Genomic DNA, 114,980 nt, shown 5'->3' with positions numbered 1-114,980 from the left:
GCCCCACCGCCCCGGTCGATCATGGAGCGAGATACCTCGTGAGCATCACGCGCAGCTCCTCGTCGAGCTTCGTGTACTCGTCCTTCTCCGCCATCACCGGCCCGGAGACCGCGGACGCCAGTGAGACGAGGATGATCTGCCGGGCCAGCCACACCGGGTCGCCGTCGCGGATCGACCCGTCGGCCTGACCCTGGCGGATGCCCTCCTCGACCAGCGCGAGGTGCGCGACCGTGCTGCTGCCGCGCCGCTCCAGCAGGTACGGCGTGAGGAACTCGGGGTCGAGCTCGATGATCTTGCGCATCAACGGGTGGACGCGGGTCTTGGCCACCACCTCGACGACCCCCTCGACCAGCCGCGCACGACCGTCGGCTGCGTCAGGCTGGAACGCCGAGACGAGCGCGATGGTCCACTCGCGGGTCATCAGCGCCGCAACCACGGCCTGCACGTTGGGCCAGCGCCGGTAGAGGGTCGCGCGGGAGACCTCCGCGTGCCGGGCGATGTCGGCCATCGTCATCCGCCGCATCCCGATCGCCAGCAGCAACTCGTACGCCGCATCCAGGATCCGCTCCTCGCCGATCGCATTCGCGGGCGTGGGACGGCTGCTGGTCTCTTGATCCGATTCGCTGCTACGCTGAGACATCACATGCCAAAGTGTATCAGCGACTTCGGCATCCCGGAACTGTCCAGGGGAGGTGGGAGCCAGGGGGTTCCACCTCCCCTGGACGCTACCTCGCAGGACCGCCGAAAGGGAGCCACCCATGACCGAATCAGACCTCCCGGTGGCAGAACTCACGCCCGGCCGGTGGGGTGACCCCTCCCAGGTTGTCGAACTACCCGCCGCGGCACTCGACGCCCTCAAACACCTCGGCATCAAGCGCCCGGGCGCCGCGGGTGCGCCGGCGGGGGTAGGCGGTGGTGCGCCGGGTGCGGAGACGCCGCGTGCAGCGGAGGGGCCGGGTGCGAGCGCTCCCGCCGGGGCGGCGGATCGGCCTGAGCTCACCGGGCCGCAGCTGGCCTTCCTTGCCTCGGTCGTGGGGTCTGAGCATGTGACGTCCGACCTCGGCTCTCGCTGGGCGCACACCAGGGGCTATTCCACGACCGACCTGCTGCGGTTCCGCGCGGGCGACGCCTCGGACATGCCGGACGCGGTCGTCTACCCGGCCTCGCACGACGAGGTGGCCGCGCTGCTCGCAGGTTGCGCTGAGCACGACCTGGCAGTGGTGCCGTACTCCGGCGGCACCTCCGTCGTCGGCGGTCTCGCCCCGACGGGCCGGTTCATCACCGTCGACCTGCGTCGTCTGGATCAGCTGGTCGACCTGGATGAGATCTCCCGGACCGCCACCCTGCAGGCCGGCTTACGCGGCCCCGCGGCCGAGCACCTACTGGCTGAGCGCGGCTATACGCTCGGCCACTTCCCCCAGTCCTACGAAGGCGCCTCGATCGGCGGCTACGCAGCAGCACGCTCCAGCGGCCAGTCCTCAGCCGGCTACGGACGGTTCGACCAGATGGTCGTCGGCCTCACCCTCGCAACACCCCGTGGCACCATCGAGCTCGGCCGAGCACCGATGTCGGCGGCCGGCCCGGATCTGCGCCAGCTGATCCTCGGCTCCGAGGGTGCGTTCGGCATCATCACCTCGGTCGTCGTCCGCATCCGCCCCCGGCCGACCGAGCGCCACTTCGAAGGCTGGCGGTTCGAGAGCTTCGACGCCGGCCTCACCGCCGTGCGGCGTCTGGCGCAGGACGGCCCACTGCCGACAGTCCTCCGCTTGTCAGACGAGATAGAAACTGCGGTGAATCTCGCCGACCCCGACGTCCTCGGCGGCGGGTCCGGCGGCGTCCTCGCGATCATCGGGTTCGACGGTCCGTACAACCAAGCGACCGCGGACGTCCTCACAGCGGCCGGCGGCGAGAACCTCGGCGAAGGCCCCGGTGAAACCTGGCGCACCGGCCGCTACCGCGCGCCGTACCTCCGCGACCCGCTCCTCGACGAGGGCGCCCTCGTCGAAACTCTCGAGACGGCTGCTTTCTGGTCCCGCATTCCCGCCCTCAAGACCGCAGTCACCGAAGCCCTCGTCGACGCGTTGAGCGCGACCCCGCCGCTCGTGCTCTGCCACATCTCCCACGTCTACGAGACCGGCGCCTCGCTCTACTTCACCGTCATCTGCGCCCAGTCCGACGACCCCGTCGAGCAATGGCTCACCGCGAAGTACGCCGCCAACCACGCGATCGCCGACGCCGGCGGCACGATCACCCACCACCACGGCGTCGGCACCGACCACCGGACGGCGTACCACGCGGAGATCGGGTCACTCGCGGTCGAAGCCCTGCAGGCCGTCAAGCACACGCTCGACCCGGACGGCGTCCTCAACCCGGGCATCCTGATCTGACACCCTTGACTTCAAGTTTGCTTGAGGTATGACGGTGTCGGCATGACACCTGATTCCTCGAATCGTCCTGTCGCGCTGATCACCGGGGCGTCCGCCGGGCTGGGGCTCGCGCTGGCCCACGGGCTGGCCGACCGCGGCTGGACGCTCGTGATCGACGCCCGCGGCGCCGGCCCGCTGAAGGACGCGGCCGATGCGCTCGCCAACCGCACCGACGTGGTCCCGCTCGCAGGCGACGTCGCCGACCCCGAGCACCGCCTTGACTTGCTCGACGTGGTGAACCAGCTCGGCCGCCTCGACCTCCTTGTGAACAACGCCAGCTATCTCGGCCCCAGTCCACTACAAGCAATCGCCGCTGCCGACCTCGACGAACTGCGTCGCGTCTACGAGGTCGACGTACTCGCACCGATTGCGCTGACGCAGGCGCTGCTGCCCGCTCTCACCGCAGCGTCCGGAGTACTGATCAACATCAGCTCCGATGCCGCAGTGGAGGCCTACGAGACCTGGGGCGGCTACGGCTCGGCCAAGGCTGCACTCGACCACGCCACGCGAGTACTGGCGGCCGAGCACCCCGCGCTGGCTGTGTACGCCGTCGATCCGGGCGATCTGCGCACCGCGATGCACCAGGCAGCGTTCCCGGGCGAGGACATCTCGGACCGGCCGGAGCCGGCAACCGTGGTACCGGCGTTCCTGAAGTTGCTGGACAGCCGTCCGGCGAGTGGACGGTACCGAGCGGCCGAGTTCGCGCCGGCGGTGACGTCGTGAAAGTGCACCCACACACCAGATTCGTCCTCCCGGACGCGCTGAACGCCGGCGAACCACCGGAGGCGCGCGGCCTGCGGCGGGATCAGGTGAAGCTGCTGGTCGCGGAGGGGTCGACCGTCACGCACACCCGCTTCGACCGGATCGGCGAGCATCTCCGGCCAGGAGACCTCTTACTGGTCAACACGTCCGGCACACTGCCCGCGGCGGTCGACGGTACGTCGGTCACCGTGCATTTCTCTACCGCACTCGACGACGGCACCTGGGTGGTCGAACTGCGGGACGACGGCTCGCCGAAGTTCGACGGTAGGGCGGGTCAGCAGGTGGAGTTGCCGGAGGGCGTGCTGACGTTGCTGGCGCCGTACCACTCGGAGAGCAATCGCCTGTGGATCGCGAGACCGCCTGTCCCCGACGTACTCGGTTATCTGCAGCGGCACGGGCGTCCGATCACCTACAACTACATCGGCAAGCGCTGGCCGTTGGCGGCGTACCAGACTGTCTTCGCGCGAGAGCCGGGCAGTGCGGAGATGCCCAGCGCAGCAAGGCCGTTCAGCTTCGAGCTGGTGAGCCAGCTGGCGTCGCAGGGCGTGCTGATCGCCCCGATCCTCTTGCACTGCGGCGTCTCCTCGCTGGAGAGCCACGAACCGCCACAGCCCGAGCGGTACGACGTACCTGCGCACACGGCCCGTTTGGTCAACTGGGTCAAGGCGAACGGCGGGCGAGTCATCGCTGTGGGCACTACTGCGGTCAGAGCGATCGAGTCGGCCGCGGGTACCTCGGTCAACCCGTCGCAGGGGTGGACCGACCTGGTCCTCAGCCCGGACCGTCCGCCGCAGGTTGTAGATGGGCTCATCACCGGTTGGCATGCGCCTGAGGCATCGCATCTGCTTCTACTGGAGTCGGTTGTCGGCACTGAGCTGGTACAGCGCGCGTACGACGCCGCCGTACAGGAGCACTACCTCTGGCACGAGTTCGGCGACAGTTGTCTGTTGCTGAGGGGTTAGGCCTTCGTCCCGAGGATCAGGCGCTCGCGATCGAACAGCGCCGACGCCACGCGCCATCCGATGCGGTTCAGCGCAAGGAGAACAGCTGCGGCGACTACTCCGGTCAGCAGGGACACGTCGATGACGTTCAGGGCGATCAGGATCGCCAAGGCCACGGACGGCAGGCTTGCCAGGGTGGAGAGTTGCTGGGCCACGCGGATGTCGTTGGCTCGGGTGGAGATCACGATGGCGACCCAGATCGACCACCCGGCCAGCAGCGGGGTGAACACCAGTTGGGCGATCACGTCGGACGGCCGGATGAGCGCGGAAGCCACACTGGGCTGAGCGAAGAGTCCGACGCAGGCCAGGAACAACGCAAAGACGGCGTACGCGACGATCGCCGCCGGAATGAACGTGGCGAGTGCCTTGCCGAGCAGCAGCTCCTCGCGGCGGATCGGGGTGGTGAGCAGCGGTTCGAGCGTGCCCTGCTCCCGCTCGCCGACCACCGAGTACGAGGCGACCAGCGACGGTACGAGGGCCGGGATGCCGAGCATGTACAGCAGCACATGCTCGTGTCGCAGCGGCCCCGAGGCCGATGACGACAGCGCGAAGACAGTGACCAGTGGCTGCACGGAGAAGATCAGCGGAATGATGGCCATCCCAACGACCATGGACCGGTTCCGCCGGAACTCGCGCAGCTCTTTGTCGACAACGGCGCGGACCAGCCTGGGATTGACCGTCATGGCTGACCGGCCGGTACGTCGATGAGCTCAAGATAGACGTCCTCGAGCGAGTGGTGCGACGGGCTGATCGACAAGACGTCCGCGTCGGCCTGTACCAACGCCCGGGTGACTTCCGGTGCTGTCTGGGCCGGATCGTCAACAGTCAGGACGTAGGTGGACAGGTCGTCCTCGTGCCAGGCTCTGACGCCCGTGACGCTTCCGAAGAGGCGGTCCGGTGCGCCGAGCGGGACCGCCGTACGCACGGTGAGTGTGCGGGCGAAGAGTTCGTCGCGTAGCTGGTCGGGGCGGCCGATGGTGCGCAAAGTCGTGTTGAGGATGGCGACGCGGTCGCAGAGGCGTTCGGCCTCGTCCAGCCGGTGCGTGGTGAGGAAGATCGTGACGCCACGCTGACGGAGTTCGTCGATCAGGTCATGTACTCCGCGAGCCGCGACCGGATCGAGTCCCGAGGTCGGCTCGTCCAGGAACAGAACTTGCGGGTCGTTGAGCAGCGCGCGGGCCAATGCGACCCGTTGCCGAAGGCCCTTCGACAGCGCGCCACACGCGTCCTGAGCGCGGTCGGTGAGGTGTACTGCGCTCAGCACGTGCTCGATGCGTTTGGTTGCCGTGGGCACCTGGTAGAGGTCGGCGAAGCAGCGGAGGTTCTCGAGCACGGTCAGGCGGAGGTACAGGCCGGGCGACTCGGGCATGATCGAGATTCGCCGGCGGATCTCGACGGCGTTGTCCGGGGTGAGTGCAAGCCCCGCGACGGTGGCTGTGCCGGACGTCGGCGTGAGGAGCGTGCCCAGGGTCCGTACGGTCGTGGTTTTGCCGGCGCCGTTCGGTCCGAGGAATCCGAACACCTCGCCGTACCCGATCTCGAACGAGACGTCCTGGAACGCCACCCGGTCGCCGAAGTGTTTGCTCAGCCGATCGGCCGACAATGCTGCGGACGGCTGCATACCGTCCATGATTCCACCGGCAGCGGGAAAATCGACCCAGTTCAGCGCGACCGGGTTGCGGTGACCGTCTCGTTCGCCCGTCGTTCCGGGGTTTTGCCCGGCTCATGCTCGAGCGAACTGATCCAGCTCGGCGACTCCGCCGGCCGCACGAACGGATGCCGCTCATTGCCGGGCCGCGCCCGCTTGTCCACTGCACGTGGGCTCATCAGCTGTCCTAACCAGTTCGGTCCCCCGTCGGGACGTCACCTGATTAGACGAGCACTTCCCCCCGGCTGTCATCCCCTTTAACCCAACCGAACGAAAGTTGTGGCCTAGTCCGTTTAACATGCAACCATCTGTGCGCCCGCCGACGCGGGCTGCTTGTCAGGCTGCTTGTTTGTTGCGGCGTTTGTGGTTGGAGAGTTGCAGGAAGATCCACGCCAGCGCCGCGCCGACGACGAAGCCGCCCAGGTGGCCTTCCCACGAGACGTTGGGGATGGCGAAGGACAGCACGGCGGTGACAGCGACGTACATGATGATCCAGGTGATATCGCCACCGCGGGCGCGGCTGATCACGAGCAGAGCGCCGACCAGGCCGAGGACCGCGCCGGATGCGCCGAGCGTTGCCGAGCCCGGGGCCGCGAGGAGCCACACTGCGACGCTGCCGCCCAGCGCGGACAGCACGTAGAGCACGATGAAGCGGAACCGGCCCAGCATGTGCTCGAGCGGCGGACCGAGCTGCCAGAGCATGAACAGGTTCGAGAAGATGTGGAAGATCTGCACGTGGGTGAAGGCCGACGTGAGCAGCCGCCACGGCTCGCTCTCGGCCAGCACCGGCACCATCACCAGGTCCTGCAGGATCTGCGGGCTACCGACGTGTACGGCGATGAAGACGAGCACGTTCAGCGCCATGATCGTGTAGGTGACGACGCTCTGGTTGGCGCGCTGGATGCCGCCGAGCGAGGTCCTGGTCCGCGGGACCGAGCGGACTCCCTCGTTGAAACAGCTCGGGCACTGGAAGCCGACGGCGGCGCTGTTCATGCAGGACGGGCAGATCGGCCGGTCGCAGCGCTGGCAGCGCACCCCGGCGGGCCGATCCGGGTGCCGGTAGCAGACGGTGTCGGTCACGCGGGTGCGTCCTTCGTTGGAGCTTCGGAGACGGGGCCGGTGGCGTGCCGGCCCCGCGGGAGAATCAGTCAGGCGTTCTTGCGCTCGATGACGACCTTGTTGATGACGATCGGCTCGAGCGGCCGGTCGCCGGGCGCGGTGTCGGCGGTGGCGATCGCGTCGACGACCTTCTTCGACTCGTCGTCGGCGACCTCACCGAAGATCGTGTGCTTGCGGTTCAGGTGCGGGGTCGGCACGACGGTCACGAAGAACTGCGAGCCGTTGGTGCCGTGGCCGTACTGGATGCCGGCGTTGGCCATCGCGAGCAGGTACGGGCGGTCGAACTGGAGCTCCGGGTGGATCTCGTCGTCGAACTGGTACCCGGGCGTGCCGGTGCCGGTGCCGAGCGGGCAGCCGCCCTGGATCATGAACCCGTCGATCACGCGGTGGAACGTCAGGCCGTCGTAGAACGGCTTGTTGGTGGGCTGACCGGTCTGCGGGTCGGTCCACTCCTTGCTGCCGTCGGCCAGGCCGACGAAGTTGCTCACCGTCGCCGGCGCGTGGTTCGGGAACAACCTGATGACGACATCGCCCTTGTTCGTCTGCAGGGTTGCGTACAGCTCTTCGGCCACGGGAGTCACTCCTAGTCGGATTACGGCTTACGCCCTCGATCCTGTCATGCCACCCCAAGAAACCCGGAAACAACCCGCCCCTCGCTCCGCTCGGGGCGGGGAGGAGGAAGAGCCGCCCCGATGCGAGACGCAGGCGGGAGACGCGTCCAGGCCGGTGGTGGGGTGGGAGATGTGTGGGAAAGGTGGGGTGGGGGCACCGGAGGAATGGCTTGGAACGTCGTACGATGCAGATGCAGCCGGATTTGTCCAGATTTGTGACCGGAAAGTGCCCATGTCGCCGATGGGCGGGAGAGCTGTCCGCTGGGGCGGGCGGCACCGAGGAGGGAACCGTGGGTTTGAGTAAGTCCAAGGGCCGGGTCGAGGTCGCGAAGGACCGGGTCCGGCCACTCGCCGAGTCGGCGTCGGAGAAGCTCGGGCCGGCCATCGGCCAGGTCCGGGACCACCTCGGACCGGCTGTGGGCACCGCACGGGAGAAGGTGTCGCCGTACGCCGAGAAGGCTGTCGAGCGGGGCGCAACCCTTGCCCAGCAGGCGGTCGACAAGGCCGGTCCGGTGCTCGACGACGCCCTCGCCAAGGTCGGCCCAGCCACCGAGCACGCCGCCGAGAAGGCCCGCGAGCGGCTGAACGACGACCTGCTCCCGAAGGTGACCGCCGCGCTGGTCACCCTCGCAGCCGCCGCCGAGCCCGTGGTCGAGGAGACCGCCCGTCGCAGCAAGGCCACCAAGGCCGCGCTGAAGGGCGAGCTCGACCTACCGAAGAAGAGCCACAAGCTCCGCAACCTCGTGCTGTTCCTGGGTTTCGGCGCACTCGCTGCGGCAGCGGTGAAGAAGCTGCTGACCCCGCCGGAGCCGGCATGGCAGTCCACCCCGACCAGCGGTCGCGACTACAGCTCCGCCCCGGCCGGTACGACGGCACGCCCGGCAGACACGTCGGCGTCGTCCAACGGCCAGACCGACGCCAAGCCGGAAGCCAAGCCGGACGCCGCGAAGCCGGATGCCCCGAAGGCCGAGACGAAGCCGGAGACCGAGCCGGACGCCAAGCCCGACGCCAAGGCGGACGCCAAGGCAGATGAGGCCAAGGACGAGGTGAAGGCGGCGTCGAACGGCGCCGTGAAGAAGACCACCACCAGGAAGTCGACGGGCTCGAGCGAGTCCAAGCCCACCGATTCCTGACTCCACCGCAACGGCGAAGGTCCCGCACCCAGCAGGGTGCGGGACCTTCGTCTTTGTAACCGTCAGCCCGGCTGTGGTTCGGGATCGGTCTTCGTGATCGTGTAGCGGCCGGCTGACAGCAACTGGGTGGCGTACCGATGGGTGATGCACGGGTAGGTGCCGCCGCAGCTCAGGCAGACCGCGTCGTTGCGGTGCAGCCAGGGAACGACCTTGAAGCGCCTGATCCAGGTCATCGGCTCGCGGTCCGGAGCATGTGTCTTCAGGGCTGCGCGAGCAGCGCCCTGGATCTCCGGGGCCGACCATTCCTCGGCGCTCTTGTCCATCAGGGCACTGAGGTCGGGGTGGAGGTGGTCAGAGGTGCGGTCATTGTTCATTTGTATGTCTTCCAAGGCAGGTGGGAGGGCGCCTGAATCACTCGCTTCAAACGTTAGTGCCCCAGCGTTCCCACCGCGCCCCGATCGGGCCCGAACGAGTGTCAGATCTTCGTCAGGTCTGACGTCGATCAGGTCCAGAGAGTCTCGAGCGTGACCCGTGCCTCGAGCTCGAGCAGATGGCGCTTGGTCGGGATGCCGCCGCCGAAGCCGACCATCTTGCCGCCGGCGCCGACGACCCGGTGGCAGGGCACGACGATCGCGATCGGGTTCCGGTTGCAGGCGGTGCCGACAGCGCGGGCCGCGCCGGCATCGCCGACGATCTTGGCGACCTCGCCGTACGTCTGCATCTCGCCGTACGGGATGCGGGTCAGCTGAGCCCAGACCGCGCGCTCGAAGTCGGAGCCGCCACGGACCGACAGCGGCAGCGTGAACTCCTGGAGCTCGCCGGCGAAGTACGCCTTGAGTTGCTCGGCAGCCTCGGTCAGCAGCGGGTCGGCCGTGACCGGACGGTCGGCTGCTCCAGCTGTGCTTGATCTGCCGAAATGCAGCCGGCACAGCCCGGTGTCGTCGACCGCAAGGGTCAGGTCGCCGATGGGCGAATCGATCACGGACCAGCGCATGCCACCATCCTCGCGCCGGCCACCGACAGTTTCTGGCGGAAATACGCCACCGACCGATGACAACGTGATGTTCTCGCCCGGTCACGCGGTGTTGTGCTATGTGTGATCCATGCCGGCGTCACAGGTACCGCTGGACCGGTGGTTCAGTTCCGAGCGGCCGATGGGCGTCAGCGCGTCGATCCTGATCGGACTGGTCACGGTCACCGCGTGGGCGACCGCATGGTCGGACTGGTACTCCTACCACACGCTCAAGACGTACGGCGCCGACCCGGACAAACTGGACGAGGCGGACCTGATCTCGGGCTCGCTCGGCATCGTCTCCGCGCTCGCGCTGTTCGCGGCCGCTGCGGTCTTCATCGTCTGGCTCTGGCGGGTCCGGTGGAACGCGGAGATGTTCTGCCGTGGCCAGCACCGCTTCACCCGTGGTTGGGTGCTCGGCTGCTGGCTCGTCCCGGTGGTCAACCTCTGGTACCCCAAGCAGGTCGTCGACGACATCGTCGCGGCCAGCGATCCGCGGACCGATCCGCACACCCTGACCCTGAAGGAGATTCCGGGCACCCAGTTGGTCTGGGCCTGGTGGATCAGTTGGGTGATCGGACTGGTCACCGGAAACATCGTGCAAAGAGGGGTGCTCGCCGGCGCGTCGCAGCTCGGAGACCTGCGGACCAACGTCATACTGTCCTCCGTCTCAGCGCTGTTCACCACCGGCGCGGCCGTGCTCGCGGTGCTCCTGATCCAGCGGATCGACGAACTGCAGAGCATGCGTCCATGGGTGCCGTGGTGGTCGGCCGGGACACCGCACAACGGCTTCCAACCACCTGCGCGGTAAACCAAACCGTCACGCCCTGTCCGATCAGTCGTTACCACTGGTGATGGGCGTACGAAAAGAACACGTTAAGTCGACACCCTCCGTGCTGGGGCCGGCTCCCTTGGCGTACCTACTTCGTGGTATCAATGTGGCTCGGTCATGCGGGGGCAGGACCTGGCCGAAGCGCCGAACAGACGACGGAGTTCCAGCGACGCGAGGGACGCGAGACGTGAGCCACCCGCAGGCATTATTGACTGCTGTCGACGATCAGGAAGAGTGGCAGCCGCACGCGGCTGAAGAGTTCCAGCAGGTCGGGACGGTCGGGAAGATCGCCATCGGACTGCTCGGTGCGTCGACGGTCACGCACCTGCTGTCCACCTGGTCGGACTGGAACACCTACTCGGTCGTCCACCGCTATCTCGGCGGGATGCCGAACGTCGACGACGCGGATCTGAACCGCGCCGACGCCATCGCCAAGGTCACCGCGGTCCCGAACGTGATCATCTCGGTCGCCGCCGCGGTCGTCTTCGTCATCTGGCTCTGGCGGGCCCGGGTCAACTCTGAGGTGTTCTGCCAGGCAGACCATCGCCGCAGCCATGGCTGGGTGCTGGCGAGCTGGTTCTGCCCCGGCCCGAACCTCTGGTACCCCAAGCAGATCGTCGACGACGTCTGGCTCGCCAGCGATCCGAAGACCCCTGTGTACGCCGACGACCTGCGCCGGTTCAGGACTCCCGGCCTCACCTCGGTGTGGTGGGTGGCCTGGATCGGCGCTCTTGCGTTCGACGTGGTCGTGCGCCGGTTCCTGATGTGGATGGAAGCGACCGTCGGCTCGCTGCGTGGGATCGCCCTCGCCGGTACCGCGTCCCTCGTGCTGACCGCTGTTTCCGCGGTCGCGGCGACGATGGTGATCCGCAAGATCAACCACATGCAGACCACCCGCGCGTGGGTGCCGTGGTGGGACCAGGCGCCGAAGCTGAGCGCAGTCCCGTCGTACGAGGTGACCCAGGTTCCGTCGTACGCGAACGACGACACCGACGAGCAGCCCGCGATCTCCGAGCCGATCGCCGCGTCGCCGGCGGTGGGTCTCGTCCGCGAGCCGCAGCTGCAGCTGGCCGGCGGCCACCAGACGCCGGCCCCGGCAGGCAGCCCGTTCGCTCCGCAGGCTCCCGCACCGAGCCCCTTCGCCCCGACCCCGCCGGCACAGCCCGCACCGCAGGGCTTCCCGGGCGACGGCGCCGCCGCACCGGCCGCTTTTGCCGGTGACCCGGTGGTCGAGGAGTCGCCGAAGTGGAGCCCGTTCGCTCCGGTCGTCGAGAGGTGGCAGGACAACGACGCCGGTCCGGCGACCGAGCAGTTCAGCCCGATCGAGTCCTGGCGCGACGAGAAGCCGGCCGCGGAGACGACGTACGAGTCCCAGCCGTCCTGGAGCGACTACCGCAACTCCGACGACCTGCTCGGCACGACGAGTACGGCGGGTACGGCGAGCAGCTGGCTCGACGAGGCCGCGCCGATGACCGTCGTCCAGCCCGACCCGTACGCCTACCAGGCTGCGCCGGATACCTTCCCCACCCCACCGGCCCGGTCAGGGCCGCAGCAGCCGGCCGAGCAGCCGTGGGCCGCGCGCTACTCCGAGCCGTACTCGTACGAGACCGATTACACGTCCTCCCCGGTGGAGGCGCAGACCGCACCCGAGCCTGAGCCCGCGCCAGTTGCGCGCGCCGGACGCCGGGCCGCTCGGGTCGCGGTCGACAGCCCGTCGGCGATCCAGCCGGCCGTCGAGAGCCATTCCACGTACGGTGCGGAGTCCGAGCACACCAGCTACTCGTCGTACTCCGACCACAGCGTCTACGGCCAGTCCGAGCACACGCAGCCGTCCTCGCACGTGTCGGCGTCCTCCGGGTACTACGAGCCGGCCCCTGCGCCAAGCCACCAGGACGACCAGGGCTACCAGGAGCCCGACGACTTCCTGACGCCGTCGAAGCCGCTCCCGCCGGTCCCGTCGTACGGTCCGGAGCCGACGTACTCGTCGAACAACGACGAGGGGTACACGAGCTACGAGTCGACGTCGTACACCTCGGACTACTCGCCGTACAGCTCGGAGTACAGCAGCAACAGCTACAGCTCGAGCAACTACGAGTACGACACCTACAGCAACAACACCGGGTCGGAGTACACGAGCACCGAGTCGTACGAGACGTACAGCCCGAACTACGCCTCGGAGTCGTACGGGTCGCAGTACTCGCCCGAGCCGGAGCAGACCGAGTACCAGCAGCAGACGCCGTACTCGTACGAGCAGGAGCCCACTGACCCCGAACAGCCGACCCCGCCGCGGACCCATCCGCGCCGCGGCCGCTGGGCCTGAGCCGATAGCCGTATGCGTCTAGGTTTCGCCACTCTCGGTTGTCCCGGAGCTCCACTCGACGAGGTTCTTTCGCTTGCCCAGGGCAACAAATTCACCGGTCTGGAACTGCGGGCCGCGCCGGACGAGTTCACCCACACCTGCCTGACCGCGGCCGAGCGGCGTGAGCTGCGGACCCGGATCGAGGATGCCGGCCTGGAGATCTTCGCGGTCAGCAGCTACGTGAAGCTCTGCGCCGTCGAGGACCAGCCCCTCGAAGCCCATCTGGAGCTGGCCGGCGACCTCGGCGCCCGCGGGGTCCGCGTCTTCCCCGGCGACGACCCGGCCGATGACACCGGTACGGCGGAATCCCCCAGCGCAGGCGAGATCCGCGCGCTCGATCGCGTGACGACCGCACCGCGGGACGTCCCGATCCTGCTGGAGACGCACGACTCGCACTCGACCGCCCGCCAGGTTGCTGCGTTCTGCGCGCTGCTCGACGCCGACGTCCCCGGCCACAACGTCAAGGCGATCTGGGACAGCTCGCATACCTGGTCGCACGGCGAGACCCTGGCTGAATCGTTCGCGTTGCTGAAGCCGTGGGTCGACGTCGTGCAGTTCAAGCAGGCCGACTCGCAGCACGACTACCGTCCGGTGGCGATCGACGCCGGCGACTTCCCGATCCAGGAGCTGCTGCAGACCCTCGACGGGACCGACTACCCACTCTCACTGGAGTGGGAGCTCAAATGGCACCCGGAGCTGCCGTCGCTAGCGGAGACGCTGCCCGCCGTTCACACCTGGTTAAGTGTCCCGTAGTCGGTGTGGCTTGGCGCTATCGGCGCCCAGGCACGCACCTCGACACCGCTATCACTCAAGCCACACCGCCTACGGGACACTTGGCACCGGCGAGGTCAAGTAGCGCGTGATCGTCGGGCCGAGCCACGCGACCGCGTCGTCGGTGGACAGGCCGACGATCGGCTCGAACGCGAGGATGTAGCGGCACAGCGCGAAGCCAAGCGCCTGCGTCGCGATCAACCCCGCCCGCACGGCCGGCTCGTCCATCGCGGCGCGCTCGAACGCGGGCGTGAGCTGCCCGATGAACACCTGCCGCATCCGCTCGGCCGCGGCCTCGTTGGTGACCGCAGTACGCAGCAGCACCCGTAGCGTGTCGTCCTCCTCCCACCGCTCGACCAGGTGGCGCACGAGCACTTCTCCGGCCTGCTCGCGCGGTACGTCGCGCAGATCCGGTAGTCGTACGTCGAACTCCGCTGCGGCCGCGAACAGCTTCTCCTTGCTGCCGTAGTACCGCATCACCATCGCCGGGTCGATCGACGCGTCGGCCGCGATCGCCCGGATCGTGGCGCGCTCGTACCCGTCCGCACCGAACCGCTCCCGGGCCGCCGCGAGGATCGACGCCCGGGTCCGGTCCGACTTCTTCTCTGCCATGCCACACAGCATATGCCAACACTTGTTGACTTTCCTCGGGAGCGGTCCTAACGTAGAAGTCAACAAGCGTTGATAAAACGAAAGACGAAAGAGACCCCTCGCTTCGCTCGGGGGAAGGGGTCAGGAAAGGAGCGACGATGACTCCGCGGAATGCAGAGGTCGTAGTGGTAGGTGCGGGTCCGGTCGGGCTCGCGGTGGCGGTCGGTCTCAAGCTGCACGGGCACGACGTGGTGGTGATCGACAAGCAGGCCGAGGGCACGAACACCTCGCGGGCGTGTGTGATCCACCCGCGGACTCTGGAGGTGCTGGAGCCGCTCGGGGTGACCAAGCAGCTCGTCGACCGGGGGCTGGAGCTGGAGGACTTCGCGATCCGGGCCGGTGACCGCAAGCTGATCCCGGTCGGCTTCGAGGACCTCCCGACCGCGTACCCGTTCGTCACGATGATCCCGCAACCCGTCACCGAGCAGGTCCTGCTCGACCGGCTCGAGGAACTCGGCGGCTCGGTCCTCCGCCCGTACGCCGCGACCGGGCTGGCCCAGACCCCCGACGGTGCGGAGGTCACGCTGGACAACGGCGACGTGATCCACGCGCAGTACGTCGTGGCCGCCGACGGCATGCACAGCACGATCCGCGAGCTGGCCGGCCTGCGGATGCCCGGCAACACGCTGGAGCTGTCGCTGAGCCTGGTCGACGTACGCGTCGCAAGTGGGCTGCCGACCGACGAGGTCGCGCTGTACTTCGCGGCGGCCGGACTGCTCGTCGTCGCACCCTTGCCGGACGGAAGCTTCCGTCTGGTCGCTGAGGTGCACGATGCGCCCGAGCACCCCGACCTGGCATTCGCGCAGCACCTGGTCGACGACCGCGGTCCGCGGAAGTCGCACCCGAAGGTCACCGAGGTCGTCTGGGGTTCCCGCTTCCGGATCCACGAGCGGGTCGCGGACAAGTACCGGTCCGGCCGGGTGCTGCTCGCCGGCGACGCGGCGCACACGCACAGCCCGGCCGGCGGTCAGGGCATGAACCTGGGCCTGCGCGACGCGGTCGTTCTGGCGGACGCACTGTCGGCGGCGCTGGCCGGTGACGAGTCAGGCCTGGATGCCTACGCGACGAACAGCCGTGCGGAGGCGGTCCGGGTCATCGGACTCGCACACCGCCTGACCCGGCTGGCCAATGTCCCGCGGGCGATTCGTCCGGTGCGGAACGCCGTACTCGGTCTGGCTGGTCGCCTCGGTAAGACGCAGAACGGACTGGCCAAGCAACTCGCCGGTTTCCCGGAGCGATAGGACAGGCGCTAGCCGGCCGTCGATTCGCGGATCTGTAGGGTGTACGGAACGGTGAGGTCGCGATGGGCGGCTTCACCGTTTCCGGCGATCCGGTCCAGGAGTAGGGCGACCGCGTTGTCGGCCAGCCACTCCTTGTCGGGCGAGATCGTGGACAGCGTCGGTGAGTGGTACCGGCCGTCCTCGATGTCGTCGAAGCCGACCACGGCGATGTCATGCGGAGCGCGCAGTCCGGCGTCGGCCAGCGTTCGGAGTGCGCCGAGGGCGAGTAGGTCGTTGAAGCAGAAGACCGCGTCCGGTGGCTCGGGCAATGCCAGCAGTTCGCGCATCGACGCGGCGCCGTCCTCGCGGTGGTATCCGGTCCCGGCGAGCTCGAGCGCCGGATCGTGTGGCAGGCCGGCCGCCTTGAGTGCCTTCCGGTATCCCTTCCGCCGTACCACCCCGGTGCTCGTCCCACCGACGCCGATCGCCGCGATCCGCCGTCGGCCGATCGAGATCAGATGCGTGGTGGCGTCGCACGACGCCTGGACCGAGTTGACCGCGACCCGGTCGAACTGGCCGCCGGCCGGTCGCTCGCCGAGCAGGACCAGCGGCTTCCCGATGTCGGCGACGGTCAGCTTGGCCGGCACGGTCGTGATCGGGGAGAAGATGATGCCGTCGATCAGTTGCCCGCGCATCCCGTCCAGGACCAGCTTCTCGGCCGCGGACTCGCCCTCGGTCTGGTCGATCAGCACGGTGATCCCGCGACGCTTCGCGGCCCGGCTGATCTCGGCGCCGAGCTCGGCGAAGTACGGCGAGGCCATCTCCGGGATGGCCAGCGCGATGAAGTCCGAGCGGCCTTTGCGCAGTGAGCGGGCGCTGACGTTCGGCCGGTAGCCCAGGGCGGCGATCGCGGCCTCGACCTTGGCCCGGGTCCGCGCGGTGATGTGCGGGTAGTCGTTGATCACGTTCGACACGGTCTTGACCGAAACGCCGGCCTGCGCGGCCACATCACTCAGCCTGGTCGCCATCCCGAGAACCTCCAGTCGCCGGCCTGTCGCCCGAGTCTGCCACCGTGAACTCTTTACAGCGATTGTCAATCGTTGTAGACAACCACGTTAAACGTTGTAAACGACTCGCGGGAGGCCTTGTGGCTCGGCTCATGGTTGACCCGGCGTTCGTGGTGGGCGCACTGGACCGGAGGCTGTTCGGTTCGTTCGTCGAGCACATGGGGCGGTGCGTTTACACCGGGATCTACGAGCCGGGGCATCCGCGGGCCGACGCGGACGGGTTCCGGGAGGACGTGCTCGAGCTGGTCCGGGAGCTCGGCGTCACCGCGGTCCGCTACCCCGGCGGGAACTTCGTGTCGAACTACGACTGGGAGGACGGCGTCGGCCCGAAGGACCAGCGGCCGCGCCGGCTCGACCTGGCCTGGCGGGCGATCGAGCCGAACCAGTTCGGCACCGACGAGTTCGTCGCGTGGTCGCGCAAGGCCGACGTACAGCCGATCTGGGCGGTCAACCTCGGTACCCGCGGGATCCGCGAGGCCGTCGACCTGCTGCAGTACTGCAACCTCCCGGCCGGGACCGCGCTCAGCGACCGCCGCGTCGCGAACGGCAGCCCGGAGCCGCACGGCATCCGGATCTGGTGCCTGGGCAACGAAATGGACGGGCCGTGGCAGATCGGCCACAAGACCGCCGACGAGTACGCACGGCTCGCCGAGGAGACCGCGAACGCGATGCGGCGCGTCGAGCCCGATCTCGAGCTGGTCGCCTGTGGTTCGAGCAACGCCGGGATGCCGACGTTCGGCGAGTGGGAACGCGTCGTCCTCGAGCGGACGTACGACCTGGTCGACCACATCAGCCTGCATGCGTACTACGAACCGCGCGACGGCGACCAGGCGAGCTTCCTGGCCGCCGCCGAGGAGATGGACCGGATGATCTCGTCGGTCATCGCGACCGCCGACCACGTCAAGGCACTGAAGCGCAGCGACAAGGAACTGACGCTGTCGTTCGACGAGTGGAACGTCTGGTACCAGCAGCACTTCCCCGGCGAACTCGGTCTCGGCATCCGTGAGGTCGGCCCGCTGATCGAGGACAGCTACACCGTCGACGCCGCAGTCGTGGTCGGCAGCCTGCTGATCACCCTGCTCCGGCACGCCGACCGGGTGAAGATTGCTTGCCTCGCGCAACTGGTCAATGTGATCGCCCCGATCCGGACCGAGCCCGGCGGCCGCGCCTGGCGGCAGACGATCTTCCACCCGTTCGCCCTGACCGCGCGGTACGCCGGCCCGACCGTGCTGCAGACCGCGATCACCGGCGGACCGGACATCCACACCGCCGCCTTCGGCAAGCTCCCGGCGTTGTGGAGCACAGCGACGTACGACGAGAACACCGGGGAGACCGCGATCTTCGTGGTGAACCGGAGCGAGACCGACACGATCGACCTGGAGATCCCGGTGGCCGGAGGTTTGATCCAGCACCTGGCTCTGTACGACGAGGACCGGTCTGCGGTGAACACCGCGGACCAGCCGGACCGGGTGACGCCCCGGACCGTGGATGGCACCGAGATCGTCGACGGTGTCTGCACCGCCACGTTGCCGCCCGCTTCGTGGCATCTGATCCGTTTGAGCTGAAGGGACCGCCCTGTGCCTTCGAAACGACTACTCGCCACAGCACTTGCTGTCGTCGCAGTAGCGGCCGGTACGTCGGCCGCCACCGCGGCGCCGGTAGTGACCACCACCAATCCCGTCACATCCAGCTTCGCCGACTCCTTCGCCGACCCGTCGATCATCCAGGGCCGGGACGGCTACTGGTATGCGTACGCCACCTCCGACCCGCTCGTCGCGAACGGCCCGTTCGGGCTGATGCACATGGCCCGAACCAAGGACTTCAGTTCCTGGGAGTACCTCGGCACGGTCTTCAACGACCAGACCAAGCCGGCATGGGCCGCGCCCGGTTCGTTCTTCTGGGCGCCCGACATCCGGTACTTCGGCGGCCGCTACGTCATGTACTTCACCGTCACCGACACAACCGCCAACGCCGGTGGTGACCCCGCGATCGGCGTGGCCACAGCGCCGACGCCGGCCGGACCGTGGACCGCGAGCGACGGCCCTGTCGTAGCGCCGCGACCCGACGGCAACGGCGGCTACCTCGGCACGATCGACCCGGCCGAGCTGACTGCCGCCGACGGCAAGCGGTACCTGTACTACGGCGGCTTCAACGGCGGCATCTCCGTGACGGAGCTGAGCGCCGACGGCATGCACGCGGTTGGCACCCCGACCCAGGTCACGATCGGCGACCGGTACGAAGGCTCGTACGTCGTCTACCGCGACGGCTGGTACTACTTCATGGGCTCGTCGATGAACTGCTGCGCCGGCCCGACCACCGGGTACTCCGTCTTCGCCGGCCGGTCCCGCTCCCCGCGCGGGCCGTTCGTGGACGCCGACGGCGCCAAGCTCACCGACTCCCGCGTCGGCGGTACGACGGTGATCACGCAGAACGGCAACAAGTGGATCGGCCCCGGCCACCACGCGTTCATCACCGACGCGGCCGGCCAGGACCACATCGTCTACCACGCGATCGACCGCGGTACGCCGTGGCTGACCGACCCGTTCGGCATCAACCGCCGCCCGATGCTGATCGACCGGATCGACTGGATCAACGGCTGGCCCCGCACGCGCGCCGGCCAAGGCCCGTCTGAGGGCCCGGTCCCCGCGCCGACAACCGGCTCGTCGCTGGGCATCGACTCGACCAACCCTGCCGCCGGCCTACTCGGTGCAACAGCCAACCCGGGCGACGCGGTCGGCGGCCCCACGGCCTCCATCCAGGGCGCAGCCCGAACCCGCGTCTCGGCGCCCGGCGGTTCGCTCCGTGTCGAAGCGGACGTCAAGCTGGGCACCAGTTTCACCACAGTCCTGGGCAATCAGGTGGTCGCGTCTGTTGCGAACAACCGCCTGACGTTGGCGGTCGGGCGGCGTACGACGTCTGTGAACCTGCCCGCCGACTTCGACCGTACGCAGTGGAACAAGCTGTCGGTGCAGGCCAGTGAATCCAGCGTGACAGCACGACTGAATGACGCAGGCCTAGGAGACGTTTACGCGGAGGCGCAGCTCAGCGTGCCCGGGTTGAGGCTGGCGGCGGCTCCGGTGCGGTGGGTCGGAAACGCCGAGGTGGACAACCTGACCGTCAGGCCCGCCGCCAAGCCGGTGACGCAGCTGGCAGCAGTACCGCGGACCGGGAAGTTGCTCGCCGGTGACGACTTCGACGGCGCGCTCGGTGCGGACTGGACCTGGGTGCGTCAGGATGACCAGGCGACTGTTGCTGACGGCAACCTGAGCTGGCCGTTGGAGAACGCCGACCTGGTCGGTAGCGGGAACAACGCCGGCCTCCTGCTGCACTCGACGCCGGCCGGGAAGAGCTGGATCGCCGAGACCAAGCTGCACCTGGACACCGGCATCGATGACGTTCGCAACTACCAGCAGGCCGGGATGATCGTCTACCTGAACGACGACGACTTCGCGCGCCTCGGCGATGTCGCGATCTGGAAGACCCGCCAGACGGAGTACGGGCGTGAGTTGGTTGCGCGGCCGTCCGACGGCGCCACGTCGTACGGCGCTGCCGCGATCGGCCGGACCGCGCCGACGATGTGGATGCGGATCGCGTACCACGAGAACGCCGGCGGCGAGCACGTCTACCGGGCCGGGACCTCCGTCGACGGGAAGAACTGGACCTGGGGAGCGTCCTGGGTCCTCCCGGCCGCCGCCCGCATCGGCCTCTACGCCCACGGCGAGTTCACCGGCGCGAACCCGCCCCCGGTCGCAACCTTCGACTACCTGAAGTTCTACGAGAGCAAGTAGAAGGCCGGCGAGCCTGCAAGGAAGCGATCAGAGAGAACACAAGAACAAAGAAGAGGTTTTAGATTGTTGGCTGCCTTCGGCGGTCAGCCGGAGGTTCGGCTGTGCGACGGGCACACTCGTTGGCCCGCCTCATCCACAACCCCGCCGAGTCGAGGCGAACGGTTCCGGCCCCGAACGCCGAGTCGTGAATAACGGCAGGTTTTCGGAACCACTCTCCACGACTCGGCGAGCGGGCGGGGTTGGCCGGTCTGAACCGAGGCATCAAAGCTTATGGGTCTGCCGCTACGTGAGGAGTCTTCATAGATGTTCTGCAATCCGGTGTACGACGGGAGTTTCGCTGATCCGCAGATCATTGCGGTGGGCAACGAGTACTTCGCCTTCGCGACGAACGGGCCGCTCGGCAACGTGCAGACGTTGACGTCGACGGACCTCGTGTCCTGGCGGCAGGTCGGTGACGCGCTGCCGTCGTTACCGGATTGGACCGCGCCCGGAAGGGTGTGGGCGCCCGAGGTCGCGGTGCATGCGGCGGACCGGTACGTCATGTACTACACGACGCGCGATCTCGCGTCCGGTCACCAGTGCGTCGGCGTCGCGGTCGCGTCCACACCCCAAGGTCCATATGTCGACAAATCTCCATGACCGCTCATCAGTCAGGCCGACGAGGGCGGCTCGATCGACGCGTCGCCGTTCCAGGACTCCACCGGCCGCCGCTGGCTGTACTGGAAGAACGACGGGAACGCGATCGGCGTCGACACCTGGATCTACGTCTCCGAACTGTCCGCCGACGGCCTCACGCTGACCGGTCCGGTGCACCGCATGATCAAGCAGGACCTGCCCTGGGAGGGCAACCTCGTCGAGGCCCCGTACATGGTCGAGCGCAACGGCAAGTTCCACCTCTTCTACTCCGGCAACGCGTTCGACAAACCGACGTACGCCGTCGGCCACGCCCTCTGCGACTCCCCGACCGGCCCCTGCACCAAGTCCGGCGACCCGATCCTGTCGTCCAGCGCGGACGCCGCCGGCCCCGGCCACAACATGGTCCTCGGCAACTGGTTCGTCTACCACGCCTGGAACCCAACCCAGGCAGGCACCGACCCCAAGGGCCGCACCATGTGGCTCTCCCAACTGACCTGGGACGCAGACACCCCCGTCGTACAACCGCCGTTGCGCAACAACCCGGCTGAGCCCTGACGCTCAGTGGGCTCTCAGTTCTATCGTGCTTGGTGGGGAGAGAGGGGGAGGGCAAATGTCCCGACCAAGCATCACATGCGCCTGCCTCGCGGCCGGCGCGGCGCTTCTTCTCACGACGGCATTTCTGCCGCCCGCACAAGCCGCGACGACTACCGCGGCGGTCACCTGCGAGATCAACGCCGGCTCGGTGACGGCAACCGGAGACCACACCTTCCGGCGGATCACCGCCACGACTCCACCGACCGTGCAAGCGTTTCCGACGCGAGTCGGGAAAGGGGTCTACGCGCCGGGTGAGGTCCGGCTCAGTTCAACGTTCCGCGAGGATTCCGAGGTGGGGTTCTTCACGGCGGTCGGATGGGTTGTCCGAGGTGATGTCCTGTCGCGTACCGACTACACCGTGGAGCCGACGCTCGGTAGCTACATCAGTCCACCGCAGCACATCCGGATCGGCGGCGGTTGGACGAGCTTCAGGCTGGTCGAGGAGAACGACTACACCCCGGTCCAGCACGGACAGACTCTGCGGGACTCGGCGTACGGGCTTCGGAGTGACGGCATGCTCTTCCGCTGGCGGGTGGACGGTCTCGTTTGGCGGCGGTCGGGAGAAGCACCCGGGTTCTCCGCCGTCAAGACCATGGCGCTGATCAGCAAGACCGCGAAGTACGACACGTTCCTGGCGAACACCCGCGGTGGTGCGCTCTACACGGTGCGCATCCCGACCAGCTCGCCGATGAAGCCTGTCGTCACGCGGGTGCGGACCACGACGTGGCAGGTGTTCGAGACGCTGGCCGCCGCGAAGTGCGGCAATACCGGCAGCCTTCTGCTCGGGATCGACAAGAACACCGCCTCGGCCTACCTGTACGCCGTGGGGCACGCCAACGGTCTGGCCACTGTCATCAAGGGGCTCGGCAAGGTCCCGGTGACGTTCGGCGATCCGGTCGACTTCCGGTGGCGGTTCGCCTTCGATCCGCTGAACGGCGATTGACGTAACCTTTTCGGTCCTGCTCGCATCTGGGTCTGTGGAAGGACCAGATCTGGGGAGGGATCGTTATGCGGCGGACTATTGTCTCCAGCCTGGCGGGGGCGGTTGCGTTGACTGCGGCGGTGTTTGTGTCATCGGCACACGCCGCCGGGTCGGCGGCGACCGGGGCATCATGCTCGCTGGCGCCGGGGTCGGTGCTAGACAGCGGGACGCAAGACAACGGTGGGATCACGGTGGGCTATCCGGCGCGGAGCGTCGGGCTGCCCGGGCCTGTCTTCGGCGTGTTTGCGCCGGGCGCGGTCCGATTCAGTACGACGTTCACGAGCGACGCGTCCAACTTGGGCGCCACGAACGACGGCTGGGTAGTGCAAGGCGACTCGTTGTACTACCGCCTCTACTCCATCGACACGATGAACGAGTTCGTCCCGGGCCTGCCGAACGTGACGCAGCGGATCGGTGGCGGGTGGTCGAACTTCACCGCGGTGGAGGTTTCCCAGACCACAGCGCGGACGACGGCGTACGGACTGCGCAGCGACGGCACACTGTTCCGCTGGTCGGTGATCGGCAGCGGTTGGCGGAGTGCCGGGTCGGCGACCGGGTTCGCGGCGGTGAAGTCGATGGCGTTGATCAGCAAGACCGCGACGTACGACACGTTCCTCGCGAACACCCGCGGCGGCGCGCTCTACACCATCCACATCCCGACCGCCGGACCGATGAAACCGATCGTGAAAACGGTCCGCACCAAGACCTGGCAGGGCTTCGAGAAGCTGCTCGCGAGCAAGTGCGGCAACTACGGCACGCTGCTCGTCGGCATCGACAAGGACACCAAGACGGCCCACTGGTACGCCGTTGGCCGCGCCAACGGTACCGCCACGGTGATCAACCACGTCAGCTCGGCCGCGGGCCGGTACGGCGCGCCGGTGTACTTCCGCTGGGGCAGCACCCCGGACATCGACCCACTCAACGGTGAATAAGGACTTGGAGGAGTTTTGAACCGAAGAAGGTTTGCCGCGGCACTGGCCGGCACCGTGGCTTTGGGTGGTGCCGTACTGGCGCCGTCCGCACACGCAACCGGCGCCGGCACGCAGAACGCGACCGCTGCCTGTACGGAGGACGTGGGATCTGTCACCGCGGCCGGTGCTCACACCGGCGCCACGGTCACGGCCGGGACGCCGCCGACGACGAGTGCGCCGGGTAGCACCGCCGGTGTCTTCAAGCCGGGACAGGTTCGCCTCAGCACCACCTTCGTCAGTGAGCCGAGCACCGGGGGCGTGGACCGCTCCGGCTATGTCGTGGAAGGCGACGGCCTCTACTACCGGTTCTACAACTTCAACGAGGGCGGGGACGCCCACGTCCGCATCGGTGGCGGCTGGTCGAGCTACACGTCGTTGGAGGCCGCCGAGTACGCCGAAGCTCCGGGCAGCACCACCTACTACCACCACTTCGCGTACGGGCTGCGCAGCGACGGCACATTACTGCGTTGGAACCTGACCGGGAGCGCCTGGCGCAGTGCCGGTTCGGCGAACGGGTTCGCGTCGGTCAAGTCGATGGCTCTCATCAGCAAGACCCGGACGTACGACACCTTCCTCGCGAATACCCGTGGCGGCGCGCTGTACACCATCCGGATCCCGATCACGTCGCCGATGAAGCCGATCGTGAAACAGGTCCGCACCAAGACCTGGCAAGGCTTCGAAACCTTGATCGCCGAGAGGTGTGGCAAGTACGGCACGCTCCTGCTCGGCATCGACAAAGACACCAGGACGGCCAACCTCTACGCCGTTGGCCATGCCAACGGAACGGCGACCGTGATCAACGGCCTGGGCAAGGTTGCGAACGGCACCTATGCCGACCCGGTCTACTTCCGCTGGAGCGTCGTGGCCCCGGGCGACCAACTCAACGGCGACTGAGGACCTCGGTCAGGATTGTCAGGGCTCGGTGTAGGTCGGACGTCGACGGCGTCGCGTAGCCGATTACCAGCCCTGGCGGTCCTGGGACGCTGCGTCGGTACTCCGACAGCGGGGCGACGACAACGCCGGCCTGACGAGCTGCGGCAGCGATGCGGAGATCGTCGGCGTCGTCGGGCAGCAGCAGCGTGACGTGCAGGCCGGCGTCCTGGCCGATGACCTGGCCGTACGGCGAGAGCGCGGCGACCGTGTGCGTACGCCGGTCCGCGTACAGGCGGCGACCGCGGCGTACGGCCTGGTCGAGGTAGCCGTCGCGGAGCATCGCGAGCAAGGCGGCCTGCATCGGCCAGCCGGGCCAGTCGCCGGAGTTGGCGCGGAACGTGGCGAGGCGGTCGACCGTCTCCTCGGACGCGACCAGCCAACCGAGGCGGAGCGCGGGGCTGAGCGTCTTCGACAGCGTGCCGAGGTGGACGACGCGCTCGAGGTCCAGTTGGGCGAGCGCGGGCAGCGGCGCGACGTCGTACCGGAACTCGCTGTCGTAGTCGTCCTCGATCAGCTGGGCGCCGGTACGCCGCGCCCAGCGGATCAGTTCGTTGCGTCGGGCAACGGGTAGCCGGCCGCCGAGCGGGTACTGGTGTGACGGCGTGACGTAGACCGCGGTCGCGTCGTCCGTCAGCGCATCGACCTGCAGACCGTCCTCGTCGACCGGGACGTCGACGATCTCGAGCCGGTGGTCGCGCGCGGCGACCACCGCGTTGAGATAGCCGGGATCCTCGATCGCGATCCGGTCGCCGGCCTGCCGGGTCACGGTGAGGAGCAGGCGCAGTCCGTGCACCGTGCCGTTGGTGACGAGCACGTTCTCGGGTCCGCAGGCGATTCCGCGGACTCGCCCGACGTGGTCGGCGAGCGCGGCGCGCAAGGCGGGGAGGCCGGCGGCGTCGTCGTACCCGCGCGGCGGAGATTGCGTCGACACCTCACGCCAGGCGCGACGCCAGCCGGGGTCAGGCGCCGGAGCGATGTACGGGATGCCGGGCCGCAGCGTCAGCAGTTCGGCGTCGGGATTCGCCAGATGCGGGGTATGACGTCGTACGGCGGGCTGCAGCGGGACGACGTCCGTGACGAACGTGCCGGCGCCGATACGGCCTTCGATCCAGCCCTCGGCGTGCAGCTGGTCGTACGCCGCCTGTGTCACGGACCGCGAGACGGACAGGTCCCGGGCGAGGTCGCGGGTGGACGGGAGCCGGTGGCCTGCCTGGAGCCGGCCGTCGAGGACAGCGGCCCGGAACTGCTCCGCCAGCTGCAGATGCAGCGGGAGGCCGGCAGCGCGGTCGATGGTCAGCGGGAGCGAGCTCTCCACGAATGGACTACCTGATTCGAACGGGAATGGACCGTGCCAGCATGCCACTCCGGCCAGCACTCTGATGCCATGACCAGTCCACTGCAGCCGACCGCTCGGACACAACTCCGCCGCTCGAAGGAACGTGCCGCGACCGATCGCGAGGCGCTGTACGACGTACTGCTCGACGGCATGTTCTGTCATCTGGGCGTCGTGGTCGACGGCGCTCCGCTGGTCCTGCCGACGGCGTACGGCGTGGATCTGGATCGCGGGCCGGACGGGACGCTGTACCTGCACGGCTCGGTCGCCGCGCGCAGCGTGGTCGCGGCGCCGGAGCAGACGATCTGCGTGACCATCACCCACACCGACGGGCTGGTACTGGCGCGGTCCGCGTTCCACCACTCGGTGAACTACCGGTCTGCGGTCATCTTCGGCGTACCGCGGCTGATCACCGACCCGGACGAGAAGCTGCACGGTCTCAACCGGATCGTCGACCATCTCGTCCCCGGCCGGTCGACCGCCGTACGGCCGCCGAACCGCAAGGAGCTGGCCAAGACCTCGGTGCTCGCGCTCTCGCTCACCGAAGCGTCGGTGAAGACTCGTAACGGGCCCGCCAACGACGACGAGCAGGACCTCGACCTGCCCTACTGGACAGGCGTGATCCCGCTCCACGTCGTCGCCGGCGAACCGGAGAACAATCCCGACTGTGACCTGTTGGTGCCCGCCCACGTCCGCACCCGCGCGAACCTGATGGGCGCACCGAGCTAGGCCACCGTCCCCTTGTTGTAGTTCTTCTGAGCCCAGAAGTAGCCGACGATCGCGATCGCCAGGCACCAGGCCAGGGCCAGCCAGCCATCGCCGTTGTCCATCGGCGTTCCCAGCAGGAGGTGCCGCAGGGTGTCGATGATCGGGGTGAACGGCTGGTACTCCGCGAACCACCGGATGCCGCTCGGCATCGCGTCCAGCGGGATGAACGTGTTGCTGAGGAAGGGCAGCAGCAGGCTGATCGGCAGGACGATGTTGCTCGCGCTCTCCGGCGTCTTGCTGGTCAGCCCGAGCGCGATCGCGAACCAGGTCAGCGCGACGGTCACCGCGATCAGCAACCCGGCCGCCAGCAGCCATTCACCGACCGACGCGTTCGGGCGGAACCCGATCAGGACGGCGAAGCCGACGACCAGGCACAGGCTCACGATGGTCAGGATCACGTTGCCGAGCACGTGCCCGGTCAGCACGGCCGGCCGGAAGATCGCCATCGTCCGGAACCTGGCGACGATGCCCTCGGTCATGTCCATGCAGACCGCGACCGCGGGCGACATCGTCCCGGAGGCGATCGACATCAGCAGGATGCCCGGGGTGAGGAAGTTGATGTAGTCGCCGCGTCCGCCCCCGCCGCCGAGACCGTTCGAGAACGTGTCGCCGAAGATCAGGCCGAACAGCAGGATCATGATGACCGGCATCCCGAGGGCGCCGAGGGACAGGCCCGGGTACCGCTGGGCGTGCCGTAGGTTGCGGCGGAGCATGGTGCCGGTGTCCTGCAGTGCGTAACTCATTTCGCGGCAACTTTCTCGGTGGGCTGACCGGTGACGGCGAAGAAGACGTCATCCAGGTCGGGCGTGTGGACAGTGAGTTCGTCGACCTCGAGCGAGGCGTCGTCGATCCGGGCCAGCAGATAGCGCAGCGCGTGCACACTGCCGTCGTTCGGCACCTGCAGAACCAGCGATTCCCGATTCGGTACTGCGGTCGGCAGCACCTGTCCGGCCAGCGAGAACGCGTCCGGCGAGGTGAAACGCAGCCGGATGTGTCCGCCCGGTGCGAGCCGCTTGAGCTCTTCCGGCGTACCTTGGGCGACCAGTCGTCCGTGGTCGAGGACGGCGATCCGGTCGGCCAACTGGTCGGCCTCGTCGAGGTACTGCGTGGTGAGCAGGACCGTGACGCCGCCGGCGACCAGTTCGCGGATCATCGTCCACATGCTGTGCCGGCTGCGCGGGTCGAGACCCGTGGTCGGCTCGTCGAGGAAGATGATCTGCGGGCGACCGACCAGGGTCATGGCGAGATCCAGACGACGCTTCATGCCGCCGGAGTACGTCATCGCCAGTTTCTTGCCGGCCTCGATCAGGTCGAACTGCTCCAGCAGCTCGTCCGCCCGTCGCCGGGCCTGCTGCTTGCCCAAGTGGTACAGGTCGGCCATCAGGATCAGGTTCTCCCGACCGGTCATCAGGCCGTCGACCGCGGAGAACTGCCCGGTGACGCCGATCGCGGCGCGGACCGCCTCGGGGTTGCGGTGCAGGTCGTGGCCGGCCACCCGGATCTCGCCGGCATCGGCGGTGACGAGGGTGGACAGGATCTGCACCGCGGTGGTCTTGCCGGCGCCGTTCGGGCCGAGCAGGGAGAAGATGGTGCCTTCGGCAACGTTCAGGTCGATGCCGTCGAGCACGAGTTTCTCGTCGTAGGACTTGCGCAGTCCGATGACGTCGATCGCAGCTGACATGAGTGTTCCTCGCAGGTGTTCGGGCAGGGGGAACCTGCCCCCAGGTGGCCAAGGGGTTGTTTCAGGGCGTGTTCGACCGCCCCGCGACCTGGCTCAGGTCGCCGGTGGTGGCGTCAGCGCCCCACTCCCGGCGCGGAAGGCGCCGTAGTTTTCGTTTGTGTCGTGGGGTCTAGATGTCGAGGTCCTCCACCGCCGGTTGATTGGCGGCTTCCTCGACCAGCTCGTAGAGGTCTTCGGGGATCAGCTCGCGAAGCTCCTCGACGGTTTCGACGATGTTCAGCGTGGCCTCGCCCTGCGCCATGCTCCAGGACTGGTCGCTGCTCCAGTTGCCGACCCAGGAGCGCCAGCCGGACAGATAGCGCTCGTCGTCGCCGCTGACCGTGTACTGGCTGCGGCGATCGGCATGCAGGACGAACTTGCCGGTCCGGCTCCGGTAGACCTTGAAGGCCTCGTAGCCGGTGCTGCTCGACCGCCCGCCTTCGGCCAGCAGTACGCCGGAGAACCGCTGCTTGCGGCCGGCGCCCCGGCCGACCCGCACGGTGATCTCGTCGTACCCCTCGAGCCGTCCTTCTTCGAGCTCGACGTACTTCCGCAGCGCGATCGAGATCGCCGAAGACAGGTTCCCGGCGAGCTCCTGCGCCTTCTTGTACAGCGGCAGGTCGTCGTCGGACACGTAGATCGTCTTGTTAGGCATCGGTCTCTCCTCCTACGTAGAACTATACGCAGAAGGCTACGCACATGTCTACATATATCTCTACGTAGATGCAGGCGAGTACAGCCAGGGCTGTTTGAGGTCGAAGAACTCCGGCGGCTCGGCGTCGAGCGAGTCGAGCTCGTCGACCAGCGCCTTCAGCTCCGCCGGCGGCTCCTTCCGCTCACCTTCGCGGGCTTCCGCCTCGGAGGTGAAGTAGAAGGTCGTCGCGAAGCGGTCGTCGTCGAACAGCGCGAAGGTGCGGCCGATCACCTCAGGCCGGAGCGCGAGCCACGGGGTCGGATCGGTCGCCAGCAGCTCCCGCACGCGCTCCGGGTTCGAGACCCGCCCCCGAATCACCTGTACGAAGCCGGCCATGTCCGGGTCGCCGTACATGGCGGGCGTGATGTCCTCGGAGTCGTAGAAGGCGGCGTCGCCACTGAATAGTGACGAGAACTCGTGCCACCACTTGTCCTGCGCCGGCGACTCGCTGTTGCGCCGCGCTGCATCAGCGGACTCGAAGCGGGCCAGTGCAATGAACCTTCCGTCCGCGGTGACGCCGGCGGTGGTCCCCAGCCAGCCGGGCGCCTCGGGCGCGAGTTCTTCCATCCACCGATCCATCGCGGCGTGCGCCTGCTCGGCGTCGGTGACCTGCCCCTGGATGACCTGTACGAACATGGTGCGACCCTCCCCGGTCTCCCCCAGGTCGCTACCGCTGCTTCGACAGTACGCCCGCCTGTTGTGCCCGGGCGAGCATGAGAATGCCGGCCAATACGCCGGTCGCCCCGAGGGTGATCAGTCGGGGATCGGTTTTCCACAGGCCGAAGGCGAGCCAGCAGGACAGTTCCCCACAGACGAGCGCCCACGTGCCCTTCGAGATGCCGGTCGGGTGAGCGGTGCGGTACGCCGTCCATAGGGAAGGTGCGACCTGGACGATCGAGGCGGCGGCGAGGAGAGTACCCAGGCCGACCCGTCCGCCGAGAGCTGCCGCGAGAGCGAGGAGCCCCGCCCATGCGCAGATCCAGCGGATGGCTTCGCGGTTGAGAGCGCCGCGGCGTACGAGCATCACCGAGACAGTGCCGGCCAACGTGCTTGCGGCGGTCGAGGGCAGGCTCGCGGTCCAGTAGCCGGAGGCCATGAAGTAGCAGAACCAGGCGGCGTTGTTGATGCTCGTCAGCGTCGCCCACGCCCAGGAGACTCCGGCGGTGTCCCCGGTCCGGCGGAGTTTGAGGATCTGTGGAAGGTACTGCGGAATGCCGAAGCAGGCTGCTGCGACGGGCAGAAGGTCGAGCATGGCGCAAGATTACTGCTGAATCCTCGAACTTATCTTGCGACTTCATGCTCAATCAGGCGCTCTAAGGATAGGATTCTTGGCATGGATGCGATTGATCGCAAGATCCTTGCGGTGCTCCAGGCCGAGGGCCGGCTGACGGTGACCGAACTGGCTCAGCGGATCGGGCTGAGTGCCGCCCCGTGTCATCGCCGGCTGCGGGAGCTCGAGCGCGGCGGGGTGATCTCCGGCTACCGGGCCGTGGTCGATCCGGGCGCGGTCGGGCACGGGTTCGAGGTGCTGCTCGCGGTCACGATGGACCGGGAGGAGTCGGTGGCCGGGTTCGAGGCGGGGCTCGAGCAGATCCCGGAGGTGGTGCACGCGGAGCGGCTGTTCGGCGAGCCGGACTACTTCGTCCGGGTGGTCACAGCGGATATCGCGACGTTCCAGCGGCTGCGCGACGAGCGGCTGGCGCGGCTGCCGGGTGTCCAGCGGATGACCTCGACGATCGTGATGAAGAAGGTCGTGGACAACCGGCCGCTGCCAACGTGAACAGTGTGGAAACTCATCCACTCAAACCTGATTTATCCACAGATTTGAGCGATTTCGGAGCGGTTTTCGTGGAGAAGTAACGGTCAGCTTGGGGATAACTCGCCCGAATCGGTGTGCACAACTGGGGATACGGGTGTGGATAACTCTCGGACGAGCGGGGTCAGACCCACTGCGTGGAGACCACGAACCCGACCGCGATCAGGCCCATGCCGATCAGCAGGTTCCAGTTGCCGAGGTCCTTCATCACCGGGATGTCCTGGCCGGCCACGTAGAAGACGACCAGCCAGGCGAGACCGAGCAGCCAGCAGAACAGCATCAGCGGCGCGACCCACACGCGGCTGGTGGTACGCGGCCTCTTCGGGGTCTTCTCGACCTTGACCTTCTCGGTCTTCTTCTTGTTGCGACTGCTCGACTCGGGCACGACTGAACTCCTTGTAAGGACGGACGCATAAGCTGACCGCAACGACCTGTGCGGGTCGGTCCGGGTTAGCGTAGTGCAGACAGCAACGTGGAGATCACTGGTGCGTAGGTTGAGGCGGATTTCGCTGTGGCGCGTGGGTGCGCCGCTGGCGCTGCTGTGCGCCGGTCTGCTGTTCGCGACCAGTGCCACCAACGCCCGGGGCACGGACCTACGGCCCAGTCGCAACACTACGCTCGCGGGCCTGGTGGAGGAACAGAGCCGCCGTAGCGCCAGCCTGGTCCGGCAGCACGCGGCACTGACCCACGACATCGAGGCGCTGCAGGCGCAGCAGGGATCGATCGACCCGAAGCTGGCCATGCAGTTCGAGGACCTGTCCGAGCAGGTCGGCACCCGTCCGGTCGTCGGCCCGGGGCTGACCGTCACCCTCCGGGACGCGCCGCCCGAGGTGGTCAAGGAGAACCCGGACGTCGACGAGAACTGGCTGGTCATCCACCAGCAGGACATCCAGGCCGTGGTGAACGCACTGTGGGCGGGTGGCGCCGAGGCGATGACGATCCAGAACCAGCGCGTCATCTCCACCACCGGGGTCAAGTGCGTCGGCAACTCCGTCGTACTGCACGGTGTCCCGTACCTCCCGCCGTACACGATCAGCGCGATCGGCGACCGGCGGAAACTGCAGAAGGCGCTCGACGACTCGCAGTACATCGAGAACCTGCAGGACTACGTGGTGAAGTTCCAGCTCGGGTACGACGTGAAGAACGAGTCCTCGATCTCGATGCCTGCCTACGAAGGCACCCTGGACCTCCAGAGCGCCACCGTGCCCGGTTATCCACAGACCCCGTCGGCCAGTCCGTCGGTCACCGGCCGGTAAGGGTCGGAGCTGTCACAATGGTCTGCATGCCGCGGATCCTTGTCGTCGACAACTACGACTCCTTCGTCTACAACCTGGTGCAGTACCTGCAGCAACTGCACGCCGACACCACCGTGCTGCGTAACGACGAAGTCACCCCCGACCAGGCCGGTGAGTTCGACGGTGTCCTGCTCTCCCCCGGTCCCGGTACGCCGGAAGAAGCCGGCGCCTGCGTGGACATCGTGAAGGAGAAGGGTGGCGTGGTCCCGATCTTCGGGGTCTGCCTCGGTCTCCAGGCGATCGGCGTCGCGTACGGCGGTGTCGTCGGCCGGGCGGACGAGCTGCTGCACGGGAAGACCAGCCAGGTGTTCCACGAGGGCGCCGGCGTGCTCTCCGGACTCCCCTCGCCGTTCACCGCGACCCGGTACCACTCGCTCGCGATCGCGCAGGACACCGTGCCGGACGAGCTGCAGGTGACCGCACGCACCGAGGCCGGCGTGATCATGGCGGCCCGGCACCGCGACCTCCCGGTCGAAGGCGTGCAGTTCCACCCGGAGTCGGTGCTGACCGAGGGCGGTCACCGGATGCTCGCCAACTGGCTCGCAATCTGCGGCGACGAGGATGCGGTCGCGCGCTCGGTCGGCCTCGCGCCGGTCGTCAGCTAGGGAACAAACGAAAACCCCCGGGGCCGAAGCCGCCCCGGGGGTTCTGTTGTCTCATCCGCCGATCGTGATGCCCGGCGAGCTCGGTGTCTCCGTCGGTGTGTCCGTCGGCTGGCTCGGCGGCGGGGTCGGTTCCTGCGGGTTGTTGACCGTCAGCGTGACCGTGGTGCCCTTCGGCTTCTTGGTACCGCCCGGGATACTCTGCGCGAGCACGATGCCGTCCGGCGAGTTCGGGTCATTTCCGTACTTGTACCCGACCTGGAAGCCGAGATCCTTCAACTGCTTGGCCGCGTCGTCGGCCGGAACCGTCACGACGTTCGGAACCTCGACGTTCGTGACGCCGCTGGACACCGTCAGCGTGAACTCCTGACCCGACGGGTACTGCCCGTTCGGGTCCGGGCTGACCGCGAGCACCGTGCCCTTCTTCTCGTCGCTGTCCTGCTCGACGACCTTGTCCTTGACCTTGAAGTTCGCGGCGGTGCCTTCGAGCGCCTTGCGCGCGGCGGACTCCGACTTGCCGATCACGTCCGGCACCGGGAACGCACTCCGCCCCGACGAGAACACGACGGTGACCGTCGAATTCTGCTCGGCCTCGGTCCCGGGCGCGGGGGTCTGCCGGATCGCGGAGCCGCGGCCGACCGTGTCGCTGGTCTCGGACGGTCCTTGAGCGAACTTCAGACCCTTGTCGGTCAGCAACGCGGTCGCTTCGGCGACCGATTTGCCGGTGACGTCCGGCACGGCGACCTTCGCCACCGGTGTGTTCGTCGCACCACCGCCGGCGTTGTTGTCCTTGCCCAAGTGGGTGAACAGGGCATACGCACCGACCGCGATCGCCACGATCGCCAGGCCCAGCAGGAAGTAGGCCAGGCCGCGGTTGCGCCGCGACCGCCCGTCGTCGTCCTCTTCCAGGTCGTCGCCGCCCGGCGGGAGGATGTCATTCCCCGCGGTCTGGCGGTAGGCCTGGGTGGCAGCCGCGGCGACCGTGGTCGGCGCCATCGCCCGGGTCTCGGCGACGGCGGCCATCGGCGCGGTCACCTGCTGGCCGGCCAGCACCCGGTGGATGTCGGCCCGCATCTCGGCGGCGCTCTGGTACCGCTCCTCGCGGTTCTTCGCCAGCGCCTTCAGTACGACGGCGTCGACCTCCGGCGGGATGTCCGGGTCGAACGACGACGGCGGCAACGGCTGTTCCCTGACGTGCTGGTAGGCCACCGACACCGGCGACTCACCGACGAACGGGGGACGCCCGGTGAGCAGTTCGTACAGCAGGCAGCCGGTCGAGTAGAGGTCGGAGCGGGCGTCGACGGTTTCGCCGCGGGCCTGCTCCGGGGACAGGTACTGCGCGGTGCCGATCACGGCCGCGGTCTGGGTCATCGTCGAGGACGTGTCGGCGACCGCGCGGGCGATGCCGAAGTCCATCACCTTGACCTGACCCTGCGGGGTCAGCATCACGTTTCCGGGCTTGATGTCGCGGTGCACGATGCCGGCCCGGTGGCTGTAGTCGAGCGCCTCGAGCACACCGGAGGTGATCTCCAGGGCGCGCTCGGGCATGATCTTGCGGCCTTCGCGGATCAGGTCCCGCAGCGTCTTGCCGGTGACGAGCTCCATCACGATGTACGGGATCGTGACGCCGGAGCCGTTCGGATCGGGCTCCTCGCCGGTGTCGTACACCGACACGATGGTCGGGTGGTTGAGTGAGGCGGCCGACTGGGCCTCGCGGCGGAACCTGGCCTGGAAGGTGGCGTCACTGGCCAGATCGACCCGCAGCCGCTTGATGGCGACCGACCGGCCGAGCCGGTTGTCCACACCCCTGCGGACCTCGGCCATGCCGCCGCGGCCGAGCGGTTCGCCTTCTTCGTATCGGCCGCCGACGAGACGTGCCTGCGATGTCATGACCTCAGCCTTCCAACCTGTCTGTGAGACACAAAAACACACTCAACCTGCCCACGGTAGCGGCCGCCACACGTGGTTCCCCGTTGGAAAGACGCGCCGTGACGGCATCATTCCGTATCGTGCTCATTGGCTCAGCACCGCCTCCATCACCGACTTGGCGATCGGTGCGGCCAGCCTGCCGCCGGCGATGTCGTCCCGGGCGATGTCGGCCTTCTCGATCAGCACCGCGACCGCGATCTTCGGGTCGTCGGCCGGTGCGAACGCGGTGAACCAGGCGTACGGCGGCCGGTCCTTCGAGGTCTGCGCCGTACCGGTCTTACCGGCCACCTGGACGCCGCTGATCTGACCCGGCTTGCCGGTGCCGTTGTTGACGACGTCGACCATCATCGCGGTCAGCTGGGACGCGACCTGCGGAGTGACCGCCTGGTGCAGCGATTCCGGCTTGGTCTCCGAGACCGTCTTCAGGTCCGGGGTCTTCACGTTCTGGACGAGGTACGGCTTCATCACCTCGCCCTTGTTCGCGATCCCGGCCGCCACCATCGCCATCTGCAGCGGCGTGGCGCGGACGTCGAACTGGCCGATCGCGGACTGCGCGGTCTGCGGCTCGTTCGGGTCGCCGGGGAACTGGCTGGTGGCCACGCTCGGCAGCTCGGCCAGCGGCCGCGCCCCGAAACCGAACTTGGCGGCCTGCTCGCGCAGCGCGTCCGGCCCGAGCGCCAGGCCGACGCTGCCGTACGCCGTGTTGCACGAGTAGCGCAGCGCGACCGTCAGCGTGGCATTGTTGCTGCCGCCGCAGTTCTTGCCGTCCTCGTTCACCAGCGGGACCGTCGTCTGCGGGAGCGGCAGCTCAGCCGGCGAGCTCACCTTGGTGTCCGGCGTGTACTTGCCGCTGGACAGCGCCGCGGCCGCGGTCACCAACTTGAACGTCGAGCCGGGCGGGTACAGCTCCTGCGCCGCGCGGTTCGACAGCGGCCGGTCCTTGTCCTCGTTCAGGCTCTTCCAGGCGGCGTCGACCTTCGTGCTGTCGTGGGAGGCCAGCCGGTTCGGGTCGTACGACGGCGTGGTCGCCATCGCCAGGATCTTGCCGGTCTTCGGCTCGATCGCCACCACCGCGCCGGTCTTCGAGCCCAGGCCCTTGTACGCCGCCTGCTGGGCCGCGGCGTTCAGGGTCAGCGTGACGCTGCCGCCCTGCTGGGGCCGGTTGCTGATCACGTCGATGATCCGCCGGAACGCCATCGACGGATCCGAGCCGTTCAGCTCGGAGTTCATCGTCAACTCGATCCCGGCGCGGCCGAACCGGTAGGAGTAGAAGCCGGTCACGGGTGCGTACACCGGGCCGGACGGATACGTGCGCTGGTACTTGAACCGGTCGTTGGACGGCTTGCTCTGCGCGACCGGCGTACTGCCGATCAGGATCGGGCCGCGGTTCACCGAGAACTGCGAGTCGCGGACCCGGTTGTTGTCGTTGCGGCCGTTGATCTCGTTCGCCCGGAAGGCCTGCAGGTACGTCGAGTTCGCCATCAGCGCGAGCATCAGGATCATCGCCGCCACGGCCAGTCGTCGGATCGCCGAGTTCACTGTTTCTGCACCGCCATCGCGATCGTTTCGTCGGACACGGGAGCGGCCGGGGTCTGCGGCCGCCGGGCCTGGTCGCTGATCCGCAGCAGCAGCGCGATGATCGCCCAGTTCGCGACCAGCGACGTACCGCCGAGGGCCATGAACGGTGTGGCCAGACCGGTGAGCGGGATCAGCCCGGTCACGCCGCCGACGATCACGAACACCTGCAGCGCGAACGACATCGCCAGACCGGTCGCGATCAGCTTGCCGAAGATGTCGCGGCAGCCGAGCGCCGTCCGCAGACCGCGCTCGATGATCAGCGTGTAGACCAGGATGATCGCGATCAGGCCGGTCAGGCCCAGCTCCTCGGCGAACGAGGAGATGATCATGTCGCTCTGCGCGTAGAGCGTCGCCTCCGGGTGGCCCTGGCCGAGACCGCGGCCGAGGATGCCGCCCCAGGCCTGGCCCATCAGCCCGAGCTTCACCTGGCCGCCGTCGATCGCCCACGGGTCGAGCCAGTCGGTGACGCGGCGGTGCACGTGGCCGAATGTCGCGTACGCGAAGTACGCGCCGCCGACGAACAGCAGACCACCGATGATCAGCCAGCCGGCCCGCTCGGTGGACACGTACAGCAGGAACAGGAACAGGCCGAAGAACAACAGCGACGAACCCAGGTCGCTCTCGAACACGAGCACGCCCAGGCTGACTCCCCAGGCGATGCCGATCGGGCCGAGGTCGCGGGCCCGCGGCAGGTCGAGCCCGAGGAACCGGTGCCCGGCCAGCGTCAGCACGTCGCGTTTGACCACCAGGTAGCCGGCGAAGAACACGACCAGGCAGATCTTGGCGAACTCACCGGGCTGGAACGACATGCCGGCCAGCCGGATCCAGATCCGGGCGCCGTTCAGGTTGACGCCGAGGCCGGGGATCAGCGGCAGGACCAACAGCACCAGACCGGCCAGGCCGGCGGTGTAGGTGAGCGCCTGCAGCCGGCGGTGATCTCTGATCACAAGGATGACGACCAGGAACAGCACGACGCCGACCGCGGTCCAGGTGATCTGCTGCGGCGCCGCCGGGGACTTCGGCGTGGCGCCCCTCGCCTCGGCGACCAGCGCCAGGCCGAGGTCGATCCGGTGGATCATCGCAACGCCGAGACCGTTCAGCAGTACTGCGCAGGGCAGCAGCACGGGGTCGGCGTACGGCGCCCGGTAGCGCAGCGCGAAGTGGGCGATCAGGGCGAGCAGCGTGATGCCGGCGGCGTAGTACCCGGTGCTGGCGGGGACTTCGTTCTGGACGGTGATGCCGATGTTCACGTACGCGCCGACCGAGACCGCGATCGCGATCACGAGCAGCAGCAGCTCCACCCCGCGCCGGGTGCGCGGAATGATCTGGATGACCGATGTAGGGGCGTAGCTCATCGGACTCCGTCGCAGTCGTCCGGGCTGCCCGGCGTGGTCGTACCGCCCGGGCTGGTCGGCGTCGTCGACGGGTGCACGACCGGAGTCGTCACCGGCGGCTTGGAGACGGGCGGCTTCGACACCGGGGGTTTCGACACAGGCGTACTCGGCTTCGGTGTCGGAGTGGGGGTCGGCTTGGTCTTCGCGGCGCACTCGGCAGCGGTCTGCTGCAGCTCGGCGACGATCGACCGGGCGCCGGCCAGGTTGTCCGCCTGGATGTTGCCCTCCACCTGCTCCCGGCTGTACGTCGGGAGCTTGTCGACCTGCAGGGATTGGCGCTCGTACACCTTCGACAGGTCGAGCCCCGGAAGGTCCGCCTCGACACCCTTGAAGATCGCCACGTAGTCGCCGTCGGAGCCGACGTAGTACTGCTTCTGGGTCCAGCTGTACGCGAACCAGCCGCCGCCGCCGATCAGCCCGAGGATGATCACGAGTACGGCGATCCGCCGCAGCCAGGGGAACCGCTTCGGCGGACGCGGTGCGTACCGAAGCTCCTCCGGGTCGAGGGCGGCGCCGTGGCCACCGCCGCCGTGCCCGCTGCCGCCGGTGCGGAGCGCGACCGTCGGCTCGCCGCGGCCCGTGCTGCCCTGGGCCAGCTCGGCGGCCGCACCCACCAGCTGCGGCTGGACGCCGCTCGAGGGCTCCGTCTCGACGACGTCGGCGACCACGCAGGTGACGTTGTCGTTCGAGCCTGCCTCGAGCGCGTGTGTGATCAGCTCGACGACGACGGAGTCCGGCGTACCGGAGGCCATCGAGGCGGCGATCACCTCGTCGCTCACGTAGTCGGGCAGTCCGTCGCTGCACAGCATCAGCCGGTCGCCGGCCTGGACGTCGAGGATCTCCAGGTCCGGATCGGAGTCTGGGCGGCCGTCGAGCACGCGCAGGATCAGGTTGCGGTGCGGGTGGGAGAAGGCCTCCTCCTGGGAGATCCGGCCCTCGTCGACCAGCGACTGCACGAAGGTGTGGTCGTGGCTCAGCTGGTACAGCACTCCGTCGCGCATCCGGTAGGCGCGGGAGTCGCCGAGGTGCGCTAGTCCGAGCTGTTTGCCGTCGAACATCAGCGCGGTGACGGTCGAGCCCATGCCCTCGCGCTCGGGGTCCTCCTCGACCAGCTCGGACAGCCGCTCGTTGGCCCGGTGGACCGCGCCGGCCAGCGCCTCGATCATGTCCTCGCCGCCGATCTCGGCGGTGTCCAGCCGCCGGATCACCTGGACCGCCGCCGCGCTGGCGACCTCACCGGCCGCGGCGCCGCCCATTCCGTCGGCGAGCAGCAGCAGGTGCGGACCGGCGTACGCCGAGTCCTCGTTGTTGCGGCGCACGCGTCCGACGTCGGACAGTGTGGCGTAGTCGAGCGAGAGGGTCATCGAGGCAGGCCTACTTCGCGATGTTCAGCGTCGTCCGGCCGATCCGGATCGAACCGCCGATCTCGGCCGGGACCGGGCGGGTGACCCGCTGGCCGTCAAGGTACGTGCCGTTGGTGGAGCCGAGATCCTCGACCCACCACTGGCCCTCGGACAGGAACAACCGGGCGTGCCGGGTGGAGGAGTAGTCGTCGTCGAGCCGGATCTGGCAGTCCGAACCGCGGCCGATGATCACCGGCTCCTCGGTCAGCGAGGCGCCGACACCGGCCTGCGGCCCGTCCGCGATCGTCACCGACGCGGGCAGGCCCTTGCGCTTCTTGGCCGGCTTGACGGCCTTCGGCGTCCGGGTGTTCTGCGGCGCGACGGCCGCCGCGGCCCGGCTGTCCACCTTCGCTCCGAACAGGTCGGACCTGATCACGGACAGCACCGCGAGGACGAACATCCACAACAGGGCCAGGAACCCCAGTTTGATCAGGGTCAGGGTCAGTTCCGACATGGACTTCCGGTCACCACCCGCTGCTCGGCGGCTGGGCCATCGGCTCGTCCGCCAGACGCAGGGTCATCGTCGTGTTGCCGATCCGCACCGTCGAACCGTCGACCAGTTCCGCCTCGGTGCTGCGGCGGCCGTTCACCAGCGTGCCGTTGGTGGAGCCGAGATCGACCAGCACGACCCGGATACCGTCCGGGCCCTCCGGCATCAGCCGGATCTCGGCGTGCCGCCGGGACACGCCAGGGTCGTTGATCTGGATGTCCGCGTCGGTACCGCGGCCGAGCACGACGCCGGGCGGGTTGACCGGGCGGCGACGCCCGTTCACCTCGAGCATCACCTGCGGGTGACCGCGGCGCGGGGACGGCTGCGGCTCGTACTGCGGCTGGTACTGGGGCTGCGGCGGGCTGACCGGCTCGGGCGGCACGTAGGGCTCCTGCTGGTAGGGCTGGGGCTCGGGCTGCTGGTAGGCGGCCGGGCGACGCTGTGGCGTCCCGACCGTCTCGCTGACCACCCGGAACTTACCGGTCGGGAGGTCGTCCTGCTGAACCAGCTCGATGTCGATCGGCCCGGAGAACGTGTACCGCTGGATGTCGGCGTGGTCCCGGAGCTCGTTGGCGAGCTCGTGGTTCAGGGTCCGGCCGTAGGCGTTCAGCCGCTCGAAGTCGTCCGGACCGAGCTCGATGACGAAGTGGTTCGGCACCAGCCGCCGGTCCCGGGACAGGATCCGCGCGGTGTTGTCGATCTCACGCTTGAGAGCCGCCGCGAGTTCGATCGGCTCGACATCACCCTTGAAAGCGCGCGCGAAGACACCGCTGACAATGCCTTCCAAGCGTCGCTCGAAGCGCTGTAGCGGTCGCACGCCTCCTCCTCCACGGTCGGTACGCCAAAGATCGTCCACCGGTCGAGGCGGACACACCGGGTACGACGATCGATCGTATCGGGAGGTTCGACCGAACCCGCAATGTGAAGCACCCGGACAACCCGTGCTAATGTTCCTTCTCGTCGCCGGGAGCAGCATCCGGCGACTGCGCGCGGGTGGCGGAATAGGCAGACGCGCACGGTTCAGGTCCGTGTGCCCGAAAGGGCGTGGGGGTTCAACTCCCCCCTCGCGCACAAAGAATGTCCCGGTCGATCGACCGGGACTTTTTCTTTCCCGGGCTGTGTCGCCCGTCACTCCCGCTACGGAAGGTAGCCGGGGGCCATCTGGCGGATGGGGACCATCAGCCGTCCGGGGGACGTCCGGTGACGGTGCCCGGTGGGAAAGTGTTCGGCATGGAGCAAGCACTCGAGCTCGTGGGGCTGACCAAGGTGTTCGGGGACGAGCGGGCGGTTGACGAGCTGAGCCTGAGCGTGCCGAGTGGGTCGTTCTTCGGGGTGCTGGGGCCGAACGGGGCCGGGAAGACGACGTCGTTGTCGATGGCGGTCGGTCTGTTGCGGCCCGACGGCGGTACGGCGCGGATCTTCGGAGTGGATGTCTGGCGGGAGCCGACGAAGGCGAAAGCTCTGGTCGGGGTGCTGCCGGACGGGCTGGGGATGCCGGAGCGGCTGACCGGGCGGGAGGTGCTGACGTACCTCGGTCTGTTGCGGGGGTTGCCCGAGGACGAGGTCGGGCGGCGGACCGCCGAGTTGCTGGAGGTGCTCGAGCTCGATCACGAGGACGACAAGCAGGTCATCGGGTACTCCACCGGAATGCGGAAGAAGCTCGGCCTCGCGGTCGCGCTGCTGCACGCGCCGCGCTTGCTGGTGCTGGACGAGCCCTTCGAGGCGGTCGATCCGGTGTCGGCGGCGACGATCCGGACCATCCTGCACCGGTTCATCGCCGGCGGCGGCTCGGTGGTGATGTCGAGTCATGTGATGGCGTTGGTCGAGCAGCTGTGCGATCGCGTCGCGGTGGTCGCGGACGGCAAGGTAGTTGCCGCAGGCACCGTTTCGGAGGTGCGGGCCGGCGGCACGCTGGAGGATGCGTTCGTGTCGCTGGTCGGCGCGTCGACGCGTGGAGCGGACGGCCTGACGTGGCTCTCGCACTGACGTACAACACGTCCCACACGCTGGTCCGGATGCGGCTGGCCGCGTTCCGGCATGCGCTGCAGGACCAGCTCCGGCTGACCTGGATCGTCACCGGCGGGTTCGTCGGCCTGGTGCTCGCGGGCGGAACGATCTGGGTCGCGGTGAAGGGCGACACCGACGTACTGGCCGTGGTGCTCGCGGTCTGGATGCTCGGCTGGGTGGTCGGTCCGCTGTTCGCGGGCGGTGGCGACGAGACGCTCAAGCCGGAGTACTTCACGATGATGCCGCTGTCGCCGCGGACGCTCTCCACCGGACTGCTGGTGGCTGCGTTGGCCGGCGTCGCACCGATCATCAGCCTGATCGCCCTGCACAGCCTCGTCATCGCAGGAGCGAACGTCGTCGCCGCTCTGGTTGCAGTGCCGGCACTACTACTCCAGCTCTTCTGCTTCATCCTCGCATCCCGGCTCGCCGTCGCGGTGTACGGCGTACTGCTGCAGGTGCGAGCCGGTGCGGTGATCGCGGCGCTGGTGAACGCGTTCATCCTCGCGTTCACGGCGCAGGGCTGGGCGCTGATCGTGGCGTTCGTGTCCACCGACGTACAGGGCACGATGGCCAGGGCAGCGCGGATCGCGCCGTCTGGCTGGGGTCTGGTGGCTGTAGAAGCGGCCGGACGCGGTGACTGGCCCAGAGTCCTCGCGGCACTGGCCGGACTGGTCGTGCTGGGTGTGGTGATGCTCGTGGCTTGGTCGGCGCTGCTGGTGCGCCGGACAACTGCGTCGAGAGCCGGCGGCAAGGTACGACGCCCGCTGGGCGGGACCAATCCGCGGAGTGGTGCAGGTGCGAAGGAACTGCGCTCGTGGACCCGCGACCTGCTCTACGGACACAAGGCGGTCTTCGCGATCAGCTACGGCCTGTTCTTCTGCATGATGCCGCTGGCGCTCGGTTGGAAGGCGATGCTGCCGTGGGCCGGTCCGGCCGCCGTCGTGATGGCCGCTGCGATGTCCGCCAACCTGTACGGCGCAGACGGTACGGCGCTGTGGACCACACTGATGACGCCCGGCGCCAATGGGCCGGATGTGCGCGCCCGCCAGCGCGCGTTCTTACTCGTCTTCGGTCCGATCACGCTGGTCATCACGCTGTTGCTGACCTGGTGGTCCGGCTACGCCGGCGCCTGGCCGCTCGTGCTGAGCGTGCTGCCCGCACTGCTCGGGGGTGCGGCCGGTCTGGTCGTGGCAAGTTCGGTCTACGCCGCCGTACCGACGACAGATGCGCACAAGCGGTCCGGCAATCCGCTGAACTCCGGTGAGAACGAGGGCGAGACGATGGGCATCGTCTACGTGATGCTCGTGCTGGTCGCGTCGACCTGTGCACCGGCTCTGATCGCGGCGCTCAACGTCGGCTGGTGGGGCGTGCCGATCGGAGTGCTGTCCGGCGTACTCGCGTGGTGGTACTTCGGCCGGCTGGCGATCCGGCGTCTCGATCGGCGTGGTCCCGAGCTCCTGACGCTGCTCAGGCATGGCCGATCGCCCGCGGAGCAGGCGAGGAAGACCGCGGGGCTCGACGCACTGCCCAAGTGGAAGCGGACCATGGCGGGACTGTGCCTCGGGTTCGCGGCGATCCCGCTGTTCCCGCAGGCCGTCGTACCGGCGATCTTCAAGCTGACCGGGAACGACGACACGCGGTCCTGGTTCCTGGCGCTCTACCAGACCGGACCGTGGCAGTGGGTAGTGATCGTGCTGATGGCCGCGTTGGGCCTGTCGATGTACGCGTTCGGCGGGCTTACCTACTACCACGCGAAGAAGCGCGCTCCGGGTGCGTCGGTCGCGGCAGCCGCAGGGTAGGCGCCCCTCGGTGCCGGGCGGTCGGGGCGATGGTCCGGTGGTTGCGCAGCATCCAGATGGCGACTGCGGCCGCGGCGATCAGGCCGGCGATCCCGGCGTAGTCGGTCATGCTCATCATCGGTTCTTTCTCCAGGGCGGTGGGCTCGGCGGCGGCGAGTTCCGCTGGCGTCTGACCCGAAAGTGACGGCCCCTCAGCCTTTCCGTGATGGCACGGGAGTGTCGTGGCTGGACAGTGCCAATAGGAAAGGCCCGGATTCCTGAAAGGGTGGGGCCCGGAGGTGGGGCGGATGCAGGACGGCTCGTTACTCGATGCGCGGGAGGAGCAGACGTACCGGCTGCTGGTCGGCCTGTCCGCCGCGCGGGCCGCGGAGCTCGCCGAGGTCGCCGAGCTCCCGCAGCACGAGGCCGACGAGGTGCTGCAGCGCTTGCAGGCGAAGGGGCTGGTCACAGTCCAGGCGGCGGACGAGCCGGTGTTCAGCCCGCTGCCGCCGGATGTGGCCTTCGGTACGACGCTGCTGCGCCGCCAGGAGTCGCTCGAGGCCGCCCGGAAGACCGTGGCCGCGCTGAGCGAAGAGTTCCGGGCGAGCGCGAGCCGCCGGGATGCACACCACCTGGTCGAGGTGATCGTCGGCGCCACCACGCTCCGGGAACGGCTGCGCGACCTGCAGAACGCGGCCCGCGAGGAAATCCTCTGGTTCTGTCGCGCGAACCCGCTGGCGATGCAGGGCGCCGACAACACCGAGGAGTACGGCGCTCTGTCGCGCGGCGTGCGGTACCGCGCCATCTACGAACGGGCTCTGATCGAGACGCCCGGTGAGCTCGACTCGATCGCCGAGGGGGTCAGCTGGGGCGAGGAAGCCCGGGTACTGCCGACGCTGCCGGTGCGGATCGCGATCGTGGACCGGTCGACCGCGATCTGCCCGCTGGTCCGCGACGACGAGAGCATCGGAGAACCGTCTGCCGCGATCATCAACCGCGGCCAGCTCCTGGACGCGCTGCTGGCGCTCTTCGAGAGCTACTGGGAGCTGGCGACGCCGGTGCGGCTCCAGCCCGATGACGACCAGCCGGTGGAAGGACTGGACGACTCCGAGCGGCTGCTGCTCTCACTACTGGTCGCCGGGGTGCCGGACAAGTCGATCGCGACGCAGCTGGGCATCAGCCGGCGGACAGTGCAACGCCGCCTGGATCGCCTGATGGCTCTGGCAGGTGTAGATACCAGGACCGGTCTGGCGTTCCAGGCGGCGAAGCGCAACTGGCTCTGAGCGCTACTTCACGCCGTACGCGCGGATCACGGTCTGGGTGATCCTGGCGCCGTTCGGACCGGTGGCGGCGACCTTCAACGACACCGTGTCACGGGCGTTCGGTACGACGGCCAGGTAGTGGCCGAGGGCACCGATCACGACGAGCCGGGTCCAGGTCTTGCCTTCGTCGTACGACGCCGAGGCCTGCAACGAGGTCGCCCGGGGCGATTCGAAACTGATGGCGTGCGTACGGGCTGCCACGCGACCGGTCAGGTCGACCGGGACCGTGTAGCTGACCTGTTGCAGCGGGAGCGCGACAGCCTTGTCGTCAGGCTGCTTGGCCGAGCGGAACTCCCAGGAGGTCTCGGTGTGAGTACCCCAGTTCCACTCCCCCTCGGTGTCCTTGCGTTCCGTGGTCAGGTCGAGCTTGTACGCCGCGTCGTCGCTGGAGGTGATGACGTCCTCCCACGCGTCCGGCAGCTCGGCGACGACCTGACCGTTGCGGGACAGGGTCGCCGATGACGCAGTGGTCTCGCCGACCGTGTAGTGCCCGCCCGCATCCACAAACGAAGGGATGCGCAGTGACAGCCGGTCCCCGGTCCGGGTGGACTGCACACCAGGCGCTGCAGCCGGGCGTACGACGGGACCGAACCACGTCTCGTCCGACGTACCGGTCCGGTACGTGCGCGGTACCGATGTCATCCCGCCGGCCAGCGGGTTCATGTCGTCCCAGGTGTAGAGGTGGTGCACCCGGTGCTGCCAGAGCGAGTCACCGGACGTGACCCACTCCTCCCGCACCTTCGGCGTCTCGACGAACCGCTGCGCGTCGTTCCACGAGTACTCCTGCCACGGACGCCAGCCGAACCGCTGCTCCTTGGCCCAGTTGAACCCGCCGTTGTCGGCGTACCGCGTGGTGATGCGGGCACTGTTGGCCGGCGTCACCTTGTAGTCGATCTTCGCCGGGATGGACCCGGTCGAGACCTGCTGTACGTCGTACAGGTACGGGCTGGACGTGGTCAGCGTCAGGTCGATCGTCGCGTTGCCGCGACGGGCGCGGTCGATCAGCTTGTGACCGTCCTTGGAGGTGGTGACCATCGCCGGGATCGGCTCTCGGTCGCCGACCGGACGCCAGACCGTCCAGGCGGACCAGTCCGGCGGCCGAACCAGGATCACCGCCGCGGCACCCGCCTTCGCGGCCGCGACGATCTGGTCGTGCTCGCTGCCGTTGCCCCAGCCGTCCTCGCTCGAGTCCAGCACCGCAACCGCACCTTTCACTCCCTTCAGCGACGGGTCCGAGTACACGAGCGGGAACCGCTTCTTGCCTTCGTACGACGGCGACTGGTGGAGCAGGTTGATGTCCAGCGGGCCGGGGACGCCCGGGACTGCGGCTTGGACGAGCGGGGCAACGAGTTGCCAGCGGGACGAGAACTCGAAGGTGCCGTCCTTGACCGGCTTGGTCGGTGTGACGTTGACCTGCTTGACCGTGCTGAAGTGCATCACGCCGTGGCTGATCGAGCGGCCGTTGGCATACACGCGGTGCACGTAGTAGCTGAGCACCGCCTGCTGTTCCGACGGTTTCGGCGTCTCGATCGTGATCGGGACCGCCTTCCGCGCGTCGATCACGATCTCGGTGTCCTTGCTGACCACGATGTTCGGGTCGGTGAACAGGCTGACCTGCTCGTCCTGCGGGTCCGAGTTCTCGACCAGCGAGTGCAGCAGGTACGTGCCCTCCTCGACCTCGGCCGTGTAGGACTCACCGTCCGGGATCCAGGCCAGGACGTCGGACCGCGAGTTGTCACCGAACAACGAAATGACCGGTACGCCGGTGGGCTGTCCGTCCAGCCCGACCGCGCGCAGCGTCACCTTGTGCTTCGGACCGGAGCGGAGCGCGCCGACCGCCGTGTGCGTGACGACACCATCGGGGCCAGTGGCAACGATCCACCCGCTGTACTGACCGCGGCCGAGCTTGACCGGGTCCAACGCCAGCGGTACGTCGGTGCTGCCGTGCGCCGGGACCGTGACCGTCGCGGGCAAGCTGAACCCGTCGGTCTCCGGCTGCTTGTCGTCGAGGTTCGTCACCTGGATTGAGAGACTGAGCGTGATCGGGGCGTCCGCGGAGTTCCGGTAGGTGATCGTCCGCGTGCCCGCCTCGGCGGTCTGTACGCCGAAGTCGGCGACGCCGCTCGCGGTCACCTTCTGCGCGACCGCCCGGGTCAGGTCGACCCGGCCCGCGCCCTGCTGGTACACGGTCTGCTCAGGCTGCGTCTTGGCCGTGCTGACCAGCGCGTTCTTCAGTTGGTCGGCCTTCCAGTCCGGGTGCTGCTGCGCGAGCAGTGCGGCGGCACCGGCCACGTGCGGCGTCGCCATCGACGTACCGGAGGCGGACGTGTAGAGCTCGTCGATCGGGTCGCCCATGATCGTGCCGGCCGCGCGGGCGGCGATGATGCCGACGCCGGGCGCGGTGATCTCCGGCTTGAGGCCGGCGTCGCCGAGACGCGGACCGCGGCTGGAGAACTCCGCGAGCTGGTCGTTGCGGTCCACGGCGCCGACGGTGAGCGCGGACGCGGCGGCGCCCGGCGTACCGACCGTCTCGTCCTGGCCTTCGTTGCCTGCAGCAACGACGAACAGGGTGCCGGTCTGTGCGGTGATGTCGTTGACGGCCTGGCTGAGCGGGTCGGTGCCGTCGGTGGCTTCGCCGCCGAGGCTCATGTTGACGACCTTCGCGCCTTCGGCCGCGGCCCACTCCATCCCGGCGATGATCCAGGAGTCGTAGCCGTAGCCGTCGTCACCGAGCACCTTGCCGACCAGCAGGTCGGCCTTGGGCGCGACGCCCTTGCGGGTACCGCCCGCGCCCGCACCGGTGCCGGCAATCGTGGCGGCGACGTGCGTGCCGTGGCCGAAGTGGTCCACGGTGCCGCTCGGGCTGCCGGAGAAGTCGACGCTCTCCTTGACCTTGCCGGCCAGATCCGGATGCGCCGCGTCCACGCCGGTGTCCAGTACGGCGACCTCGACGCCGGTGCCTTCGTACCCGGCCTTCCAGGCGTCCGGTGCGCCGATCTGCGGGACGCTCTTGTCGAGCACCGGACGGACCTTGCCGTCGAGCCAGATCTTGGTGATCCCGCTGTTCAGCGACCGGGCGCCCGTGGCGGGCTTCAGCGATTTCCACAGGGCGGGGAGCTGGTCCTTGGCCGCGTCCACCGCCCGGCCGCCGATCGACGGGAGCTGGCGGGTGGTCGTCGTACCGGCGAGATTCTGCTCGGCCCGGAGGCCGGGCGTGTCCTTCACGATCAGCGGGAGGCTGGCGGCGGAGCCGTACCCGTCGGCGATCAGCTCGTCGACGTCGAACAGGTCGACGTCGAGGACGCCGGTGGAGATGTACGGGACGGCGTCGCTCGGCAGCACGCGGAGTCCGCCGTCGACCTCGATGGTGTGGAACGAGACGCCTTCGCGGCCGGGTGCCGGGGTGACGGTGGCAGCCTTCTTGCCGCCGCCGGCGTCGGTGAGTTGGACGACGTCGCCGGTGATCAACGTGACGGCGGAGGTCTTGAGCGCCGTGGATCCCGTGGGAGGGGCAGCGCCGGCCGGGATCGCCGACAGCGCGCCGAGGGTCAGCATCGCCGCGAGGGTGGCGGCGGTGAGGCGGGTGGGGGACATAGGCGGATTCTCCTTCGAGAGGTTCGGGGCAGGACCACCTCTTCTTCCGACAGAGTTTGCAATCAGGTCACAGCAATCGGCTCTGTCCATCACTGCCGTAGCTGCGACATGGCGCAACCACGCCATACTGTTGGCCTCGCCTCCGGCTCGGCGGGTCATGGGGCCCTTGGCTCCCGGCCTTCCCTCGTCGCTCCGGTTGCTTCGCTCCCTACACTCCTCAGTCCAGGCCGGGAGGGCCCCATGACCGCTCAGGTGGTACGTAGGTGGGGGTGGATCGGCACGTTCCTGGTCGGTACCGCGCTGTACCTCGCGGTGCTGGCCGTCCTCACCGATACCGGGAACCCGAACCTGTTCCCGACGCTGATCCTGCTCGGTGCGCTCGTCGTACCGCTGACGTTCGTGACGTTCGCGGCCGGGCGGTCCAGCCGCTGGCTGATCGACGGGCCGACGCTCGGCGGGTGCCTGCTCTTCGGCGGCGTGGTCGGCGTGGTGGTCGCAGGCCTGCTCGAGTACGACGCCATGCGGCGGCTCGGGACCCTGCCGATGGTCGGGGTCGGGCTGATCGAGGAGGCGGCGAAGCTCGTCGTACCGGCCGTCCTGGTGATCTTCTTCGGGCACCGGTACCGGACCTCGATCGGGCGCGGGATCGTCATCGGCGTCGCGGTCGGCACCGGGTTCGCCGTACTCGAGACGATGGGGTACGCGTTCGTCGCGCTGCTGCAGTCGGACGGGAACGTCGGCGCCGCCGAGCAGACGCTGTTCATCCGCGGGCTGCTGTCGCCGGCCGGACACGCGGCCTGGACCGGGCTCGCGTGCTGGGGGCTGTGGCGGTTCGTGATCGCGCCGAGCGGCAGGCACTTCGCGGGCTTCGTCGGGATGTACGCGCTGGCCGTCGCGCTGCACACCACCTGGGACGGGATCGGCGGCGCGATCACGTACGCCGTCGTCGGCGCGATCTCCATCGGCCTGCTGCTGTACGGGTTGAAGCGCGCCCAGAAGACCGATGCCGCCCTGGTGTCCGCCTGACGCGTCAGTGACCTGTCAGTACGGTGAGATCGGGGCTGCGAGCCATGGACAACGCGTGCCGAAGTGAGTACGGTCCGTAAACGGCGTCCGCCATCACGCCACCCTCGTCGGTGAGGTACTGCCGCCAGTAGTACCTCGCTGGTGGGTGGGCAGAGCGGGCTGCGGCGGACAGTCACGGCCTGATGGGGGCCCATCCACCCAGGTGGGGCCGGTGAAGGAGCGAAGCGAGTTCACAATATGTGCAGCACGCTCGAGCCTCATCCGCGCCCGGAGCGAAGCGAGGACGTGGATGAGTAGCACTCACTCGTTCACCGCCCCACCGGTTCAAACCTTCATCGGGTGTTCGTACTCCGGATGTTCCGCGGCCCGGCAAGCTGGGCAGACTGACCTGCGTCCGGTCCCCAACCGCCCCTGGGAGTAGCCGTGTCCCGCCCCTTCCGTCCGGCGCTGCTCGTCGCCGCCGTTCTCGCACTGCTTGGTGGCTTGACGAGCGTTACGCCGTCGAATGCCGCCACCACCATCACCGTCGCGACAGCGATCGGCCGCCAGGACAACTCCACGGCGTCCGTCACTGGGTACGTGGTCGGCCAGCCGACCGCCACCAGCACCGTTGTCCGCAGCAACTTCCCGAACGACTACGCGCTGGCTCTCGCCGACTCGGCGACCCAGACGAGTACGTCGTCCATGCTCTACGTGCAGATCCCGACCGCGTTCCGCGCGTCGTACGGATTGCAGAGCAACCCCGGCCTGCTCGGTCAGCAGATCACCGTCACCGGCACGCTGGCCGCGTACTTCTCCCACCCCGGGCTGAAGAACGCGACCGCGTTCAGCGGCGGTGGCGGCTCGTCCGATCCCGGCGACCCGGGTGACTATTACGCGGGCGCCGAGGGCAAGACCGGCGCCGCGCTGAAGGCCGCGCTGCACACGATCATCTCGAACCAGACCAAGCTCACCTACGACCAGGTCTGGGACGCACTCGAGGTCACCGACCAGGATCCCAACAACAGCAGCAACGTCATCGAGATCTACTCCGGTCGCTCGATCGCCAAGAGCAGCGAAGGCGGCGGCGTCGACGACTGGAATCGTGAGCACGTCTGGGCGAAGTCCCACGGCGACTTCGGTACGGCGACCGGCCCGGGCACCGACATCCACCACCTCCGGCCCGAGGACGTCTCGGTGAACTCGGCCCGCGGCAACCTCGACTTCGACAACGGCGGTACGGCGGTCGCCCAGTGCTCCGGCTGTACGGCGGACTCGGACTCGTTCGCCCCGCGCGCGGCGGCCCGCGGCGACGTCGCCCGGATGATCTTCTACATGGCGGTCCGGTACGAGGGCGACGACGGGTTCCCGAACCTCGAGGTGAACAACTCGGTCGGCAACGGCACAGCGCCGTACATCGGCAAGCTCTCGGTGCTGAAGGCCTGGGCGGCGGCCGACCCGCCGGACGCCTTCGAGAAGAACCGCAACGAGGTCATCTACACCCAGTTCCAGCACAACCGGAACCCGTTCATCGACCACCCGGAGTGGATCAGCTCCATCTGGCCGAACTAGACCTCAGTACTGCCTGTTGGCCTGCAGGTCCTCGCGCCTGGGCCCGCCCTGACCGAGGGCGGGCCGGGTCGCGGTCGAACCCGACTCGACCTGTCCGGCGACGACCTGCGGACGGGCGATGCCCGACTGTGCCGCGGCGAAGCCCAGGCGGGTCTGTACCCAGTCCTGGAATCCAGGGTCGGCGACCCGGATGTGATAGCCGGTCCGGGTCAGGAGCCCACGGGAGATCAGCTTGTGGGATGCCTCGTCGAGATCCCATCGTCCGGGTCCCGGCGGCTCGGACCGGGATGGGATGACCATCCCGTTCGAACCCTGCACGGACGTCTTCGCGAGCAGTTCCTTCTCGTTGGGCGAGCAGTTGTACCAGGCCGCGTCGTACAGCGCGCGCGACTGTGCGTTCAGGCGCGCGGTCGCGGTCGCGGCGACGTCGGCGGTGATGCCCTGACCGTGGTCGGTGAGCTCGAGCGCCGCGGCGGCCAGGGTGCGCAGCCGGGTCGGGTTGCCGTTCGCAGCCGCGACCAGGTTGTCGATGGCCTCCGGCTCGTACCTGACCCGGGCCTTGTCGAGCGGCACGGTCAGCGCCTGTCGCAACTCGTCCGAGTGGATCGGCTGCAGCCGGCGTACGTCGAACTTGCCGGCCTCCTTGGTCTCGGTGCCGGCATGCCCGCCCGATGCCTCGAGCAGCCGGCTGGTCGCCTCCTCGCCGCCGGCCGCGATCAGGAACATCGGGTGCCGTACTTCCTTCAGGTGCGCCGACAGCGAGGTCAGGACATACAGGTCCTCCTTCGACGCCGCATCCAGGTTGTCGACCATCACCAGGATCGGAGTCCTGCGCGGGTGCGCCATCTTGCCGAGGTGTTCCGCGACCTCGTTCAGCGTGGTGCCGACCGAGTCCTTCTTGACGCCCTCGACCGTGCTTCGGTGGATGCCGACCTTCGGACCGGGCGCGAGGCCGAACCGGAGCTGATTGGTCTTCATCAAGTTGGCGGTCCGGACCGCCATCCGGTTCAGGAGCTGCTTCAGCTCCCGCACCTGGCCGGCCGGGTACTGCTGCTTGATTGCGTCCATCTCACCCTGCACGGCACGAATGAACCGGGCCTCGAGCCCTTCTCGCCGGGACGCGTCCAGCTGGATCGCGATCCAGCCCTCCGCGTCGGCCATCGCCTTGGTCCGGGTGAGCTCGTGGCTGGTGCCGGTCCCGGGCGCCCCGGTGAACAGCAGTGACGTGCCGGTCGGGCCGCGGTCCTCGAGCGAGATCGGCCGGCCCTGCGCGTCCGTCCGCTTGACCTCGTGAACGAGCTGACCCGAGATGCCGAACACCTGGTTGACCAGCTCGCGGTCACTGGTCGGGTGGACCGGCGCGAGCGCCACGTCGCCGCGGGAGACGGCCGGAGGGCTCGTCAGCTCGGGCACCGGATCCGGCGTCTGCCCGACGTAGTCGTTGATCCAGTCCCGGAATCCCTCGTCGGGGATCGTGACGACGCCTCCGCCGTGCTCCCGCAGCATGCCGCGGGCAACGAGTTGCTGGCGGGCCTGGTCGATCTCCTGCCACTTCCCGGGGCCGGCGGCCTGGGTCACGGCCGGCATGTACACGCTGTTCGGCCCCTGGGACGCGACCAGGACGAGCAGATCCTTCTGCGCGTGAGTGGTGCTCTTCTGGTTCCAGTGGTCCTGGTAGGTCTCGGCCGCGTCGGCGTTGACGTGGGCGATCGCCGCCTGGACGGAGCTGAGCGTGATCCCGGCCTGCTGGTCCTGATAGGCGACCGCGGCCTGGCTGAGCGACCGCAGCCGGGAGGGGTCGCCGTTCGCGGACGCGACCAGGCGCTCGATGGCGTCGTACTCGTACGCGATCCCGGCGTCCTGGAGCGGCAGGGTCAGAGCTTTCCAGACCTCGTCGTCGGGCAGCGGTCCGAGCTCGCGGACGTCGAACTGGTTGCTGATCGTGGTGGCGATACCGGACATCCGCCGGGAGGCGTTCATCAGCGACCAGGTCGACCGCGCTCCACCGGCCGCGACCAGCCAGACCGGGAGGTCCATCTGCTCGATGTGGATCGCCAGTTCGTTCAGCCCGGCCTGGTCGTTCTCCAGCGCCTGGTCGATCCCGTCCACCAGCAGCAGGATCGGCCGGCCGTTGTCCCCGGTCAGCTTGCCGAGTTCGTCGGCGAAATCGGTCAGCGTGGTGCCGAGCTCGCTGTACGCCGTGGTGTCCCGCTCCATCTTCCCGACGTACTCCATCGGGAACGGGCCGCCGCCGAAGCGCAGCTCGACGCCCAGCCGTTTGTTCCCGCCGCTGCGGGTCAACTGGCCGACGGTATTGTCCAGCTTGCGCACCGCGCGGCGGCTGAACCGTTTGCGCAGCTCGTCGATGCTCGACCGGATCGCGATCGTGAGCTGGTGTTCCAGCGGCGCGTTCGCGGACGCGTTGATCCGGATCGTGGACCAGCCGTTGGCCTCCGCCAGGTCCTCCGCGCGGTACAGCTCCGAGGTCTTGCCCATGCCGGGAGGTCCGGTGAAGAGGATCGCCTGACTCTCCGGCAGGACGTCGCCGAGCGAGATCGGATTGCCCACCTTGTCGGTTCGGATGACCGAGTACGCCGGGTACCGATCGCTGCCGAAGACCGAGCTCATTGGACCAGCGTGCGGACCGTAGCCGTACCCGACACGGTCTGTACATGACTGCGCGGTTAACAATCGCCTCCCGGCAGTTGAATCGCGCCAGTATCTGACGGCCGCTCAACCGGTCTACACCCGGCGGCCCGATCGAGCAGTCCTGAGCCGCAGGGGTTGGAAGCCACCTGTACCGCTGCCACCCTCAGTGCATGCGACTCAAACCGGTAATGGCGACGCTGGCGGCAGCGTCCCTGGCGGGGCTGTTACTCGGTGCGGTTCCGCCGGCGGCGCAGGCCGCCCCGGATCCGAACCTGACGATCACGCAGGTCACCCTCGACCGTACGTCGGTCGCGGTCTCCGGCCTGAACACGTACCCGATCAACGTGACCGTCAAGGGCGGTTACAACTCGAGCGAGCCCGGGGACCAGGGCCTCGTGCTGAATGTGATCCTGAAGCGCACCGGCGGCACCGGGGGCCGCGGCGACATCGTCTCGGCCGCCCTGAAGCGGACGGCCGGCACGCTTGCCAACGGCACCTGGACCGGGCGGCTCAACGTCGCGTCGACCGCGAACGGCACGTTCAAGGTCACCGGCGTCATGGTCGGTCCGTACGGCGGTCCTGTCTTCGGCACGCCGTACGACCCCACGCCGTACGCGGGCCAGACGATCACCGTCAAGGGCACGAACCAGCCCCGGATCACCGCGGCGGTAAACCCGCGGATCGTGCCGTTCGGCAAGCCGTACACGATCACCTGGGCGGTCACGAACACCGCGACCGGGAAGCCGTACGGCTCCCGGATCCCGATCGGCCTCGGCGTCGACACTCCCTGTGCCGAGGGCGGCAGCCCGGTGTACAAGACCGGCACGAACGGCGTGATCACCAAGGCTTACACCGCGAACGACGCCGGCGCGCTGAACTGCGCGCACATCTACACGGACCCGTACTACATCGTCGGCCAGTGGCTGTTCCCGGCGCGGCCGACGGTCATCGCCGCGGTGCCCTCGAAGACGAGCGCCAAGGTCGGCACGATCGTCCCGGTCAACGGCTCGGTCGCGAACATGATCGGGTCCTGCCCGGTGCAGCTGCAGCGGCTCTACGGCCGGACGCAGTGGAAGACGGTCAGCTCTGGTTCGGTGCGGCAGTCCGGCCGGTTCACGCTCAACGCACAACCGTCGTACCAAGGGCTGATCCCGTACCGGGTGTACTTCCCGGCCTGCCAGCCGTACGTCGCGGCTGTCACCAAGACCTTCACGATCAGGGGGCTGTGAACCATGAAGGCTCGAATCCTTACCGCACTGGTCGTGCTGGGGCTCGGGGCGGTGCCGATCACCGCCCAGGCCAGCCCGGACCCGAACCTGAAGATCGACGCGGTGGCGATGAACCAGGCCATCGCCGCAGTCAGCGGCCTGAACACCGCCAAGGTCACGGTCACGGTGACCGGGAAGTTCACCGACGCGGAGAACTCGAAGACCCCGGTGCTCGCCATCCTCGAACGCACCGGCGGCTCCGGCTCGGCGACGTCGCTGATCTCGACCAGCCTGCCCCGGCTCGCCAACGGGACCTGGAGCGGTCCGTTGTACGTGCCCTCGACCGCCAACGGCACCTTCAAGGTGACCGGCGTGATCCACGGCCCGTTCTTCCCCGGCAGCGGCGACATGACCGACCCGACGCCGTTCAGCGGCCCGTCGATCGCGGTCACCGGGACGCACATCCCGCGGATCAGCGCGTCGGTGATCCCGAAGGTCGTGCCGTTCGGCAAGCCGTACTCGATCAAATGGGCGGTCATCGATTCGCAGACCGGCAGGCCGTACGGCAGCCGGCTCCGCGTGGTGCTCGGGAACGACAACACCTGCGCCGAGTACGTCGGACCGGGCTACACGAACCTCACCGACCTCGCCGGCACGGTGACAAAGTCGTACCCAGCCTCCCTCGCGGACTTCGTCAACTGCCTGCTGCTGCCCGGCAACCCGTCCTCGAACGGCGGACTCGGGCTCGTCCCGGCACGCCCCGCCATCATCTCCGCGACCCCGTCGAAGACGAGCGCGACGGTCGGCACGATCGTTCCGGTGAACGGCGTTGTCGCCGGTGCCCCGTCGTCCTGCAAGGTGTACCTGCAGCGGCTGTACGGCGCGACGCAATGGAAGACCGTCAGCCCGGCCGCCGCGATCCGCTCGTACAGCGGGAAGTTCGTGCTCAGCGCGCAACCGGCGTACAAGGGCCTGATCCCGTACCGGGTGTACTTCCCGCTCTGCTACAACTTCCAGGCCGGCGTCAGCAAGGTCTTCTACATCCGCGGGACCTGAGCGCTTCGGGCGGGTGGGTTAGGCTACTTAGGTAGGCCTAACTTATCCGCCCGAGAGGACCGTGGTCGTGTGACCAGCCCTGCACCCCGCCGTAACCGCGTCTGCAAGCGCGCCGTCGTACTCCGGACCGAGCGGATCACCCCGCACATGATCCGGGTCGTGCTCACGTCGGACGACTTCGCCGACAACGGCTTCACCGACCACTACGTGAAACTGCTGTTCTGCAAGGACGGCGTCGAGTACCCCGAGCCGCTGGACCTGGGTGTCGTGCGCGAGACGTACCCGGCCGAGCAGTGGCCGACGATGCGGACCTACACCGTCCGCAGCTGGGACGAGGCGTCGCGCGAGCTCGCCATCGACTTCGTCTACCACGGCGACGAGGGTGTGGCGGGCCCGTGGGCGGCTTCCGCGCAGCCGGGTGACGTGCTCTGGTTCAACGGTCCGGGCGGTGCGTACTCGCCGGACGAGGCGGCCGACTGGCACCTGTTCGTCGGTGACGAGAGCGCGCTGCCGGCGATCGGGTCCGCGGTCGAGCAGCTGCCGGCCGGGGCGCGGGCAACGGTCCTGATCGAGGTGGGAGACGAGTCCGAGCAGCAGAAGTTCAGTGGCTCGGGTGACGTCGACGTGCGGTGGTTCCACCGGTCGACCGCTTCCGGTGCACGCGGTGACGGTCTGGTCGAGGCCGTGGAGGCGCTCGACTTCCCGGACGGTACGCCGCACATCTTCGTGCACGGCGAGGCCGGGTTCGTCTTCCGCATCCGCAAGAACCTGTACCAGGACCGCGGCCTGGCCCGCGACCGCGTCTCCCTGTCCGGCTACTGGCGCCTCGGCAAGAACGAGGACGGCTGGCAGGCCGAGAAGGCCGAGACCGCCAAGCAGGAGCGCACCTAGTTCTCGCGGCGTTCGGTCAGTACGTCGATCAGCGTCGAGGACTGGTTCGTCGGAAGGACCCAGTCCTCGCCGTCGGCCTGCAGGATGACGGCCGGCCCTTCGCTGGCGACTGCGTGCGTGACGGCGATCGGGAACTTGAGCCGCTCGGCACCTGAGAGCGAGAACTCGTAGGTGCCGGTGATGCCGCTCAGCGGATAGGTGCGGAACTGGTGTTCCGAGCGCGGGATCGGGTGCGACTGGATGGTGACCGAGTCCGCGCCGACGAGGACCGCAGCGAGCGGGATGCCACGGAGCCGGAAGACGAGTTCGTACGGCGTACCGGCGAGCTCCGGCACGAACGGCACCAGCAGGGCGCGGTCGGCGGCGCGGGCGAGCGCCAGACCGGCGACGATCCCGACGATGAGACCGGGCAGCGCGAGAATCGCCGGCCACCACACCCCGACCGCGAGCGGGAACAGCGTCACCATCAGACCCGCGAGACCGCCGAACAGGCCGGCGACTGCTAGCCACCAGCGCGGCTGGTACCGGTGCCGCCGCCGCAGTACGAAGCCCGTCACCAGCATCGCCAGCGGTACGACGCAACCGATCCAGGCGAGCGCTGACCCTGTGGATGCGATCAACCCCACGGCCACCAGCAGCAGGACCGGAATCCCTAGATAAATCACTGCCACCAACCGCTGAACCCGCCGATGCCTGCTCTCCACGGGAAAACCCAAGCACATCCGGCCCGAACGACCTACTGTGCCGAGGGTGATCGAGATTCCCTGGAAGCTGATCCGGAATCACAGCGAGAAGTCGCCCGAGTGGCTGGCGAGTCTCCCGGCCGCCCTCGATCGGTACGTCGACGAGTGGCACCTGACCGTGTCCGGCGAGCTGATGAGCGGCGAGGCGTCGCTGATCGCGCCCGTCGTACGTCGCGACGGCACCCCGGCGATACTCAAGCTGCAGTCGGTGAACGACGAGAGCGAGAGCGAGGCGCTGGCGCTCCGGACCTGGAGCCACGACGACGTCGTCGAGGTGTACGAGGACGACCCGGAGACGTCGACCCTGCTGCTCGAACGCCTCGAGCCGCACACCCTCGAAGAGCTGCCGGACCACGTCGAGGCGACCCGGATTCTCGCCGAGCTGCTGACCCACCTGATGGTTGTCCCTGCCCCGCCGGGCATCCGGCAACTGAGCGACATCGCCGGGCAGATGCTCGAGGACGCGCCCGCGATCATCCCGCTGCTGGTCGATCCGGCCGAGCGCGCGCTGACACGGCGCCTCGCCGACCGGGTGCGCGAGGTCCTGCCGGAGTCCGGCGATCGGCTCCTGCACTGGGATCTGCACTACCTGAACGTGATGGCCGCGCAGCGGCAGCCGTGGCTGGTGATCGATCCGAAGCCACTGGCCGGTGACCCGGCGTTCGAGCTGATGCCGGCGACGTGGAACCGATGGGACGATCTGGTCGCGACCGGGAACCTGGCGCAGGCGATCCGCGACCGGCTCGAGCTGATGCTCGACATCACCGGGATCGATCGCGACCGTGCGCTGGCCTGGACCGGGGGCCGGATCCTGCAGAACATCATCTGGTTCACCGAGGACGGCGACACCCGGATCGAGGCCGAGCTCAAAGCGGTCGCCGATGCCCTCCTCGCGTGATTACATGATTACGTGACTACTCCGACGCTGTACGAGTGGGCCGGCGGGTACGACGCGCTGCGCCGGCTGACCGAGGTCTTCTACGACAAGGTGCTCGAGGACCCGATCCTCGCGCCGGTCTTCGCGCACATGAGCGACAAGCATCGCGAGCACGTGGCGATCTGGCTGGGCGAGGTGTTCCGCGGCCCGACCCGCTACACCGACGAGCTCGGCGGCTACCCCGCGATGCTGGCCCACCACCTCAACCTCGGGCTCACCGAGGAGCAGCGTTCCCGCTGGGCGGCGCTGATCGCCCAGAGCGCCGATCCGGCCGGTCTCCCCGACGACCCGGAGTTCCGCTCGGCCTTCGTCGCCTACATCGAGTGGGGCACCCGGATCGCGCTGGCCAACTCCCAGCCGGGCGCGACCCCGCCGCCGAAGGCGCCGGTCCCGCACTGGGGCTGGGGCGAGGCGCCGCCGTACCAGCCCTGACATGAGTCGGGGCCCTCCCCGCCGGGTAGAGTCCCGGTTCACGTTGTGTCCGCCTGCGGGGATGCGAGGGTTTACCTGTGACCGCTCAGCTTGAGTACCCCGACATCCTCGATTCCGACGCCCTGCTGTCCGTGCAGGATCTGTGGAAAGTGTTCGGACCTAAGGCGCAGCGCGTCCCCCACCGTCCCGACCTCGCCGCCCTCGACCGCACCGCGCTGTACGCGAAGACCGGCTGTACGGCGGCCGTGCGCGACCTGAGCTTCGACGTCGCGCCCGGTGAGGTGTTCGTCGTGATGGGTCTGTCGGGATCGGGCAAGTCCACGCTGGTCCGCTGCCTCACGCGTTTGATCGAGCCGACCGCCGGCCGCCTGGTCTTCGAGGGTGAGGACCTGCGTGCGGCCGACGAGAAGCGGCTGCGTGCGTTGCGGCGGAGCAAGTTCTCGATGGTCTTCCAGCACTTCGGGCTGCTGCCGCACCGCAAGGTGATCGACAACGTCTCCTACGGCCTGGAGATCCGGGGTGAGAGCAAGCCGGACCGGCGCCGGCGCGCGCAGGAGGTCATCGACCTGGTCGGACTGGCCGGCAACGAGCACCTCTACCCCGAGCAGCTGTCCGGCGGCATGCAGCAGCGGGTCGGCCTGGCGCGGGCGCTCGCCAACGACCCCGACGTGCTGCTGTTCGACGAGCCGTTCTCCGCGCTCGACCCGTTGATCCGGCGCGAGATGCAGACCGAGGTGGTGCGGCTGCATCGCGAGGTCGGCAAGACAATGGTGTTCATCACCCATGACCTGTCCGAGGCGCTCAAGCTGGGCGACCGGATCCTGCTGATGCGCGACGGCGCCGCGGTCCAGCTCGGCACCGGCGACGAGCTGGTCGGGGCGCCGGCCGACGACTACGTGCGCCAGTTCGTCCGCGACGTACCGCGGGCCGACGTCCTCACGCTGCGCTGGATCGTCCGTAAGCCGCGGCCCGACGAGCCGCTCGACGGGCCGGAGCTCGGTCCGGACGTGCTGGTCCGGGAGGCGACCCGGCTGGTGCTCGAGTCCGATCGCCCGGTGAGGGTCGTCGACGGCGGCACGCTGCTCGGAGTCATCGGCGACGAGGAGATCCTCGCCGTCGTCGCGGACACGAACTGATGGCCTCCATCACCGGCTCGGTCGAGATCGAGGTACGGCGACCCCGCCGCAGCGTGGTCGTCGGCGTACTGCTCGTCGTCTGGGTCGCGCTGTACTTCGTGCTGCGCGGCATCGACACGCTCGTCCTCGGCGGGCAGGAGACGACCGCGCTGCACCGCTGGCTGACCGAGCACCGCGACGATGTCGGCCAGGGAAACGTCTTCTTCGACGCGATCCGGATCGCCGTCGACCACTTCGTCGTACTGCTGCAGAACCTCATCTCGCAGCCGTCGTTCGACCGCCCGGTCCCGGTGGTCGGGTGGCTCGGCGTGATCGCGATCTCGGCGTACTGCGCCTGGGCGTTCGGCAACTGGAAGGTCGCCGTACTGACCGCGGCCGGCCTCGGCTTCGTCGGACTGCAGGGGTTGTGGCAGGAGAGCATGGACACGCTCTCGCTGACGATCGCCGCGGTGCTGCTCTCGCTGCTGGTCGCGATCCCGCTCGGGATCTGGGCCGGGTTGTCCGACCGCGCGTTCAAGGTCGCGACGCTGGTGCTCGACCTGATGCAGACGCTGCCGACGTTCGTGTACCTCGCGCCGTTGACGCTGTTCTTCGCGATCGGGCCGGCCGCTGCGACGATCGCCACGCTGATCTACGCGGCGCCGCCCGCCGTCCGGCTGACCGCACACGCGATCCGCTCGGTGCCGCCGGAGAGCGTCGAGGCGGCGCGGTCGCTCGGGTCGACCCGCGGGCAGACGCTGACCAAGGTGCTGCTGCCGATGTCGCGGTCGACCGTTGTCGTCGGCATCAACCAGACGATCATGGCCGCGCTCTCGATGGTGACCGTGGCCGCGCTGATCGATGCGCCAGGCCTCGGTCAGACCGTCCTGAAGGCGCTGCAGACGCTCGACGTCGGCGTCGCGTTCAACGCCGGCCTGGCGATCGTGGTGATCGCGATCGTGCTCGACCGGGTGACGACCGCTGCCGGCGACCGCCCCTGGCGTACGGCGAACCGTCGTCGCCGTCTGCTGCTCGCTGCCGGAGCGGTGGGCGTGCTGGTTGCGGTGTGGTTCTCGCGGACCTATGTCTGGGCGGCCGAGTTCCCGTCGCAGGTCGACCTCGGATCGCGGATCGCCATCATCGCGTCGGACGTGACCGACTGGGTCCAGAACGTCTTCGGCGGTTTCACGTACGGCGTGCGCGACGCGGTCACGAACGGTCTGCTCAACCCGCTCGAGGGGCTGCTGACGGGATCGCCGTGGTGGCTGGTCGCCGTGGTGGTCGTCGCGCTCGCGTTTGTGCTCGGCGGCTGGCGAGGCGCCGTACCGGCAGCGGTGTGCCTGGGCTTGCTGGTCGCGACCGGGGTGTGGCACGACAGCATGGTCACGCTGGCGTCGACGCTGCTCGCGACCGTCGTGGTCGTCGCCGCCGGGCTGGCGCTCGGGGTATGGGCCGGGCGCAACCGACGGGTGGACACCTGGATCCGGCCGGTGCTCGACGCGGGGCAGACAATGCCGCCGTTCGTGTACCTGGTTCCGTTCCTGGCGTTGTTCGGGACCAGCCGGTTCACCGCGATCGCGGCCGCGGTCGTGTTCGCCGTACCGGTGACCACGAAGATCGTTGCTGATGGCATCAAGGCGGTGCCGGTCGCGACGGTCGAGGCGGCGAACTCGGTCGGGTCGAGCAGCTGGCAGGTGATCAGCAAGGTGCAGCTGCCCGTCGCGCGACGGGCGATCACGCTCGCGGTCAACCAGGGCCTCATCTACGTGCTCTCGATGGTCGTCGTCGGCGGGCTGGTCGGCGCGGGCGCGCTGGGGTACGACGTCGCCGCCGGATTCGCACAGAGCGAGTTGTACGGCAAGGGGCTGGCCGCCGGGCTGGCTATCGTCCTGCTGGGCGTCATGCTCGACCGCATCACCCAGGCGGCGGCTCGCCGTACCGAGAATTTCACAACAAGAGGAGACAAGCGGTGAAGAAGCTCCGGTACGCCGGTGTGCTGACGGCGGTGGCGCTGGCCCTGGCTGGGTGCGGTGGCCAGAAGGTCGGGGAGGACAAGCCGGCCGCCGCGGGGAAGGACTGCGGCACGTTCGACCTGACCGTGAGCCCCTGGGTCGGCTACGAGGCCAACGCCGCGGTGGTCTCCTACGTGGCGACCAAGGATCTCGGCTGCAAGGTGGTGAAGAAGGACCTCAAGGAGGAGATCGCCTGGCAGGGCTTCTCCACCGGCGAGGTCGACGTGAACCTGGAGAACTGGGGACACGAGGACCTGAAGAAGAAGTACATCACCGACGACAAGGTTGCGGTCGAGGCCGGATCCACCGGGGTCAAGGGCATCATCGGGTGGTATGTGCCGCCGTGGATGGCCGCGAAGTACCCGGACATCACCGACTGGAAGAACCTGAACAAGTACGCCGCGCTGTTCAAGACGTCGGAGTCCGGCGGCAAGGGGCAGCTGCTCGACGGCGACCCGTCGTACGTGACGAACGACGAGGCGCTGGTGAAGAACCTGTCGCTGAACTACAAGGTCGTGCAGAGCGGTAGCGAGACCGCGCTGATCCAGGCGTTCCGGGACGCGGAGAAGAACAAGAAGCCGCTGCTCGCGTACTTCTACGAGCCGCAGTGGTTCTTCAACGAGGTCAAGCTGGTGAAGATCAACCTGCCTGCGTACAAGGCCGGCTGCGACGCCGATCCGGCGAAGGTCGCCTGCGACTATCCGCCGTACGACCTGGACAAGATCGTCTCGAAGAAGTTTGCCGACTCCGGCAGCCCGGCGTACGACCTGGTCAAGAACTTCAAGTGGACCAACGAGGACCAGAACGCCGTGGCGCGGATGATCGCCGTCGACAAGCTCACCCCCGACCAGGCTGCGCAGAAGTGGGTCGACCAGAACCAGTCGAAGGTCAACGGCTGGCTGGGGAAATAGGCGTCACCCCGGGCTGAAGTGGGCTTGAGCTTGTTCACATGGGCCCGGGGCAACTATCACGATGTTCGGGAGCAACGCCGGTGACACGCCGGAAATCGGACAAAACCGGGTAAGTTCTGTTCATGATCATCGTGACAGCTGCACTGAAGGGCGGGGTCGGAAAGACAACCACGTCGGTGTATTTGGCCGCGCTGGCATCTTCCAACCGTCGTACATCCACTCTGATCGACGCCGATCCGCAGGGCAGCGCGGCGGACTGGATCGCGGAGTCCAAGGACGACCAACTCAACCGGATCGAGATCGCCGAGGCGCCGACCGAGCGCCTGCTGAACAAAGCGCTGGACAAGGTGCCGCCCGAGGGCATCGGCATCGTCGACATGCCGCCGTCGCACGAACGCCTGCTGAACAAGGCGCTCGAACGGGCCCGGATCGTGATCATCCCGACCCGCGTCGGCGGCGTCGAGACACCCCGGGTGAAGGCCGTGATGGAGCTGGTCCCGGACGGCGTGCCGGCCGGGCTGGTGATCTGCTCGGCGCGCACCTACACCCGCTCGTACCAGGACGCCATGCAGCAGTACGCACAGGAAGGCATCCCGGTCTGGGGCACCATCCCCGAGCGCGTCTCGATCACCGCCGGCCCCACCGGCCCGCTCGCGGCCGACGGCCTCGAGTCCTACAAGAAGGTCTGGCGCAAGATCCTCGCCGCCGCCCGCAGCTGATGCGCTTCGCTGTGTCCGTCTCAGGGGTCAACCCCTGAGACGGCCGGTTGGCCCCCGAGAATCCGGGTGCGCAACCGGCCACCTGCGGGGTTGACCCCTGAGACGGTCAGCGCTGGAGCGGTGGTTCGCCGCGGACGTACGAGCGGATCACCGTAGCTGCCGCGCCGCGGGCCCAGTCATCGAAGGTGTGGGAGCGCAGCATCAACCGGCATTCGCCGGCTGCGCCGAACGCGTGCTCGGCGAAGGCGCGCCGCATCCGGTCCTCGTACAGGTCGTACTCCGCGACGCCCTCGCCGGCGATCACGACCAATTCGGGCCCGACCAGATTCACCATCGCGGCCAGCGCGGAGCCGATCACCTCACCGGCCCGGTCGAACGCCTCGCGAGCCTGCTCGTTGCCCTCGTGCGCGAGCTTGATCGCACCCGGCAGGTCCAGGTCCGCCCGCCCGGTCGTCTCGCGGGTCCGGGCCAGGATCGCATCCGACGACGCCACCGTCTCCACACATCCACGCCGGCCGCAGGTGCAGACCAGGTCGCCCGGCGCGAGAGGCAGGTGGCCGAGCTCGCCCGAGACGCCGTACGCGCCGGAGACGACTTCGCCGTTGATGTAGAGCCCGCATCCGATGCCGGAGCCGATCGTCACCACCGCGAACGAGTCAGCGTTCACCCCGACGCCGAACCAGTGCTCGGCCACAGTCAGCGCACGTACGTCGTTCGACACCACGATCGGCACGCGCACCCGCTCGCCGAGCAGCTCCGCGACCGGTACCCCGCGCCAGCCCATCAGCGGCGAGTCCCGCACGACGCCGTGGGCAGCGTCGACATCACCTGACACCGCGATCCCGATACCGGCGAGCGGACCGGCTACCGCCGTACCGGACTTCAGCGAGTTGATCAGTGCCTTCACATGTGCGGCGAGACGGTCGATCACCACGTCCGGATCAGTGTCGTCGAGCTCTTCGTGCCGGATGTTCAGGATGCCCGCGGTGAAGTCCGTCGTGACCCCGATCAGGCTCGTCGGCGTCACCTTGACCCCGATCACCGAGACGCTGCTCGGTACGACGGTCAGCGGGCTGACGGGCCGCCCGATACCGAGCTGGCTGTCCACGTCGACCGGCGAGGCCGCCTGGTCGGTCACGAACCCGGAGTCGATCAGCGGCGCGACCGCCTTCGTGACGGCGGCCTGCGACAGCCCGGTCCGGCGCGCGATCTCCACCCGCGGGATCGGGCCCTGGGTCAGAATCCTGGTCAGCACCTCAACCCCCGCCGGCGTAGCCAGCGGGAGAGGACGGTGAGCACGCAACGGCACGAGAACAACCTACCGGCGCGTCATACCTCCGCGCCGCTTTCTGCCAGGGTTGGTGATGCGAGAGCCCAGCGGATGGTCCTGGTGAGGCCGTCGCCGGCGGCTCGGACGACGGTCTGCTCGGCCAGTGGGACGTACGGGAGTCGGAGCGGCAGTCTGGTCCACCACGGGAGCAGTCCGACCGCAGCGGCCGTGAGTACGCCGTACGCCGGGCGGGCCGCCCACGGGACCGGCGGGTGCACCAGCATGAAGCGGGCTGCCTGCCGCGCCTCCGTCGTACCGCGTAGTTCGGGCAGGTACTCGTTCAGCAACTGCTGCAGTTCAGCGACTGTCGTCGGTGGGTCGATCACGCCCAGCTTGCGGGCTACGAGCGCGGCGTCCTCGACGTACAGGTCCTGCTCGGCCGCGTCGAGCGGATGGGCGCCGTACCGCTGGTGGGCGGCCAGGAAGCTGTCCACCTCCGCCACGTGCACCCACTTGAGCAGGTGCGGGTCGGATGCCCGGTACTTCACCCCGTCCGGGCTGGTGCCGCGGACCCGCTCGTGCACCGACCTGACGTGCTCGATCGCCTCCTCGGCATCCGGGATCGCGCCGTACGTCGTGATGGCGAGGAAATAGCTCGTACGACGCAGCCGTCCCCACGGGTCGCCCCGGTAACCGGAGTGCGCCGCCACCGCGGCCATCGCCAGCGGATGCAGCGACTGCAGCAACAGCGCCCGCAGTCCGCCGGCGAACATCGACGCGTCACCGTGCACCCGGCGAATCGGTCGGTCCGGCGCGAACCAGCGCGGTCCGGGCGTGTTGTGCACCCGGTCGCGCTCGGCATGCGGATCCGGGCCCGCGACCTTCGTCAGTATCATCCGCGCCAGACCGTCCCGGAGGGGGTTCAAACCAGCCATATGCCCAGTCTCCCCACCACTCCAAGTCCGCGGACGAACGAGGTCAACGCCGTGGTGAGTACTCGTCTGCGAGGAGGGAGTAGAGCAGAGAGTCGCGCCAGTCGCCGTTGGTGAAGACGTGGTCGCGGAGGTGACCCTCGTAGGTGAAGCCGAGGCGTTTGACGACCTTGATCGAGGCCTCGTTCTCGGGGCCGATCGCGGCCGTGACCCGGTGCCGCCCGAGCGTGCTGAAAGCGAATCGCAGCAGCACCCGGGCAGCGTCCGTCGCGTAGCCGTGGCCCCAGTGGTCCGCGCCGATCGCGTAGCCGAGCTTGGCGCCCCAGGCGCCGCTCGGTGCGATCCGCGCGAACCCGATCACATGATCGTCGTCCGGACGGGTGACGGCGAGCATGTAATCGGGGCGGTCCTCCTGGCGGGACCGCTGGACGATGCCGGCCAGGTTCTGCTCGGCCTTCGCCCGGTCGTAGCTGTCGAACGCCATCCACGTGGTGACACGATCGTCACCCGCAATGGCCAGGTAGTCCTCGAGGTCGGTGGTCCGGAATTCACGCAGTGTAGTCAACGCACCGCTGAGCGGTTCCATTCGCGAAGGCTACCGGGTATAGCTCTGCATCGGAGTCCGGGTAAAGGTCTCGATCTCCTCCTGCAGCTCCCGTGCATCGTCCGCGCGACCCGACTGCCGCAGCGCCTGGTGGACCCGGCGGGCCGAGTGCACCACGCCGTTGATCCGGCGCTCCGTCGGCAGCGTCAGCACCGGAGCGAGCGCGTCGGCCGCGCCGTCCAGCTCGCCGCTCGAGATCCGGGTGATCGCCATCGCCGCGTGGCTGCCGGCGGCGTCGCCGAACGCCCACTCCGGGTGGTTCTGGTCGGTGTAGGCGTCGACCGCCTGGCTGGAGTACCGCTGGGCCTGCTCGACCTCGCCGGGCAGCTGGGCGAGCGCGTCCGCGGCGTAGTACAGCTGGCGGTTGCGGCCGAACGTGCACAGGCCGCCCATGTCGTCCAGGTCGTCGTTGTGGACCGAGTTCCACGCCTCTTCGGCCCGCTCGAGCGCGGCCCGGGTGGCCTCCGGGTTGCCGAGAGCGGCCCACGCACGGGCCTCGCTGACCGGGAGCCAGACGCTGGTGGTGCTGTTGGCCTGCTCGGCGTACCCGGCGCCGAGCTGTGCGTACCGCACCGAGTCGTGCGGGTTGCCGGCCCAGTAGGAGACCAGGGACTGCAGGCCGCGCACCCAGGCGCGCAGGCCGTGGTGGTCGGCGTTGTCGGCACACATGAACGCGGTCCGCGCCTGGGTCAGCGCGGCGTGGGGGTTGCCGAGGTCGTGGGACGCCTTGGCGAGCAGGCCGCCGGTGACGCCGGCCAGGAAGTACAGCTGTCGGTGGTTCTCCGGGCGCTGGCGGCTCTCCAGCAGGCCGAACACCAGGTCCTGCGTCTCGACCAGTTGGCCGAGGATCTCCGGCAGTGGGCGCTGTGGGTACGCCTGGGCGGCATGGCGCACGTCGTCGTACACCTGTTCCATGGCCTCGCTTCCGAGGCCGGACTGGGCCGCGAGGGCAAATGCCCTCGCGCGGCTGGCAGCCATGTCGAGAACCTCCATCTCGTTACCTGTCGTGATCCGTCCACTCGCGGCAGGTGCCGGCACCACCTGGGCGGCCTGTTCGGGCACATACGGCGCGAGGAGCTCCTCGACCGGCTTGCCGAACATGCGTTGCAGGGTGCGCCGGGTCTGAGGAGTGGTCCCTGCGCGCTCGCCCGATGCGAGCCGACGCAGGTGCCGCTCGGTGATGGTTCCACCCAGCTCGACGAACTCGGCGACGATCTCGGAGTAGGTCTGGTTCCGGCGCTGGATCAGATGCGCCAGGACCGTCTTTGGCGCGTACCTACCCGCCATCGTTCCTCCCGTTCACGTCAGTACAGACGTTGTCTCGACTCATGCCCCACGACAAGGTGCTGTCCCCCAGATGTCCGTCAGAGGACCGGAAGAGGTCCGGCAAAGGTCCGGTTCAGGTCCTAGAGCGGTCACGGTGGGCTCGTGCACCATTACTGCCATGACAACCAGTAAGTCCAACTGGTTGCAAGGCCTGAGAGTTACGGGGTGAGAGGTAGTGAGCATCGCGGAAGTGACGTCGAGACAGCACCGGCGCAGGGTTCGGGTCTGGTTCGGCGAGCACGTGATCGCACAGTACGTCGCGGAGGAGCCACTGGCAGCCCGCTACGAACAAGCAATGCGGCGCCGTTTTGCCGGCCTGAAGGTCACCAACGACCTGCTCGGTCCGCTCGAGTCCACCGACTGAAACACCCGTAGTAGCCGCACCACCTTGAGGCGTCCGGGTCCTCCTCAGACCCGGTCCGCTGCGCCCTGGGGTCTCCTCACGCTCAGGGGCAGCTCTGGAAGGTCCGGGACATTCCTCAGTCCCGGACGAAACCCGAGGTGCGGTCCGGAGCACTCCTCAGCTCCGGACCGCACCGCCCTCCCGAACCCGGCTGGGCTTGGCGGTTGAGTTCCCTGTATCGCCGCCGCCCAGCCGTTCCAACCACCTCCTGGCCGACACCTCGGGCCAGGCAGGGCCGAGTGTCCTGGGCGGTAGGACACCGGAGGCCCCCGTCACCTCACCGGGAGCCTCCCCCTGAGGTGGCCGGCTCCGAGTGTGACCGCCGCGCCTGGGCGGTCACACTCGGAGCCCCTAGCCCTCGCCGGCCTCGGTCAGCTCGTCGCCGGTCAGCCATTCGCGCTCGACCAACGGATTCGTCACTGCGGCGAGCTCGGTCGCACTGTCGCTGAGGAAGGGCGACAGTGCGACCGCGACGGCCTGCGCCCGCCGCCGCGATGGATGACTGGACGGATGACGAACGGAAGGTGTTCGCGGACCTGTCGGCCCGGTTCCTGACCGCGGTGGACCGCTACATGTCCGCTTCGGGTCCGGCGCAGGCGCGCTGCAGGTCGGCGAAGATCCCATCCGGATCGTGCAGGATCCGCATGCCATCGCTGACCACTCGCCGAGTGCCCGCGTCGACCGGGCTCAGGTTCGCCCACGCGGTCGCCGTGACGCCGAGCTCGATCTCGAGACCGGACGGCCGCGCGATCCGGACCTCGGTCATGTACGGACCCCACTGCTGCCGACGTACGACGTTCGCGGCGCCGAACGCCTCTAGCCAGTCGTCGTCGGCCAGATACTTCTCCGGTATGTCGGTCAGCAGGACGAGGTCGACGTCCGACGTCATCCTCGCCGCATCGCGCGCCCACGATCCGACCATCGCCATCCCGCGGATCTCCGGCTGACTCTCCGCCCACTGGACTGCCGCGGCGACTACCTCGTCGACCTCCTGCCGTCGCACCGACGGGTTGGCGACGTACACGGCGAACGGAGCGTCAGGCTGTACGTCGGGTGAACCTTCGGCCCAGCCTTCCGCGCGGATCTCTCCGGCGTACTGCATGCCGATGCGCTGCATGACCGCCTGGGATGCGGTGTTGACGCGCTCGGTCAGGGCGATGACGGCCTGGGCGCCGAGCGTGCTGAAGGCGAAGTCCAGTCCGGCCCGGCCGATCTCGCTCGCCAGTCCGCGTCCGCGTGCGGACTCCTTCAGGGCCCAGCCGAGCTCCAGCCGGTCGACCGCCCACTCCGGACCGACCAGGTCCGCGAGGGCCGCGGTCCTCGGCGAGTCGACCGGGAACCTCGAGAGCCCGCCCCGACCTGCGAGGGCGCCGCTGCGCTCGTACGCGATCCACTTGCCGACGGAATCGCGCTCCCAGCCCTCCTCGATGCTCGCGACCTGCGCGGCGATCTCCTCCGGTGACCAGTGCGCGTCGTACCAGCGGGCCACCCAGGGATCGGCGAAGACCTCCGCCAGGTCCGCTGCATGTCCGGGTAGGACACCGTTGGGTCCGGTGATCGGCTCCAGCCGGAGACGGTCGGTGAACCTGGTCCGGACCGCGTGCGCCACCAGGTCGCGCAGCCGCCGGTCGCCGTCGGTCCGGTTGACCATCAAGAGGTCGAGGTCGTCCGGTCCGGCCCACGCGGACGCGTCGTGCTTGCCTGCTTCGAGACGGGGCTTGGTCAGGTCGCCGTCAACGGTGATGAGGTAGTCGACCTCCCGCCGTACGCGGCCCTCCCATTCCCACTCCCAGTCCGCGACGGTCCAGACGATGTCGCGGACCTTCCAGCCCGTCTCCTCCTCGACCTCACGCGCCAACGCCTGCTCCGGCGTCTCACCCGGCTCGAGATGCCCGCCGACGATGTCCCAGATCCCAGGTAACAACCGCCGCTCCGCCGTACGCCGCTGCAGGTAGACGCGATGCTGCTCGTCCCGGATCAGTGCCCCAACACAGTCGACCGCACGCATGCAACCAACCTAATCAGGCGTTGGACAGCGGACGCTCGGCGACTCGGTTCGGCATGAAGATGACGGCGGCTACGAGGAGTACGGCGGCGATCGCGGCGCCGTAGTACACGTCGTGGATCGCGGGGGCGAGTACGTCGCTCGGGAGCTTCTCGAGGTCCTCGTGGTCACCGCCGAGACGCGCGGCCACCACACCGTTGGCCACGGCACCGAACACAGCGACGCCGACCGCACTGCCGACCGAGCGGGAGAACATGTTCGCGCCGGTGACCACACCGCGCGTCTGCCAGTCCACCGACGACTGCGCCGCGACGACCGAAGGCGACGCAGAGAAACCGAGGCCGACGCCGATCACGAAGCACGCCGCCGCCAGGTGCAGCACGGAGCTTCCCGGCCCGACCGTCAGCAGCAGCCCGGAGCCGAGGACGACGATGATCGAGCCCATCAGCATCGTGGTGCGGAAGCCGACCCGCAGATAGATCCGGCCGGCAAACGATGCAGCGATCGGCCAGCCCAAGGTCATCGCCGCCAAGGCGAATCCGGCGACGAGGGCCGACGTACCGAGCACGCTCTGCGCGTACAGCGGGACGTACGTCGACAGCCCGATCATCAGCAACCCGATCAGCAACGCGGCCGAGTTCGCCGAGTTCAGCACCCGCTGGCCGAGCACCCACAACGGCAGGATCGGCTCAGCGGCGCGGCGCTCGACCAGGACGAACGTGATCAGCAGCACGACCGCCGCGGCGAGGATCGCGATGCTCGAGCCGGAGTCCCAGTTCCACATCACGCCGCCCTCGAGCAGCCCGAGCAGCAGTAGTGAACCGCCGACCGCGAGCAGGATGCCGCCGGCGTAGTCGATCTGGTGGCTGGTCTTGTTCGCGACCTTCTCCTCGAACCGGCGGACCAGCACCCAGGCGGCCGCCATCCCGAGCGGGATGTTCACGAAGAAGATCCACCGCCAGGAGATGTAGTCCGAGAACACACCCCCCAGCGTCGGGCCCACGAACGACGAGATGCCCCAGACGCTGGCGATGTAGCCCTGCACCTTGGCCCGCTCCGCGACCGTATAGATGTCGCCGACGATCGTCATCCCGATCGGCTGGATCGCCCCTGCGCCGAGCCCTTGGACCAGCCGGAACGCGATCAGCGCCGGCATGCTCCACGCGAACCCGCACAGCACCGACCCGAGAAGGAACAGCCCGACGCCGAGCAGCATGATCGGCTTCCGCCCGCGCTGGTCGGCGAGCTTGCCGTAGATCGGCACGGAGACCGCCTGGGCGAGCAGGTAGATCGAGAACAGCCAGGGGAACTGGGTGAACCCGCCGAGGTCGTCGACGACGGACGGTACGGCGGTGGCCAGGATCGTCGCGTCGATCGCGACCAGCCCGATGCTCAGCATCACCGCCAGCAGGATCGGGCCCCGCTCCGAGCGAAGCCCCACACTCGTCCGGTCGATCCGCTGCGTAGTCATATTACTGGTCAATCTATGTGAACCGACAACAATTCCCCACGCCCCGGTCGCCTGCTGGACGGCGACGCGCGTGGCCGGGACGGTGGGCTCACGGACCGTTACGCTCCGGTGGGTGAGGATGCGGGACGGTCTGGTGCGCGCCGTCGTGCTCGTGGTGACCATCTCGCTCACGCTGGTGCTGCTACCGATCGCGATCAACGTCGGCACCGGCGGGACCGCGCCGGCCTTCCTCGAGCCGTACGTCGGTTGGGCCTGGCCGCTGATCGGAGTGCTGTGGGCGGCAACGATCGTCACCGCCCTGCTCGAGGTGCGCAACCGTCGCCTGCCCGTCGTCTCCAGCCGGAGCGCCGACCAGCCGCGTAACCGTAGGAACGCGCTGGCCCGCATCGACCGCTACCTGTCCGAACGCCGGGCCGGTTCGCTCGCCTCGCGTACTCGCATCGCGTTGGCTCTGGAGGAGCACCCGGACGCAGTGGTTCGTCCGTACGACCTGCTCGTCCAGCCGCTCGACCGTGAGTCCAGGCGCGTCCCGAACGAGGCGGACATCGCGAACGTCTTCGACGAGCTCCAGGACTCCATGCTGATCCTGGGTGCACCTGGCGCCGGCAAAACCACTCTGTTGCTGGAGCTCGCAAAGAACCTCACAGAGCAAGCACATGCCGACGACAACCTGCCGATCCCGGTCCTGCTCGATCTGGCCGGCTGGAACACCCAGTCCGCCCACCGCAGCGACGACGACCCCAACGACAGCGCACTGCTTGCCGGCTTCGTCCGCTGGCTGCTGTACGAGCTGGACGACCGCTACGGCATCCCAGCGCCGGTGGGACGCACGTGGTTGCGTGACGGCCGTCTAGGCCTGCTGCTGGACGGACTCGACGAGATCAACGAACCGGACCGCGCCAAGCTCGCACCGGTCCTGGAGGAGCTCCGCCACAACTATCTGATCGGTCCGATAGCGGTCACCTGCCGTACGCACGACTACGAGCGTCTGCCCCACCAACTCAGGCTGTACGGCGCTGTGCACATCAGACCGCTCACGCGACAACAGGTCCTCGACTACTTCGCCGCTGTCGGCTCGGCACTCGACGGTGCTCGGGTAGCGATCGAGCAGGACGACGAACTCTGGGATCTGGTCAACTCGCCGCTGATGCTCAACGTGATGGTGCTGGCGTACCGGGGCCGAGCGCCGGAGGATGTGCTCGCCGGTGGGGTCGCGGACCTGCGGCGCGAGCTCTTCGACACCTACATCTGCGAGGTCCTCGCCCGGAATCGCAAGACAGCAAGGCAGTACGACGCCAAGACCGCCGTACGACGACTGTGGTGTCTGGCGTGGTGGACGCGTAGCCGTGCAGGCGACCGCACCGACGTACCGCGGTGGATGACTCCGAACGGCTGGTTCGGACTGTCGCTGCCGGACGTGGACTACGTGACGCATGCGGTCTGCCTGCCGGCTCTGTTCGCTGCAATCAGTGCGGGCGCGACGCTGGTCATGATTGCGCAGTACGGCGCACTCGCCGGGGTGGCCGTCGCAGGTGCAGCGCTCCTGCTCGTTCACCTCAGGCCGCACTCCTGGCAACGGCTGACCGGAAGCGCACCGGACCGCGGGCTGCTGTTCGCTCTGGTGTGGCTGGGCGCCACAGCGGTGACTGTCCTGGTGACTGTGGCCGCGCTAGGGCTGGTTGAACTGCTGACGGCGAAGGTGGCGCTCATCATCGAGGCCGGGATGATCGCTGGGTCGTACGCCGTCGAGTTCGTCGTCCTCCACGACAACTCGCGTCGGCTGCTGCTCGGGGCGCGGTTGGCCCTGGTCGTTGTGGCGAGCTGGATCGCGTTGAGCCTCGGTGACGCCACCGCTTATGCGTCCGGGGTCGCGATCGCGCTACTCGTTGCCCAGGGCATCCGGATGGTGAAGTCCCTGCCAACGGACCACCTGCCCGCCACGCCGGACACGGGATGGCGGATGGACCCGTGGGTCGGCGGGGGCGTCGTTGCTGCGTTCATCGTCGCTGTAGTCCTCGGAGCCGACTTGGCGTCTCTGCAACTGGAGGCGGTAGCCGGCATCGTCATCGGCACGATCGCCGCGAAGCCCTGGCGGCGGCGGCCGCCTGTCCTCGCCGGACCGCTGTCCCGGCTGCTTCACGACTCGCTGCTCCGCTGGACCGGGTACCTGCCGTGGCACCGCCGCGCCTTCCTCCGGTATGCCGCCGACCGCTACGTGCTCGCGCACACCGGGCGTGGGCAGTACGCGTTCATCCACCTGCTCGTTCGCGATCACCTGGCCGAATGCGCTCCCGACGAACTCGCGGCGAAGGTCGACCGGCGGATTGCGGAGCGCGCTGCCCGGCGGTAGCCGGCTCGGAGATCGTGTATCCGATCAGACTGCAGCAGAAGGCCAGTGCGATCAGGGTGCTCAAGGCGAGTTGCAGTGAGGTGTGTTCGGCGATCATGCCGAGGACTGGGGTGGCAACGCCGCCGATGCTGACGGCGAGGCCGAGTGTCATGCCGCCCGCCGTGCCGACGCGTCCCGGGAGGAAGTCCTGCCCGAGCGTCACGTGCAGCGAGAACGGGATCGACATCGCGATCGCGGTCCATGCCAGGAAGGCGAAGAACGCGGGGCCGGGGATGAACACCAGACAGGCGATCGCCGGCACTGCGACGGCGTACGACGAGCGCAGCGTGCGGACGCGTCCGTACCGGGTGGCGAGGCGGCCGCCGATCAAGGTGCCGAGCGCGCCCGCGGCGAACAGGATGAACAGCGCGCCGCCGCCGGTCGCCGTACCGCCGCCGACTCGCCGGCCGGCGTACAGGGCGATGAACGTGCCGAGGCCGACGAAGACGATCGAGCGGCAGATCATGATCGCCGACAAGCGCAGGAACGACGGCCAGTCGTCGGTGCCTTCTGCATGGCGGCGGGTGACCGCGTCGGTGACGCGCGAGCGGGTCGCCCAGGAGGTGATCGCGGCGCCGAAGAGGGCGGGGACGACGAGCACCGGGGTCAGTGCGAGGCCGCCGGCGGCGATGGTCGGGGTGACGAGGACCGGTGCGAGGGCGAACCCGACGTTCCCGCCGACCGAGAACCAGCTCATGCCGACATGGCTGCCACCGCTCACCACGCGAGCCACCCGCGCCGCCTCCGGGTGGTACGCCGCGACGCCGAGCCCGGAGAGCGCGGCCGCGAGCCAGCTCAGGATGTAGGTGTGACCGATGCCGATGAGTGCGATGCCGAGGCCGGCGGTGGTCATCGCGACCGGGATGAGCCAAGTCAGCGGACGCCGGTCGGTGAGTACGCCGAACACCGGCTGGACGACGGACGAGAGCAGGGTCGCGGCCAAGGTGACGCCGGACACCGCGACGTACCCGAGACCGCGTTCGGCAACCAGGAACGGCACGAGTGCGGGCACGCTGCCCTGGTAGATGTCCACACACGCGTGGCCGGTCGCCATCAGTCCGATCGGTCGAAGTCTTCTCACCACTCGATCGTTGTCGCCGGGCAGGCTGTCCGGCTTCCGATAAAATGACAACCTATGCCGAAAACCCGCCAACGTCCCGCGACCACCGGCCAGCGCCCGATCGAGGCCGGCGGCGGCATCGAGGCCCACTGGCACGACCGCCACCAGATCGTGTACGCCGGACGTGGCGTCCTCTCGGTCACCACCGACGCCGGCAGCTGGGTAGCCCCCGCCACCCGAGCCATCTGGATCCCGGCCGGCACCCTCCACCAGCACCGCGCCTACGGCGAAACCACCCTCCACACAGTCGGCCTGCAGGAGAACCCCCTCGGCATGCAAACCCCATCGGCCCTGGTCGTCAGCCCGCTACTCCGAGAGCTGATCCTCGCCTACACCTCTGACGAGTACGACGAAGCAGCCGATCCCGTAGAGCGGGGGCGGTTGTTGGCGGTTTTGCTGGATCAGCTGCGGCGGTCGCCGCAGCGGCCTACGTATCTGCCGACGCCCAGGGACCCCCGACTGGTGGCCTTGTGCGAGCTGCTGAAGGCGGAGCCGTCGGATGGCAGGACGCTGACCGAGCTCGGTCGCGAGGTTGGAGCCGGCGAGCGGACTCTCAGTCGGTTGTGCAAGGGCGATCTCGGGATGACGTTCCCGCAGTGGCGGACTCAGCTCAGGCTGCATGAAGCGTTGATTCTGCTGGCAGACGGCGAGTCGGTGACTCAAGTGGCGCACAGGACCGGGTGGGCGTCGGCCAGTGCGTTCATTGACACGTTCCGGCGGGCGTTCGGTCACACGCCCGGGTCGCGGAGGGCTTGATCGAGGATCCGGCTCCACTGGCGCACGATGCCGCGGCGGCGGGCGCTGTCGTCCGTCAGCAAGTCCGCCAGGCCGAGCCCCCGAGCCATGTCCAGCACGCCCTGGACGGTTTCGCGGACGCCGGGCGTGCGTTCGCTGACCTCCAGCACCTCCAGTAGCGCCCGGTGCGCTTGCCGCCCCACATGCGACTCCAACCGCACGATCTGGCGTCGCAGCGCGTCCTCGGTCGACGCCGCCACCCACAAATGCAACGCCGCCCGGAACAACGGGCCCGTGTACACATCCGCCAGCATCCCGACGATCGCCTCGGTGCGGCCCGGTCCGCTCGGCAGAGCAGCCGCTTGCGCACGGATCTCGGCCAGCCGCACCGAGGTCATGTACTCGACCGCCGCCGCGAACAGATCCGCCCGCGTCGGGAAGTGATGTTGCGCCGCGCCCCGCGACACCCCGGCCCGGGTCGCCACGACGCTCACCGTCGTCGCGGCGTACCCGACTTCGGACAGGGACTCGACCGCCGCCTCCAGCAACCGCTGCCGGGTCGCCCGCGAGCGGTCCTGTTGCGGCGCCTTGAGCACCTCACTCACGCGCGGCCTCGCGAGCACGCAGTTCCCGCCGCAGGATCTTCCCCGACGCCGCCTTCGGGACCGCGTCGATGAACTCCACCTGCCGGATCTTCTTGTACGGCGCGACCCGCGCGGCGACGTACTCCATCACGTCCGCCTCGGTCAGCTCGACACCGGGCATCGGCACGACGAACGCCTTCGGTACTTCGTTGCCGTCAGCATTGACCCCGATGACGGCCGCGTCCGCGATCCGGTCATCGGTGAGCAGCACCGCCTCGAGCTCGGCCGGCGGCACCTGGTACCCGTGGTACTTGATCAGCTCCTTCACCCGATCCACGACGTACAAATAGCCGCGCGCGTCGGTCCGCCCGATGTCGCCGGTGTGCAGCCACCCGTCCCGGTCGATCGTCGCGTCGGTGTCGGCCGGCCGGCCGAGGTACCCCTTCATCACCTGCGGTCCGCGGATCCAGATCTCGCCCTCGTCCGCATCGTTGCCATCAGCACCGACCAGCCGCATCTCGGTCGACGGGAACAGCTTGCCGACAGCGCCGGGCGGCGGCTCCGGGTCGTCCTGCGGTACGGCGTGGGTGCCCGGCGACAACTCCGTCATCCCGTACGCCTGCAGTACGGCGTGCAGCCCGAGCCGCTTCGCACAGGCCTCGGCCAACTCACCGTCCAACGGCGCCGCCGCGGACGTCACGTGTTTCAACGCGGACAGGTCCACCCCGTCCACGGCCGGGTGCTTGGCCAGCGCCAGCACGACCGGCGGCGCGACGAACGCGCGCGTGATCCGCTGCTCATCGAGCGTCGTCAGGAACTGCTGCAGGTCGAACTTCGGCAGGACGACGACCGTCGCGCCGAGCCGCAGAGGCAGGTTCATCAGCACGGACAGCCCGTAGATGTGGAAGAACGGGAGGATCGCGATGATCCGTTCCTCCTCCTCGAGCGTGATCATCACCTCGGCCTGGGAGATGTTCGTCCCGATGTTCCGGTGCGTGAGCATCACGCCCTTCGCCGCGCCGGTGGTCCCACTCGAGTACGGCAGCACGGCCACATCCTCGGCCGGGTCGATCGTCACCTCGGGCTCGGGCGCCGTGGAGGCGAGCAGTTCCTGCACCGAGCGATACCCCTCGGCCTGGTCGCAGACGAAGATCTCCGAGACGTCGGTCCCCTCGACCGCCGCGGTCGCGACCGGCAGGAACAGCGAGATCGTCACCAGCAACTTCGCCTTCGAGTCGATCAACTGCTTGTGCAGCTCGTCCGCGGTGTAGAGCGCATTCACCGTGGTCACGGTCGCGCCGGCGCGCGTGGCGCCGTAGAAGACCACCGGATACAGGATCGTGTTCGGGCTGTAGAGCGCGATCACGTCACCGTGCCGGATCCCGAGCTCGGCAAGCCCGGCCGCGACCCGGCGGGTCATGTGGTCGAGCTGGGCGTAGCTGAGCGTTTTCCCGGTGACTCCGTCGACCATCGCCGGCCGGTCGCCGTACTCCTGGGCTCTGCCGAGGACCGCCTCGTGGATCGGTACGTCGAGCACCTCGACGGGCGGGAACTCACTGGTGATGATCATTGCCCCACTCCTTCTAGTACGACTTCGGCCTAATACGACTTCGGCAGTCCCAGGCTGTGTTGTGCGACGAAGTTCAGGATCATCTCCCGGCTGACCGGCGCGATCCGGGTCGCGCGGGCCGCCGCGACGAGTGACGCGACGCCGTACTCGACCGTCATGCCGTTGCCGCCGAGCGACTGCACGGCCTGGTCGGTGGCCCGGACGGCGACCTCGCCCGCGGCGTACTTCGCCATGTTCGCGGCCTCGCCCGCGCCCATGTCGTCGCCCGCGTCGTACAGCGCGGCGGCCTTCTGCAGCATCAGGCGGGCCAGCTCGAGCTCGATCTTGATCTGCGCGAGCGGATGCGCGAGACCCTGGTGCGCGCCGATCGGGGCGTTCCAGACCTGCCGTTCCTTCACGTACGCCGTTGCCTTGGCGAGCGCATGCCGCGCGATCCCGATCGCGAACGCGGACGCCATGATCCGCTCGGGGTTCAGCCCTGCGAACAGCTGCATCAGCGCCGCGTCCTCGGAGCCGACGAGCGCTTCGCGCGGGAGGTGCACGTCGTCCAGGAACAAGGCGTACTGCTTGTCCGGGCTGATCAGGTCCATCTCGATCTGCTGGAACTCCACGCCCGGCGCGTCGGTCGGCACGATGAACAGCGCGGGCTTGAGCTTGCCGGTCTTCCCCCCATCAGCCGACAGAGCCTCCGTGCGGCCGACGACGAGGACTGCTTTGGCGACATCGAGTCCGGAGATGAAGACCTTGCGGCCGGTCAGCGACCAGCCGTCGTCGGTACGGCGGGCTGTCGTCGTGATCTGGTGCGAGTTCGAGCCGGCGTCGGGCTCGGTGATCGCGAACGCCATGATCGTCGTACCGTCGGCCAGGCCGGGCAGCCAGGTCTGCTTCTGCTCGTCGGTGCCGAAGCGGGAGATCACCGTGCCGCAGATCGACGGTGAGACGACCAGCATCAGCAGCGGGCAGCCGGCCGCGCCGAGCTCCTCGAGCACGATCGACAGGTCACCCATGCCGCCGCCTCCGCCGCCGTACTGCTCGGGGAGGTTGACGCCGAGGAAGCCGAGCTTGCCGGCCTCCAGCCACAGCTCGGTCGTGTGCCCGCCGGACCGGGCCTGCCGGTTGAACCACTCGTAGCCGTACTTCTTCCCGAGCTCGCTGACGACCTTCCGCAGCTCCCGGCGTTCCTCCGACTCGACGAAACTCATGCTTCCTCCCCAACAACCGCCAGTACGGCCCCGACCTCGACCTGTTGTCCCGCTTCCACCGTGAGCTCACCGACCACACCGTCGACCGGAGCAGCGATCGTGTGTTCCATCTTCATCGCCTCCAGCCACAACAGCGGTTGCCCTTGGGTAACTTTGTCGCCGATCTGCACACCGACCCGGATCACCGTCCCCGGCATTGGCGCCACCAACGACCCCGCCGCCACCTGCCGCGCCGGGTCCGTGAACCGCTCTACGGGACTCAGCGCGACGCTCCCGAGGGACGAGTCCACACACGTCAGCCCGTCGTACGCCGCGACGTCGAAGGACCGACGTACACCATCGACCTCGAGCACCACGCGCTCCGGCGCACTTTCCACCAATCGAACGTTGCCGTCAGCAACCAAACCGTCTCGTGTCATGCGGTAGGCGACCTCGTGCACGACCTCCCCGACGCGGTAGCTCTTGCGCTGCGGCTGCGACGGCAGGTTCCGCCAGCCGCTCGGCACCCGCACCGGCGCCTCACGTCCAGCCGCATCCGCCAACGCCGCAGCCAGCGCCGACACCCGCACCACCGCGTCGTCCGTCCGCACACCAACACCGTGCTTGTCGAAGAACGCGGTATCCGTGTCCCCCGCGACGAACGCCGGATGCCGCAGGATCCAGGCCAGCAGCTCTCGGTTGGTCCCCACTCCGTGGATCTTCGCCTGCTCCAGCGCCGCCGCCAGCCGCCGCGCCACCGCCCTACGATCGCTCCCCGCCGCGATCACCTTGGCCAGCATCGCGTCGTAGTACGGCGTGACTTCCGACCCATCCTCAACCCCCGAGTCCACGCGCATGCCAAGTGGTACCTCGAAGCGGTGGAGCGTGCCCGTCTGCGGCTGCCAGTCGTTCAACGGGTCTTCGGCGTACAGCCTGACCTCGATCGCGTGACCGATGGTGGGAGGCGGGTCCGCCGGGAGCCGCTCGCCTGCCGCGACGGCCAGCTGTAGTTCCACCAGGTCCAGGCCGGTGGTCTCCTCTGTGACCGGGTGTTCGACCTGGAGTCGCGTGTTCATCTCGAGGAAGTAGAAGTTGCCCGCGTCGTCCGCGAGGAACTCGACCGTCCCGGCTCCGACGTAACCGATCGCGGCGGCGGCCTTCCGCGCTGCGTCGAAGAGCGACGAGCGCATGGACGGGATCCGCTCGACCAGTGGTGACGGCGCCTCCTCGACGACCTTCTGATGCCGGCGCTGGATCGAACACTCGCGCTCCCCGACGGCCCAGATCGTCCCGTGCTGGTCCGCCATGATCTGCACCTCGATGTGCCGACCGGCCGCCAGGTACCGCTCGCAGAACACCGTCCCGTCCCCGAACGCCGACAACGCCTCGGCCGACGCCGCGTCGATCTCGCCAGGGAGGTCGGCAAGCTCGGTGACCACCCGCATCCCGCGCCCGCCGCCACCAGCGGACGCCTTCACCAGCACCGGCAGGTCGTCGGCGGACACCTCGGCCGGCGTGAGCTCGGCCAGCACCGGCACCCCGGCCGCCGCCATCAGCTTCTTCGCCTCGATCTTTGAGCCCATCGACGAGATCGCGTCCACCGGCGGCCCGATCCACGTCAGCCCGGCGTCGATCACCGCCTGCGCGAACCCGGCGTTCTCCGACAGGAACCCATACCCCGGATGTACGGCGTCCGCGCCGGCCCGCACCGCCGCCTCGACGATCAGCTCCGCCCGCAGATAGGTTTCACCCGGCGTGTTTCCGGGCAGCTCAACCGCGGCATCCGCCTCGTCGACGAACGGCATCCGAGCCTCAGCGGTCGAGTGCACCGCGACCGTCGACAGCCCCAGCGACCGCGCCGTACGGAAGATCCGCCGCGCGATCTCGCCACGGTTCGCCACCAGCACAGTCGTGAACATGGGCCTCACATCCGGAAGACGCCGAAGGACGAGGTGCCTTCGACCGGGGCTGAGTGGATGGCGGACAGGCAGATGCCGAGGACCGTTCTGGTGTCACGCGGGTCGATCACGCCGTCGTCGTACAACCGGCCGGACAGGAACATCGGCAGGGATTCCGCCTCGATCTGCCCCTCGACGTACGCCCGCATCTGCGTGTCGGCGGTCTCGTCGTACGGCTGCCCCTTGGCTTCCGCGGCCGCGCGCGCGACGATCGACAGGACGCCGGCGAGTTGCTGCGGTCCCATCACTGCCGACTTCGCCGACGGCCACGCGAACAGGAACCGTGGATCGAACGCCCGTCCGCACATCCCGTAGTGCCCGGCGCCGTAGGACGCGCCCATCAGGATCGAGATGTGCGGGACCGTCGAGTTCGAGACCGCGTTGATCATCTGCGCGCCGTGCTTGATGATCCCGCCCTGCTCGTACTCCTGGCCGACCATGTAGCCGGTCGTGTTGTGCAGGAAGATCAGCGGTGTGTTCGCGCGGTTCGCCAGCTGGATGAACTGCGCCGCCTTCTGCGACTCCTCGCTGAACAGGACGCCGCGCGCGTTCGCGAGGATGCCGACCGGGTACCCGTGCACCGACGCCCACCCGGTCGCGAGCGACGAGCCGTACAGCGGCTTGAACTCGTCGAACACCGAGCCATCCACGACCCGGGCGATCACGTCCCGCGGATCGAACGGGATCTTCAAATCCCCCGGCACGATGTCCAGCAGGTCGTCCGAGTCGAGCAGAGGTTCGTCGTACGACGGCTTGGGCGCCGGGCCTGGTTTGCGCCAGTTCAGCCGGGACACGATCTGCCGCCCGAGCCGGATCGCGTCCTGCTCGTCGACCGCGAAGTAGTCCGCGAGCCCGGACTGCCGAGCGTGCATGGAGGCGCCGCCGAGCGACTCGTCGTCCGCCTCCTCGCCGGTCGCCATCTTGACCAGCGGAGGTCCGGCGAGGAACACCTTCGCGCCGCCGTCGACCATGACGACGTAGTCGCTCATGCCGGGGATGTACGCGCCACCCGCGGTCGAGTTGCCGAACACCAGCGCGATCGTCGGGATCCCTTCGGCCGACAGCCGGGTCAGGTTGCGGAACATCGCGCCGCCCGGGATGAAGATCTCCTTCTGCGTCGGCAGATCCGCGCCGCCGGACTCGACCAGGCTGATCACCGGCAGCCGGTTCGCCCGGGCGATCTCGTCCGACCGCAGGGCCTTCTTCAGCGTCCACGGATTGCTCGCGCCGCCCTTGACGGTCGGGTCGTTCGCGGTGATCAGGCACTCGACACCTTCGACGACGCCGATCCCGGTCACCAGGCTCGCGCCGACGGTGAAGTCCGACCCCCAGCCGGCCAGCGGTGACAGTTCGAGGAAGTACGAGTCGGGGTCGAGCAGCAGTTCGATCCGCTCCCGGGCGAGCAGCTTGCCGCGCTTGTGGTGGCGATCGACGTACTTCTCGCCGCCGCCCGCCAGCGCCTTCGCGTGCTCGGCATCGAGGGCGACGAGCTTCTCCAGCATCGCCTCGCGGTTGCTCATGGAGTGAACCCCAGTCTCTTGGAGGCAAGGCCGGTCAGGATCTCGGTGGTGCCGCCGCCGATGGCGAGGATCTTCTGGTCGCGGTACTGGCGTTCGACCTCGGCCTCGCGCATGTAGCCGAGACCGCCGTGCAACTGGAGCGCTTGGTCGCACACCCACTGCCCGGCCTCGACCGCAGTGTTCTTCGCGAAGCAGGTCTCGGCGATCACGTCCTCACCTCGGTCTGCCCGCTCAGCGACCGAGCGCACGTACACCCGCGCGACATCAATCCGCCGAGCCATCTCGGTCAACGTGTACTGCACGGTCTGCCGTGAGATCAGCGGCCTGCCGAACGTCTCTCTTGCGCGGCACCAAGCCACCGTCAGGTCGAGCGCCCGCTGAGCCCCGGCATACGCCTGTACGGCGAGTGTCAGCCGCTCGGCAACGAAGTTCACCGCGAGCTGCACAAAGCCGGACCCCTGCGCTCCGACGAGATTGCCCACCGGAACCCGCACGTCGGTGAAGGACAGCTCAGCCGTGTCGGAACACAGCCACCCCATCTTCTCCAGCCGCCGCGACACCTCGAACCCCTGCTCGATCACCAGCAGGCTGATCCCGTGCGCTCCTGGGCCGTCGGTGCGGACCGCGGTCGTCACGAAGTCCGCGCGGCAGCCCGAGGTGATGAAGGTCTTCGCGCCGTTGACGACGAACACATCGCCCTGACGCCGAGCCGTCGTACGAATGGAGGCCACGTCCGACCCACCACCGGGCTCGGTGATCGCCAGCGCTCCGATCAGCTCACCGTTCAACGTGGGCCGCACCCATCGTTCGATCTGCTCATGATTGCCCGCAGCAACGATATGCGGCAGCGCGATTCCGCAGGTCAGGAGCGAGGCGACCAGGCCACCGGACCCACCGGCGTAGTGCATCTCCTCGACCACGTCGATCGCGTCGAGCAACGAACCGCCGCCGCCACCGACCGCCTCCGGGAAGCCGACGCCGAGCAGGCCGATGGCCCCGGCCTTCTTGTGCAGCTCTCTCGGAAGCTCACCGTCGCGTTCCCATTGGTCGAGTTGCGGCAGCACCTCGGCGGCCATGAAACTCCGGACGGAATCCCGGTAGTCGTTCACAGCAGGACCTCCGGTACGTCGACGTACCGGGAGCGCAGCCACTCGCCGACCGCCTTCGCCTGCGGGTCGAACCGGGCTTGGGCGGCGACGCCCTCGCCCAGCAGTCCTTCGACGACGAAGTTGACCGCCCACAAGTTCGGCAGGAGGTAACGGGTCACTGTCAGCGGCTGGGTCTCGGGCAGCAGTTGCTTGAAGAGGCTGACCGTGAGCGTGTGCGCGAGCCAGCGCCACGCCTTCTCGTCGCGCACCCACACGCCGACGTTCGCGTCGCCGCCCTTGTCCCCGGAGCGCGCACCGGCGATGCGGCCGAGCGGGACCTCGCGCGTCCGCGGCGGTCCGCTCGACAGTTGGAGCAGCGGCATCGGCTCCTCGATGTCGTCGACGGGCGCCAGCGGCTGGGTCTCGGCGGCCGGTTCGACCACGGTGCGAGTGCCGTCGGGGAGTACGACGACGTGCTCGACCTCGTGGATGTCGACGTACCCGGCCCGGAACACGCCGTACGGCGAACCGTCGCCGGGCGGCGCGGTGACGTGGAAGCCCGGGTAGCTCGCGAGTGCCAGCTCGACCGCGGCACTGCTGAACGCGCGGCCGACGACCTTCGGATCCGGGTCCTTCACCGCGCACCGGAGGAAGACGCTCGCCTCTTCCTCCGACTCCGCGTTCGGCTTCTCGGTCCAGGCGAGGCTCCACTTCAGCTCGGCCGGCCGCTGCGGGAGCGCCTGCTCGAGCTGTTGTTGGACGAGCTCGGCCTTCTGCTCCAGCTGTAGCCCGGTCAGCACGAAGTCGACCTCGTTGCGGAATCCGCCGACGCTGTTCAACGAGACCTTGTACGTCGGCGGCGGGGCTTCACCGCGGACGCCGGAGATCTTGATGCGGTCCGGGCCGTCCATGGAGAGCTCGATCGTGTCGAGGCGGGCCGTGACGTCCGGACCGGCGTACCGGGCGCCGGTGATCTCGTACAGCAACTGCGCCTTGACCGTGTCGATCGTGACCGCGCCGCCGGTGTTGTCGTGCTTCGTGATCACGCTGCTGCCGTCGGCATGGATCTCCGCGATCGGGAACCCGGGCCGGCCGAAGTCACGGATCTCGCTGAAGAAAGCGTAGTTCCCGCCGGTCGCCTGGCAGCCGCACTCGATCACGTGCCCCGCGACGACCGCGCCGGCCAGCTCGTCGTACTGCGTCCGCTTCCACCCGTGATGCGCGGCGGCCGGCCCGACGATGACCGACGCATCGGTGACACGCCCCGTCACCACCACGTCCGCGCCCGCCTGCAACGCCTCGGCGATCCCCCAAGCGCCGAGGTAAGCGTTGGCCGTCAGCGGTTGTCCGAGGTCCAGCTCGGTGGCGCGGGGCAGCAGATCGTCGCCCTCGACGTACGCGATCTTCGGATGCAACCCGAGCTTGTCGGCCAACTCGCCGATCGCCTGCGCCAGACCCGACGGGTTCAGACCGCCCGCATTGCTGACGATCTTCACACCGCGGTCGAGGGCCTCGCCCAAGCCGCTCTCCAACTGCTTGAGAAAGGTGCGCGCATACCCGAGAGCTGGGTCCTTCAGCCGATCCCGCCCGAGTATCAGCATCGTCAGCTCAGCCAGATAGTCGCCGGTCAGCACATCGAGCGGGCCGCCGGTCAGCATCTCCTGCACCGCGCTGAACCGGTCCCCGTAGAACCCCGACGCGTTCCCGATGCGGATCGGCTCGGTCATGCGAACTGCCCCGGCCGCCGACCCTTCCCGGGCAACCCGGCGAACGCCTGGATGATCCCCAGCCACTCCTCAGCATCAGCACCCTCGGCCTCGACAGCCAGGTCATCGCGATGCCGCCGCTGTGTCGCCAGCAGGCAGAAGTCCAGCGCCGGGGCACTCACCCGCTGCGCCGCATCCTCCGATCCCCACGACCAGACATCACCGTCCGGCCCGGTCAGCTCGACGCGGAACTGCTCGGCCGGCGGCGTGCGGTCGTTGAGCAGGTACGCGAAGTCCCGCGTGCGCACCGCAAGATGTGCGACATGGCGCAGACGGTTGCTCGGCTGCCGACGTACGCCGAGGGCGTCGAACACGTCCTGCCCATGCGCCCAGGTCTCCATCAGTCGCGCGGTCGCCATCGAGGTGGGGCTCATCGGCGGGCCGTACCAGAGCACCTTCTCGCCGGCCGGCACCTTCTTCAGCGCCTCGGCGACCTCCGCGCGGGTCTCCCGCCAGTACGGGAGCAGCTGCTCCGGGGGCAGCGCTGCGGTCTCCGCCGCGCCATCGTCGACGTACGTCGTGGGGCTGGCGGCCGCCGTGCGCAGCGAGGCCTTGAACCCGTCCGGATCGGTCGCCGCCAAGCGCGCCGCCTCGTCCGTCCAGGCGAGGTGCGCGATCTGGTGCGCAATCGTCCACCCCTCGGCCGGCGTCGGTGTCGCCCACTCGTCCGCGGCCAGCCCACCGACCAGCCGATCCAGCTCCGCACTCTCGGCCCACAAATCAGCCAGCACGTCATCCAGTTGCACGCTGCACTCCCTCACCAGGAGACCGTGCGCCGAGCGTCCCACGCCCACCAAAAAGAATCAAGCGTGCTTGTTTTCAGCTCCGCCCCACCGCGCCGACGCGGAGGGTCACTGACGCGTCACGGTGATTACTTGAGCGGTTGGGTGATCACTAGGGTGAGACGGGTTATGGATCTGAAGAGCCCGATCAGCACAGTGGTGCCGTCTCTGGACGGACCGGTGTTGCTGGTGCTCGCGCGGGCCGAGGAGGGGCTGTCCGGCCGCCAGATCCACAAGCTCGCGGAGTCGGGTAGCGTCGCAGGCGTGCGGCTCGTGCTGCAACGGCTGGCGGCGACCGGGCTCGTGCACGTCGACGATCTCGGCAACTCGTTGCTCTATCGACTCAACCGCAAGCACATCCTGGCCCCGATCGTCGACCAGCTCGCCAACCTCCGCAGTACGTTGATCAGCCGGCTCGCCGACGAGATCAGCGGCTGGACGATCCCGCCGGTCCACGCCAGCGTGTACGGCGCGATCGCGCGCGGCGACGGTGATCTGGACAGCGACGTGGACCTGCTGCTGATCCGCCCGGACCGGCACGAGTTCGTCGACGTGCTGTGGGAGGAGCAGGTCGGTCGGCTGATGCAGGCCGTCGTCGACCTGACCGGAAACCCCGCGCATGTCTTCGAGCTGAGCCAGACCGAGCTCTCCGGCCACCTCGCCACCGAAGACCCGATCCTCAACGACTGGGTCCAGCCCAGCATCCAGCTCACCGGCGTACCGCTGGCGACGCTCCTGGATCAGTTCGAGGCGGTCCTTCCCGGCTAGCCTGCCGCTATGGCGCGGGGGAGGCTGGTGAGTACGCTGCGGTGAACCACTGGCACCGACTACTGGATCACCGCATGAGCCGCATTGCCATCGATGGCGGTCAGTCCGCCCTCCGACTCCGTGTTCTCCCGTCCGGCCGGACCGGCAAGGGGCCTGGTTACACCCACGGACCGGATGCGCTCCGGAAGATGCTCGACGCGATCGGCGCCGCCGCGGCGGAGGCCGAGGTGACAGGGCGGATCGAGACCGTTGCCCTCGGTCTCACCGGGTACCCGCAGGGGGCCGGCGCGGCGGACAAGTTTGCGGCTGACGTCAGCGAGTTACTGAACGCCGACGAGGTGCGACTGACCCAGGACATGGTTACCGCGCACGCCGGAGCGCTGCCCGAGGGGTACGGCGTGGTGGTTGCTGCTGGCACCGGCCTGGTCTGTCTCGCGGTCGACCGGGACGGAACATGGCGGAAGCTCGACGGGCACGGATACCTGTTCGGTGACGCCGGCAGTGCGTTCGCGATCGGTCGGGCTGGCCTGGTCGCCGTACAGCGCTCGCGCGACGGTCGCGGGCCGGTCACGAAGCTCGCGGACACAGGGCTCGATCCGGTCACGCTGTACCGCTCATCAACCCTCGTCGACGACGTGGCCCGGTTCGCTCCCGAAGTACTGCGTTGTGCGGCCGAGGGCGATCCGGTCGCGCACGACGTCGTCGTACGCGCTGCTGAGGATATCGCCGAGACGATCGGCGCGGCGGTCGCACAACTGGCCGGTGAGGGACCTGTGCCGGTCGCCTGCGTCGGTGGGCTCTTCAACGGCGCGGGCGAGCAACTGGTGGCCCCGGTCCGCGACGCCCTCCCGCCGCGCGCGCGGCTCACGCCCGCGGCCGGCAACTCGCTCGACGGTGCTGAACGCCTCGCAACCGGACCCACCGGAACGTACGCCGACCTGATCGTGACGCACCGCCGATGAGAACTCTTGCTCCTGGCAGCCTCGTGGTGTCCTGCCAAGCAGGCCCCGAGAACCCCATCCACGGACCCGCCGCGATGGCGTTGATGGCGCAGGCCGCCGAGGCGGGCGGTGCCGGCGCGATCCGGGCCAACGGGCCGGACGACATCGCCGCGATCCGCGCGGTGACCGACCTGCCGATCGTCGGACTGCACAAGCTCGGAGATCCGGCCGGTGTCTTCATCACGCCGACGTACGAGTCCGCCGCCGGTGTCGTCGCGGCCGGAGCCGACCTGGTCGCGCTCGACGCAACCCTCCGGCCGCGGCCCGACGGACAGCGTTTGGACCAGCAGATCGCCCGGATCCACGACGAGCTCGGCGTACCAGTGATGGCCGACGTGGACAGCCTCGACGCCGGCCTCGCGGCCCAGGACGCGGGCGCCGACTTCGTCGCCACGACGCTGTCCGGATACACCGACGGCCGTACGCCGACCGGGCCGGACATCGACCTGGTCCGTCAGCTTGCGGCGCGACTGGCCTGCCCGATCGTCGCCGAAGGCAGGATCCGCACGCCGGACGACATCCGTGCCGTCTGCGATGCGGGCGCGTACGCCGTCGTGGTCGGGACCGCGATCACCAACCCGATGGAGATCACCGCCCGCCTGGTCGGCGCCCTTCCGGTCCGATAGACACTTGTCGCATGCGCCTGCTTGACCGCCGTACCCGGCCCCTCGCCGAGACGACCTCGATAATTCCGGTGTTGGCCGTTTATCTTGGCTTCCATCGTCAGATCAGTGCCGGTTCGACTGTGGGAGCCCCCTCATGACCGAACTCCTCCTGGCCGCGACGTCCCTGGACGTCACCCCGCCGCCCGGGCACCGGCTGGACGGGTACTCCGCCCGCGCCGGTGTCGCGACCGGTACTGCGGACCCGTTGTGCGCCACGCTGATCTGGCTGTCGAGCTTTGATGACCCGGGTGTGCTCTGGCTCACGCTCGACTCGATCGCGGTCAGCTCCGCGCTCTCCCGCGAACTCGCGGAGGCCGCCGGCGCCGCGGCCGGCATTCCACCGTCGCACGTGGTCGTCTCCGCGTCGCACACACACTCGGGGCCGGCGGGATGGACCGGAGAGATTCATCCCGTCATCCCTGCCGAGCAGGAGCGCTCACTCGTCGACTCGCTGATCTGTGCGATCCGGGGCGCCGAGCTCCAGCGGCAGCCGGTGACCGCGTCGTGGCGTTCGGTCGAAGTGATCGGCGTAGGCACCAACCGGCACCGCCGCAACGGTCCGCACGACAACACGGCCGGCATCCTCGCGCTGCACTCGCTTTCAGGCTCTCTCGAGGCGGTGCTGCTCGACTTCGCGTGCCACCCGACGACGTACGGGCCTGACAACCTGCGGTACTCCGCCGACTGGCCCGGTGCGGCCCGCGCGGCCCTGGCCCCGGCCGTCGTCGGCTTCCTCCAAGGCGCCGCCGGCGACGTCAGCCCCCGCTTCACCCGCCAGGGCCGCGGCCCCGCCGAAGTCACCCGTCTCGGTGGGTTGCTCGCGTCCCGCGTCCGCGAAGCCCTCGCCACGCCCGGCCTGGAACTACCGCAATCGCCGCCGGCAATCCGCCGTACGACGCTGACGCTGCCCGTGCGGAACATCCCACCCGCCGAGGACTCCGAGAAACTCGCCACCGCCGTCGAACAGGTCGTCACCGCCGCCGAGCATGCCGCGACCGCATCCGGACCCACCACAACCGCCCACGCCGCCGTCGACGACCCCTCCGGCCGCATCTCCCAAACCCGCCTCGACGGCGCCCGCGGCCAAGCCTTGATGGCCGCCGCCACCCTTCCCCCAGCCCTCGACCTCCCCGTCAGCGCCGTCACGATGGGCGACGTCTGCTGGATCAACCTCCCCGTGGAACTCTTCGCCGTCCACGGAGCCTGCCTCCAGTCCGACAGCACCCATCCCATAACCCGGGTAATCGGCTACACCGACGGCTACTACGGCTACGTAGTAGACCCCTCCGCCGCCGAGGCCGGCACCTACGAGGCCCTCATAACCTTCTTCGACCAACCCACCACCAACCAACTCCTCACCCAAACCGCCACCTTCGTCAACCAGTAGCCGGCCAGCCGCCCGCGGTGCGCGCTGATCGCGCGATCGAGTGCTTGGCGGATGCCCTGCGGACGACGGAGGCTCCTGGTGGGAACACCCAGTCGTGGGGAATGGCCGTGAAACGCAGCCGCTTCTCACGACTCGACAGATTAGTTGCCGTTAGCAAGCTAGGCGCCGGTGGTGCCGTCCAGTTGTTCGCGGAGGATGTCGGCGTGGCCGTTGTGGCGGGCGTGTTCTCGGATGAGGTGGGTGTAGATCCAGCGGAGGGATACCTCGCCGCCGGCGGGGTGGGGGACCTGGTGGTCGAGGGGTAGGGCGGCGGTGATTCGGCGGGACTCGGCGCAGGCTTCTTCGAAGGCTGTGATGACGCCGGGGATCGTCTCGGTGTCGGACACCTGCCAGCTGTCGGGGCCGCCGCGTGACTCGCCGGAGATCTCGGCGCGGGGGCGGCCGGCGAGGATGTGCTGGAACCAGTTGCGTTCGACTCCGGTGAGGTGCTTGACCAAACCGATCGGCGTGGTTTCCGACGGCACCAGCCGGCGGCGTGCATCCGTCTCGGAGAGGCCCCGGAGCTTGTCTGCCGTGACCTCCCGATGTGACTCCAGGAACGCCTCCAGGATCTCGCGTTCTCCTGCGGTACGAACCAGGTCTTCCATCTAGAGCACCAATTCTGGTTGGAGTTTCTTGGCGGGCCAGACGCGTTGTTTGCGGGCGGCCAGGGTCGACGCGGCGAGTGCTACGGCGAACCATGCTCCCAGCGCAAGGAGGTCGCGGCCGAGGGACGTGCCGGGTCCGCCGTACATGAGGTGTCGTACGCCGTCGATGGCGTAGCTCATCGGGAGTGCGTGGTGGAAGAAGTACAACGGCTCCGGGATGGTCTGCCACGGGAACGTACCGCCGGCGCTCACCAGTTGGACGACCATCAGCACCAGACCGAGGAACTTGCCCACAGCGCCGAACCAGGCCGACAGCGCGTGCAGGATCGCGACGAAGGTGAACGACGTCAGGATCAGGAAGCCGACCGTCAGCCACGGATGCGCAGCGTGAATCCCCAGGCCGAGGACGACGGCGACGAACACGAGCGTCGCCTGGATCGCGCCGAAGAGGGCCGGAGGCAACCAACCGCCGAGGGCAACGCGGAACGGCGATTGCAGTGCAGCGAGTGCCCGCGGCGACAGCGGCCGGACGAGCAGGAACAGTACGTACGCACCGATCCAGCAAGCCAGACTGAGGAAGAACGGCGCCAGACCGGCGCCGTAGCTGTCGGCCGTCGCCTGCGAGACGTTCTGCAAGGTGACAGGCGCTCCCAACGTCTCGGCAACAGCCTTGCGCTGGTCGGCAGACGGGTTGGGGATCTGCTTGACGCCCTTGGCCAGGCCGGTGTTCAGCTGCGTTGCACCGGTCTTCAGCTGACCCACGCCGGTGGCAAGACTGTTCACGCCGGTCAGCAACTGCCCCTGTCCGACCACGGCCTGTTTCTCCCCGGCCGCGAGCTGCTGCGCACCGGTCTGCAAACTCCCCAGCCCGGTCTTGAGCTGACCAGCACCACTGCTGAGCTGATCCGCCCCATCAGCCGCCGTACGGATTCCACTCGTCAGCGCAGGAGTCGCGTCCGCCAGCGCCGCCGCGCCGTTCGACACCTTCCGTGCGCCGACGGCGAGCTGGTTGAGCTGCTTCGACGTCGACTGGATCTTGGTGTTCGCCTGTACGACGGGAGCGCGCAGCTTCGCCGTTTCCAGCAGAACTTCGCGGATCTGATGCTGGCTGAAGCCCTGCGCCTTCAATCGCGCAGCGAGCTGGCCGTCGAACGTCGAGAGGTTCTTCACCAACGTGCTGGATGCGGTCGCGACCTGCTTCCCAGTGCCTGCGATCTTCTCGTTGCCATCGGCAACCTGATCCGCGCCGGCGGCCAACGACCTTGTCTGCTTCGGCAACGCCGCCGTCTTCCGCTGCAACGTACCCAGACCGTTGTCCAGCTTGGAAGCGCCGGCAGCCAGCGAGCTCGCCCCCTGCGACGCCTGCGCAGTACCCGTCGCCAACTGCGTCGCACCAGCCGACAACTGCTTCTGCGCAGCGTTGAGCTGGGCAGCGCCAGTCTGCAACTTGCCGACCCCAGTCGCCGCCGACGCGAGCCCCTTCTCCAGCTGGGCGGCACCAGCAGCCGCAGACCCCACCTGCTTGTGGATGGTGTTGTACCCGGCCAGCAGTTGCGACGCCGCGGTCTCACTCACCTCTGACGCCACGGTCTTCGTCACCTGCGCAACGACCTGATTCGCGATCGTGTGCGCGATGTAGTTGTTGGCGTCGTTCGTCAGGAGCTCCAGCTGCGCCTGCCGCGGCGTGAACTCCGCACTCGACGCAAGATCGGACGAGAACGACTTCGGCAGTACCAGTGCGAACTCGTACGTCCCGTCCGACACCCCCGACGTCGCCTCCGCACGGTCGACCTTGTGCCAGTCGAAGCTCTTGGACTTCACCAGCTCTGCGGCGACCTCCGGTCCGACGTTCAGCTTCTCGCCGGTCGCCAGCGTCGTACCAGCGTCTTCGACGACGACCGCCGTCGGGATCTTGTCCAGCCGGCCGTACGGATCGTGGTTCGCGTACAGGTACAGCCCGCCATACAGCACAGGCACCAGCAGCAGCGCGACCACGGCCAGCTTGGGCAGCCGCCCGGCCGTCAGACGCCGCAACTCGCTCAGAGCCATCCGCAGCGCGGTCACTCGTCCTCCTCCTCGACTGCATCGATCGGAGCAACCGGAGCGATCGCAGTGACCTGCACCGGGTCAGGCTGATCCGTCTCGCCCAGCTGCGCCGCCTTCACGTCCAGCAGCCGGGCGGACGCGTCAGCGCACGTGATGATCACGCCGTACCCCTGTGCCGCCAGATCGCGTCCCAGCGCGAACCACCCGTGCGGATCACCACCATGTCGATCCGGCATGGTCAGAATGACCACCTGTACGTCGGGGCGCGCCACGGTGAGCTCCGCGAGCAGTCTGGTCCGTACTGCGACCGGCAGGTGCTCGAACCGCTTGCCGGCATGTTCTGCGGCGTCATGCTCGTCCAGCCACTCCAGCACGGCCTTCCGGCCCGCCTTGCGACCGGCGATGGCCAATTCCTCGCCCACAACCGTCTGAACCGGCAGAGCGTCATCGGGCTCGGTAATACCTGGCGCGTCGACCACGGCGACCCGGCGCCGAAGGAGAGCCGGGTCAGTCTGGCCGTCGAGCCGCACTGTCCCGGTGTCCGGCTTCAGCCGCCCGGACAGAGCCAGCGCGGCCGCAACGTGCCCAGCACCCGGGTATCCGGTCAGCAGCACCACCTGATGATCTGCGACCGACACCGACGTGGCGTGCAGCATCGTCGCGTGCGGACCCTGCACGCTGATCCTGGTGGCCTCGAGCTCCATCCTGCGTTCCCCGATTCAATACGATTGTGTATTCAATACAGAACTGTATCCTACTCGTATGGAAACGTCCAAGCGCCGCCGCTCCAACACCCGGGCCCGTCTGCTCGAAGGCGCGGTGGAGGTGTTCGCCGAGCGCGGGTTCCACGGCGCGTCGGTGGAGGACATCTGCGAGCGCGCCGGCTTTACCCGCGGCGCGTTCTACTCGAACTTCGCCTCCAAGGACGAGCTGGTCCTCGCGCTCTTCCAGGCCACGACCGACCGGCTGCTCGAGCAGATCGAGGCGCTGCTCCCCGAGCTGGCGACTCAGCCCGGCACGCTGCTCGACGCCGTACTTGGCCTGCTCGACGAGACCGCGCCGGACGAGCGGCAGTGGCATCTGATCTCCACCGAGTTCACCCTGCACGCACTCCGCGATCCGGAGGCGGCGCGGGCGCTCAACCAGCAGCGCGCGATGTTCCGCGACAGCCTGACGAAGTTGGTCGAGCAGATCGTCGAGACGAGCGGGCTCACCCTGAGCGTCCCGGCGGAACGGTTCGTCCGCCTGGTCATCGCCCTGCACGAAGGCGCCCGCTCACAGAGTCTCCTCGAGCCCCGCGAATTACCGCCCGGCGAGCTCGAGCGCACCTTCCTGCCGATGGTCCTGGAAGCGGTCAGCCGACCTTCACGTTGACGGTGTGCAGGCCGGTCGCTCCGTTCGGGGCCGGGGGCGCGGAGGACTCGACCTGTGCGTTGCCCTTGTCGTCGGTCGCCCGCACCTGCAGGACGTGATTGCCGCGTGGCGCGTCCCAGGTCCAGTGCCACTGCCGCCAGGTGTCGATCGACGCGTCCGTCGCCAGCGTCGCTTGTTGCCATGGGCCACCATCGACCCGGACCTCGACCTTCGACACACCGACGTGCTGGTCCCACGCCACCCCGGCCACCGTCACCGGACCCGGGTCGAGCTTCTTGCCGCCGGGTACGTCGATCCGCGACGACAGCTTGATCGGTCCGAGCTCGGACCACCCACGCGGCGTCCAGTACCCCTGGAACTGGTCGAACCGCGTCACCTCGATGTCCACCAGCCACTTCGTCGCCGACACGTAGCCATACAGCCCGGGTACGACGATGCGGACCGGGAACCCGTGCTCGACCGGCAACGGCTGTCCGTTCATCGCGAACGCGAGCATCGCCTGCCGATCGTCGAGCAACGTCGGCAGCGGCGTACCGGCAGTGAATCCGTCCTTCGACGTCGACTGGATCGCGTCCGCGTCCTTGGAGGGTCCGGCCTCCTCGAGCAGGTCCTTCAGTACTACGCCGGACCAGAGAGCGTTCCCGATCAGGTCGCCGCCGACCTCGTTACTCACACAGGTCAACGTCACCCACTTGTGGATAACCTGCCGTTTCAGCAGGTCGTCGAACGACAGCGTGAGCTCGCGGTCGACCATCCCGTGGATGCGCAGCTTCCAGTCCGCGGGGGCGATCTGCGGCACGGAGAGCGCGGTGTCGATGCGGTAGAAGTCGTCGTTCGGAGTCGCCCACGGTACGGCGCCATCGGCCTGAACGCCGGCCGGCGGAGTGAGGGACGGCGGCTGCGGAAGCTGGAGCTGCTTGCGCGCGGAGGCGACCGCGGCGCGGTTCCCGCCGACGACCTTGCCGAGCAGCGCGAACGCGGCGGAGCCGAGCGCGACCCCACCCGACAGCTGCAGGAACCCGCGCCGGCTCACGGCGTCGTCGGGATGATCGATGAGCGGTTCGAGCCGACGGCTGAACATGCGCAGGATGATGAGCGCGGTGCCGCCGGCCAACGCCGACGGAAGGAATCCGGTCTGCCCGGAGTCCGCGCGCGTGAAGGCGGCGGCGATCGCGACAGCGCTGAGCCCGATCGTGATCAGGGCGCCGGCCCAATAACGCCGTACGGCGAGAATCCCGCCGACCGCGGCGAGGATCACCACGACGATCAGGATGCCGACCCGGAGCGCGGTCTTGTCGTGGGTGCCGAACCACGAGATCGCGAGGTCCTTGAGCCACGGCGGCACCCGGTCGATGAACGCCGATCCGATCGCCACGACGGGCGTCTGCGGGGTGCCGAGGATCCCGGCCGCCACGCTGCCGACCGCGAGTCCTGCGAGTGCCGCGAGGATGCCGCCGACGGCTCCCCGCCACCTGGTACCGCTGGGGGCCTTCGGGTCAGCTTGTTGCTTCACTTCTCAACAATTGCGCGACGGGGCGCCCGACACCAGCCGGGCGCCCCATTCGTTAGTCGCGGGTAATGATCGTTCAGATTCGGTCAGGGGTGATGGGTCCGAGCCCGGGCCGGCCGTTCGGCCAGCGGCGGGCGTTGTCCCGGACCCGGCGGAGCTTGCCGAGGACGAGGTCCCGCTCGTCGGCCAGCTGGGACATCCAGAGGCTGTCGATCTCGAGCAGGTGGTCCGGCAGTGCTTCGCGCAACCGCCGCTTCCCCTCCTCGGTCAGGACGGCGAACGAGCCGCGGGCGTCGTCGGGACAGGGCTCCCGGCGTACCAGGCCGAGGTTCTCGGCTCGGTCCACCAAGCGGGTGATGCCGCCGGTGGTGACGGTCAGCTCCCGGGCAAGGGAGGTCAAACGCTGCTTCTCCCCGTGGCTGCGGGCAAGCCGCAGCAACAGTTCGAACATTGCCATTTGCAGTCCACTGCGCTTCAGAGAATGGCGCATCAGCTGATCCAGCTCGGCTGCTGCTTCTCGCAGCAGCCCGTAGGCCGTCAGCACGTCGCTTTCCCAGGGTTCGGCGGCGCGAGTGGGTTCTGCATCGGCGAGCGCTAGGGGCGAGCAAAGCGAAGGCGCGATGGTCATGCGCGGACTCTATTAGCTGACTAGGTCACTTCGCTACACGGGGTGACTCTTCGGCTACAGATCGACCGCCAATCGCAAGCCCCTTGAGCGTAACGAACCATCTGGTCTAGCGCGGAGTCAGGGCCCACGAAGGGCCTGTGGATAACTTCCGCGGCGGTTCGGCGATTTTTGCCAGGCTTCTCCCGTGAGGTTGTCCACCGGCGGATCGGGGAGTCAGATGAGCGACAGCAGCGAAGAACAGTCACCGTTCGGCCGCGGGTTCATCGCGGCGAGCATCGTCATCGGCGCGGTGGTGGTCTGCGGCGCGGTGTTGCTGATCGGGAGCTTCGGGTCGTCCGGCTCTGCCGCCTCGCCGGCCGCTCAGGCCAAGCAGCAAGCTGTGGTGCCGACCGAGCCTGCTCGTTCGGAGCCGGCAGCGCCTGCGACACCGGTCAACTCCCGCTCCGTCAACTCCACCGGCTGCAATCGCAGTGCTGGCGATCAGTCGGTTCCGCAGCAGCCGCCCGCGGTGGACGGCTGGGAGGTGAGCAGCCGCATCGTCGTACCGCGTTCGTCCGGGTTTGGCCCGGCCAGGACGGACGCCGACGGGTTCCGCCGGTGCTTCGCCCACTCGCCGACCGGCGCGGTGTATGCCGCCTACAGCGCGTACGCCGCGATGGCCGACCAGGACAAGGTGGTTGCGACGGCACGCAAACTGATGGTGCCCGGCCCTGGCACGGACGCGCTGATCCACGAGCTGCAGACCGATCAGTCGGCCAGCGGCTACACCGTGCCGCAGCTCGCCGGGTACCGCGTCATCGACGCCAGTCCCGATCGCGTCAGCCTGATGCTCGCCACCTCGGTCAACTCGGCGTACATGAGTCTCACGCTGACGCTCGTCTGGCATGACGGCGACTGGCGCCTGCAACCACCGGTGGCCGGCGAGCCGGTCGGCGCGCCGTTCGCCCAGCACCGTGACCTGTCCGACTTCGTTGCCTGGAGTGGTGTCTGATGTGCGGAAAAATGGACCTCGGTTGTTACATCCAGGACGGCTTCCAGTCGGTCGCGACCAATGCGATGGACCAGCTCCAGCAAGCGATCACCGACGGCGCGTTGAACACGCTGAACGCGATGACGTTCTGGCTGAAGCCGGCCACCCCGGATCTGCTGGGCACGCAGCACGGCGACTCCTGGACGAACAGCGGCACCGTCGAGTTTCTGCAGAGCAATCTGCTCAGCGTCACGGCAGCCGTCTTCGTCGTCGCGGTGCTCGTGGCCGGGATGAGGATCGCCTGGGAGCAACGAGCACGACCGTTGCAGGAGCTGCTGAAAGCCGTCGTGACTTTCGTGCTGGTGGGGGCGGCCGGGACTGCCACGCTGCAGGTGCTGGCGTCGTGGTCGGACGCGTTCTCGGTGGACGTCATCGATCACGTGGCCGGCGGCATGAAGCTGCAGGCGGCCTTCGGCGGCGGGAGCTCGGCGCACGATCTGTTCGCGACGACGATGCCCTCGTTCGTAGCGATCATGACCGGCCTGGCGGTGATCGTCGCCTCGGCGGTCCAGATCGTCCTGATGCTGATCCGCTCGGCCATGCTCGTCTTGCTCGCCGGAGCGTTCCCGTTGGCGGCTGCCGCGACCAACACGGAGATCGGGCGGAACTGGTTCAAGAAGTTCTGTGGCTGGTCGCTGGCCTTCGTCGCGTACAAGCCTGCGGCGGCGCTGGTCTACGCGGCGGCCATGAAGATGGCTCACGACCAGCCGTCGAGCGCGAGTGCCGGCGTGGTGCAGGCGATGGGCGGGATGATGATGCTGCTGCTCGCGATCTTCGCGCTGCCGGCGCTGATGCGCTTCATGGTTCCGCTCACCGCGGCTGTGGCCGGCGGAAGCGCCGGGATGGGCAGTTCCGTGGCGGATCCCGGTGGGATGGCGACCGGTGCGATCAACATCGGCAGCTCCGGCGCGGGATTCGGCAGCGGACGAGGCGCCGGCAGCTCGGCCGGCGGCGGTGCCGGAGCAGGTGCGTCTGGTGCGTCTGGTGCGTCCGGCGCGACCGGTGCGCAGACGGTCGGCGCGAAGGCAGCCGGAGCGGTCGCGGGACCGGCGGGCATCGGACTCGCAGCCGCACGGAAGGCCGGGGGCTCCTTGGCCGGAGCGGCCGCGCACTCGGCCGGCGAGTCCGGAGGCGGCGCAATCACCCCGGCCTCCGCGCGCGGCCCAATGTCCGGCCGCTCAGGCTCCCGCTCCCACCGCACCAACCCACCCGCGCACCAGCGCACCCCCGAACCCGCCGGCCCAACCGGCGCCCGCTGATCCCCATCCCCCGCCCGCACTACTGCTCCGCCCTGACCGCCCTGACTGCCCAGGGCTTCGAGGCCACCCGGAGCTTCCAGGCCGGGCCTTCACCGCCCCGCGCCGCCCGGCGTTTCCGGGCCCGGCCTGCACCGCCCACCGCTGCCAGCCCCGGCCTACGCTGTCCAGCGCTTCCGGGCCCGGCCCACGGCGGTCGTTTCGGCGGATGAAAGCATGATCCGATGGACCGGATTGCGCTGATCTCCGACGTGCACGGGAACCTGACAGCGCTGGAGGCGGTCCTGGCCGACATCTCGGCCCGCGGGATCACGCGGATCTTCAACCTCGGCGACAACGTCGGGAAGGGTCCACGGGGCCAGGCGGTGGTGGATCGGTGCCGCGAGGTCTGCGAGGTGAACATCCTCGGGAACTGGGACGACCTCCTCCCCGATCCCGACCGCGTCCACGACCGCGAAGCGCTCAGGTGGTGGAAGAACGAGTTGCGTGAGGATCAGTGGGCCTGGCTGCGAGCGCTGCCGTTCTCCCACGACTTCCTGATGAGCGGTCGGCAGGTGCGGCTGTTCCACGCCTCGTCGAAGAGCGTTCACCACCGGATCTCGTTCGATCACGACGAAACGCAGTACCTGAGCTTCTTCGAGAACACACCGGCCACCGGCGACGGGCCGGTGCCGTCGGTGGTCGGGTACGCCGACATCCACGACGCGTACTTCGAGGAGGACCGCGGCCGCACGCTGTTCAACACGGGCTCGGTCGGCAACAGCCTCGGCGACCCGACACCGATCTATGTGATCCTCGAAGGCGTCATCGACTCACCCGACCCCGCGCCGTTCTCGATCCAATTCGTCCGAGTCCCGTACGACGCCCAGGCCGAGCTGGCCATCGCCCGCGGCCTCGATATGCCCGAACTGGACGGCTACGAAGCCGAAATCATCCACGGCATCTACCGCACCGACCTCTACAACAACACCGAGTTCGGCTACCACCGCCGCACACCCTGACCCAACTATCCCCAGGGTTTTCCACAGCTGTGCATTTCGGTGCTGTCAGCAACAATGCCCTACTTGTTCACTTCTTGGTCACTTGACCAGCAGGGCCTCGGAACCTACGGGCTTGTAGCCGGCGGCCAGGAAGGCTCGGAGGGAGGCGGCGTTGCCGGGGGTTATCTGGGCCCAGATCGAGGTGTTCGGGGGGATCAGGGTTCGGGCGACGCGGGCCAGGTGGCGGCCGTGACCTTGGTTTTGGTGGGCGTCGGGGAGCTCGATGGCGCATTCGATGCGGTCGGCGAGGCCGTGGCCAATGATCACGAGGCCGCCGTGGACGTCGGCGTACACCTGAACGTCGGTTCGATACTCCAGCGCCCGCTGGACGCGGGGATGGCTGTGGTCGGTGAGGACGGTGAGGTCCTTGATGACCTCGGCGCGTTCGGCCGGGTCCGTGATGGCGGGGGCGAGGAGCATGGCGTCATTCGAGCTGACGCGGCGGCCGGTCAGCTCGGCCAGAGCCGTCAGGAACGGCGGGTTGGTCGGCGCGGCCAGGTCGCCCGCCGGGACCTGCTCGGCGACCCACGACGGGCTCACGTCTGCGGCGATGACGACGTGACCGGTGAACGCAACCACGGCGGACTCGCGTTCCGACGGAGCCGGTACGACGCTGACGCCGAGGTCCGGGGCCGGGAAGACGCCGTTTTCGACGCCACGCAGAATGTCAGCGAGAGTTGTCATCACGAGCATTGTCGCGGAGATCCCGTGTCACGCTCAGACGCCACGGAGGCAGCACGATGCGGAAACCGCAGCTGGTGAAGGCCGAGGGGTTGCCGGACCGGGTCACGATCTACGAGGTCGGGCCGCGGGACGGGTTGCAGAACGAGTCGGCGATCGTCGACGTCGCGGTCAAGGCCGAGTTCATCAACCGGCTCGTCGACGCGGGGTTGACGACTGTGGAGACCACGAGTTTCGTGCACCCGAAATGGGTCCCGCAGCTGGCCGACGCCGCCGAACTGCTCGAGCGACTCGACCTGCCGGAAGGCGTCCGCGCGCCGGTGCTGGTCCCGAACGAGCGCGGGCTCGACCGTGCGCTGGCGGCCGGCGTACGGGAGATCGCGATCTTCGCCAGCGCCACCGAGACGTTCGCGGCCAACAACCTCAACTCCACGCTCGACGACCAGTTCGCGATGTTCACGCCGACCATCCAGCGCGCACTGGCGGAAGGGCTGTCGGTCCGCGGCTACGTGTCGATGTGTTACGGCGACCCGTGGGAGGGCGACGTACCGATCGACCAGGTCGTCAAGGTCGGCGCGCGTCTGGTTGAGCTCGGCTGCCACGAACTCTCCCTCGGAGACACGATCGGCGTCGCCACCCCCGGCCACGTTACTGCGCTGATCACCGCGTTCGGTGCGGCCGGGGTCGGCGTCGAGAAGCTCGCCGTGCACTTCCACGACACTTATGGCCAAGCGCTGGCCAACACCCTGACCGCCTTCCGCGACGGCGTGACCACGGTCGACAGCTCCGCCGGCGGCCTCGGCGGCTGCCCGTACGCCGAGAGCGCGACCGGCAACCTCGCCACCGAGGACCTGCTCTGGCAGCTCGACGGCCTAGGCATCCAGACCGGCGTCGACCTGCAGAAACTCGTCGAAACCAGCATCTGGATGGCCGACCAGCTCGGCAAGCCCTCCCCAAGCCGAGTCGTCCAGGCCCTCGCCGGCTAACGCCTCGCCACTTCCGCTCCAGATCTGTCGACGTTACTCGTCGCGTCTCCGTCGGCGTGCCCGGACGTGCCGGGGCGGTGCCGGGGCGGTGCCGGGGCGGTGCCGGGGCGGTGCCGGGGCGGTGCCGGGGCGGTGCCCGGAGGTGCCCGGAGGTGCCCGGAGGTGCCCGGAGGTGCCCGGAGGTGCCCGGAGGTGCCCGGAGGTGCCCGGAGGTGCCCGGAGGTGCGCGGAACTGGACGGCTTGCGCCGGGTTGGTCTGCGCGCCGTTCAGCCGCTCGAGGGCACCCCGTGCCCGGCAGGAAGAACTGGCCGTCTCGACGGAACCTCTGGAGTGTGACTTCGCCGCGACAGCGTCGGGTGAGCAAGTGGTCCACGGCTAAAACTGTCGGTGGAGCGGGTCAGACTGGGTGGGTGAGTGCGCAGCGGGCTGAGCTTGGGGAGTTCTTGAAGGCGCGTCGGGCGCGGGTTGCGCCCGAGGACGTCGGGCTGCCTGGGGGCGGGCGGCGGCGTACGCCTGGGTTGCGGCGGGAGGAGCTGGCGCAACTCGCTGGCGTCGGCGTGACCTGGTACACGTGGCTCGAGCAGGGACGGCCGATCAACGCCAGCGGCCAGGTGCTCGACGCCGTCGCGACGACGCTCAAGCTCAGCCCGGTCGAACGCGAGCATCTGTACCGCCTAGCCGAGGCGACGCCGATGCGACTACCGCGTACGACGGATTGCGCCAGCGAGGCGGTCTTCGCCGAGATCGTGGAGGCGCTCGACCCGCTGCCCGCGCTGATCACCAACACGCGATTCGACATCATCCGGGCGAACCGTGCGTACAACGACCTGTTCCACGACTGGCACCAGCTGCCCTGCATTCACAAGAACCTGCTCTGGTGCATCATCACCGAGCCGGCCGCCCGCGCCCAATTGCTGAACTACGACACCGAGGTCCCGTACATCGTCGGCCGCCTCCGCTCGGCGTACGCCGAACACATCGGCGACCCGGACTGGGAGACCGACCTCGAGCGGCTGCAGGCGATCAGCCCCGAGTTCACGCGGCTGTGGTCCCGCCACGAAGTAGCAGCCTGTACGCCGCGCGAGCGCCACATCGTCAACCCAGTGGTCGGCGAACTGCACTTCACCGTCACCGAGCTGGCGATCCCCGCCCACCCGGACCTGGTCCTGTTCGTCGAGACTCCCGCCGACGACACCACCCGCGCCAGACTCCCGCAGACCCGGAGGGAGCCGGCCGACCGGCTAGCGTGATGGAGCCGGACCGCTCGGCGTCCGCCAGGTCGTCAAGCAGAACGGATGACCGGCCGGATCCAGGAAAACGCGAAAGGTCCCAGGCTCGGGCTGCATGGCGCTCGGACGCCCGCCGGCCGCGACGACCTTGGCCTGCTCGGCGTCCAGATCCTCTGCCATGAAGTCCAGATGGCACTGTTGCGGTACTCGTGGATCCGGCCAGGTTGGCGCGCGATGGTTCAGATCCCGCTGGAAGCCCAGGCTGAACGTGGGAAACCGCAGCTCTGCGAAGTTCTCCGATGCGACCGCCAGCTCGCCTCCGGCCACCCGCTGGTAGAACTCCGCGAGCGCCACCGGATCAGGGCAGTCCAGGGTGGGTCCCCAGAACGATGCCGTCACGGCTCGATCGGGCGCCGGATCCGCCGGATCAGGCTCTTGTCGGCGAACTGACCCACCCGGTACGTCGACCAGCCGTCCACACCGGCGCCGACAGCACCGCCGAGCAGCGGGATGCGACGGGTGATCGTGAGCGCCATCTTCTTGCCGCTGATCCGGGCGATCAGCTCGGCGACGACCTCGTTCGAGACGTGCCGGTCCAACTCCGGGTCGAACACCGGGGCGGTCGCGATCGCGATCGGCGACGTCGGCAGGCTCGCCTTCCTCAACCGGTCGGCGACACCCTCCTCGCCGAGCAGGCAGGTGATGACCGCGGTCCGGACGCGTGGATCGTCCAGGTCGTACCCGCGCAGGTGTGCGATCGAGGCCACCATGCGGGCCTGGACGATCGCGATACCGGTCAGGTTCGCAGGCAACGAGACCGGGAGCGTGACGAGACCGCCGAGACCGGTCGCGAAACCTTGTACGCCGGCCAGCCGGATGTGCTGGTCGATCACCGCGTCGATCGCGAGCTTGGCGTCGCCGCCGCACCGCTCGAGCTTGTTCTCCGCGATCCGCTCCGCGCCGGGGAACCGCTGGTACCCGTCGATCGCGATCTCGAGAATCTGGCGCAGCACACCACCCGCGGCCGCCGGAGCGAACCTCTGGGCGGCGGGCGCGAGACTACTGGCGACGAACCTGGCTACTCCGGCCACGGTGCTCCTTCCCGCCCGGCCCCACGCGTAAGAACCCGGACGTGCTTCAACTGTACGTGCCTCCCCGATCCTCGCCACTCGGGAGAAACCCTTGGTGTCCCCTAGGTGGATCGCCAGGCCATCACAATCCCAGCCCGTCGGCCGCGCCCCGCGTGACTCGGCGCCGATGGGCACATTGTGATGGCCTGGGGATCCGGATGGTCCAGGATGGTCTCGTGCCAGTTGAACCTGTCCCGTCGCCCTGGGAGTTCCCGCCCGTCGGGGTCGCCGGGGCGAGTGATGTGGTCGCGGGTGGTGCGGACCTGGCTCCGGGCACCGTGCTGGCGGCGTACCGGCGGGGGCTGTTCCCGATGCCGGACCACCGCGGCTCGATCCTGTGGTGGTCGCCGGTCGACCGTGGCGTGATCGATATCGCCGGCTACGAGCCCTCCCGCTCGCTGCGGCGGGCCCGGGCGAAGTTCGAGATCCGGGTGAATACCGCGTTCGACCAGGTCATCCGCGCCTGTGCGGATCCGCGCCGGCCGGGGTCGTGGATCGACCGCGACATCATCGCGTCGTACACCGAGCTGCATCGGCTCGGCTGGGTGCATTCGGTCGAGGCCTGGGACGGCGACGAGCTGGCCGGCGGGCTGTACGGCGTCGCGATCGGCGGACTGTTCGCCGGCGAGTCGATGTTCCACCACAAGACCGACGGCTCGAAGGCGGCGGTGGCCGGGACGATCGAACTGCTGAACGACGAGTACGCCGCCGACCGGGTTTTTGACATCCAATGGGTCACCGACCACCTCGCCACGCTCGGCGCGGTGTCGATCCCGCGGGAGACCTACGTACGCCGGGTTGCGCGCGCCGTCGACCTACCGCTGCCGAAGGCGTTCAGGTAAGGCCCACGAACGCGGCCATCTGGCGCGACGCCGACTCGAAGAACTCGTCGGCCGGATCCATCGAGCCGACCAGCTGACCGAACAGTTCGAAGCTGAGCATGCCGAAGAGCTGCGTCCACACGATGACGGTCCGCACCAGCACCGCCGGCGGAAGATCCGGTGCCAACGGCACCAACACCTCGGTCTGCTGCGCGAGCAAGCCTGAAGGCTCGGGTGCGTCGCTCGGCGGCGACAACCGCCCCGAAGCCTGAGCCCGCTGCAAGAGCCCGAGCAGCAGCAGCGGCACCCGGATCGCCGGCTCCACCGTCGTTTGGGGTGCCTTGTAGCCGCTGATCGGTGAGCCGTAGATCAGCGCGTACTCCTGTGGATGGGCGCGGGCCCAGTCGCGGACCGCGGTGTAGATCGCAACCCATTCCGCCAGCAGGTCGTCCCCGCCCGCAGCGGCCTCGGCCGCCTCGCCGAGTGCGTCGTACGCGTCGATGATGAGCGCGGTCAGCAGCTCGTCGCGGCTAGGGAAGTACCGGTACAGCGCCGACGAGACCATGCCGAGCTCGCGGGAGACCGCGCGCAGCGACAGCGCCTCCGCCCCGACGGTCGCGAGCTGCCGGCGTGCGGCGCCCTTGATCTCCTCGGTCAGCTCGGCCCGGGCACGTTCACGGGCAGTACGTCCGGCGTTCATGCAGCCAGTGTGCCACAGAATCGAGAGCAGTGCTCTTGACAAGGATCAGCGATCTGATGTTGACTGATCACAACAGAGAGCACCGCTCTCGCAAAGCAGAAAGAGTCGCCGCCATGACGGAGTACAAGCAGACCTACGACAGCAAGCGCGTCATCACCTCCTCCGAGGGCAGCATGCGCGTCTTCAACAAGATCGTCGCCCGGATGACGAAGCTGGGTCTGAGCCTGATGGGCAGCCGGGTGCTGTCGGTCCAGGGCCGGAAGTCCGGCGAGTGGCGCAGTACCCCGGTCAACCTGCTGGTCATCGACGGCCAGCGCTACCTGGTCGCGCCGCGCGGCCACACTCAGTGGGTGAAGAACCTACGCGCCAGCGGCACCGGCCGGCTGCAGCTCGGCGGCAAGGTCGAGACGTTCCACGCCGAGGAGCTCGCCGACGCCGACAAGATCCCCGCCCTCCGGCTGTACCTGAAGAAGTGGGCCTGGGAGGTCGGCACGTTCTTCAGCGGCGACGTCACGAAGGACTCCCCCGACGAGGTCCTGCACCACATCGCCCCCGGCGTCCCGGTCTTCAAGATCAACTGACTGCCTGCCTCCCGACCTAGTGGTACGACGCGGCCTGGATCCGGTACAGCTCGGCGTACTGCCCGTCGAGGGCGATCAGCTCGTCGTGCGTACCGGTCTCGACCACCCGGGCGCCGTCCAGGACCACGATCTGATCGGCCATCCGCACCGTCGAGAACCGGTGTGAGACCAGGATCGTGATCCGGCCGTCGGTGCTGTCCTTGGCCGCAGCTGCGTACCGCTCGAACAGCGCATGCTCGGTCTCGGCGTCCAGCGCAGCGGTCGGCTCGTCCAGCACGAGCAGCAGCGGCCGGTCTCGCATGAAGCCCCGCGCCAGCGCGAGCTTCTGCCACTGCCCGAAACTGACCTCCGCCCCGTCCGGCCAGGTGGAACCGAGCTGGGTGTCCAACCCCGACTCGAGCCGCTCCAGAACATCCTCGGCGCCGGCCCGACCAACCGCGGTAGTGACAGCCGGTACGTCGTCCAGCCGCGGCAGATCACCCAGTCCGACGCTGTGCGCCGCGCGGAACTCGAACCGGAAGAAGTCCTGGAAGGCACCCGCGATCTTCTCCCGCCACGCCTCGGTCGCGATCCGGTCCAGCGGCTGGTCGTCGAGCAGCACGCGTCCGTCGGTCGGCTCGTACAGCTTGCAGATCAGCTTCACCAGGGTGGATTTGCCCGCGCCGTTCTCGCCGACGACCGCGATCACCTTGCCCGCGGGCAGTTGCAGGTTGACGTCTTCCAACGCGGGCCGGTCGGATCCGGCGTACGTGAAGGAGACGTGCTCCAACCGAATGCCGTCGGCGAGTCGTTCGGGTGCGGGGAGATCGGCGCTGCTGTCCAACGAGGCCGCGTAGTTCTCCAGCCAAACCAGCCGCCGCGACCCGTCGAGCCAGATCCCCCGCAGGAAGCCGATCTCGCCGACAGTCGCGCCGACGTACGCCGACAACCGCGCGCCGGCCGCGAGGATCAGCAACACGTCGCCGACCGAGCCGTCCAATCCGACCGCCACGAACAACACCGCACCGACGTACGCGGCGCCGAACACGGCCCAGGCAACGGCGTGCCAGCCGGCACTGACCCAACGGGCAGAGGCGATCGGCCCGTACCACTGCTCCCACTCGTGGCGACGGTTATCCACAAGGTCACGACCGATGCCGAGGACACGAACCTCCTTGCCAGGCGCGGGTGTCGTCGCGGTCTTGAACAAGTGATCGGCCAGGCGACTGTGGGTGGCGTACCGCTCCTCGACCCGACGCTCGACGCCGGGACGCCAGCTGGAGCTGACGACCGTCGGCAGTGCGAACACCAGCAGGAGTGCGAGGGCGGGATCGATCGACATCAGCAGGACGACGGTCACGCCGAGGCGCAGGATCCAGCCGCAGGTCGAGAACAGTGACATGTACATGTGGTCGAGCACGAAGACCTGTTTGCGCAGTACGGACAGGCGGTCCAGGTAGTCGCGCCGTTCGTGGTGCTCGACCGTGGCGACGGATGCCTGCAACCGCGCGACGTGGGCCTCGAGCATGATCGTCACGCGGTCGCGGAAGCGTCGGGAGATCCGGGTCGAGAGCGTCCGCAGGAACCAGGTCGCCGTCACGGACACCGCGAGACCGGTCGCGGCGAGCAAGGTCGCTCGCCGGTCGTCGTCCAGTACGCCGTCAGCCAGGACCTTCAGCCACAACGCGAGCAGCGCATCCGGGAGCGCAGCGAGCAGCGTCATCAGGAGGGCGGCGACCAGCAGCCACGGCTCGTGCTGGTAGCCCAGCTTGCAGAGCCGCCACATCGCGGCGAGGGCCTTCGGCTCCTCGACTTCAGAGCGTGTCATAGCTCAGCCCTTCCTCGTCGACCTCGGCCGCGAAGCGCTTCGCCTGCAGGTCGAACATCGTCCGGTACCGCCCGCCGAGGAGCATCAGCTCGTCGTGGCTGCCGAGCTCGATGACGCGACCGTGCTCCAGGACGCAGATCCGGTCGGCATGCCGAACAGTCGAGAACCGGTGCGAGATGAGGATCGTGGTGACGTCGCGGGTCGCAGTCAGAATCCGGTCGAAGATCGCCGCCTCGCCGCGAACGTCCAGCTGTGCCGTCGGTTCGTCGAGCAGAACGAGGCCGGCGCCCTGCCGGACTGCGCAGAGCGCCCGCGCCAAGGCGACGCGCTGCCACTGACCGCCGGAGAGATCGGTGCCATCGCCGTACCCCGTGGCCAGCCGGGTGTCCAGGTCGGCCAGTTGATCGGCACCCGCGTCGGCGAGCGCGGCGCGGATGTCCGCCTCGGGCGCGCCGCCCGGTGCGACGTTGTCCCGCAGGGGCAGCTCGAGCTTGAGGAAATCCTGGAAGACTGCGGCGACTCGCGTCCGCCAAGCGTCGACGTCGAGGTCGCGCAGGTCGACGCCGTCGATGCGGATCGTGCCGGCGTCCGGGTCGTACAACCGGCAGAGCAGCTTGGCCAGGGTGGTCTTGCCGGCACCGTTCTGACCGACGACCGCGAGCGACGAGCCGGCTGGGATGGTCAGGTCGAGCCCGTCGAACACGGGCTGCGCCGCCTGTGGATAACGAAAACTCAGTCCGCGGAGATCGAGCTCGACAGCGCCGCGCGGAACGTTGAGGGTTCCGGGCGTCAGCGCACCGGCCGGCGCCATCGCGGGCTCCAGCCGGTGTACGGCGGCGACCGGCGCGGCTGCTCCGTCGAGCGCCCAGTTCAGGCCGCCGAACGCGATCATGCCGACGCCGATCGCGACCTGGGCGAACACGACCAGCCGACCGAGCTCCAGCCGGCCGTCGATCGCCGCCGCCCCGAGGGCCCAGAAGACGAGCCCGTTGGCGACGGCGATGATCAGCAGGCTCCAGATCATTGGTCGCTCCCGCAAACGGGTTGCGGCGTACTGCAACTCGAACAGCCGCCGACGTCGTTCGGTGAAGCGCTGCACGGTCCAGTCCGCAAGGCCGAACAGCCGCAGTTCCTTCGCCGGATCGGGCTCGACCGCCAACTCGTAGGCGTACTTGGCATGCCGTTGGGCCGACCGGACCTCAGCCGTGTTCCGGTCCTTCCAGACACCGCTCTCGCGGAGCAGCCAATGCGTCGACCCCCAGGCGACAACGAGCAGCAGCGGCGCCCACCAGCTGAACCCGAACAGCACCACCGCGGACGCGGCCCCGCCGACCAGCTCAACCAGGCTGCCCGCGACGAAATCGACGTTCAGATACATCGGCGGCCCGGTCTGCCCGTGATCGAACTCCCGAGCAACGGTCAGATCCTCACTCAGTCCGGGATCCTCGAGGTGCCCGATCCCCGGCGGCCCGACGCAGGCCTCAGCCAGCCGATCATTCAGGTACGCCGAGACGCGGCTGCCGAGGTTGGCGCTGACGGCCTGATGCACCGGCGTCAGCACCTGCAGCAAGACGAACGTCACACCCATCAAACTCAGCGGCCCCGCCAGCGCACTTCCGTGCTGCACGGCGCCGACCACCAAACCCATCGCGATCGCGAACACCGCGGGTAGAGCGCCCCGCGCCAGCAGCAGCGCCCACCAGGCGGCCGCCAACCTCGAATCAGCTCGCGGCAGCACGGCAAAGAACTGCCACTCAGGTCGCCGACGCAGCCGCTTCACCATCCCCTCACCATGCCACTCGCCACCGACCAAATTCTTGGACGTTTGCCGGATCGCGAGGATCAAGCTGCGTGCGAGATCACGACCTTGCCGAACCCGCCTCCGCCCAGGTAGTAACGGAATGCCTCGGGTGTCTCCTCGAACGGGAAGACCCGGTCGATCACCGGGTGCAGGCCGGCTGCGGCGATGGCCTCGTTCATCGCCCGGAAGTGCGCCCGGTGTCCCAAGGCGATCGGACGCAGCGTGACCGAGGATGTGAACAGCAGCCGCGCGTCGATCGGGTCAGCGCCGCCGAGGGAGCCGACGAAGGCGACCTCGCCGCCGGTCGCCGTGGCCCGCAACGACTCGTTCAAGGTCCCGGCCACATCCACGACGTGGTCGACACCGCGGTCGTCGGTGAGCGCACGTACCTGCTTCGCCCAGTCCGGCGTGAGGGTGTGGTTGATGACCGCATCGGCACCGAGCTCGAGCAGCCGCGCCGCCTTCTCGTCGCTGCCGGCGGTCGCGATCACCCGCGCACCGAGCAGCTTGGCGAACTGCAGTGCAAAGAGTGACACTCCGCCCGATCCCAAGGTCAGGACGTGCTCACCCGGCACCAGACCTTGCCCGCCGACCAGAGCGTTCCACGCAGTCACCGCCACGCAAGGCAGAGTCGCCGCCTCCTCGAACGTCAGGTGACCCGGGATCGGTACGACGCCTTCCTGGTCGAGTACGGCGTACTCCGTCAGCAGGCCGTCGAGCGAACCACCGAGCTGGTCGGCATGGGCGAGGTCGAAGCGGCCGTCGAACCACCGCTGGAACACGACCGCCATCACCCGGTCGCCGACCCGGACACGATCCACGCCGGTCCCCACCGCGACGACCTCACCCGCTCCGTCGGACGCGGCGATGATGTCGTCGGCCACCGGCAGCGGGTAGCGGCCGCGCAGGATGTTCAGCTCACGCGCGCTGAGCGAGTTCGCCCTGACCCGAACCAGCACCTCGCCCACCCCCGGCACCGGCACCGGATGCTCCCGCAACCGCAAACTCTCAACCCCACCGCCGTACTGGATGTGATAACTCCTCATCGTCTCCACCCCCCAAAGGTGCGCCCCCACCTCCACACCCTCAATTCCCGCCTGGGAATGAGGCCCTACGGCCGGTCAGTCCTCGTCTGCGGCGGAGGTCAGCTCGGCCTCCAGTTCAGCGATGCTCGGCAGTGCGGACTCGAATTCCTCAGGGAGCGAGCCGTTGATCGCGTCCGTCCACTCCGCCACTCCGATCGGCGCCTTGAACCCCTTCAGTGCGTACTCCGCGACGACCTTCTTCTTGTTCCGGCAGAGCAGCAGACCGATGGTCGGTTTGTCGCCCTCCTTCGCGAGGACGTCATCGACCACTGCCATGTAGAGACCGAGCTGACCCAGGAACGCTGCGTTGAACTTCACCGCCTTCAGCTCGACAACTACGTAGCAACGCAGTTCGAGGTGGTAGAAGAGCAGGTCGCAGAAGAACTCCTCGCCGTCCAACTCGAGCCGGACCTGCTGGCCGACGAACGCGAATCCCTGGCCCAGCTCGATCAGGAACTTCCCGACATGCTCGACCAGCTTCTGTTCCAGCTCGCGCTCGCGCCAGCCTTCGGTGCTGCCGAGGAAGTCGAAAAGGTACGGATCGCAGGTCGCCTGCTGAGCGAGATCGGACTGCTCCGGCGGCATCGCCGTGGCGAAGTTGGTCACCGCTTTCCCGGACCGCTCGTGGAATCGGGCGTCGATGTGCAACGCCAGCACGTCACGACTCCACCCGCGCTCGACCGCGGCAGCGGCGTACCAGAGCCGGAGCTCGGCGTCGTCGAGTTTGTCGAGCAAGGCCACGTGGTGGCGCCAGGGCAATTGTGCAACGGTGCGTTGCACAAACGCCGGGTCCGGCCAGGCGGCAGCGAAGGCTCGCATGTACTTGAGGTTGCGCGGCGAGTATCCGGCCGCGCCGGGGAACCGGGTCTTGAGGTCGGTGGACAGCCGGTCGATGACCTTGCTGCCCCAGCCCTCCTCGTGCTGGCGGTTCAGGATCTCCTGACCGATCGACCAGTAACTCGCGAGCATTTCCCGGTTCGCCGCGGTGACGGCACGTCGGCGGCCGGTGGCGACGTGCGTGGAGATGCGGTCGAGCAGGTCCGGGTACCAGCCGGGGAGGGCGGATCGGGCAGGGGCGCTCTCGAAGCGCGGCTTGTCGTTCATGGCAGTAAGGCTTTCGCGGCGACACCCCGAAAACCGAGGGCCTTTCCGGGGCATCTCGGGGCAACCTGGGGCATTGCGGGGCAGATTCGGGCCGGGGCGCTGCGAAGATGGCTGGATGATTAGTCCGGAGCAGCTGAAGGCGGCGCCCAAGGTTCTTTTGCATGACCATCTGGATGGGGGTCTCAGGCCGGAGACGGTGTTGGAGCTGGCGGGGGAGATCGGGCATCCGTTGCCGCGGGCGAGTGCGCCGGAGTTGGGGGCGTGGTTCGTCGAGTCGGCCGACTCGGGGTCGCTGGAGCGGTATCTGGAGACGTTCGAGCACACGGTCGCGGTGATGCAGACGGCCGAGGCGATCAAGCGGGTGGCGAGCGAGTGTGTGCAGGACCTCGCGGCGGACGGCGTGGTGTACGCCGAGGTGCGGTACGCGCCGGAGCAGCATTTGACCCGTGGGCTCACCCTCGAGCAGGTGGTGGACGCGGTGCGGGAAGGGTTCGAGCACGGGATGGCGGTGGCCGAGCGGCCGATCGTGGCTCGGCAGTTGCTGACGGCGATGCGGCACAAGGCGCGGTCGATGGAGATCGCCGAGCTGGCGGTCGCGTACCGGGACGCCGGCGTGGTCGGGTTCGACATCGCGGGCGCCGAGGCCGGCTACCCTCCCACCCGGCACCTGGACGCGTTCGAGTACCTACAGCGCGAGAACGCGCACTTCACCATCCACGCCGGCGAGGCGTTCGGTCTCCCGTCGATCTGGCAGGCGATCCAGTGGTGCGGTGCCGACCGGCTCGGTCACGGCGTACGCATCATCGACGATATCGAGACCGACGGCGACAAGGCCGAGCTCGGGCGGCTCGCGGCGTACGTCCGGGACCGGCGGATCCCGCTCGAGATGTGCCCGAGCTCCAACCTGCAGACCGGCGCGGCCGCGTCGATCGCCGAGCACCCGATCGGCCTACTCGCCAAGCTGCGCTTCCGGGTCACGGTCAACACCGACAACCGCCTGATGAGCGGTACGTCGATGAGCCGCGAGCTCACCCTGCTGGCGGAGGCGTTCGACTACGGGCTGGAGGACTTCCGCTGGTTCGCGATCAACGCGATGAAGTCCGCCTTCATCCCCTTCGACGAACGCCTCGCCATCATCAACAACGTGATCAAGCCTTGGTACGCCGAAGCGGATCTGAGCCACTGACCAACTGCGTGCGACCCCGCTGGTTCACGCTCGGGTGAGCTCGTGGACTGGATGGAAACGCAGGTTGGTCAGTGACACAGGTCCGGGGGCTCGGTCAGACCGAGCGCTGGTACGTGCGGAAGGCTCGGGTCGACAGCCAGCCGACGATCAGCGTGAAGGCCAGCAGGTAGCCGCAGTGCCGCCAGACCGACGACCAGTCAGGGCCGGCGGCCAATGACTCGCGGGCGGCGATCGTGGCCCAGTCGACCGGGTTGAAGCGGGCTGCCACGTTGATCCAGTGCGGCGCGACCGTCGGGTCGATCATGATCGACGACATGAAGGTCAGCGGCAGCGAGACGAACTGAAAGATCCCGATCAGCGCCTCCTGCTGACGAGTGAGCAGCGCGACCGCGTTCGACAGCGACCCGAAGGCCGTCCCGATCAGCATCGACGCGACGATCGTGATCAGGTAGCCGCCGACCCCGCCGTCGTACCGCGCTCCGGCGGCGAAGCCGATCGCGAACACCAGGATCGTCTGGATCAGCGTGGTCGATGCGTTGCTGAGCAACTGCCCCGCCATCAGACCGCCCCGGCTCACCGGTGACGCCAGCATCCGATCCATCACGCCGCGTTCCATGTCCTGGATGAACGCCGTACCGCTCCAGCCGCTCGTCATCAACGCGGTCATCATCACGATCCCCGGTGTCAGGAACGCGATGTACGACGAATCGCCGAACCCCGGGATGTGCACGACGCCCTGGAACAACTGCCCGAACAACAGCAACCAGATCGCCGGCTGGATCAACGTGAACGCGATCAACGCCGGCTGCCGGTACGAAGCCCGCGTCCACCGGCCGAAGATCAAACCCGTGTCTGAAACAGACATCACGCAGCCTCCTCCGCGATCTTGAACGAACGACCGGTGTGCTGCAGATAGACATCGTCCAGCGACGGCCGCGACACCGTCACCGCAACGACCGGAATCGCCTTGTCCTCGAGGACTCCCAGTACGGCGGGAACCGCGGTCGCCCCGCGATCCACCCGCGCCCCGCAGAGTGTTGCCCTCGACAACAATCTCGCCGACCCCCGGCAACTGCCGCAGTAATGCCCGCACATCGCCGTCGGTATCCGGATCCACCAGCTCGACCTGCACCGAATCGCCGCGCAACGCCGACTTCAGCGCCTCCGGGGTGCCCTCGGCAACGATCTTGCCGTGGTCGACGATCGCGAGCTGCCCCGCCAGCCGATCGGCCTCTTCCAGATAATGGGTGGTGAGCAGCACGGTCAGTCCCTCCTGGCCGGACAACCGCAGTACTTCGTTCCACAGGTCGGCGCGCGCCTCCGGGTCGAGACCGGTGGTCGGCTCGTCCAGGAACAGCACGCGAGGCTGGTGGACCAGACCGAGCGCGACATCCAGCTTGCGCTGCATGCCGCCGGAGTACGTCTTCACCGCGCGTCCGCCGTGCTCAGCCAGACCGAACCGCTCCAGCAACTCGCCGGCCCGGCGCTCAGCGTCTTGCCTGGACAGCCCGAAGATCCGACCGCTCAGCACCAGGTTCTCGAGGCCGGTGGCCATCGGGTCCGAGCTGGACTTCTGCGGCACGTACCCGATCGTGCGCCGGACGCGATCCTGCTCGCGAACAACGTCGTACCCGGCGACACGCGCCGTACCGGAGTCCGCCCGGGACAACGTGGTGAGGATCTTGACGGTGGTGGACTTGCCGGCGCCGTTCGGCCCGAGCAGGCCGAGGACGACGCCCTCCGGAACGCTGACGGTCAGACCGTCGAGCGCACGCAGAGGTGGTTTCTTCCGGCCGGCCGGGTACGTCTTGACCAGATCGACCGCTTCGAGGCCATGCTTAGCCATCACGTGACTCCCTTGTGTGCTGGGAGCCGGTCCGAGCTGGCTATCCTGATGGGTGCGCCTTGGGTGCCAGGTCTTCGGACCGACTCGAGGAACCGCGGCCCTTGACTCCTGGTGTTGCCGCACCGATGAGTCGAGGGCCGCATCTCTTATTGGGCTTCCGGCGGAATCGCCTTCATCCAGGCGAACTCCTGACCGAAGTACTTGACCGGGTCCTTCAACTGCTCGGCCGGCGTGATGCCCTTCTCCAAGAAGAGCTTCCACGCCTGCCGCCAATACACCGCGCCGCCGAGCGAGTCCGTGCGGATCTCCTCGACGAGTTGGTGCACGTACGCCGACTCCGCCTCGAGCAGCGCCAGCCGGAACTCCGACTCGATCCAGAAGATCCGCGGGAACTCCCTCGCGGTCATGTCGTCGTGCAGCGCGGTCATCTCCTTGATCTCCGCGTCGACCGTCGCGAGCCGCTGCTCGAGCAGCTCG

104 protein-coding genes, 1 tRNA gene and 1 pseudogene (2 of these 106 only partly in view) are annotated in these 114,980 nt (G+C 68.5%); 49 read left to right on the top strand and 57 right to left on the bottom strand.

Translation table 11 applies throughout. The features are described 5' to 3' along the window. Both EV653_RS26770 and EV653_RS26765 read right to left on the bottom strand, forming a co-directional pair. Positions 1-23, bottom strand: the beginning of a protein-coding gene (locus EV653_RS26770; RefSeq protein WP_134106416.1) for a glycerol-3-phosphate dehydrogenase/oxidase. 1,543 nt of this gene lie to the left of the window's left edge; the window shows 23 of its 1,566 coding nt (coding positions 1-23); its start codon is at positions 21-23; its stop codon lies beyond the left edge, outside the window. Further along, complete coding sequence (locus EV653_RS26765; protein WP_134106415.1) at positions 20-640, bottom strand: TetR/AcrR family transcriptional regulator; 621 nt, start codon at positions 638-640, stop codon at positions 20-22. Before EV653_RS26765 ends, EV653_RS26770 begins: the two co-directional genes overlap by 4 nt. Positions 641-758: 118 nt before the next feature. Between EV653_RS26765 and EV653_RS26760 the strand changes: the two genes are divergently transcribed. The 3 genes from EV653_RS26760 to EV653_RS26750 are packed head-to-tail and all read left to right on the top strand — an operon-like array spanning position 759 to position 4,150. Continuing rightward, a complete protein-coding gene (locus EV653_RS26760; RefSeq protein WP_134106414.1) occupies positions 759-2,387 on the top strand; it encodes an FAD-binding oxidoreductase in 1,629 nt (542 codons plus the stop codon). A gap of 42 nt (positions 2,388-2,429) precedes the next feature. Continuing rightward, positions 2,430-3,149, top strand: a complete 720-nt coding sequence (locus EV653_RS26755) for an SDR family NAD(P)-dependent oxidoreductase (protein ID WP_134106413.1) — start codon at positions 2,430-2,432, stop codon at positions 3,147-3,149. Continuing rightward, positions 3,146-4,150 (top strand): S-adenosylmethionine:tRNA ribosyltransferase-isomerase, encoded by a 1,005-nt coding sequence (locus tag EV653_RS26750; protein WP_134106412.1) that lies wholly within the window; start codon positions 3,146-3,148, stop codon positions 4,148-4,150. The genes EV653_RS26755 and EV653_RS26750 overlap by 4 nt, the downstream gene beginning before the upstream one ends. Here the strand turns inward: EV653_RS26750 and EV653_RS26745 are convergent. The 5 genes from EV653_RS26745 to EV653_RS26730 all read right to left on the bottom strand — a co-directional run bounded on the left by EV653_RS26745 (position 4,147) and on the right by EV653_RS26730 (position 7,528). Then, positions 4,147-4,872, bottom strand: a complete 726-nt coding sequence (locus EV653_RS26745) for an ABC transporter permease (RefSeq protein ID WP_134106411.1) — start codon at positions 4,870-4,872, stop codon at positions 4,147-4,149. The two genes, EV653_RS26750 and EV653_RS26745, sit on opposite strands and share 4 nt — an antisense overlap. Beyond that, on the bottom strand, positions 4,869-5,819 hold the full coding sequence (locus tag EV653_RS26740) for an ABC transporter ATP-binding protein (protein WP_134106410.1): 951 nt from the start codon (positions 5,817-5,819) through the stop codon (positions 4,869-4,871). Before EV653_RS26740 ends, EV653_RS26745 begins: the two co-directional genes overlap by 4 nt. Positions 5,820-5,851: 32 nt before the next feature. Further along, positions 5,852-6,016 carry a hypothetical protein gene (locus EV653_RS41335; protein WP_166679562.1) on the bottom strand — a complete coding sequence of 55 codons (165 nt, stop codon included), beginning with the start codon at positions 6,014-6,016 and terminating at the stop codon, positions 5,852-5,854. Between the two features lie 157 nt (positions 6,017-6,173). Further along, positions 6,174-6,917, bottom strand: a complete 744-nt coding sequence (locus EV653_RS26735) for a rhomboid family intramembrane serine protease (RefSeq protein WP_134106409.1) — start codon at positions 6,915-6,917, stop codon at positions 6,174-6,176. Between the two features lie 68 nt (positions 6,918-6,985). Next, positions 6,986-7,528 (bottom strand): peptidylprolyl isomerase, encoded by a 543-nt coding sequence (locus EV653_RS26730; protein ID WP_134106408.1) that lies wholly within the window; start codon positions 7,526-7,528, stop codon positions 6,986-6,988. A 329-nt stretch (positions 7,529-7,857) separates the two neighbouring features. Between EV653_RS26730 and EV653_RS26725 the strand changes: the two genes are divergently transcribed. After that, positions 7,858-8,700 carry a hypothetical protein gene (locus EV653_RS26725; protein ID WP_134106407.1) on the top strand — a complete coding sequence of 281 codons (843 nt, stop codon included), beginning with the start codon at positions 7,858-7,860 and terminating at the stop codon, positions 8,698-8,700. A 62-nt stretch (positions 8,701-8,762) separates the two neighbouring features. Here EV653_RS26725 and EV653_RS26720 read toward each other — a convergent pair whose 3' ends face one another. Together EV653_RS26720 and EV653_RS26715 are read right to left on the bottom strand one after the other, a co-directional pair. After that, on the bottom strand, positions 8,763-9,074 hold the full coding sequence (locus tag EV653_RS26720) for a hypothetical protein (protein WP_134106406.1): 312 nt from the start codon (positions 9,072-9,074) through the stop codon (positions 8,763-8,765). Between the two features lie 128 nt (positions 9,075-9,202). Beyond that, complete coding sequence (locus tag EV653_RS26715; RefSeq protein WP_134106405.1) at positions 9,203-9,694, bottom strand: methylated-DNA--[protein]-cysteine S-methyltransferase; 492 nt, start codon at positions 9,692-9,694, stop codon at positions 9,203-9,205. 109 nt (positions 9,695-9,803) lie between these two features. Between EV653_RS26715 and EV653_RS26710 the strand changes: the two genes are divergently transcribed. The 3 genes from EV653_RS26710 to EV653_RS26700 all read left to right on the top strand — a co-directional run bounded on the left by EV653_RS26710 (position 9,804) and on the right by EV653_RS26700 (position 13,656). Next, complete coding sequence (locus EV653_RS26710; protein ID WP_134106404.1) at positions 9,804-10,523, top strand: DUF4328 domain-containing protein; 720 nt, start codon at positions 9,804-9,806, stop codon at positions 10,521-10,523. Positions 10,524-10,731: 208 nt separating this feature from the next. Further along, on the top strand, positions 10,732-12,864 hold the full coding sequence (locus EV653_RS26705) for a DUF4328 domain-containing protein (RefSeq protein ID WP_134106403.1): 2,133 nt from the start codon (positions 10,732-10,734) through the stop codon (positions 12,862-12,864). A 12-nt stretch (positions 12,865-12,876) separates the two neighbouring features. Continuing rightward, on the top strand, positions 12,877-13,656 hold the full coding sequence (locus tag EV653_RS26700; RefSeq protein ID WP_134106402.1) for a sugar phosphate isomerase/epimerase family protein: 780 nt from the start codon (positions 12,877-12,879) through the stop codon (positions 13,654-13,656). A 69-nt stretch (positions 13,657-13,725) separates the two neighbouring features. On the opposite strand, the gene EV653_RS26695 is transcribed toward EV653_RS26700, so the two are convergent. Beyond that, positions 13,726-14,286 (bottom strand): TetR/AcrR family transcriptional regulator, encoded by a 561-nt coding sequence (locus tag EV653_RS26695; RefSeq protein WP_134106401.1) that lies wholly within the window; start codon positions 14,284-14,286, stop codon positions 13,726-13,728. 137 nt (positions 14,287-14,423) lie between these two features. On the opposite strand from EV653_RS26695, the gene EV653_RS26690 reads away from it, so the two are divergent. After that, positions 14,424-15,566: an FAD-dependent oxidoreductase gene (locus EV653_RS26690; RefSeq protein ID WP_134106400.1), complete on the top strand. Its 1,143-nt coding sequence runs from the start codon at positions 14,424-14,426 to the stop codon at positions 15,564-15,566. 8 nt (positions 15,567-15,574) lie between these two features. On the opposite strand, the gene EV653_RS26685 is transcribed toward EV653_RS26690, so the two are convergent. Next, entirely contained in the window at positions 15,575-16,573 is a 999-nt protein-coding gene (locus tag EV653_RS26685) for a LacI family DNA-binding transcriptional regulator (RefSeq protein WP_134106399.1), read from the bottom strand. A 119-nt stretch (positions 16,574-16,692) separates the two neighbouring features. Here EV653_RS26685 and arfA point away from each other — a divergent pair, with 119 nt between their 5' ends. From arfA to EV653_RS26655, 6 genes and pseudogenes are all read left to right on the top strand, one after another. Then, a complete protein-coding gene (gene arfA, locus EV653_RS26680; protein WP_238160110.1) occupies positions 16,693-18,177 on the top strand; it encodes an arabinosylfuranosidase ArfA in 1,485 nt (494 codons plus the stop codon). Between the two features lie 12 nt (positions 18,178-18,189). After that, positions 18,190-20,400, top strand: a complete 2,211-nt coding sequence (locus EV653_RS26675; protein ID WP_134106398.1) for a family 43 glycosylhydrolase — start codon at positions 18,190-18,192, stop codon at positions 20,398-20,400. A 303-nt stretch (positions 20,401-20,703) separates the two neighbouring features. Then, positions 20,704-21,591: pseudogene (locus EV653_RS26670) on the top strand (glycoside hydrolase family 43 protein). A gap of 55 nt (positions 21,592-21,646) precedes the next feature. Then, positions 21,647-22,573, top strand: a complete 927-nt coding sequence (locus EV653_RS26665; RefSeq protein ID WP_238160107.1) for a hypothetical protein — start codon at positions 21,647-21,649, stop codon at positions 22,571-22,573. A 230-nt stretch (positions 22,574-22,803) separates the two neighbouring features. Continuing rightward, positions 22,804-23,544, top strand: coding sequence for a hypothetical protein (locus EV653_RS26660; protein WP_134106397.1), 741 nt, complete (start codon positions 22,804-22,806; stop codon positions 23,542-23,544). Positions 23,545-23,559: 15 nt separating this feature from the next. After that, positions 23,560-24,477 carry a hypothetical protein gene (locus EV653_RS26655; RefSeq protein ID WP_238160105.1) on the top strand — a complete coding sequence of 306 codons (918 nt, stop codon included), beginning with the start codon at positions 23,560-23,562 and terminating at the stop codon, positions 24,475-24,477. On the opposite strand, the gene pdxR is transcribed toward EV653_RS26655, so the two are convergent. Beyond that, entirely contained in the window at positions 24,464-25,831 is a 1,368-nt protein-coding gene (gene pdxR, locus EV653_RS26650) for a MocR-like pyridoxine biosynthesis transcription factor PdxR (protein ID WP_134106396.1), read from the bottom strand. The two genes, EV653_RS26655 and pdxR, sit on opposite strands and share 14 nt — an antisense overlap. A gap of 69 nt (positions 25,832-25,900) precedes the next feature. Between pdxR and EV653_RS26645 the strand changes: the two genes are divergently transcribed. Further along, positions 25,901-26,578: a pyridoxamine 5'-phosphate oxidase family protein gene (locus EV653_RS26645; RefSeq protein ID WP_134106395.1), complete on the top strand. Its 678-nt coding sequence runs from the start codon at positions 25,901-25,903 to the stop codon at positions 26,576-26,578. Here the strand turns inward: EV653_RS26645 and EV653_RS26640 are convergent. The 5 genes from EV653_RS26640 to EV653_RS26620 form a co-directional block, all read right to left on the bottom strand. Continuing rightward, positions 26,575-27,360: an ABC transporter permease gene (locus EV653_RS26640; protein WP_134106394.1), complete on the bottom strand. Its 786-nt coding sequence runs from the start codon at positions 27,358-27,360 to the stop codon at positions 26,575-26,577. The two genes, EV653_RS26645 and EV653_RS26640, sit on opposite strands and share 4 nt — an antisense overlap. Continuing rightward, a complete protein-coding gene (locus tag EV653_RS26635) occupies positions 27,357-28,298 on the bottom strand; it encodes an ATP-binding cassette domain-containing protein (RefSeq protein ID WP_134106393.1) in 942 nt (313 codons plus the stop codon). The genes EV653_RS26640 and EV653_RS26635 overlap by 4 nt, the downstream gene beginning before the upstream one ends. 169 nt (positions 28,299-28,467) lie before the next feature. Beyond that, on the bottom strand, positions 28,468-28,992 hold the full coding sequence (locus tag EV653_RS26630; RefSeq protein ID WP_134106392.1) for an EXLDI protein: 525 nt from the start codon (positions 28,990-28,992) through the stop codon (positions 28,468-28,470). A 60-nt stretch (positions 28,993-29,052) separates the two neighbouring features. After that, a complete protein-coding gene (locus EV653_RS26625; RefSeq protein WP_134106391.1) occupies positions 29,053-29,667 on the bottom strand; it encodes a hypothetical protein in 615 nt (204 codons plus the stop codon). A 31-nt stretch (positions 29,668-29,698) separates the two neighbouring features. Then, positions 29,699-30,283 carry a PQ-loop domain-containing transporter gene (locus EV653_RS26620; protein WP_134106390.1) on the bottom strand — a complete coding sequence of 195 codons (585 nt, stop codon included), beginning with the start codon at positions 30,281-30,283 and terminating at the stop codon, positions 29,699-29,701. Positions 30,284-30,364: 81 nt separating this feature from the next. Here EV653_RS26620 and EV653_RS26615 point away from each other — a divergent pair, with 81 nt between their 5' ends. Then, on the top strand, positions 30,365-30,811 hold the full coding sequence (locus EV653_RS26615; RefSeq protein ID WP_134106389.1) for an Lrp/AsnC family transcriptional regulator: 447 nt from the start codon (positions 30,365-30,367) through the stop codon (positions 30,809-30,811). Between the two features lie 160 nt (positions 30,812-30,971). Here EV653_RS26615 and EV653_RS26610 read toward each other — a convergent pair whose 3' ends face one another. Beyond that, positions 30,972-31,232 (bottom strand): cell division protein CrgA, encoded by a 261-nt coding sequence (locus EV653_RS26610; RefSeq protein ID WP_130445510.1) that lies wholly within the window; start codon positions 31,230-31,232, stop codon positions 30,972-30,974. Between the two features lie 100 nt (positions 31,233-31,332). On the opposite strand from EV653_RS26610, the gene EV653_RS26605 reads away from it, so the two are divergent. Beyond that, a complete protein-coding gene (locus tag EV653_RS26605) occupies positions 31,333-32,103 on the top strand; it encodes a DUF881 domain-containing protein (RefSeq protein WP_134106388.1) in 771 nt (256 codons plus the stop codon). 26 nt (positions 32,104-32,129) lie between these two features. After that, positions 32,130-32,747 carry an aminodeoxychorismate/anthranilate synthase component II gene (locus tag EV653_RS26600; protein ID WP_134106387.1) on the top strand — a complete coding sequence of 206 codons (618 nt, stop codon included), beginning with the start codon at positions 32,130-32,132 and terminating at the stop codon, positions 32,745-32,747. Positions 32,748-32,798: 51 nt separating this feature from the next. Here the strand turns inward: EV653_RS26600 and pknB are convergent, their stop codons facing one another. From pknB to EV653_RS26570, 6 genes are all read right to left on the bottom strand, one after another. Beyond that, positions 32,799-34,634, bottom strand: a complete 1,836-nt coding sequence (gene pknB, locus EV653_RS26595) for a Stk1 family PASTA domain-containing Ser/Thr kinase (protein WP_134106386.1) — start codon at positions 34,632-34,634, stop codon at positions 32,799-32,801. Positions 34,635-34,757: 123 nt separating this feature from the next. After that, a complete protein-coding gene (locus EV653_RS26590; protein ID WP_134106385.1) occupies positions 34,758-36,212 on the bottom strand; it encodes a peptidoglycan D,D-transpeptidase FtsI family protein in 1,455 nt (484 codons plus the stop codon). Next, the gene (locus tag EV653_RS26585; protein WP_134106384.1) at positions 36,209-37,606 is read right to left on the bottom strand and encodes an FtsW/RodA/SpoVE family cell cycle protein; all 1,398 of its coding nucleotides are present in this window, start codon (positions 37,604-37,606) and stop codon (positions 36,209-36,211) included. Before EV653_RS26585 ends, EV653_RS26590 begins: the two co-directional genes overlap by 4 nt. Next, positions 37,603-39,009: a PP2C family protein-serine/threonine phosphatase gene (locus tag EV653_RS26580; RefSeq protein WP_134106383.1), complete on the bottom strand. Its 1,407-nt coding sequence runs from the start codon at positions 39,007-39,009 to the stop codon at positions 37,603-37,605. Before EV653_RS26580 ends, EV653_RS26585 begins: the two co-directional genes overlap by 4 nt. A gap of 10 nt (positions 39,010-39,019) precedes the next feature. Further along, positions 39,020-39,502 carry an FHA domain-containing protein FhaB/FipA gene (locus EV653_RS26575; protein ID WP_134106382.1) on the bottom strand — a complete coding sequence of 161 codons (483 nt, stop codon included), beginning with the start codon at positions 39,500-39,502 and terminating at the stop codon, positions 39,020-39,022. 10 nt (positions 39,503-39,512) lie between these two features. Next, positions 39,513-40,355 carry an FhaA domain-containing protein gene (locus tag EV653_RS26570; RefSeq protein WP_166679561.1) on the bottom strand — a complete coding sequence of 281 codons (843 nt, stop codon included), beginning with the start codon at positions 40,353-40,355 and terminating at the stop codon, positions 39,513-39,515. Positions 40,356-40,525: 170 nt separating this feature from the next. On the opposite strand from EV653_RS26570, the gene EV653_RS26565 reads away from it, so the two are divergent. From EV653_RS26565 to EV653_RS26550, 4 genes are all read left to right on the top strand, one after another. Beyond that, a tRNA-Leu gene (locus tag EV653_RS26565) sits at positions 40,526-40,609 on the top strand. A gap of 159 nt (positions 40,610-40,768) precedes the next feature. Next, positions 40,769-41,524 carry an ABC transporter ATP-binding protein gene (locus EV653_RS26560; RefSeq protein WP_134106380.1) on the top strand — a complete coding sequence of 252 codons (756 nt, stop codon included), beginning with the start codon at positions 40,769-40,771 and terminating at the stop codon, positions 41,522-41,524. Next, on the top strand, positions 41,509-43,344 hold the full coding sequence (locus EV653_RS26555) for a hypothetical protein (protein ID WP_134106379.1): 1,836 nt from the start codon (positions 41,509-41,511) through the stop codon (positions 43,342-43,344). The genes EV653_RS26560 and EV653_RS26555 overlap by 16 nt, the downstream gene beginning before the upstream one ends. A gap of 287 nt (positions 43,345-43,631) precedes the next feature. Beyond that, complete coding sequence (locus EV653_RS26550) at positions 43,632-44,606, top strand: helix-turn-helix domain-containing protein (RefSeq protein WP_134106378.1); 975 nt, start codon at positions 43,632-43,634, stop codon at positions 44,604-44,606. A 3-nt stretch (positions 44,607-44,609) separates the two neighbouring features. On the opposite strand, the gene EV653_RS26545 is transcribed toward EV653_RS26550, so the two are convergent. Next, entirely contained in the window at positions 44,610-48,239 is a 3,630-nt protein-coding gene (locus EV653_RS26545) for a S8 family serine peptidase (protein WP_134106377.1), read from the bottom strand. 240 nt (positions 48,240-48,479) lie between these two features. Between EV653_RS26545 and EV653_RS26540 the strand changes: the two genes are divergently transcribed. Continuing rightward, entirely contained in the window at positions 48,480-49,265 is a 786-nt protein-coding gene (locus EV653_RS26540) for a PrsW family intramembrane metalloprotease (RefSeq protein ID WP_134106376.1), read from the top strand. Between the two features lie 423 nt (positions 49,266-49,688). After that, positions 49,689-50,816, top strand: coding sequence for an endonuclease (locus EV653_RS26535; RefSeq protein WP_238160102.1), 1,128 nt, complete (start codon positions 49,689-49,691; stop codon positions 50,814-50,816). A gap of 3 nt (positions 50,817-50,819) precedes the next feature. Here EV653_RS26535 and EV653_RS26530 read toward each other — a convergent pair whose 3' ends face one another. Next, positions 50,820-53,444 carry a hypothetical protein gene (locus EV653_RS26530; RefSeq protein ID WP_134106375.1) on the bottom strand — a complete coding sequence of 875 codons (2,625 nt, stop codon included), beginning with the start codon at positions 53,442-53,444 and terminating at the stop codon, positions 50,820-50,822. Between the two features lie 191 nt (positions 53,445-53,635). Between EV653_RS26530 and EV653_RS26525 the strand changes: the two genes are divergently transcribed. The 3 genes from EV653_RS26525 to EV653_RS26515 all read left to right on the top strand — a co-directional run bounded on the left by EV653_RS26525 (position 53,636) and on the right by EV653_RS26515 (position 56,620). After that, positions 53,636-54,694: a hypothetical protein gene (locus tag EV653_RS26525; RefSeq protein ID WP_134106374.1), complete on the top strand. Its 1,059-nt coding sequence runs from the start codon at positions 53,636-53,638 to the stop codon at positions 54,692-54,694. Between the two features lie 3 nt (positions 54,695-54,697). Beyond that, the gene (locus EV653_RS26520) at positions 54,698-55,729 is read left to right on the top strand and encodes a hypothetical protein (protein ID WP_134106373.1); all 1,032 of its coding nucleotides are present in this window, start codon (positions 54,698-54,700) and stop codon (positions 55,727-55,729) included. A 69-nt stretch (positions 55,730-55,798) separates the two neighbouring features. Further along, positions 55,799-56,620, top strand: a complete 822-nt coding sequence (locus EV653_RS26515) for a siderophore-interacting protein (RefSeq protein ID WP_134106372.1) — start codon at positions 55,799-55,801, stop codon at positions 56,618-56,620. On the opposite strand, the gene EV653_RS26510 is transcribed toward EV653_RS26515, so the two are convergent. Further along, the gene (locus EV653_RS26510; RefSeq protein WP_134106371.1) at positions 56,617-57,291 is read right to left on the bottom strand and encodes a hypothetical protein; all 675 of its coding nucleotides are present in this window, start codon (positions 57,289-57,291) and stop codon (positions 56,617-56,619) included. The genes EV653_RS26515 and EV653_RS26510 overlap by 4 nt on opposite strands. Positions 57,292-57,370: 79 nt before the next feature. On the opposite strand from EV653_RS26510, the gene EV653_RS26505 reads away from it, so the two are divergent. From EV653_RS26505 to EV653_RS26480, 6 genes are all read left to right on the top strand, one after another. After that, a complete protein-coding gene (locus tag EV653_RS26505) occupies positions 57,371-58,261 on the top strand; it encodes an aminoglycoside phosphotransferase family protein (RefSeq protein ID WP_238160100.1) in 891 nt (296 codons plus the stop codon). Between the two features lie 12 nt (positions 58,262-58,273). Further along, positions 58,274-58,732 (top strand): group II truncated hemoglobin, encoded by a 459-nt coding sequence (locus tag EV653_RS26500; protein ID WP_134106369.1) that lies wholly within the window; start codon positions 58,274-58,276, stop codon positions 58,730-58,732. Between the two features lie 77 nt (positions 58,733-58,809). Further along, entirely contained in the window at positions 58,810-59,868 is a 1,059-nt protein-coding gene (locus EV653_RS26495) for a quaternary amine ABC transporter ATP-binding protein (RefSeq protein ID WP_134106368.1), read from the top strand. Continuing rightward, positions 59,868-61,820: an ABC transporter permease gene (locus EV653_RS26490; protein WP_134106367.1), complete on the top strand. Its 1,953-nt coding sequence runs from the start codon at positions 59,868-59,870 to the stop codon at positions 61,818-61,820. The genes EV653_RS26495 and EV653_RS26490 overlap by 1 nt, the downstream gene beginning before the upstream one ends. Next, a complete protein-coding gene (locus EV653_RS26485; protein ID WP_134106366.1) occupies positions 61,817-62,770 on the top strand; it encodes an ABC transporter substrate-binding protein in 954 nt (317 codons plus the stop codon). The genes EV653_RS26490 and EV653_RS26485 overlap by 4 nt, the downstream gene beginning before the upstream one ends. Before the next feature lie 122 nt (positions 62,771-62,892). Further along, positions 62,893-63,489 (top strand): ParA family protein, encoded by a 597-nt coding sequence (locus tag EV653_RS26480; protein ID WP_134106365.1) that lies wholly within the window; start codon positions 62,893-62,895, stop codon positions 63,487-63,489. 106 nt (positions 63,490-63,595) lie between these two features. Here the strand turns inward: EV653_RS26480 and EV653_RS26475 are convergent, their stop codons facing one another. Genes EV653_RS26475 through EV653_RS26460 form a run of 4 tightly spaced genes read right to left on the bottom strand, consistent with a single transcriptional unit; the run spans position 63,596 to position 67,582 of the window. Next, the gene (locus tag EV653_RS26475) at positions 63,596-64,798 is read right to left on the bottom strand and encodes an ROK family transcriptional regulator (protein ID WP_134106364.1); all 1,203 of its coding nucleotides are present in this window, start codon (positions 64,796-64,798) and stop codon (positions 63,596-63,598) included. Positions 64,799-64,818: 20 nt separating this feature from the next. Next, on the bottom strand, positions 64,819-65,694 hold the full coding sequence (locus tag EV653_RS26470; RefSeq protein ID WP_134106363.1) for an oxygenase MpaB family protein: 876 nt from the start codon (positions 65,692-65,694) through the stop codon (positions 64,819-64,821). Between the two features lie 43 nt (positions 65,695-65,737). Beyond that, entirely contained in the window at positions 65,738-66,277 is a 540-nt protein-coding gene (locus tag EV653_RS26465) for a GNAT family N-acetyltransferase (protein ID WP_134106362.1), read from the bottom strand. Positions 66,278-66,286: 9 nt separating this feature from the next. Beyond that, entirely contained in the window at positions 66,287-67,582 is a 1,296-nt protein-coding gene (locus tag EV653_RS26460) for an XRE family transcriptional regulator (protein ID WP_134106361.1), read from the bottom strand. A gap of 214 nt (positions 67,583-67,796) precedes the next feature. Between EV653_RS26460 and EV653_RS26455 the strand changes: the two genes are divergently transcribed. Beyond that, on the top strand, positions 67,797-67,985 hold the full coding sequence (locus EV653_RS26455) for a hypothetical protein (RefSeq protein WP_134106360.1): 189 nt from the start codon (positions 67,797-67,799) through the stop codon (positions 67,983-67,985). Positions 67,986-68,592: 607 nt separating this feature from the next. Here EV653_RS26455 and EV653_RS41770 read toward each other — a convergent pair. Both EV653_RS41770 and EV653_RS26440 read right to left on the bottom strand, forming a co-directional pair. Further along, the gene (locus EV653_RS41770) at positions 68,593-70,032 is read right to left on the bottom strand and encodes a GNAT family N-acetyltransferase (RefSeq protein WP_202871821.1); all 1,440 of its coding nucleotides are present in this window, start codon (positions 70,030-70,032) and stop codon (positions 68,593-68,595) included. 13 nt (positions 70,033-70,045) lie between these two features. Continuing rightward, positions 70,046-71,500 (bottom strand): MDR family MFS transporter, encoded by a 1,455-nt coding sequence (locus EV653_RS26440; protein WP_134106359.1) that lies wholly within the window; start codon positions 71,498-71,500, stop codon positions 70,046-70,048. 118 nt (positions 71,501-71,618) lie between these two features. On the opposite strand from EV653_RS26440, the gene EV653_RS26435 reads away from it, so the two are divergent. Next, positions 71,619-73,850: an NACHT domain-containing protein gene (locus EV653_RS26435; RefSeq protein WP_238160213.1), complete on the top strand. Its 2,232-nt coding sequence runs from the start codon at positions 71,619-71,621 to the stop codon at positions 73,848-73,850. On the opposite strand, the gene EV653_RS26430 is transcribed toward EV653_RS26435, so the two are convergent. Beyond that, positions 73,750-74,970: an MFS transporter gene (locus tag EV653_RS26430; RefSeq protein ID WP_238160098.1), complete on the bottom strand. Its 1,221-nt coding sequence runs from the start codon at positions 74,968-74,970 to the stop codon at positions 73,750-73,752. The two genes, EV653_RS26435 and EV653_RS26430, sit on opposite strands and share 101 nt — an antisense overlap. A gap of 54 nt (positions 74,971-75,024) precedes the next feature. Here EV653_RS26430 and EV653_RS26425 point away from each other — a divergent pair, with 54 nt between their 5' ends. Beyond that, entirely contained in the window at positions 75,025-75,765 is a 741-nt protein-coding gene (locus tag EV653_RS26425) for an AraC family transcriptional regulator (RefSeq protein WP_134106358.1), read from the top strand. On the opposite strand, the gene EV653_RS26420 is transcribed toward EV653_RS26425, so the two are convergent. From EV653_RS26420 to EV653_RS26385, 8 genes are read right to left on the bottom strand one after another with little or no spacing between them, the layout of a single operon-like run. Continuing rightward, positions 75,738-76,349: a TetR/AcrR family transcriptional regulator gene (locus EV653_RS26420; RefSeq protein WP_202871820.1), complete on the bottom strand. Its 612-nt coding sequence runs from the start codon at positions 76,347-76,349 to the stop codon at positions 75,738-75,740. The genes EV653_RS26425 and EV653_RS26420 overlap by 28 nt on opposite strands. Then, positions 76,342-77,898, bottom strand: a complete 1,557-nt coding sequence (locus EV653_RS26415) for an AMP-binding protein (protein WP_134106357.1) — start codon at positions 77,896-77,898, stop codon at positions 76,342-76,344. Before EV653_RS26415 ends, EV653_RS26420 begins: the two co-directional genes overlap by 8 nt. Positions 77,899-77,927: 29 nt before the next feature. Further along, positions 77,928-79,100 (bottom strand): acyl-CoA dehydrogenase family protein, encoded by a 1,173-nt coding sequence (locus EV653_RS26410; RefSeq protein ID WP_134106356.1) that lies wholly within the window; start codon positions 79,098-79,100, stop codon positions 77,928-77,930. Next, positions 79,097-80,998, bottom strand: coding sequence for an acetyl/propionyl/methylcrotonyl-CoA carboxylase subunit alpha (locus EV653_RS26405; protein WP_134106355.1), 1,902 nt, complete (start codon positions 80,996-80,998; stop codon positions 79,097-79,099). Before EV653_RS26405 ends, EV653_RS26410 begins: the two co-directional genes overlap by 4 nt. 5 nt (positions 80,999-81,003) lie before the next feature. Then, positions 81,004-82,557: an acyl-CoA carboxylase subunit beta gene (locus EV653_RS26400; protein ID WP_134106354.1), complete on the bottom strand. Its 1,554-nt coding sequence runs from the start codon at positions 82,555-82,557 to the stop codon at positions 81,004-81,006. Then, positions 82,554-83,666 carry an acyl-CoA dehydrogenase family protein gene (locus tag EV653_RS26395; protein ID WP_134106353.1) on the bottom strand — a complete coding sequence of 371 codons (1,113 nt, stop codon included), beginning with the start codon at positions 83,664-83,666 and terminating at the stop codon, positions 82,554-82,556. Before EV653_RS26395 ends, EV653_RS26400 begins: the two co-directional genes overlap by 4 nt. After that, complete coding sequence (locus tag EV653_RS26390) at positions 83,663-85,372, bottom strand: acyclic terpene utilization AtuA family protein (RefSeq protein WP_134106352.1); 1,710 nt, start codon at positions 85,370-85,372, stop codon at positions 83,663-83,665. Before EV653_RS26390 ends, EV653_RS26395 begins: the two co-directional genes overlap by 4 nt. Further along, positions 85,369-86,157 carry a TIGR03084 family metal-binding protein gene (locus EV653_RS26385; RefSeq protein ID WP_134106351.1) on the bottom strand — a complete coding sequence of 263 codons (789 nt, stop codon included), beginning with the start codon at positions 86,155-86,157 and terminating at the stop codon, positions 85,369-85,371. The genes EV653_RS26390 and EV653_RS26385 overlap by 4 nt, the downstream gene beginning before the upstream one ends. A 165-nt stretch (positions 86,158-86,322) precedes the next feature. On the opposite strand from EV653_RS26385, the gene EV653_RS26380 reads away from it, so the two are divergent. From EV653_RS26380 to EV653_RS26365, 4 genes are all read left to right on the top strand, one after another. Next, a complete protein-coding gene (locus EV653_RS26380; RefSeq protein ID WP_238160096.1) occupies positions 86,323-86,961 on the top strand; it encodes a hypothetical protein in 639 nt (212 codons plus the stop codon). 74 nt (positions 86,962-87,035) lie between these two features. Next, positions 87,036-87,923, top strand: a complete 888-nt coding sequence (locus EV653_RS26375; RefSeq protein WP_134106350.1) for an N-acetylglucosamine kinase — start codon at positions 87,036-87,038, stop codon at positions 87,921-87,923. Beyond that, a complete protein-coding gene (locus EV653_RS26370; RefSeq protein ID WP_134106349.1) occupies positions 87,920-88,588 on the top strand; it encodes an N-acetylmannosamine-6-phosphate 2-epimerase in 669 nt (222 codons plus the stop codon). Before EV653_RS26375 ends, EV653_RS26370 begins: the two co-directional genes overlap by 4 nt. A 133-nt stretch (positions 88,589-88,721) precedes the next feature. Continuing rightward, a complete protein-coding gene (locus EV653_RS26365; RefSeq protein WP_134106348.1) occupies positions 88,722-90,014 on the top strand; it encodes a hypothetical protein in 1,293 nt (430 codons plus the stop codon). A gap of 158 nt (positions 90,015-90,172) precedes the next feature. On the opposite strand, the gene EV653_RS26360 is transcribed toward EV653_RS26365, so the two are convergent. From EV653_RS26360 to EV653_RS26350, 3 genes are read right to left on the bottom strand one after another with little or no spacing between them, the layout of a single operon-like run. Beyond that, positions 90,173-90,661, bottom strand: a complete 489-nt coding sequence (locus EV653_RS26360) for a DinB family protein (RefSeq protein WP_134106347.1) — start codon at positions 90,659-90,661, stop codon at positions 90,173-90,175. After that, entirely contained in the window at positions 90,662-92,725 is a 2,064-nt protein-coding gene (locus tag EV653_RS26355; RefSeq protein WP_134106346.1) for a YhgE/Pip domain-containing protein, read from the bottom strand. It abuts the gene before it with no gap. After that, positions 92,722-93,411, bottom strand: a complete 690-nt coding sequence (locus tag EV653_RS26350; protein ID WP_134106345.1) for a hypothetical protein — start codon at positions 93,409-93,411, stop codon at positions 92,722-92,724. The genes EV653_RS26355 and EV653_RS26350 overlap by 4 nt, the downstream gene beginning before the upstream one ends. Before the next feature lie 58 nt (positions 93,412-93,469). Between EV653_RS26350 and EV653_RS26345 the strand changes: the two genes are divergently transcribed. Next, positions 93,470-94,081 carry a TetR/AcrR family transcriptional regulator gene (locus EV653_RS26345; RefSeq protein ID WP_134106344.1) on the top strand — a complete coding sequence of 204 codons (612 nt, stop codon included), beginning with the start codon at positions 93,470-93,472 and terminating at the stop codon, positions 94,079-94,081. Here EV653_RS26345 and EV653_RS26340 read toward each other — a convergent pair. Together EV653_RS26340 and EV653_RS26335 are read right to left on the bottom strand one after the other, a co-directional pair. Next, positions 94,062-95,594, bottom strand: a complete 1,533-nt coding sequence (locus EV653_RS26340) for a molybdopterin-dependent oxidoreductase (protein ID WP_134106343.1) — start codon at positions 95,592-95,594, stop codon at positions 94,062-94,064. The genes EV653_RS26345 and EV653_RS26340 overlap by 20 nt on opposite strands. 73 nt (positions 95,595-95,667) lie before the next feature. Continuing rightward, positions 95,668-96,219: a MarR family winged helix-turn-helix transcriptional regulator gene (locus tag EV653_RS26335; protein ID WP_238160094.1), complete on the bottom strand. Its 552-nt coding sequence runs from the start codon at positions 96,217-96,219 to the stop codon at positions 95,668-95,670. Positions 96,220-96,436: 217 nt separating this feature from the next. On the opposite strand from EV653_RS26335, the gene EV653_RS26330 reads away from it, so the two are divergent. The 3 genes from EV653_RS26330 (at position 96,437) to EV653_RS26320 (ending at position 99,506) form a co-directional block, all read left to right on the top strand. Further along, a complete protein-coding gene (locus EV653_RS26330) occupies positions 96,437-97,210 on the top strand; it encodes a hypothetical protein (protein WP_134106342.1) in 774 nt (257 codons plus the stop codon). A gap of 11 nt (positions 97,211-97,221) precedes the next feature. Further along, positions 97,222-98,508 carry a hypothetical protein gene (locus EV653_RS26325; protein ID WP_238160092.1) on the top strand — a complete coding sequence of 429 codons (1,287 nt, stop codon included), beginning with the start codon at positions 97,222-97,224 and terminating at the stop codon, positions 98,506-98,508. Between the two features lie 221 nt (positions 98,509-98,729). Further along, the gene (locus tag EV653_RS26320) at positions 98,730-99,506 is read left to right on the top strand and encodes a metallophosphoesterase family protein (RefSeq protein ID WP_134106340.1); all 777 of its coding nucleotides are present in this window, start codon (positions 98,730-98,732) and stop codon (positions 99,504-99,506) included. Positions 99,507-99,584: 78 nt separating this feature from the next. On the opposite strand, the gene EV653_RS26315 is transcribed toward EV653_RS26320, so the two are convergent. Continuing rightward, positions 99,585-100,229, bottom strand: a complete 645-nt coding sequence (locus EV653_RS26315; RefSeq protein ID WP_134106339.1) for a GNAT family N-acetyltransferase — start codon at positions 100,227-100,229, stop codon at positions 99,585-99,587. Positions 100,230-100,285: 56 nt separating this feature from the next. Here EV653_RS26315 and EV653_RS26310 point away from each other — a divergent pair, with 56 nt between their 5' ends. Together EV653_RS26310 and EV653_RS26305 are read left to right on the top strand one after the other, a co-directional pair. Beyond that, positions 100,286-101,212, top strand: coding sequence for a hydroxymethylglutaryl-CoA lyase (locus tag EV653_RS26310; protein ID WP_134106338.1), 927 nt, complete (start codon positions 100,286-100,288; stop codon positions 101,210-101,212). A 411-nt stretch (positions 101,213-101,623) separates the two neighbouring features. Next, positions 101,624-102,463 (top strand): helix-turn-helix transcriptional regulator, encoded by an 840-nt coding sequence (locus EV653_RS26305; RefSeq protein WP_134106337.1) that lies wholly within the window; start codon positions 101,624-101,626, stop codon positions 102,461-102,463. On the opposite strand, the gene EV653_RS26300 is transcribed toward EV653_RS26305, so the two are convergent. Both EV653_RS26300 and EV653_RS26295 read right to left on the bottom strand, forming a co-directional pair. Beyond that, a complete protein-coding gene (locus tag EV653_RS26300; RefSeq protein ID WP_134106336.1) occupies positions 102,455-102,841 on the bottom strand; it encodes a VOC family protein in 387 nt (128 codons plus the stop codon). The two genes, EV653_RS26305 and EV653_RS26300, sit on opposite strands and share 9 nt — an antisense overlap. Further along, on the bottom strand, positions 102,838-103,533 hold the full coding sequence (locus tag EV653_RS26295) for an EcsC family protein (RefSeq protein WP_134106335.1): 696 nt from the start codon (positions 103,531-103,533) through the stop codon (positions 102,838-102,840). Before EV653_RS26295 ends, EV653_RS26300 begins: the two co-directional genes overlap by 4 nt. Positions 103,534-103,748: 215 nt before the next feature. Here EV653_RS26295 and aat point away from each other — a divergent pair, with 215 nt between their 5' ends. Further along, positions 103,749-104,414 carry a leucyl/phenylalanyl-tRNA--protein transferase gene (gene aat, locus EV653_RS26290; protein WP_134106334.1) on the top strand — a complete coding sequence of 222 codons (666 nt, stop codon included), beginning with the start codon at positions 103,749-103,751 and terminating at the stop codon, positions 104,412-104,414. Here aat and EV653_RS26285 read toward each other — a convergent pair. Further along, positions 104,407-105,093: a TetR/AcrR family transcriptional regulator gene (locus EV653_RS26285; RefSeq protein ID WP_134106333.1), complete on the bottom strand. Its 687-nt coding sequence runs from the start codon at positions 105,091-105,093 to the stop codon at positions 104,407-104,409. The genes aat and EV653_RS26285 overlap by 8 nt on opposite strands. Positions 105,094-105,206: 113 nt before the next feature. Here EV653_RS26285 and EV653_RS26280 point away from each other — a divergent pair, with 113 nt between their 5' ends. Then, complete coding sequence (locus EV653_RS26280) at positions 105,207-105,674, top strand: nitroreductase family deazaflavin-dependent oxidoreductase (protein WP_134106332.1); 468 nt, start codon at positions 105,207-105,209, stop codon at positions 105,672-105,674. A gap of 16 nt (positions 105,675-105,690) precedes the next feature. Here the strand turns inward: EV653_RS26280 and EV653_RS26275 are convergent, their stop codons facing one another. The 4 genes from EV653_RS26275 to EV653_RS26260 all read right to left on the bottom strand — a co-directional run bounded on the left by EV653_RS26275 (position 105,691) and on the right by EV653_RS26260 (position 111,471). Then, entirely contained in the window at positions 105,691-107,481 is a 1,791-nt protein-coding gene (locus EV653_RS26275; protein WP_134106331.1) for an ABC transporter ATP-binding protein, read from the bottom strand. Continuing rightward, positions 107,468-109,264 carry an ABC transporter ATP-binding protein gene (locus tag EV653_RS26270; protein WP_134106330.1) on the bottom strand — a complete coding sequence of 599 codons (1,797 nt, stop codon included), beginning with the start codon at positions 109,262-109,264 and terminating at the stop codon, positions 107,468-107,470. The genes EV653_RS26275 and EV653_RS26270 overlap by 14 nt, the downstream gene beginning before the upstream one ends. Before the next feature lie 59 nt (positions 109,265-109,323). After that, complete coding sequence (locus EV653_RS26265) at positions 109,324-110,328, bottom strand: zinc-dependent alcohol dehydrogenase family protein (RefSeq protein ID WP_134106329.1); 1,005 nt, start codon at positions 110,326-110,328, stop codon at positions 109,324-109,326. A gap of 75 nt (positions 110,329-110,403) precedes the next feature. Next, positions 110,404-111,471: a PDDEXK nuclease domain-containing protein gene (locus tag EV653_RS26260; protein WP_134106328.1), complete on the bottom strand. Its 1,068-nt coding sequence runs from the start codon at positions 111,469-111,471 to the stop codon at positions 110,404-110,406. A gap of 115 nt (positions 111,472-111,586) precedes the next feature. On the opposite strand from EV653_RS26260, the gene EV653_RS26255 reads away from it, so the two are divergent. After that, on the top strand, positions 111,587-112,657 hold the full coding sequence (locus EV653_RS26255; protein ID WP_134106327.1) for an adenosine deaminase: 1,071 nt from the start codon (positions 111,587-111,589) through the stop codon (positions 112,655-112,657). Between the two features lie 94 nt (positions 112,658-112,751). On the opposite strand, the gene EV653_RS42270 is transcribed toward EV653_RS26255, so the two are convergent. Together EV653_RS42270 and EV653_RS26240 are read right to left on the bottom strand one after the other, a co-directional pair. Further along, complete coding sequence (locus tag EV653_RS42270; protein WP_238160090.1) at positions 112,752-114,503, bottom strand: ABC transporter ATP-binding protein/permease; 1,752 nt, start codon at positions 114,501-114,503, stop codon at positions 112,752-112,754. 146 nt (positions 114,504-114,649) lie between these two features. Beyond that, positions 114,650-114,980: the 3' end of a PadR family transcriptional regulator gene (locus EV653_RS26240; RefSeq protein WP_134106325.1), read on the bottom strand. The gene runs 365 nt beyond the window's last position; the window shows 331 of its 696 coding nt (coding positions 366-696); its start codon lies beyond the right edge, outside the window; the stop codon is at positions 114,650-114,652.

It is taken from the genome of Kribbella pratensis (genome assembly GCF_004365355.1).
In the GTDB taxonomy this organism is placed as follows: domain Bacteria; phylum Actinomycetota; class Actinomycetes; order Propionibacteriales; family Kribbellaceae; genus Kribbella.
The sequence above is the reverse complement of the archived record's forward strand: the minus strand, read 5'-3'. Positions and strand labels throughout refer to the sequence as shown.

Excerpts from the sequence above, each read along its gene's own strand:
- EV653_RS26330 (WP_134106342.1), top strand. The coding sequence starts at position 96,437 with ATGAGCGACAGCAGCGAAGAACAGTCACCGTTCGGCCGCGGGTTCATC.
- EV653_RS26530 (WP_134106375.1), bottom strand. The coding sequence starts at position 53,444 with ATGAGCTCGGTCTTCGGCAGCGATCGGTACCCGGCGTACTCGGTCATC.
- EV653_RS26310 (WP_134106338.1), top strand. The coding sequence starts at position 100,286 with ATGCGGAAACCGCAGCTGGTGAAGGCCGAGGGGTTGCCGGACCGGGTC.
- EV653_RS26315 (WP_134106339.1), bottom strand. The coding sequence starts at position 100,229 with ATGACAACTCTCGCTGACATTCTGCGTGGCGTCGAAAACGGCGTCTTC.
- EV653_RS26265 (WP_134106329.1), bottom strand. The coding sequence starts at position 110,328 with ATGAGGAGTTATCACATCCAGTACGGCGGTGGGGTTGAGAGTTTGCGG.
- EV653_RS26480 (WP_134106365.1), top strand. The coding sequence starts at position 62,893 with ATGATCATCGTGACAGCTGCACTGAAGGGCGGGGTCGGAAAGACAACC.
- EV653_RS26440 (WP_134106359.1), bottom strand. The coding sequence starts at position 71,500 with ATGACTACGCAGCGGATCGACCGGACGAGTGTGGGGCTTCGCTCGGAG.
- EV653_RS26720 (WP_134106406.1), bottom strand. The coding sequence starts at position 9,074 with ATGAACAATGACCGCACCTCTGACCACCTCCACCCCGACCTCAGTGCC.
- EV653_RS26560 (WP_134106380.1), top strand. The coding sequence starts at position 40,769 with ATGGAGCAAGCACTCGAGCTCGTGGGGCTGACCAAGGTGTTCGGGGAC.
- EV653_RS26380 (WP_238160096.1), top strand. The coding sequence starts at position 86,323 with ATGGATCTGAAGAGCCCGATCAGCACAGTGGTGCCGTCTCTGGACGGA.
- EV653_RS26575 (WP_134106382.1), bottom strand. The coding sequence starts at position 39,502 with ATGTCGGAACTGACCCTGACCCTGATCAAACTGGGGTTCCTGGCCCTG.
- EV653_RS26760 (WP_134106414.1), top strand. The coding sequence starts at position 759 with ATGACCGAATCAGACCTCCCGGTGGCAGAACTCACGCCCGGCCGGTGG.
- EV653_RS26350 (WP_134106345.1), bottom strand. The coding sequence starts at position 93,411 with ATGGAGCTCGAGGCCACCAGGATCAGCGTGCAGGGTCCGCACGCGACG.
- EV653_RS26335 (WP_238160094.1), bottom strand. The coding sequence starts at position 96,219 with ATGACCATCGCGCCTTCGCTTTGCTCGCCCCTAGCGCTCGCCGATGCA.
- EV653_RS26630 (WP_134106392.1), bottom strand. The coding sequence starts at position 28,992 with ATGCCTAACAAGACGATCTACGTGTCCGACGACGACCTGCCGCTGTAC.
- EV653_RS26405 (WP_134106355.1), bottom strand. The coding sequence starts at position 80,998 with ATGTTCACGACTGTGCTGGTGGCGAACCGTGGCGAGATCGCGCGGCGG.
- EV653_RS26715 (WP_134106405.1), bottom strand. The coding sequence starts at position 9,694 with ATGCGCTGGTCCGTGATCGATTCGCCCATCGGCGACCTGACCCTTGCG.
- EV653_RS26365 (WP_134106348.1), top strand. The coding sequence starts at position 88,722 with ATGACCGAACTCCTCCTGGCCGCGACGTCCCTGGACGTCACCCCGCCG.
- EV653_RS26325 (WP_238160092.1), top strand. The coding sequence starts at position 97,222 with ATGGACCTCGGTTGTTACATCCAGGACGGCTTCCAGTCGGTCGCGACC.
- pknB (WP_134106386.1), bottom strand. The coding sequence starts at position 34,634 with ATGACATCGCAGGCACGTCTCGTCGGCGGCCGATACGAAGAAGGCGAA.
- EV653_RS26275 (WP_134106331.1), bottom strand. The coding sequence starts at position 107,481 with ATGACACGCTCTGAAGTCGAGGAGCCGAAGGCCCTCGCCGCGATGTGG.
- EV653_RS26520 (WP_134106373.1), top strand. The coding sequence starts at position 54,698 with ATGAAGGCTCGAATCCTTACCGCACTGGTCGTGCTGGGGCTCGGGGCG.
- EV653_RS26685 (WP_134106399.1), bottom strand. The coding sequence starts at position 16,573 with ATGGCGACCAGGCTGAGTGATGTGGCCGCGCAGGCCGGCGTTTCGGTC.
- EV653_RS26465 (WP_134106362.1), bottom strand. The coding sequence starts at position 66,277 with ATGGAACCGCTCAGCGGTGCGTTGACTACACTGCGTGAATTCCGGACC.
- EV653_RS26695 (WP_134106401.1), bottom strand. The coding sequence starts at position 14,286 with ATGGCAGAGAAGAAGTCGGACCGGACCCGGGCGTCGATCCTCGCGGCG.
- EV653_RS26740 (WP_134106410.1), bottom strand. The coding sequence starts at position 5,819 with ATGGACGGTATGCAGCCGTCCGCAGCATTGTCGGCCGATCGGCTGAGC.
- EV653_RS26700 (WP_134106402.1), top strand. The coding sequence starts at position 12,877 with ATGCGTCTAGGTTTCGCCACTCTCGGTTGTCCCGGAGCTCCACTCGAC.
- EV653_RS26540 (WP_134106376.1), top strand. The coding sequence starts at position 48,480 with ATGACCGCTCAGGTGGTACGTAGGTGGGGGTGGATCGGCACGTTCCTG.
- EV653_RS26280 (WP_134106332.1), top strand. The coding sequence starts at position 105,207 with ATGACGGAGTACAAGCAGACCTACGACAGCAAGCGCGTCATCACCTCC.
- EV653_RS41770 (WP_202871821.1), bottom strand. The coding sequence starts at position 70,032 with ATGCGTGCGGTCGACTGTGTTGGGGCACTGATCCGGGACGAGCAGCAT.
- EV653_RS26410 (WP_134106356.1), bottom strand. The coding sequence starts at position 79,100 with ATGAGTTTCGTCGAGTCGGAGGAACGCCGGGAGCTGCGGAAGGTCGTC.
- EV653_RS26415 (WP_134106357.1), bottom strand. The coding sequence starts at position 77,898 with ATGATCATCACCAGTGAGTTCCCGCCCGTCGAGGTGCTCGACGTACCG.
- EV653_RS26580 (WP_134106383.1), bottom strand. The coding sequence starts at position 39,009 with ATGACCCTCTCGCTCGACTACGCCACACTGTCCGACGTCGGACGCGTG.
- EV653_RS26525 (WP_134106374.1), top strand. The coding sequence starts at position 53,636 with ATGCGACTCAAACCGGTAATGGCGACGCTGGCGGCAGCGTCCCTGGCG.
- EV653_RS26600 (WP_134106387.1), top strand. The coding sequence starts at position 32,130 with ATGCCGCGGATCCTTGTCGTCGACAACTACGACTCCTTCGTCTACAAC.
- EV653_RS26615 (WP_134106389.1), top strand. The coding sequence starts at position 30,365 with ATGGATGCGATTGATCGCAAGATCCTTGCGGTGCTCCAGGCCGAGGGC.
- EV653_RS26390 (WP_134106352.1), bottom strand. The coding sequence starts at position 85,372 with ATGACCGAGCCGATCCGCATCGGGAACGCGTCGGGGTTCTACGGGGAC.
- EV653_RS26710 (WP_134106404.1), top strand. The coding sequence starts at position 9,804 with ATGCCGGCGTCACAGGTACCGCTGGACCGGTGGTTCAGTTCCGAGCGG.
- EV653_RS26255 (WP_134106327.1), top strand. The coding sequence starts at position 111,587 with ATGATTAGTCCGGAGCAGCTGAAGGCGGCGCCCAAGGTTCTTTTGCAT.
- EV653_RS26640 (WP_134106394.1), bottom strand. The coding sequence starts at position 27,360 with ATGAGTTACGCACTGCAGGACACCGGCACCATGCTCCGCCGCAACCTA.
- EV653_RS26765 (WP_134106415.1), bottom strand. The coding sequence starts at position 640 with ATGTCTCAGCGTAGCAGCGAATCGGATCAAGAGACCAGCAGCCGTCCC.
- EV653_RS26690 (WP_134106400.1), top strand. The coding sequence starts at position 14,424 with ATGACTCCGCGGAATGCAGAGGTCGTAGTGGTAGGTGCGGGTCCGGTC.
- EV653_RS26270 (WP_134106330.1), bottom strand. The coding sequence starts at position 109,264 with ATGGTGAAGCGGCTGCGTCGGCGACCTGAGTGGCAGTTCTTTGCCGTG.
- EV653_RS26585 (WP_134106384.1), bottom strand. The coding sequence starts at position 37,606 with ATGAGCTACGCCCCTACATCGGTCATCCAGATCATTCCGCGCACCCGG.
- EV653_RS41335 (WP_166679562.1), bottom strand. The coding sequence starts at position 6,016 with ATGAGCCCACGTGCAGTGGACAAGCGGGCGCGGCCCGGCAATGAGCGG.
- EV653_RS26375 (WP_134106350.1), top strand. The coding sequence starts at position 87,036 with ATGAGCCGCATTGCCATCGATGGCGGTCAGTCCGCCCTCCGACTCCGT.
- EV653_RS26285 (WP_134106333.1), bottom strand. The coding sequence starts at position 105,093 with ATGAACGCCGGACGTACTGCCCGTGAACGTGCCCGGGCCGAGCTGACC.
- EV653_RS26345 (WP_134106344.1), top strand. The coding sequence starts at position 93,470 with ATGGAAACGTCCAAGCGCCGCCGCTCCAACACCCGGGCCCGTCTGCTC.
- EV653_RS26745 (WP_134106411.1), bottom strand. The coding sequence starts at position 4,872 with ATGACGGTCAATCCCAGGCTGGTCCGCGCCGTTGTCGACAAAGAGCTG.
- EV653_RS26360 (WP_134106347.1), bottom strand. The coding sequence starts at position 90,661 with ATGGAAGACCTGGTTCGTACCGCAGGAGAACGCGAGATCCTGGAGGCG.
- EV653_RS26665 (WP_238160107.1), top strand. The coding sequence starts at position 21,647 with ATGTCCCGACCAAGCATCACATGCGCCTGCCTCGCGGCCGGCGCGGCG.
- EV653_RS26425 (WP_134106358.1), top strand. The coding sequence starts at position 75,025 with ATGCCGAAAACCCGCCAACGTCCCGCGACCACCGGCCAGCGCCCGATC.
- EV653_RS26550 (WP_134106378.1), top strand. The coding sequence starts at position 43,632 with ATGCAGGACGGCTCGTTACTCGATGCGCGGGAGGAGCAGACGTACCGG.
- EV653_RS26260 (WP_134106328.1), bottom strand. The coding sequence starts at position 111,471 with ATGAACGACAAGCCGCGCTTCGAGAGCGCCCCTGCCCGATCCGCCCTC.
- EV653_RS26625 (WP_134106391.1), bottom strand. The coding sequence starts at position 29,667 with ATGTTCGTACAGGTCATCCAGGGGCAGGTCACCGACGCCGAGCAGGCG.
- EV653_RS26755 (WP_134106413.1), top strand. The coding sequence starts at position 2,430 with ATGACACCTGATTCCTCGAATCGTCCTGTCGCGCTGATCACCGGGGCG.
- EV653_RS26400 (WP_134106354.1), bottom strand. The coding sequence starts at position 82,557 with ATGAGCAACCGCGAGGCGATGCTGGAGAAGCTCGTCGCCCTCGATGCC.
- EV653_RS26370 (WP_134106349.1), top strand. The coding sequence starts at position 87,920 with ATGAGAACTCTTGCTCCTGGCAGCCTCGTGGTGTCCTGCCAAGCAGGC.
- EV653_RS26545 (WP_134106377.1), bottom strand. The coding sequence starts at position 48,239 with ATGTCCCCCACCCGCCTCACCGCCGCCACCCTCGCGGCGATGCTGACC.
- EV653_RS42270 (WP_238160090.1), bottom strand. The coding sequence starts at position 114,503 with ATGGCTAAGCATGGCCTCGAAGCGGTCGATCTGGTCAAGACGTACCCG.
- EV653_RS26490 (WP_134106367.1), top strand. The coding sequence starts at position 59,868 with ATGGCCTCCATCACCGGCTCGGTCGAGATCGAGGTACGGCGACCCCGC.
- EV653_RS26635 (WP_134106393.1), bottom strand. The coding sequence starts at position 28,298 with ATGTCAGCTGCGATCGACGTCATCGGACTGCGCAAGTCCTACGACGAG.
- EV653_RS26620 (WP_134106390.1), bottom strand. The coding sequence starts at position 30,283 with ATGCTCGACCTTCTGCCCGTCGCAGCAGCCTGCTTCGGCATTCCGCAG.
- EV653_RS26320 (WP_134106340.1), top strand. The coding sequence starts at position 98,730 with ATGGACCGGATTGCGCTGATCTCCGACGTGCACGGGAACCTGACAGCG.
- EV653_RS26460 (WP_134106361.1), bottom strand. The coding sequence starts at position 67,582 with ATGGCGGGTAGGTACGCGCCAAAGACGGTCCTGGCGCATCTGATCCAG.
- EV653_RS26470 (WP_134106363.1), bottom strand. The coding sequence starts at position 65,694 with ATGGCTGGTTTGAACCCCCTCCGGGACGGTCTGGCGCGGATGATACTG.
- EV653_RS26435 (WP_238160213.1), top strand. The coding sequence starts at position 71,619 with ATGCGGGACGGTCTGGTGCGCGCCGTCGTGCTCGTGGTGACCATCTCG.
- EV653_RS26645 (WP_134106395.1), top strand. The coding sequence starts at position 25,901 with ATGACCAGTCCACTGCAGCCGACCGCTCGGACACAACTCCGCCGCTCG.